The organism is Mesorhizobium sp. WSM4887 (assembly GCF_029625865.1).
In the GTDB taxonomy this organism is placed as follows: Bacteria; Pseudomonadota; Alphaproteobacteria; order Rhizobiales; family Rhizobiaceae; genus Mesorhizobium.
This window is the reverse complement of record NZ_JARTVP010000002.1, coordinates 840,078-955,420: the sequence shown is the minus strand read 5'-3', so window position 1 is coordinate 955,420 and position 115,343 is coordinate 840,078. Positions and strand designations below refer to the sequence as shown.

Sequence of the window (115,343 nt, the reverse complement as noted above, 5' to 3'; positions counted from 1 at the left end):
GATGAAGGAAGCCGGCCACGCGGTGACCTACTGGCAGCAGACGCCCGACCGTCGCTGGGAGCGCAAGGCGTGAGGGTGATCAGCGGTCGCTCATCGTTGTCTTGTTGATTTTGGTGCTGGGCGGAAGGTCCTTCACCTGTCGGTGGATTTGGCCGGCGATATGCACTTTAACCCCGAAGACAAGTCTTCTTGATTTGCTCGACGGACATTTCCCCTCCGAGCACGGGTGGCGTCAAAAGTCGTAACATTCGCCGGCGGCAGGCGCGCTACATCAGCGATGCGGTGGCCATGCGATTTTTGGCGGTATTCGGCTTCTTGTCGCCGACATACTCAACATTCGTATCGATGAGGCGGTCGCTGTCGATGCCAATCGCGGTCATGATGTCCATGATCGCCTTGATCCGTTGCTTGGCCAGGTCCTTGTTCGTCTTTGCCGCATTGGCGCCCGTGATCTCCTTGGCGGCCAATGCCGTCAGTTCCACGTTGCAACGCGAATCCTTGATGCTGCTGGCGAAGTTCTCGAGGTCGCGTTTGACCGGGGGTGAAATCACCGAGGATCCGCTGTCGAAGAAGAGGGCGACCTGGGCAGGGCTTCGCTTTTCATACTGCCGGCAGGAGATCCCTTGCTTCGGCAAGGTATACAGGATAGCGCTCCGCGCCTGGTTCCTATCGCTGGCGCGATCGTCGACCCAATGAGAAAGCGCCAGCACCATTTCGGGCTTGACGCCCTGCGCTTTCAAAAACGCGCGTGTGGCGTTCAGCCTTTGGCCGGCAATGCTGTCCGCCTTGTCGTACGCGCCTTCCTTGCTGGCCGTCGCGTAGAGCCGGTAGCCGCAATCGCGACCGGCGTCCTTGACGAATGCCGCCAGCCCTTTCGCGGTTTCGTCGGAAATCTTGCTGTCGCCCTTTTTGAACAGGACGCGGTACGAGTTCCACTGGGTGCACTTCGGCCCGACGTCGCGCTCCTGGGCGGCGGCTGTGAAAAATGCGGTACTGACGGGAATGATGAAAAGGCCCAGGACAAGGCCGACAATACTTTTCATTTCTTTGGCGCCCTTCCAAACTGACCCGATCTGTTCTTATCGCACTTCGCACTCTTGATTCGCACCCATGAAAGGTCACGTTCGCGCGATTGGCGGGCTCCCGCCCTTCAGTCCCAGACGAGCAGCAATTTGCGCCAAAAGGCGTTGGACGGCATCGGCTTCGAACCGCGCGGCAGTTTGATGGCCAGATAGATGGTCAGCCATTTGCGGTCGATCTCCCGGACGGAAACCTTCAAATCGTGCAACTCGAAAGGTTTCGAAATCCGCGTCCATCCGGAGAATGCCAGCGCGCCGACCGGCGTGTCGTTTTTCCAGCCCAGTTTTTCTTCCGGCCGGCCCAGCGCCATGGCGAATTCGAACGGCGAGGCATCCTCGTGGGCGATCTCCACCGTAGCGATGACACTGCGGGCAAAGGTCGGGAAAGTCGAATTGAGGGCGGCGACAACCGGGCCATGGATGCTCGGCCGCAAAAAGATACCGCCATTGTCCCCGGCGACCAGCAATGCCGGCAACTCGGACGGATAGTTCGTTACAAGCGCTGCGCGCTTCAGCTCCTCGCCGGTCAGCCGCCGCATGCGTTGACGTTCTTGCGGCGCGTTGAGACGCGGGTGCTTCCCGCCGGTCGAAACCACATTTCGGACCTGAATGCTTGAAAAGCCCCCGAGCACCCGAGCGTCCGGCCGATTGCCGCCGCATCTGACGGCGAGCAGCAGGTCGCGTCTGCCGGGAGCAGGCGAGTGGACGCCCGTTGCGATCTCGCGTGGTTCATGCGGGCGGCTGACATCGGCCCAACCGTTCCCGTCGCCATCCTCGAGGAGCCGGGCGAGCTGGTCAAAGGTCTGGTTTTCCGCGTCCACGATCGCGATCTGGAACTGCGCCGGTGCGGTCAGTGCCTCATCGAGATAGACCCAGCAGCTGGCGCTGATCGTCCCCGCCGGACAGACGCCCTTCAGCAGCGCCATTGAGACGGTGCCGGCGGTGGCCTGCACAAACAGCTGGTCCGGCGACTGCTCGACATAGCTCAAGAGATCCGCATCGGCAGCCGGATGCGAGCCAACATAGGCGCGGCGCAGGGCTTCGACCGGGAGGTAGCGCTCGCTGTAGAGCGAGGAATGGAGTTCCGGCACTGTTTCTTCAGCGGCGGCGTTGAGCAGTTCGACGACGCCCAGCGTGAAGTCGGACCGTCCGGCGTGAGCGAGCAGCGAAATGGCCGTATCGGCCCTGCCTTCTCGCGCCGCAATCTCGGCCAGCAACTGCACTGCGTCCGCGGAGTTGGGGGAGGCTGCGCTCAGCCGCAGATACCGTTCGTCCTTGACGCGCAGTTCAAGATTCCAGAGGTTGAGGTCCTTCTCATGATCGGCAGTGTTCGAGCTGATGCCGAGCTGTACGAACATGTCGGTGTGCGCGAACTTGTGCTTTCGAAACACATCGATGATAGGACGGCGATTCCTCAGCCACTCGGCATTGCGGTTCATGCCGGCCGGCGAAGACCGGTACCAGTACAGCGGCTCCGGCACGGTGACGATTTCCAGACCCGCGAGATCGGCGCGCAGGAAGAATTCCCAATCGCTCGCCGAAAAGCCGCGCTCCTCGTTGAGGTAGCCAACCTTGTCGAACACCTCGCGCCGGAACATCGCGTTGGCGTCGCCATACGGATTGGTAATCAGCGCGATGTCCGGCGGACCGCCGACCGGAAAGTAGAGCATATAGCCGCTCTTGGTGTCCGGCGGCACGAAAGGCTCGTTGAGCCATTTGGCGAAAGTCGTGCAGATATCGGCGCCGGACTTTTGCATGCCGGCCACAAACGTGCTGACCGCGTTGGGGAAGAGAGCGTTGTCGTCGTCCAGGAACAGGATAAAGGACCCCTTGGCGGCGCGAATACCGGTGTTGCGCGCTTTGCCGAGGAAGCCGTTCTTCTGCCGGATGATCCGCCAGCCGCGCTGCTCGAACTCGGGCTCGATGTCATTGAGCAGCCGAATTGCATCCGGATCCGTGCTGCCGTCATCGACGACGATCAGTTCGATATTGGGATAGTCCTGGCGCCGGACCGAGGCAATCGCCTGCGGCAACAGCCGCGCCCGATTGTAGTGCGCCGTGATGATGGATACCAGCGGCGGTCGGCTGCGGTTCCGGCTTGGGCCGTCGGCTCTGGCCGGATGTCGGCACAATTTGACGTGCAGTTTGCTCCAGGCCTTCTCGCGCGCTTCCCGGTCAAGCAACGGTTTTGCCGGACCGAACGAGCGGCTCTCGAGCACGGATTGGATCTTGGCCGCGATCGCGGAGGGGGATGCCTCCACCATGACCGCCTCGGCGGACTCCGGCTGAAGCAGCCCGCGCATGCTGCCGACGTCCGTCGTGACGAACGGGATCTTCTCGTCAAGGCAAGTCACCACATCCAGCGGGAGCTGCGCGGCCGAGTGCGTGATTGCCACCAGCGCATGGCTTTGCCGCAGGTAACGAAAGATCTCGGGCTCGTCCCGGATGGGCAGCAGTTTCAGCTTGAAGGGCCAATGCCGGGCGCGCCGCAGGATCATGCCGCCCGAATGCTCGCCGAGCACATGACCAAATGCGCCGACGATGGTCACGGCCAGGTCCGTCACGCCATTCTCGGCCAGGCGATCCAGTGCGTCGCAAAACAGCGTCAGTCCGCTTCGCGTCTTGGTGCCCGAGAAATGAACCACCTCGGCGGCCGGTTTTTCCCGGGGCCGGTAGTGATCGACGGCGAAGTTCGAACGCCACTCCTCGGGCTCCAACGGCGTCGCGATGTGCTGGCTGGCCGGCAGTCTCCACCCCGCCTTGTTCATCCAGTCGAGCAGGGACTGGCCTGTGACGACGAGATGGTCGCAGGTTTCGGCGGAGGTCCTCTCCATATGGGCGACGGTCATCTGCTCCTTGCGTTCGATCGCCCTGGCGTTAGCCTCCAGATCCCACATGAGCGGCCCATGCGCGAGCACCACGAGGATGGGAGGGTCGGCAAAGACACCCGTGCGCTTGGCGACGGTGGGGAAATGCGCCAGCCCGCCTTCAAGCGCGAAATAGACGACATCGAAGGGGTTCTGTTTGAGGTAGTGGTAGACGGCTACGGAATTCTTGTCGCTGGACTCCAGGCCACGCAGCAATTCGGGTGACCGCGGCAGCAGCTCGAGGCGCACCAGGAAATTATCGAAGCTCCATTTGGCGAGCCTGTCGATCTCCTGCTCGTCGGGCTGGCTGCCGAGCGGGCTCGGCACCCATAGCAGCGTGACCGTGTCGCCGATTTTCGCCAGGTGCTGCGCCAGCGCATACGTCGCCGACCCTGGATCAGCGGTAACCGTAGAGCCGAACTCGACTTCGGAAACGACACACACCCTGCGGGGTTTGTGGCTTGACTGCCGCTTAGGCGTAGAGATTGCGCCCGTCTTCGAACCAACCTTCAATCGGTCCCCCTCGATCCTCAGCCGCAGCAGTCTTGCCAACAGGTGGATAACACTTTGATAATCGTCTGACCGGGATAATCATCGCAAGCCTGTCCAGGCTCCTCGCGCAAACCGTATTGATTGGCGTTCGCATGCTTGCCCATCGACCTCCAAAACACCTTGAGCGGCTGGACCATAGGCCGCTTGACGTGCGCAAGGACGAGATTCTGTGCTTCGTTGCACTGCGCAACGAGAGGACGTTGCTGCCGCATCTTCTCGAACATTATCGAAGGCTCGGAGTCGACCGGTTCTTCTTCCTGGACAACGGCTCGACGGACGGGACGCGAGAACTAGTCCTGGAGCAGCCGGACAGCCATTGTTTCCACACGGAGGGGTCGCATTTCGCCGAGAACATCACCCCGCCGCGATGGATCAACACATTGATGCGCGTGTTCGGTTCCGGCCACTGGTGTCTGTCCGTCGATGCCGACGAGCTTCTTGTCTATCCCGATCTCGAGCGCGTGAGCCTGCGCCGGCTTTTCAATTATCTCGAGTCGACCGGCGCCGAAGCTGTGATCGGATCCATGATCGACATGTACGCGGACGGACCGTTGGCGGAGTGCAGCTACGACGGCAGCATCCCTTTGGTGGACGCATCCTCCTATTTCGATCCGGAGCCGGGATGGCTGCGCGCGCGGGATGGACTTTATCCTCCCGAGCAAATGTTCGGCGGGGTGCGCGAGCGCGTTTTCTGGCGCGGCCGCTTCAAGCAGACCTTTCCACCGTGCCTGACCAAGGTGCCGATCGTGCGGTGGAGCAGGGACACACATTACCACGCGGCGCAGCACACCATCAGCAAGGTGCGGTTCAGCGAACTCCGCGTCGCGCTGCTGCACTTCAAATTTGTTTGGGGCTTCCAGCAGAAATCGGCATCCTCGCTAGGCGAGAATGCGCAACTGAAAGAAAAGACGCTCGAAGAGCGCGCCGCCTATATGGAGGCCTTGGAGCGCAATCCGAAACTCTCGCTTCGCAACGACCGGTCCGTGCGCTATCGCGGCGACACTGCCCAGCTCGTGGAACTCGGCTGGATGAAAACCTCGGATCGCTACGCCGAATTCGTCGCGACGGGCTGGCCGCGGTTACAGGAAACCGCGGCCAGCTGATCTGACGATCTATTGGCGAAATGCCGCCGGCAATTATCCGCCGTAGCGGCCGCCGCCATCCCCGCCATTGCCGTTCCCACCGCCCCCGGCAAACTGCGACAAGCTGTTCAAAGCAAGCGCTTTGCAGGCCGTTGGCGCATTCGGATAACGATGCAGGTAGTCCTCTAGCGCCTCGATGGTGCCGATCTTGAGGGCCTGCTCGCAGGCGAGCTCGGCTTCCTTGATTGGAGCAACTTCGATTTGCGCTTGCGCCGCATTCGAAAACGCGACGCTCAACCCGAGCAGACTGAGTCCGCCCAGAAGTAGCGACTGTATCTTACGCATTACGCCCACCCTTGCCACTACATACCCCATAGGCTGTTGATACTATTGATTTGTTAGCAATTTGTCAACCATATCGGAAGAAATCGGCTTGAGAGATGGTTAACTTTGAGCGGCTGCTTGGGCCTGTGAAGGCTATTTCTCGCCGACGGGGCTGAATCGCGTCGTGGCCGCAGAAATGCGGCGCCGAAAAACAGGCGAACCGGCAGCATGTCGAGTTCAGATTTCGAACGTCCTGCTTTAGTCGCTGAACACCGTCAGCGTCCGAAAGAAGGCGTTGCTCGGAGCACCGTTCGGTCCTTCCACGAAGCGCACCGCGAGCACGATCGAAAGCGGCATCTTGCGCCTGACATTGACCGTCGCCGCCAAGGCGTGGCGCACGAATCTGTCGCGGACCGTCATCCAGCCGGAAAAGCCGATTGTCTGCGCGCCGACATCCTGCTGCCAGTCTATAGGCCGGTCCGGGCGGGCGAGCGCCAGGCCGAACGCGATTGCCGGAGCCTCGGCATGGGCGAGTTCGATGGCGGCCTCTATTCTGCGAAAGAAGGGCGGGAATTGATGATCGATCGATGCTGCGACCGCACCCTCCGCATGCGGGCGCAGGAACACGCCGCCGCCGTCGGGCGCCACCAGCAACAACGGCAGCGCTGCAGTGCGCGGCGTAAGCAGCCTTGCGCTCCTCAGCACGTCGTAAGCGAGCGCGCCTGAAGCGCTGGCCGCCTCGGCTCTGCCTGATGCGTCTGGCTGCGGCCTGGCGAGACCGTCTCCAAGCAAGGCGGTGGCAGTATCGTGGCGGCCGACCGAAGCGGCGATGCCGACGAGCGTCTCGATCGCTGCCTCGCCGTTCGGCTCGAGGTCGCTGAGAGCCAGATATTTGCGATCGGCAGGCGTATATTTCAGGTTCTCGCGCGCGCTGTCGACTTCGGAACGCGCCGTGTTCTGCGCGATGGCCATTTGGTGGAGCAGCCGGGTGTCATCGGATCGCAGCGTCCGCAACGCCTCCAGGACAGGCAAGCGGTTGTCGTACCAATTCGACGTGCGGAACATGCCGTCCGGTTTCGACCGGTACCAGTAGAGCGGCTTTGGAATGGGCCTGAGCTTGAGCCCGGCGAGTGAGGCCCGCGCGAAGAACTCCCAGTCGTGCATGGCATAGGTGGGATCCTCAAGCCAAAATCCGATCTGCGAGAAAACCGACCGGCGCACCATCGCATTGGCGTCGCCATAGACGTTGTGGATCAGGCCCAGCGCGTCGGGGCCGCCAAGCGGCAGATACTGGATCAGGCCGTCGGCCCGGTCCTCGGGCACGAAATCCTCATAGAAGAGCAATTGGAAGGCCGTGCAGATGTCCGCGCCCGATGCCGCCATGCCACGGACGAAATGCTCGACGGCTTCCGGAAAAAGCGCATTGTCGTCGTCCACGAACAGGATCAGTTCGCCGCGCGCGGCGCGCACGCCGGCATTGCGGGCGGCGCCAAGATGCTTGTGCGGCCGGCGCAGGATCCTCCATCCGCGCTTACGGAAGCCTGGTTCCAACGTATCCAGCAATTGCCTGCCTTCTTCCAGATCGCTTCCGTCGTCGACCAGCACCAGTTCAAGATTGCCGTAGGTTTGCGCCTCGACCGCTTCGATGGCTTGTTTGAGATAGAGCGGCCGGTTGCGATGCGCCATAACCACCGAAACCAGGGGCGCCGGTTGGGGCCGCTTGCGAACGCGCTTCCGGGCAGCGGGCACATTGCGTGTATCCAGCCATGCCTTGCGGCAGGGGCCCGTCATATCGATCCGCCGTGGCCGGGGCGGCTTCTCGAGCGCCGCCAGCATGGCGGCCGCCAATTGCGCCGCGTCGGGCTCGACCAGCGGCGGCTGGCCGGCTTGAGCCTTCCAGGCTTCGGCATTCGCGCCGGCATTGGTTGCAACGAAGGGCAGCCCTGCCGCGGTGCATGCGCCAACGGCCTCGCCGGTCGATGCGGCAAGGCTGGGGACAACGGCCAAGGCGCCGCTGCGTGCGAGGTAGTCGAGCCTCTCCTCGAGGGTCGCGCGCGGCAACAGCTTGAGCCGGAACGGCCAACGTTCGGCGCGCCGCAGAAGCAGTCCGCCGCTGTGCTCGCCCATGATCTTGCCGAATGGACCGAACGCGGTGAGGGTCAGCCCTTCGGGCGCCGATTGCGCGAGGATGTCGAGCGCGTCGCAGAGCAGCGTCAGCCCGTCACGAAAGCGCGATCCGGCCAGGGCGGCAAGCTCACGCGCCTTGCTCGCGATGGGTGGCTGCGGCGCTTCGGTCCGGACGGCCCGAAGCGGTGGCGGCAGCACCGTCGCCTTGCGCACCTTCCAGCCTCTCGACAGCATCCATTGGCGCAGGGCGGCGGATGCACAGACCGTCCTGTCGGCCATCTCGGCGCAGTACTTTTCCATGTAGGCCGTGGCGATCGCCTCGGTGCTGCCCATGAATGTTTTGTCGGCTTCATGCGCCCATTCTTGCGGAGCGCGGGCAAGGAGGACGATCGGCGGCGTGGCGAAGGCATCGGTCTCAGCCGCGAGCAGGGTGAAGTAGGGCAGGCCACCCTCCAGCGGCGCGTAGACCAGATCGTAACTGCACCGCTCGAGATAATGCAGCAGCGCAGCGGAGCGGCTTTCGGGCGTCGCCAGCGAGGGAAGCAGCTGGTCGGACCGGTCGAGAACCTCCAGTTTGACCGAGGCGGCCCCGAACTCCGCCCGGCGGGCCGCGACCTCGTCCGTGGATGGCACGTCCCGGCCGGCAACCCACAGCAGCGTGACGTCGTCTCCGTCTTCGGCGAAGAGCCTGGCAAGTTCGCCGGGCGCCGAGGCATCGTCTTTATCGGCGTCGCGCCGGATCGCAGGCGTGACCACGCAGATGCGGCGACGACCGCCTTCCGGCTTCGGCTTGCTTCCAGCGGTCATTGAACGTTCCTCTGACCCAAATCGACCGGCAAGGCTTCCACGCTTCTCTGGTCTTTGACCATGCCGGATTTACTTTTCAGTGATCATCCTTCTGCGCCGTTGATAAACCAATGCAATCAAGCGGCCCCTAAAAAGACTGTGCAATCAAGCGATTGTTACAAGTTTATCGACACGGCATAACCAATCTTTACGCGTCCCGGCTAACCGTTCACGGCATAGCAGGAGGCGCGAATGAAAACGATATTGAAGTTTCTCGCTGCGCTCGCCTTGACGGGCGCGATGATCTCGACGAGCTCGGCAGACCAATTGCTGCGTCCGCGCATGAATCTCGGCAAGGGCTACGTCAAGACGATCAGCGGCGACCGCGGCGGCTATGTAATCGACTATGCCATCGGCATGCTGAAGATGCGCCGCAGCGGCGGTTTCGTGCGCTTCAACGGTGCGTGCGATTCGGCCTGCACGCTTTACCTGGCGATGCCCAAGAGCAAGGTCTGCGTCACGCGCAACGCATCGTTCGGCTTCCACCTGCCGTATGGCGCCGGGGTGCGCGGCAACCAGGTCGCGGCCGACTTCATGATGAAGAACTACCCTGGCTGGGTTCGCGGCTGGATCGCCAAGCGCGGCGGCCTGAAGAACTCCGTCACCACCATGACCTATGCGGATGCGAGCCGGTTCCTGCCGACTTGTCCCGCCGAACAGCGTTCGACCATTGCGAGCCTCAGCCCAACGCGCCTGCGCGGCGGTTGAACCCCGCAGCAAGTGCTGGGACACCGACGACGGCGGGTGCTTCAGGGCGCCTGCCGTTGCCGTTTCAAGCGGCCGCTCACATTTGAACGGAGAGGTCGTTTGTGTATGTTCGGGCAAACTCCAACGGGTGTGGCGTGAATGCAGTCTTGTCAGAAGTTCGTGCTGATCGCTTCGCCACGAACCGGTTCTCAAGCGCTCAATCGCCATCTCAACCAGTATGACGGAATGGTGCTGCACGGCGAAATCTTCAATCCGAGCTTCGTCGGCTTGCGCCATGACTATCACGAGAAAATCGATCTGCCGCGCGATCGGGTCGATTTGCGAGATGTCGAGCCGGAGCAGTTCATCGCGCGCATCTTCGACGATCAGTCGGCTCGCTTCATCGGTTTTCATATATTTCCCGACCAGACGCGCGCGGCCATACTCCCCGTGCTGGAAGATGAAAGCGTCAAGAAGCTCTGGCTTGTCAGGAATCCGATCGCGTCCTTCGTCTCGTTGCTCGAAGCGGAAGCATCCGGAGTATGGACAGTCCATGCCACCGACCGGTTCGCAGCCGACAGCCCCAGAAAGAAGGTGCATTTCGACATAGAACGTTTCAACGCGTTTCTGCGCGAGCTGAATCTGTTTCGCGCAAAGATCAGATCGGTGCTGTTCGAGACCCGACAGCCGTATTTCCCGATCCACTATAGCGACATCGGCGATCCACTGGTTGGCAATGCAATCATTGCCTATCTCGGCGGTTCCCAGCGACTGGACCACTTCGAGACCGAGATCCTGAAGCCGCCGCAGCGGCCTTTCGTCGACCGCATCGAGAATTACTGGGAATTCGTGACCTATTTCAGGGCAGTCTCGACGGACGATCTGTACGCGTTCGGCTGACGTCGGAAGATGGGCCAGCCCATGAATGCGCTATGACTGCTGCGGCGCATAAGCGAGCTGGTCGCTGCCGCCGCGAACGACGCGGGGCCTGCACGGCCACAAGCCTGGAGATCGACGCGGCCTGCACCGACTACCAGGGTCAGCCTCGCTTCGACATCAGGGCAGGGCATCGGCGGCAGCGCTTCGCTTTACAGCTTGCCCTCCGGCCGCCATTCCCGCCGGTACCAGTCGACGAATTTCGCCAGTCCTTCCTCGATCGGCACTTTCGGCTTGAAGCCGATGTCGCGCTCTAGCGCGCTGGTGTCGGCAAAGGTCTTCTCGACATCGCCAGGCTGCATGGGAAGATCCTCACGGATGGCCTTCACGCCGAGCAGCCCTTCCAGCGTCTCAATGAAGCGGCCGAGATGCACCGGCTGGCTGTTGCCGATGTTGTAGATGCGGTGGCGCTCGCCGCCGGCCGCCGGCGGCTTGTCGAGAACCGCAATCACGCCCTCGACAACGTCGTCGACATAGGTGAAATCGCGCCACATCTCGCCATGGTTGAAGACGCGGATCGGCTTGCCGGAGAGCATCGCCTCGGTGAAGATCCAGGCCGCCATGTCCGGTCGTCCCCAGGGGCCGTAGACGGTGAAGAAGCGCAGGCCGGTCTGCGGCAGCCCGAAGAGATGCGAATAAGTCGAACTGATCAGCTCATCCGCCTTCTTGGTCGCCGCGTAGATCGACACCGGATTGTCGACGCGGTCGGTTTCCACGAACGGCACCTTGGTGTTGCCGCCATAGACCGAGCTCGACGAGGCATAGACCAGATGCTTGATCTCGGGCGATGCACGGCAGAGCTCCAGCACCTCCAGGTGGCCGGCGATGTTGGCGTGGATATAGGCGCGCGGATTTTCGAGCGAATAGCGCACGCCCGCCTGGGCGCCGAGATGCACGATGCCGCTAAGCAGCGTTCCCTCGAGGTTCGCCGCCAGCGCGCCCGGCTCGGCTATGTCGAGTTGGCGGAACGAAAATCCGTGCCGGCCGGAAAGCCTGGCGAGCCGTGCCGCCTTCAATGCCGGGTCGTAGTAGGCGTTCATGCTGTCGACGCCGACAACGGCGTCGCCGCGGGCGAGCAGGCGCTCGCAGATATGGCTGCCGATGAAGCCGGCGGCTCCGGTCACAAGGATGGTCATGCGCGGACCTCGGATGAGGGTAGGGGCGGGATCATTTCCGTCTCGGGGCTTTCTTGGCTTGCGCCGGCGGGTTCGGCCAACGCCAGCCATCGCCTTCGCCAGGCGCGGGCTGCGGGCGCGCCACATAGGCGAGCGAAACATTGGCCTCGAGATAGACGCGCGACAGCATCTCGGCGAGCACGCCCGACGTTACCATCTGTAGGCCGGCGATGACCAGGAAGAAGCCGGTGAACAGCATCGGGCGCGTTCCAATGTCCTGTCCGAAAAACACCTTCAAGCTGAACAGGTAGGCAAGGATCAGCGAGCCGAGCACGCCGAACACGATGCCGATGCCGCCGAAGAAATGGCCGGGCCTGGTCCGGTAGCGCATGAAGAAGAACATGAAGACCAGGTCGAGCACCACGCGGAAGGTGCGCGAGATGCCGTATTTCGACTGGCCGTGGATGCGGGCGTGATGCGTCACCACCTCCTGGGCGATGCGGCGCGGCGTCGTCACCGTCGCCAGCCAGGCCGGGATGAAGCGGTGCATTTCGCCATAGAGCCTGACGCTGCGGATGACGCTGCCGCGGAACACTTTGAGGCTGCAGCCATAGTCCTTCAGCCGAACCCCGGTGACGCGCGCGATCAGCGAGTTGGCGATGCGTGACGGCAGCCGGCGCATCCAGAAACCCTCCTGGCGGTTCTTGCGCCAGCCGGCGACGAGGTCGAGATCCTCGGTCAGCAGTCGATGGACCATGCGCGGTATGTCGAACGGATCGTTCTGCAGGTCGCCGTCGAGCGTCGCGATGACATCGCCGCGGGCAGCGTCGAGGCCTGCCTGCATGGCCGCCGTCTGCTTGAAGTTGCGCACCAGCTCCACAGCGTGCACATGCGCACCGTATTCGGCCGCCAGGCGGCGAATTTCATTCGGCGTGGCGTCGGTGCTGCCGTCGTCCACCAGCACCACTTCCCAGGGCTGGCTGTAATTCTCCATCGCCTGGTGGATACGCACGATCAGCGGCTCGACGTTGTCGGCCTCGTTATACATCGGGATGACGATGGAAAGCTGGTGCTCGGGCATGACGGCACCGGCAGGCAGCCCCGACTGAGGAATGGGAAGCATGTCCATGGCGGTCATTTCCTTGCGGGTCCCGTAGCCGGCGTCTCCGGCAGCGTCGATTTCGAGGGAAACAGCCAGGCGATCGCACCGGTGGCAACGGCCGAGCAGAGGATGAACAGATGCAGCGCCAGCGCCGCCTGCAGCCCGTCCTTCATGGCGATGCCGGAATAAAGCAGCGCCGCTGCCGCGCCCGCCTCATAGGTACCGAAACCGGCGACACCCTGCACCGGCAGGATGGCGGCGGCCTCGGCGCCGACGGCGCCGGGAAAGGCAGTCTGGAAGGAGGTGCCGAGCAGCATGGCGAGCAGCCATCCCTGCACGGCAAGCTTCAGCGTCCAGTTGGCGACCGTCCACCACCAGCCGTAGCGAGAGCGCCCCGTGGCCTCGGTGAAGATATCGCGCAGCTTGCCGAGCTTCGACACGATGCTGCCGCGCCCGGCCCAGTCATGCGGCGCGCGCGCCCAGCGCGGCAGATACCAGGCGGAGGCAATCAGCGCTGCTATTCCCGCGGCCCTGAGCGCCGGCTGAAGACCGGGCCACACCAGGCACGCGAGCACGCCGACGACGAAGGCGTCCTGCAGCCTGAACCACAGGAGCGAAGCACCGGCGCGCACGATCGAGATGCCGAACACCTGCCGCAACAGCAGCGGGAAGGCGGTCTCGCCGCCGCGGAACGGCACCACGTTGATCATGGCGTTGTGAATCAGGATGACGCGCAGGCAGGCGCCGAAGCGGCCGTTCACCTCGTCGCGGAACTCGTCGCAGACCCGCAGCGCGCGCAGCACATAAGTGACGAACAGCGCCAGCGTCACCGCAGCGAAGGCGCCGGGCGTGATGCTGGCGAAGGCGTCGCCCATCATCTTCCAGCGCGAGTCTGCCGCAAGCCAGGCCAGCAGCGCCAGTGTGACGATTATCGAGAATGCTTTTTTCAACCAGTTCTCCGAATGGCGCCGACCGCCGCATTCCGGGTAATTGCTTCGATTTCGAAATCGGGCGCACGGCCGGGGACGGCTCCAGGCCGCCGGCTCCCTTGCCGGCTTCCAATGGCCTGGCGAGGCGCCAAGATTCCGAGCACTTCCGTGGTCGCCGGCCCGTTCAACGTTTCTGCTCCATCATAAGCGGCCGATCCTATAAACCAGCGGCTTGCCCATCCACAAGCTTTGGCGCGGCCGCAATCACCGTTCGCGGGCGATCCTGGCTCGCTGCGACGGGAAGGTTGACACCATTCCTCGAGCGGCAGTTAATATCACGTGGGGGCGGTAGCTGCGCATTGGGATCGAATACCCAATCTGGGTAGTGACGCCAGATCGAAAGGCGTCGTCGAAATGTTATCGCTCATCATTCCTGCAGTTCGAAAAATATTGCCGTCCAGACCAGCGCGGAGCGTGAGGTGCCGTCGTTCTGCGCGGCGCGCGGACCTGATGCTTCTGCTCTTCTGCGGTGGAGTGGCGCTGTCCGGCGTTGCTCACGCAGCCGGCGCTGGGTCTCCGGCAGCGGCACAAGCAGGCACCACGCCGACGGCATTTGAGTTGCAGTTGTTCTATGCCGACCGCACCTGGAACTGGGAGGACGGAGCCGCCTATTTCGCCCAGGACAGGCGCATGCGTGCCTGGACGTCCAAGCCTGGTTCAACGTCCTTCGCCGAAGGTACATGGCATCTCAGCAATGATGGCAAGATGTGCATGGAGCTCGTCTGGCGGTCCACGGCCTATACGGCACAGCCCATCCGCACCTGTTTCAGCCATCGCGTCCTGAACGGGACCGTCCAGCAACGGAGGGATCCGGATGGCCGGTGGTACAGCTTCAGGCACGCTTCGGACAATTCGGCCGACGAGTTCAAGAAAATTCAGGCGGGCGATACCAGGAGCGTCGATTTCGAAAAGGCCCGCAAGTTGGTCGATCCCAAGAGTTAGTCGCTGCTGGCGCACGTCCAGAAAAATGCCTAGAGCGGCTGGCCGTTTCACGGAAACGCCGACCCGCTCTATCTCTTTGCTCACGCAATTTCCGGACGGAAAACCGCTGCACACGTCCTGGAATTGCTCTAGCAGTTTCCGCTCGGAATTGTCCCGGCGTATCAAATCTAAGAGGCTCGCTGAGACAAGCCGTCAACCCAGCTCAGCGAGCCCACGCCCCGACACAGTACTCACAGGGACGACTGCCAGCCGTGCAGGCTGGCGTTTTTCCGCGGCGTTCATGCCGCGCGGCGGGGGGGGGGGGGGGCGGCGCCCCCCCCCACTTCCAATCTCTTGCCTGGGCGCAATTCCGGACGGAAAGGCGCTCCGCAATTGTTCCGAGTTCACGCCGGATCCTCCGCGCTCTGCCGCGCGAGATAACGCTGGTCGATGTCTGGCAGCGGCTCGCCTTCCAGCGTTGCCTCGAAGGCGCGCAGGCGCTTGTGCACTGACTGCAGCTCGACGATGGTCGACCAGGAATTCAACAGGAACTGCAGCGAATTCGTCACCTTGCCGAAGGCGTTCGAAATCTGGTTCAGCGCACCGAAGGTGATCTTGTGCGCAACCAGCGAGGGCCCGAGGATCAGCAGCGAGAAGATGTTGTCGGCCTGCAGGTAGGTGTACCGGACGACGTTGAAATAGATGTAGTGGAAATAGAGCCTGAAGTAGTTGCGGCGCACATTGTCGAACAGTTCCGTCGTCGTCGCCGGCTGCGCCCGGTCGGGATGGTCTTCGCCGTAGACGAGTTCCTTGCGATAGGCGGCCTCGACGCGCTGGTTGCGGAACTGGAGGCCCGGCAGCTTGATGCCGGCGAGCATCACCGAGGCCGTGCCGAATATGCACCACCCCAGCGCGGCAACGACCAGGGGCTGCGGCACCGCGCCCAGGATCGGCAACTCGGTGATGTGCGCTTGCAGCTGGATCATCACCGGCAGGAAGGCGATGAGGGTCATGATCGACTGGACGAAGCTCGAGCCCAGGTCCTCCATGATCTGCGAGAAGCGCATCGTATCTTCCTGGATGCGCTGCGAAGCGCCCTCGATGTGGCGCAGCCGGCCCCAGTTCGCCATGAAGTAGTCGTTCATCGCCGTGCGCCAGCGGAAGATCCAGTGGCTGACGATAAAGGCGTTGACCACCTGCACGTTCATGCCGACCAGCGCCAGCCAGGAGAAGTCGGCCAACCCCCTGTAGAACTCGATGTCAGTCGATGGCGTCGTTCCGGACATCAGCCCCTGGACATAATCGAAGAAAGGTCCGTACCAGTTGTTGACGGCGACGCTGACCTGCACGTTGAAATAGATGAAGAAGAGAATGACGGCGGTCATCAGGATCGACCAGTTCTGCCACGGATGCGGAGCATACCAGCTCCAGAACGCGTAGAAGATCGCCACACAGGCCACGAAGTACATGTAGAACCACAAGAACGGCTTCGACCATAGAACCGCGATGCCGATGATGGGCGGCGCACCCGCAGCCGCCGGCGGCATGCCGAGGATGGCGCCCAGCTGTTCGCCGCCGAAGAACCAGAACAGGATCGCCGCAAGGCTCCAGAGGGCGGCCGAGGTGAAGAAAAGCTTCGGCTGCGGGAAGAAGGATACGAACACTGTGGCGGGTTTCCTCGGTCTGACCGCAAATCAGCGGCGTTGCTGTTCGGCGGGCATAAGGTCACACATTACTGGGAAAGAAAATGCCCGGCCCGGCGCCCGGCACCGAACAAGACCACAAATCATGGCGATTTTGGTGCAGCCGACCAGGCAACGACGCCGGAGACCAGCAGAGCGGCAGCCGCCATGATCGAGGCGAGCACATAATTGCCCGAGGCCTGGGCGAGCAAGCCGGCGGCAATCGGACCGATGATCTGGCCGAGGCCGAAGGCGGCGGTCATCACCGCGAAGATGCGGCGCGGCGCCTGCGGCGCAAGCTGCCTTGCTGCCTGCAGGCCGAACGCGGTGATGGCGATGAACGTGCCGCCGAGCAATATGGCAGCCAGAAGCGGCCCGCTGAAACCTTTGACGACGACGCTGGCGATGACGCCGACCACTTCGACCAGGCAGCTCACGGCATAGGCCGTATAAAGCCCGATCCTGCCGGCGAGCTTTTGCCAGAACCAGGTCGAGGGGAAGCCGGCAAGACCGGCGATCATCCAGACCGAGGCCTCGAAGACACGTCCGCCGCCGTCCTGGCGAACGATGGCGACCAGAAAAGTGGCCGTCACCACATAGCCCAAGCCGAACAGCCCATAGGCAAGGATTATCTTCGTCAGCGATCTATCCTTCGGCAACGCCGGTTCAGGCCCATCGACGCCATTGGCGGGCGTGGCGGAGCCCGCGAGGATCGCGACGAGGAGCAGGCCGACAGCGGAAATTGCTCCCGACCATAGCCAGCCCGCGGGCCAGCCGGCATGGGCCGTGACGAGGATGGCCAGCAGCGCCGAGGACGCCGCAATGCCCAGGCCGACACCGCCGAAATGCAGCGCTTGCAGATCGCCGCGGCCTGCCTTTGCAAGATGGCTGAAGACGATCGACGACATGAAAACCATGACGAAGGCGCTGGCCAGGCCGGCGAGAAAACGAATGGCGAGGAAAGCGGCCATCGTCTCGTTCAGTCCCATCAGAGCCGCGAGCACGGCGCTCGCGGCAAGGCTTGCGAACATCAGCAGACGCTCGCGGCCATGCGCCCAGCCGCCGGCCGCGGCGAGCGCGCCAATGAGATAGCCGAGATAGTTGGCGGAAGCGATCCAGCCGGCGTCTGCCGGCGTCAGGTGCAACTCTTCCATCATGCCGGGCAGGATCGGCGTGTAGACGAAGCGGCCGATGCCCATGGCGACGGCGAGAGCCGTCATGCCGGCGAGGGCAAGGCGCAAGGGAGATGGCGAAGCGGCTTTCATTGCAGCGCAGCATAAATGTGTGCAAGTGCGAAACAATGCGATTGCGTTGGGCCAGGCCGGCTAGGCCCGCCTTCAGCGGCAAGCCGTCTCGTACACCGTGCGGCCGGCCGTGAGCCGGAACGGCATATCGCCGAGCTCGCGCTCCGACATGGAGTCCAGCACCGGATGCGACAGAGGATCGACCGTCCAGCGGGCAATCTCGCCGTCGTCCTGCCAAGCCTGTCTTGGCTCAGCGCCCGAAAGCCCCTTCAGCAAAGAGAAAATCTTCATCGACCTGCCTCCAAGCCCGGTTTGCCTCGCTAGAATCCCCTTTTCTTCGGCACGTTTCAATTGAGATTTGAGACCAGCAAGTTTAGAAAAACTGGATGACGATCCTGAACCGTGTCCACCTCAATGGCTTGCGTGCCGTCGAAACCGTTGCCCGCGTTGGATCGCTTGCCGCGGCGGCTGCCGAACTCAATGTTTCGGTCAGCGCCGTCAGCCAGCAGATCAAGCGCACGGAAAAACAGCTGGGGCAGGCGCTGTTCGAGCGGACGTCCGGCGGACTCGTGACGACGGAATTTGGCGTCGTTTTCACGGCCCGGCTGAGCGCCGGCTTCCGCGAGCTTGCGCAAGCGGTGGCGTTGGCCGACGAGGCAACGGAATGCACCCTGGTGGTGTCGGTGGCGCCCGCCTTCGCCTCGAAATGGCTGTTGCCCAGGCTGTCGCGGCATTTTGCCCGCCATCCCAACGTGCTCTTGCGCATAGACGCTTCAGGCAGGCTCGCCGATCTCGACCATTCCGATATCGACATTGCGATTCGGATGGGCGACGGCGCTTGGCCGGGAGTAAACGCGGAACTGCTTTTGGCGCAGGAAGTGTTTCCGGTCTGCGTACCAGCGATCGCGGCCAAGCTGAACTCGATCGAGGACCTGGCGCGGACCTGCGCCATCACCGACGAGCGGGCAATGATCAGCTGGGATAGCTGGTTCAAGGCGGCCGGCGTCGAGCCGGTCACTTTCCAAAAAGGCGCGCGCTTCACCGATCCGATGCTCTGCCTGGAATCTGCAATCGCCGGCCATGGCGTGATGCTCGCCTGGCAATTGCTGACCGCCGATGCGCTGGCCGATGGCCGGCTGGTCGCCCCTTTCGGCGTGCGAGCTGAAAGCGGGCTCGGCTACTGGATGGTGACCTCGGCCACCAAAAGCGAAAGCCGAAAGGTGCGCGACTTCAAGGCCTGGGTCCGCGAGGAGATCGAAGCGACCAAGGCGCAGTTCCGGGCGCTCGACAGCGCCGCCTGAGCTCGTTTGAGCATGATCTTGTCCGAACGCCGCCATGCACTTTTCGCGATCATGCCTGGAGGCCCAGTCGATCGCGGTGGAAAGGCCGGGCGCAGCGGTCTATGTAAGGATCAGACCCCACAATCACGGCAGGCAGGATCATGACCACACATTCGCGCGGCGTCTCGGCAACCATCGACCCGGTGAAGCTCGACAGGCTGGCCGAAGTCGCCGTCAAGGTCGGGCTGCAGCTGCAGCCGGGACAGGACCTGGTGCTGACGTCCTCGATCGCGGCGCTGCCGCTGACCCGGCGCATCGTCGAGCATGCCTATAAGGCCGGCGCCGGGCTGGTGACGCCGATCTTCAACGACGACGAGATCACGCTGGCGCGTTTCCGCTATGGCGCCGACGCCGGCTTCGACCGCGCCGCCGGCTGGCTTTACGAAGGCATGGCGAAAGCCTTCGCCAACAATGCGGCGCGGCTTGCGGTGCGCGGCGAGGATCCGTCTCTGCTGTCGGCGCAGGACCCGGCCAAGGTGGCGCGGGCCAACAAGGCGAATTCGATGGCGTACCAGCCGGCGCTCGAAAAGATCACCGGTTTCGACATCAACTGGAACATCGTCGCATATCCGGATGTTGCCTGGGCTCGCCAAGTGTTCCCGGGCGAGCCCGACGATGTCGCGGTGGTGAGGCTCGCCGACGCGATCTTCTCGGCCTCGCGCGTCGATGTCGAGGATCCGATCGGCAACTGGAAGGCGCACAACGCGGCCTTGGCCGAGCGCACGAAATGGCTGAACGAGCACAATTTCCACGCGCTGCATTTCACCGGACCGGGCACCGACCTCACCGTCGGCCTGGCGGAAGGTCATGAATGGATGGGCGGCGCTTCGACGGCGAAGAACGGCATCACCTGCAATCCGAACATCCCGACCGAGGAAGTCTTCACCACGCCGCATGCGAGGCGCGTCGAAGGCCATGTCTCCTCGACCAAGCCGCTCTCCTACCAGGGCACGCTGATCGACGAGATCTCGGTGCGCTTCGAGGGCGGTCGGATCGTCGAGGCCAAGGCCTCGAAGGGCGAGGACGTTCTGAAGAAGGTGCTGGACACCGACGAGGGCGCGCGCCGGCTCGGCGAAGTGGCGCTGGTGCCGCATTCCTCGCCGATCTCGAAGAGCTGCCTGCTGTTCTTCAACACGCTGTTCGACGAGAACGCCGCCTGCCACATCGCGCTCGGACAGTGCTATTCGAAGTGCTTCGTCAACGGCGGCTCGCTCAGCCAGGACGAGATTGCCGAGCGCGGCGGCAATAAGAGTTTCATCCACATCGACTGGATGATCGGCTCGGACAAGATCGACATCGACGGCGTCGGCAAGGACGGCAGCCGCGTGCCGGTGATGCGCAAGGGCGAGTGGGCCTGAGAGACCCGACGCGGAGACAGCCTTGGACGTGGCGGTAAAGCGCGTCTACGAAGCGCCGGAGAGGAGCGATGGCCAGCGTGTGCTGGTAGACCGCGTCTGGCCGCGCGGCGTCTCCAAGAAGGACGCCGCGCTGGACCTTTGGCTGAAGAAGATCGCGCCGAGCACCGAACTGCGCAAATGGTTCGGGCATGATCTCGAACGATGGCCGGAGTTCCAGAAGCGGTACTGCGCCGAGCTGGACGGCAACGAGGAGGCTGTGGCGCAGCTGCGAGAACTGCTGCGCCACGGCAAGGTGACGCTGCTCTTCGGCGCGCATGACGAGGCGCATAACAATGCGGTGGCGTTGATGGGGTATTTGCGGAGGGAGTAACCTCTCTCTCGTCGTCATCCTCGGGCTTGACCCGAGGATCCATGCCGTGACTGTCACCGAAGGACGCAACGGAGCAGAACTCTTAAACCGCCACAACGCTTTAGCGTCGCGGCATGGAATCCTAGGGTCTGCGCGCGTCGCTTCGCTCGTTGCTCGCCCTAGGATGACGAGGGATAGTGTGCCGCGCCTGCCGAATCCTACTTCACCGCCTCTTCATAAACATCCGGCTTGAAACCAACCAAGATGCGGCCACCCACCTCCAGCACGGGCCGCTTGATGATAGTGGGCTTGGCGAGCATCAGCTTCTTCGCTTTCTTCTCGTCGAGCGCTTCCTTATCCTTCTCCGGCAGTTCGCGAAAAGTCGTGCTGCCCTTGTTGAGCAGTCTCTCCCAGCCGACCTTATCGACCCAGCCATTCAGCCTTTCCGCCTCGATCCCTTCGGCGCGATAGTCATGGAAGCGGTAGGGAAGGTCGCGGCTCTCCAGCCAGACGCGCGCCTTCTTGATCGTGTCGCAGGTGGTGATGCCGTACATGGTGATCGTCAATTCGGACCTCGGGCGGATGGATTGCGAATCTGGCCGAATCCTAGGCTTGCCTTGCCCGCTTTGCCAGCGTGACTACGTGAAGACGATTTGGCGCTCTCCATGGCGGCCGGAATATCATCTTGGCCGCCATGTCTGATTTTCAGATCCTGCAACGAAGATTCGGAATGCCAGACGCCGATCGGCTTCAATAGTAGAAGCGCTCTTCGCTGATCTTGCCGTTCTTGACCGTATAGAGGCCAACCTCATCCATTTTGACGCGTTCGCCGGTAGATTTGGGCGTCACGTCAAAGGTGAAGCGCAAGGCGAACTGGTCGCCATTGACGTAGGGGCCCTCGATCGAGCCGCCGTGAACCTCATGGTTCGCTTCCCACCATTCGCCCTTCTGCTTTACGGCGTCCCTGCCGCTGCAAACGGCCATGGGCCCTTCCATCGCCTCGTAGCTGACGATGTTATCGGCATTGTATTTCGCGGCAGCGCCGCGGTTGTCGCCCTGCTTGAGGAGTTCGGTGAAATGCTTGGCGACTTCGGCAGTGGTCATGATTTCCTCCCGGTTTGGACAGACCCGAGATAGGGAGCTCCCTCGTGACCTGCCATCGCCGAAGCGTCGGTAGCTGACAAATCGTGTCAGGATCGAATGCCGGTCTGCTAACAGCAGCCGCGCTGGATCGCCAGCCGGCGCACCAGCGCCAGCACGGTGTCGATGGCGGGCGTCGGCTGGCCGGTCAGGCGGCCAAGCTCCTGCACTGCCGTTACCAGCGCGTCGACCTCCATCGGGCGGCCGCGTTCGAGGTCCTGCAACATCGAGGTCTTGTGCCCGCCGACGTCGCCGGCCCCCTTGATGCGCCGGTCGACGGGGATCAGGAAGCGCACGCCGAGGCGCTCGCCAATCGCCTGCGCCTCCAGCATCATGGCGCGGGCGACGGCCCGCGTGCCTTCATCGGCGACGATCGCCGCAAGCGTGCTGCCGGTCAGCGCCGAGATCGGGTTGAACGAAAGATTGCCCCAAAGCTTCACCCAGATTTCCGAACGTATGTCCTCGCGGACCGGCGCCTGCAGCCCGGCCTTGACCATCTCGCGCGCCAGCACACTCGCCCGCTCGCTCTTTTCGCCCGAAGGCTCGCCGAGCGAAAAGCGCGTGCCCTCGACATGGCGGATCCGCCCGGGCGCATCGACCTCGACGGCCGGATAGACGACGGAGCCGATGATGCGCTCAGGCCCGATGGTCTCCCAGATCTTTCCGCCGGAATCGACCGCATCAAGCCGCGTGCCTTCGAGCGCGCCGCCGGCCTTGTAGAAGTACCACCAGGGCACGCCGTTCTGCATGGTGACGACGGCTGTCCCCTCGCCCAGCAGCGGTGCAATCTCGCCCAGCGCCGGCGCCAGAGAATGCGCTTTCAGCGCCAGCACCACGTAATCCTGAATACCGAGTTCTTCGGCCGTGGCCGCTGCTCTCACCCGGGCGATCGTCTCCTTGCCGTCCTCGATCAGGCGTAGGCCATCGGCCTGGATCGCTTCGAGATGCGCGCCGCGCGCGACGATCGACAGATCGACGCGGCCGGCAATCGCCAGCTTGGCGGCGAGATAGCCGCCGATGGCGCCGGCGCCGAAGACTGTAATGCGCATCAGCTCAAACCGAGTTTTGCCGCGAGGCCTATGCGCTGCAATTTGCCGGTGGCGCCCTTCGGGATCTCGTCCAGGATCACCACCTTGCGCGGCACCTTGAAATCGGCGAGCCGAGTCGCGGCAAAGCCGCGAATGTCGGCCTCGCTGGCGCTCTGGCCTTCCCGCAGCACGACAGCGGCAGCCACTTCCTCGCCGAGCTTGTCATGCGGCATGGCGAAGGTGACGACCTGCGCCACCGCCGGATGATCCATCAGCACGCCATCGACCTCGAGCGGAGAGATCTTTTCGCCGCCGCGATTGATGATCTCCTTCAGCCGGCCGGTAACGCGCAGATAATTGTCCTCGTCCAGCACGCCCTGGTCGCCGGTGTGGAACCAGCCATGCGCGAAGGCGCTGGCGTTGGCGTCCGGATTCTTCTCGTAGCCGGCGGTGACGTTCGGGCCGCGAATGACGATCTCGCCGATCTCGCCGGGCTCGAGCAGCCTTCCATCCGGCCCCATGACGGCCACTTCCGGTCCGGCCGAGGCGCCGACGCTGCCCGGCTTGCGCAGTCCGGGTGGCAGCCGGTTGGACGCCATCTGGTGCGCAGCCTCGGTCATGCCGTAGGCCTCGATCACCGGACAGCCGAAAGTCGCCTCCAGCTCTGCCATGACCTGCGCCGGGAGTGAGGCCGACGACGAGCGGATGAAACGCAGCTTCGCTTCGGCCAGTTGCCCGGGATTGCGCGCGGCGCGCGGCAGGATCGCCTGGTGCATCGTCGGCACCGCCGTATACCAGGTTGGCTTCGCTTCGGAGAGCCATTGGAAAAAGCGCAGCGCGTTGAAGCCCGGCGTGCAGAAGACGCTGGCGCCGGCGGCGAGCGAGGACAGCACCGCCGCGATCAGCCCGTGGATGTGAAACAGCGGCATGATGTTGAGGCAGCGGTCGGCCGAGCCCAGGCCCAGCGTGGCGCCGATATGCGCGGCCGAGGCGGCGAGGTTGGCGTGGCTGAGCGGCACCAGCTTCGGCCGCGATGTAGTGCCGGAGGTATGCAGAAGGAGAGCGGTGTCGCTGTCTTCGGCCAAGCCGGAGGCAACCGGCGGCCCGACCGGGCCGCCCTCGATGGTGAAGATGCCGGCCGGCGCGCCTTCAGGCACCGCCAGCCGCAGCACCGCAATGCCGAGGCGTTCGGCAACTTCGACCGAGGGTCCTTGCTCGTCCTTGCCGACAAGGATCGCCTTGACGCCGATGTCCCTCAGATAGAAATCGAGCTCGTCGGCCCGGTAGGCTGGATTGAGCGGCGCTGTGGACGCGGCTGCGGCGACCGCGATGAAGGCCGTTGCCATCTCCGGGCCGTTCGGCAGCACGATGGCAACGCGGTCGCCACGGCCGATGCCGAGCGTGTTGAGCCGGCTCACGGTCTCTTGGATCAGACGGCGCAGCCCCCCATGCGAGAGGACTGTCCGGTCGGGCGCGGCGATGGCTGGCGCATCTTCGGCGCCGGGCGCGAGGCGATGAGCAAGATCAAAGGGTTTTTCGCTTGTTGTCATGGTTCCAGACTATGTTTCGAACGATCGGCCGATGTCCAGCAAAGGGCTGCTCAGTATCCGAGCGCCAAGCCGTCCTTGCGCGGATCGGAGGCGCCGGTCAGCGTGCCTTTTTCCCAATCGATGAGCACCGCCTGCCCGCCGCCGAGCGGATGGTCTGGCTCGACAACACGATGGCCGCGGCGGCGCAGGCCTTCGATCGTATCGGGACGCACGCTTCGCTCGGCTTCCACGACGTCGTGATTGTAAAAGACGCGCGGCGTATCCAAGGCCTGCTGCGGATCCATGCCGAAGTCGATCATGTTGGTCAAAAGATGGACATGGCCGAAGGGCTGATAGCCGCCGCCCATGACGCCGAAGGGCATCACGGCACGGCCGTCCCTCACCATCATGCCCGGCATGATCGTGTGCATCGGCCGCTTGCCCGGCGCTATTGCGTTCGGATGCTTCGGATCGAGCCGGAACGAAGTGCCGCGGTTCTGCAGCACGACGCCGGTCTTCGGACCGACGACGCCGCTGCCGAAGGAATAATAGGTCGAGTTGATGAAGCTCACCGCGTTCCGGTCGCGGTCGACGACGGTGATGTAGACCGTGTCGCTGCCCGGCAAATCGACGCGCGGCAAATGCGTCATGGCGCGTTCCCGGTCGATCTCGGCGCGCAGCCGGTCGGCATAGGCGATGGAGAGGAGTTCCTTCACCGGCACCGCAACGTGATCCTGATCCGCGAGCAGGTTGTCGCGGTCGCGATAGGCCAGCCGGCCGGCCTCGATCTCCATATGCAGGCGCTCGGCGCCATTCGGGTCAAGCGCGCCGAGATCGAAGCCGGCGAGCACGTTCAGCATCAATAGCGCGGTCAGGCCCTGATTGTTCGGCGGCATCTGGTGGATGTAATGACCGCGATAGGAGGTGCTGACCGGCGTCTTGTAGTCGCCCTTCGTCCCGGCGAAATCGTCCAGCGTATGAAGGCCGCCGAGTTGGCGAAGCCGGCCGACGATGTCTTCCGCAACGGCGCCTTCGTAGAAACCGGCGCGGCCGCGTTTCGCGATGATGCGCAGCGTTTCCGCCAGTTCCGGCTGGCGATGCACATCGCCGGGCTTTGGCGGCTTGCCGCCCGGCAGGAAAATGCGCGCCGCCACTTCGTCGGCCGACAGGTCGGTTTCCGGATCCTCCCAGTCGAAGGCGACGCGGTCGTGCACGACATAGCCCTCTTCGGCATAGCGTATGGCGGGAGCGAGCGCTTCGGCTATGCCCTTTCGGCCCTGGTCTTCCAACAGCCGACACCAGGCGTCGACGGCGCCGGGAATGGTAACCGCGTGCGCACCCTGCTTCGGCAGCTCGCTGAAGCCTCTCTCCAGATACCAGTCGACCGTGGCGGCCTGGGGCGCGCGGCCGGAGCCGTTGAAGGCGATCACATTGCCTTCTCCCTTCGGGCAGTAGAGCACGAAGCAGTCGCCGCCGATACCGGTCGATTGCGGCTCGACAACCGCCTGCACGGCCGCGGCGCAGACAGCCGCATCCATGGCGTTGCCGCCGGACCGCAACATGTCGATGGCGGCAAGTGTGGCGAGCGGATGCGAGGTCGCGGCCATGGCTTCGGTGGCGCGGACCGGCGAGCGGCCTGGAAACTGGAAATCACGCATTCTGTTCGAGGTATCCCTGTATTCTCAACGTCCGCGGCCGAAAAGCTGGGCGGCGGACAACAAGACGATCGATAGCACGATCAGGCAAGTCGAAATGGCGGCAATCGTCGGATCGATCTGGTCGCGCAATGCATTGAACATGCGGCGCGTCAGCGTCGTGGTCTCACCGCCCGAGATGAAGAGCGACACCACCACCTCGTCGAAGGAGGTGATGAAGGCAAAGAGCGCGCCCGAGACGATCGAGAAGCGCAACTGCGGCATGGTCACCTGGAAAAAGGCCGCGAAGCGGCCGGCGCCAAGGCTGCGCGCCACCATCTCCTGGTTCATGTCGTAAGAGCGCAGCCCCGACAGGACGGTGAGCACGACCAGCGGCAACGCCTGGACGGTGTGGGCGATGACGAGGCCGGTCAGCGTGTTGTTGAGGCCAATGCGGGCATAGAGAAAGAAAGTGCCGATGCCGATCAGGATGACCGGAATGATCAGCGACGCCGTGAGCAGCGCATTGATGGCGCCGGTCAGCCTGAGCGTGCCGGCGTTGATGGCATAGGCAGCTGCGGTGCCGAGCGGCGTCGCCACGATCGCGGTCATCACCGCCACCTTCACCGAGACGATGGTGGCGTCGCGCCATTCGACGGAACCGAAATAGCTCTCATACCAGCGCAGCGACCATTGCTCGGGCGGGAACTGCAGCAGCGTCGAGCCGGAGAAGGACATGATGACAATAATCACCGAGGGCGCGATCAAAAACAGGATGACGAGGCCGCCCAGCAGATAGAGCCAGAGGCGTTGCCAATGCGTTATAGGCAGGCTGCTTTCGGCGCTCATCGCTGGCTCCAAACGCCGGTGGCGCGCGCGCCGAGCAGCCACTGGAAGAAACCGAGCAGCGCCAGCGTGACGGCAAGCAGCACGACGCCGAGCGCAGCACCCGCGCCCCAGTTCGAGTAGAGGCTGGTCGCCTGCTCCATGCGCATCGCCCACATGATGACCTTGCCGCCGCCCATCAGCGCCGGCGTGACGAAAAAGCCGAGGCAAAGCACGAAGACGATGACCACGCCGGAGGCGAGGCCCGGCAGCGACAGCGGGAAAAAGATCTGCCGGAAGGTGGCGGCGGGGCTGGCGCCGAGATTCATGCCGGCGCGCAGGCAGTCGACATCGATGGTCTTCATCGAAGCATAGAGCGGTAGCACCAGGAAGGGCAGCATGATGTGGGTCATGCCGATGACGACGCCGGCGAAATTGTTGGCGAGCGGCAGCGGCTGGGCGATCACGCCGAGATCGATCAGCCAATTGTTGATCAGCCCCTTGCGCTGCAGGATGACCAGCCAGGCATAGGTGCGCACCAGCACCGAGGTCCAGAACGGCAGGATGACGAAGATCAGGCAGATCGAGGCGGCGCGGCGCGGCAGTTGCGACAGCATATAGGCCAGCGGGTAGCCGAACAGCACGCAGGCGCCAGTGACAACAAAGGCAACCTTGAAGGTGGTCGCGAAAGTCTTGATGTAGGACGCCTGCTCGAAGAAGCGCGCGTAATTGGCGAGGCTGAGCTGGCCGCTCTCGTCGAACAAGGACAACCAGAACAGCCAGCCGATCGGTACGATGATGACGGCGAATACCAGGAACAGCCCGGGCGACAGCAGCGCCAGAAGCCCCAGCGCCTGGCGCCTGGCATCCGAGCGCAATGCCCAGGCGTTGAGTTCCCCGCCCTGCCCGACGGCGTGACCAAGACTGGCGGACCCGACGCTCATTGATCCGACACCAGCACGACGTCCTGGGCATCGATGCCGAGCGCGATCGGCTCGCCCGGCGCCGGCAGCTTCGCCAGCACGTCGCTGCGACAATAGTCGCGCAGCGTCACCTGGCGGCCGTCGCGAAGCGTCGCATAGCAGATGAAGCTGTCGCCCTGATAGATGACATCGCCGACCGTTGCCGGCAGCGCGTTGACGGGACGTGCCTGATCCGCGTCGGCGAGCAGCCGCAATTTCTCCGGCCGCACCACCATAAAGTGCCGACCGGCGGACGGCGCCGGGTCATTCATGCGCAGCTTCCGATCCTCATACCAGACGCTGCCGTTGCGGCATTCGACCGGGATGAAATTGGATTCGCCGATGAAGCCGGCGACGAACTTCGTCTTAGGCCGGGCGTAGAGCACCTCGGGCTGGTCGATCTGCTCGATGCGTCCGGCATTCATGACCGCGATGCGATCGGACATGGTGATCGCCTCGCGCTGGTCATGCGTGACGTAGACCGTTGTCATGCCGAGCCGCCGATGCAGGTTGCGCAATTCGATCTGCATGTGCTCGCGTAAGCCTTTGTCGAGCGCCGACAGCGGCTCGTCCATCAGCACGATGCGCGGCTCGAAGACGATGGCGCGGGCCAAAGCCACGCGCTGGCGCTGGCCGCCCGAAAGCTGGTCGACGCGGCGCTCGCCGAGACCTTTCAGCTGCACCAGGTCCAGCACCCGCTCGACACGCTCGGCCGTTTCCGCCGCCGATACGCGCCGCTGCTTCAGCGGAAAGGCGATGTTGTGGAAGACGTTCATATGCGGGAACAGCGCATAGTTCTGGAACACCATGCCGATGTTGCGCTTGTGTGGCGGCATGGTGATGATCTCCTCGCCGCCGACCTTGATCGAGCCGGCATTGGCCCGCACAAAGCCGGCCAGGATCATCAGCAGCGTGGTCTTTCCCGACCCCGACGGACCGAGCAGCGTCAGGAATTCACCGGCCGCGACATCGAGGCTGAGATCGCTCAGGATGGAGAGCGCGCCGAAGCGCTTCTCGATACCGTGGATGCCGATGGGAAGCGCTGTCGGCGCAAGAGACAAGAGCATCTCCTTCAACTCCGGATCATTGATAGCGCGGCGGAGCAGCGCCTCGTCGCGCCGCTCCGCCGCGCAGTCGTTATTGCTGGATCAGGTTGTTGAACTTCTCCGTCGCCTCGACGAGGTTGTCGCGCCAGAACTCGGGATCCTGAAGCACCTGCTTCTTGACGTTGTCGGGCGCGGAGTTGATGTCCTTGATGCGCTCCTGCGGGATCTTGCCGGTCTCGAAGGCCTTCTCGTTGGCTGGGCCGTTGTCGACATAGAGCGGCAGATTGGCCTGGAGGTCGGGGCTGACGAACTTGGCCAGCGCTTTCATCGCGAGGTCCTTGTTCTTCGAGCCCTTCGGGATGACCATGCAGTCGGCGGTGAGCACACCCTGGTCGAAGGAGAAGCTGACAGGTGCGCCTTCCTTCCTCAGGGTGCCGGCGCGTCCGTTCCAGATGCTCGCCATGTCGACCTCGCCGTCCTTGACGAGCTGCATGGCCTGCGCGCCCGAGGTCCACCAGGCGTCGATGTGACCCTTGACCTTGTCGACGGATTGCAGCGCGCCGTCGATGTCGACCGGATAGACCTTGTCGATCGGAGTGCCTTTGGCGAGCGCCGCGACGCTCAGTGTCTCCGTCGCCTGGCTGCCGGAGAGCGCCCGCCGGCCCGGGAATTTTTCCACGTCCCAGAAATCGGCCCAGGTCTTCGGTCCCTTGTCGCCGAAAACATCGGTTCGGTAGATCAGCACGACGGACGTGTAAGAGATGCCAACCCAGTCGTCATGGACGAGCTTCGGGTTGATGCCGCTCTTGTCGATGACGTTGTAGTCGAGCTTTTCGAACAGGCCCTCCTTGGAACCGCGCGCGCATTCGTCGGCGCCAAGCTCGGTGATGTCCCATTTCACCGCATTGCCGGTGACCTGCAGGCGCACGTCGTCGAGGCCGTTGGTGGTGTCCTGCTTGATGGTGATGCCGAGCTCCTTGGCCGTCGGATCGAAGAAGGCCTTGGTCTGTGCCTCCTGATAGGTGCCGCCCCATGAGGCGACGGTGATGGTGTCGGCGGCCGAGGCCGGAACGGCGGCCGAGGCCAGCAGGCCGGCTACGGCCAGACCGTGAATGCAAAGTCTCTTCGTCATTTTCGCTTCTCCAACCGGTGTTCCCATTATCGTTGATTTGGTATGCGAATTTGTATACAATTTTGAGTGTAATTCTCCGGAAGCCGATGTCAACATGTGCCGAGCGTATTTTGGGCGGCGATGAGTTGAGGCTTCGGGTCGGGAGCGTTTGACACGGCCCTGTTTCAAGCAGGAGCCAAAAGGCACTAGACTGCGAATCCGTGACTGACCGTTGGAGGCGGGACGCTTGAGCAAGGAGAGAAAGAACACGCTGCGCGATTCGGTGTTCGAGAAGCTGAAGGCGTTGATCATCACCGGCCAGATCCCGCCAGGCGGCCGCGTGACCGAGAACGAGATCGCCGAGCGCCTGAAGGTGAGCCGCACGCCGGTGCGCGAAGCCTTCAACCGTCTCGAGCGCGACGGCCTGGTGATCGGACGTCCGCGCCAGGGCTATATCGTTGCCGAGTTCAACCTGACCATGTTCCGCGAGGCCTTCGACATTCGCGAGCTGCTCGACGGGCGCGCGACCGAGCTGGCGGCGGCGAACGCGACCGCCGCCGACAAGGCGCGGCTGCGCGACATGCTCGCCGAATGCGAACGGCTGGCGGCAATCCCCGACCGCAGCACACGAGAGAAATTTGAGGAGCTGCAGGTCGGCATCGATCTGCACCGGGTGATCGCCGAGATCAGCGGCAACGAGATGCTGCACGGCATGCTTTGCGGCATCCTCGACAAATGCCAGCAATATGTGTGGACCGAGCTTCTGTGGCTGGACGAGTGGAAGCTCACCCGCGAGGAGCATACGGGCATCGTCGACGCGATCTGCGCCGGTGATGTCGCTTTGGCCGGCGAGCGCGCTCGCGCGCATGTGCGCGGCTCGCGCGAGAACATCCTGCGCCTGCTGCAGGCCAAGTCCGATTATCAGGGCTTTTTCGCCAAGGCTTCGTGAGGCCGGCGATCAGTTTGAGAGCACAGGGCAGTTGGCGCCACGCCGCAGGCTGACGTGCGCTACGTCGCCGATGCTGAATCGAAAACCGTCGGCGCGGCGTGGAGCATCGATGACAATTGCAGTCCCCTGCCCCAGTTCGGCGTGAAGGCGCAACGTGCGACCGTGGAAGACGATGCCACTCACCCGCGCCGGCGCGGTGCCTTCGGCGGCCTCGGTGGCCGCCACAAGATCCTCCGGACGAACGCCGATGGTGCGTGCGTCGCCAACAGCCGGTATCTCGCCGGTCTCCGGTATGGCCACCAGCGGCAGCTCGCCGGCGGTAAAGCGCAGCCGCTCGCCGTCGCGCCCGACAAAGCGTGACTGCAGAAGATTCATGGTGCCGATGAAGGAGGCGACGAACCGCGTCGCCGGACGGTCGTAAAGCGTCGCGGGCGGCGCGATCTGCTCGATGCGGCCTTTGTTCATGACGACGATGCGGTCGGAAATCGACAGCGCCTCGGTCTGGTCGTGCGTGACCATGACGAAGGTGGTGCCGAGCCGGGACTGCAGTCGCTTGAGCTCGACCTGCATCTGCTCACGCAGATGCGCGTCGAGCGCCGACAGCGGCTCGTCGAGCAAGAGCACACGCGGCTCGCAGACGATGGCGCGGGCAAGCGCGACGCGCTGGCGCTGACCGCCCGACAGTTCGGAGATGCGGGCGCGCAGCTTGTCGGCTAGGCCGACCATGTCAAGCGCCTGACCGACGCGCTTGGCCTGCTCGGTGCCGGACAGTTTGCGCAGCGAGAGGCCGAAGCCGACATTCGCCGCGACGTCCATATGCGGGAACAGCGCATAGTCCTGAAAGACGGTGTTGACCGGACGGTCGAAGGGCCTCAGACCGGTGATGTCACCGCCTTCGAGCAGCACGTTGCCGCTGGTCGGGCTCTCGAAGCCGGCGATGACGCGCAGGCTCGTCGTCTTGCCGCAGCCTGAGGGGCCGAGCAGGGTCAGGAACTCGCCCGCCGCAATGTCGAGATCGACCGCATCGAGCCCGACCACGCCGCCCGGGAAGACCTTCGAGACGTTCTCTAGACGAACGAGCGCGTCAGGCGCCATCGCGCACCTCGGAGGGTTTTGTCGTGTTGACCCACAGAATCTGGCAGCGCTCGGCGCCCGGATTGCGGAAGGCATGCAGCAGCGTGCTCTTGAAGCCAAAGCTGTCGCCGGCCTTCAGCACATAGGCCGTGGCGTCAACCACCAGCTCGACCTCGCCCGTCATCACGAAGCCGAATTCGTGGCCGGCATGGGCATAAGCTTCGGCGGTGCCGCCGCCGGCCTCGACCGTCACCAGCATTCCGGTGAGTGTGGCGGCGGGCGGCGAGAGCAGCGCCTTGGCGATGCCCTCGGACTTGACCGGGATTGCGCGCCGCTTGTCGGCGCGCACGCAATAGAGGTCGTTGACCGCTTCATCGCCGTCGGCGATCAGGGCCGAGGGCTCGATGTCGAGGGCGGCGGCCAGCGGCCAGATCACCTTGACGCGCAGGGAGGACATGCCGCGCTCGATCTGGCTGAGCGCGCCGATCGATATGCCGGCCTTGGCGGCGAGCTCGGCCAGCGACAGCTTGCGCTCGAGCCTCAGCGCCCGCACGCGCCGGCCGACACGCACGTCGGCATCGTCCTTCGGTTTTGCTTCGTCAACAATGTCCATCAAATAGTCCTTGTTGTCTTTCCACCGGTGCGGCGCAGCGCCGCCAGGCCCCCCTTCCCCCCTTGTGGGAGAAGGTGTCGCCGAAGGCGACGGATGAGGGGTGCTCCAGCGAAGTGAGACGTCGGCGTTCCCTGGATCACCCCTGATCCGTCTCGGCGCTGCGCGCCGATCCACCTTCTCCCACAGGGGGAGAAGGCAAGTGCGCTCAGCCGCCGGCTTTCACCTTCTCGAACATCTTGGCGACGTCGTCGTTCTGCTTCATCGGTCCGGTGAAGATCGTGCTCTTCAGCATCACGTCGGGATCCGCCGGCAGCTGCAGCTTGTCCAGCTCGTCTTTCGACACGCCGGCGAAGGCGGTCGAAAGCGAGCTGCCATAGCCGTAGGACTGGATGAGGTACTTGCCCGAATCGGCGTCGAGCCGGCTGTTGATGAAGTCATAGGCGAGATCGACGTTCTTGGCGTCCTTCAGCATGACGAAGCCGCAGGCCCAGGTGAGCATGCCTTCCTTCGGCTTCATGAACTCGACCGGCACGCCCTGCTTCTTGAGCGACGTGGCCGACGCGTTCCAGGTCATGGCGGCGACCAACTGGCCGCTGGCCAGCGCCTGCTCGACCGAGGTCATGTCGGTGGTGTAGCTCGACAGCAGTGGCCGCTGCTCGCGCAGTTTCGCCGCGACTTTTTCCATCTGCTCCGGCGTCATGTCGAAGGGGTTCACGCCAGCCAGAAGTGCCGCGACGATCGGCGTGTCGTGCACGGCGTCGATGGTCGCCATGCGGCCGGCATATTGCTTGTCCCACAAAAGGTTCCAGCTCGCCTCGGGGTTCTTCACCAGATCGGTCCGGTAGAGGATCGAGGTGTTGCCCCAGTCCCACGGCACCATCCAGACCTTGCCGTCGCCTGCCTGCAAGTCGGGCAGGTTCTTGAACACCGGGAAGATCGAATCCCAATTCTTGATGCGCTTGGTGTCGATCGGCTGCAGCAGGCCTTCCTTGTTCCAGCGCGCCACCTTGTCGTAGCAGGGATGGGCGATGTCGGGCCGGAAGCCGGCCTTGACCTTGGTGAAGGCATCGTCGTCATCGCCGAAGATCGTGGCCTCGACACCATCCGGATGCGCGGTGAGGAAGCTCTTGTTGAAGTCGGGCAGCTCGTAGCCCGACCAGGTGAAATATTGCAGCTTGTCGGCGGCCAAAGCGACGGTCGACGACAGCGCCAGGGCGAGTGCGGCTAGGCCTGCGCGGGCCTTGTATCCCGTGATCGATTTCAGGTGGACTGTCATTTTCGTTCTCCTCTTTCTTTGTTGTGGTTCAGGCTGGATTGCGGCGCGCGGCGCCGAGGCCGCGATGGCGCAGGATCTCGGCGAGGGTGGCGATGACGAAGGACACGGCCAGGATCACCGTTCCGAGCGCCATCACCGTCGGCAGCGAACGCGGGAAGCGCAGTTGGCTCCAAATGTAGAGCGGCAGCGTCGGCTCGGTGCCGGCGAGGAAGAAGACGACGATGAACTCGTCGAAGGAGGTCAGGAAGGCGAGCATGAAGGCCGACAGCACCGCCGGCAGGCTGAGCGGAAGCATGACGCGCCGGAACGTTGTCCAGTCCGACGCCCCAAGGTCGAGCGCCGCCTCGCGAATGGTCTTTGGGATCGCGGCGAATCGACTGCGCATCACCACCACCGTCGTCGGCAGCGCCACCAGGATATGGCCGAGCACGATTGCAACGCGCGACGGGCCGAGGCCAATGAGATTGACCAGGATCAAGAGCGAGATGCCGACGATGACGCCGGGGATCAGGATCGGCAGCCGGGCTATGGCACTGATCGTAGCCGCGAGCGGCGAGCGGCCGTAAAGGTCCATATAGGAAACGGTGATGCCGCAAAGCGTTGCCCCCGAGGCAGCAACGACACCGATGACGAGACTGTTGGCCAAAGCGCCGGACAGCACCGGATTGCCGTAGAGGGTCTCGTACCAACCGAGCGTGAAGCCCTGCAGCGGAAACGCCGCCTGGATGGAATCGTTGAAGGAAAACAGCGGGATCAAAAGGATAGGCAGATAGAGGAAGACGAGATAGGCAAGCACATAGAGGCCGAGCCAGCGACCGCCCGCATTTGCCTCTTTGCGCGCCGCGCTCATGTGCGGCTGCCAAACCGGCGGTCGGCGCCGCGCGCGACCAGGACCACGCACAGGATGACCAGCATGACGCAGACCGACAGGGCCGCGCCGAACGGCCAGTCATTGGCCTTGCCGAATTGCGACTGGATCAGCGTGCCGATCATGGTGCTGGCCGGGCCGCCGACCATAGCCGGCGTGACATAGTCGCCGACGGTCGGCACGAAGACAACGAGAGCCGCCGCCAGCACGCCCGGCATCGAATTGGGCAGCACGACGCGGCGGAACGATGTGAACGGGCGCGCGCCGAGATCGGAGGCGGCTTCGAGCAGCGATTTCGGGATGGTATCCAGCGCCACGTAGATGGGCAGGATGGCGAAAGGCGCGTAGGCGTGCGCAAGCGTCACCACCACCGCGGCCGGCGTGTTGAGGAAGGCGAGCGTCGGCTCCGACCAGAGGCCGCTTTCGATGAAAGCCGAGTTCAGGACGCCGTTATAGGCAAGCACGATCTTCCAGGCAAAGACGCGCAAAAGGTAGCTGGTCCAGAACGGCAGCGTGACCAGGAAGAGCAGCAGGTTGCGCCGGCGGCCGGCATGGAAGGCGAGGTAGTAGGCGACCGGATATGCAGTAGCGACGGTGGCGAGCGTCACCAGGCCGGCGATGACCAGCGAGCGCAGCGTCACCGTCCAGTAGAGCGGATCGGTGGCCACAGTTACGAAGTTTGCCGCCGTCAGGCCGGCGCCGAGCAGCGAGCCGTCATTGCTCCTGAAGGCAAGGAAGAGCACAAGGCCGAGGGCAAAGAGGATGAGGAAGAAGGTGACCACCCCGCCGGGCAACAGCATGGCAAAGCGGAAAACCGGCGAGATGCGGGTTTCCGGCGATGGTCGCGCTGCAACGATGGTGGACATCTGCTAGCTGCCCATCGGATTTTTGAAATCAGCTAATGATTTTTCATATTCCTGAAACTGTCAAGCTAAATCGGTGATGCGCTGCCGCGTTCAACTTCAGCGCTCGAAGGCATCCAGCATCCGATACCAGGCGATGGTGGCGGCAACGCCGACCTGGCGGAAGGCGTGGAACGGGATCGGCCGGATCGGCGACAGCGGGAAAGGCAATCGACTGACATCGCCGGTCGCGAGGTAACCCGCCATGCGCTTGCCCAGCGCGCTCATCAGTCCGACGCCCCTGCCCTGGCAACCGACCACGGCGAGCAGGCCCTTTTCCGGCTCATGCAGGTGCGGGAGATGATCCGGGGTCATCGCCACACGGCCGAACCAGCGCTTTTCGACGGCGATGCCGGCAAGCGCCGGATAGAGGCGCAGCAGCGCGCGTTCGCAATGCGCCCAATCGGCCGCGCTTGAAGGCAGGGCCATGCGGCCGCGTCCACCCAACACCATCCGGCCATCAGGGCCCTTGCGGTAATAGACCAAGATGCGGCGGGAATCGGAAACGGCTTGCCCGCCGGGCAGGATGCTTGCCGCAAGCTCGGCCGGCAGCGGCGCCGTGGCGATCTGGAAGGAATGCAGAGGCACAATCGTCCGGGCAAGCCCGGGGAGCAGGCCGTCCGTATAGGCGTTGGTGGCGAGCACGACCGCCTTCGCGCGCAGTTCGGCGCCGCCTTGCGTGGAGACCCGCCAGACGCCCGCTTCCTTGGTGAGCCTCACCACCCGCTGCTGTTCGGCGATCCCGACGCCGACGTCCGAGGCGACGCGGGCAAGCTCGAGCGTGTAGGACAGCGGATCGATGACGCCGGCGCGGCGGTCGAGCCAGCCGCCAAGATAGCCCTTGGCGCCGGTCATCGCGGCGATCTCGGCCCGGTCGAGCAGCTTGACGTCGGCGCCGCGCGCCCGCCATTGCCGATCCCGGTTCGCCGCCGCCTTCAGCGCGGTCTCGGTGTGCGCGGCCTGGATCCAACCATTCCGCGTGTACGGCACCGCAAGCTTCTCATCACGGATCACATCGAACACCGCGTCGGCCGTCGAGGCGGCGAAGTCGACCAGGACCTCGCCGCGCTCCTTGCCAAAGTGCTCGATCAGCCATTCGGGATCATATTTGAGGCCGGGAATGACCTGGCCGCCGTTCAAGCCCGACGCGCCCTGCCCGATCGCGCCGGCATCCAGCACCTGGACGGAAAGACCGGCGCGGGCCGCGTGCAAGGCGGTCGACAGACCCATGATGCCGCCGCCGACGATCACCGCGTCGAGCGTGCCGTCGCTCGACAGCTCGGACTGGAACGCCGGAGCTGTTGGGGGCTTTTGCCAGATCGGATCGGAAAAGGCTGCGGGCAATTGGTCACCTGAGGCGCTGGAGGCTCGTGAAAATCCTATTGCTGATTTCATGAGCTTGAAAGGGGACCCGATGGGCCAGTCGGCGCTTGGCTATGTGACAGCATGCCATTGGCTCATAACCTCGCCATCGATGGGATAGACGTTTGCCTTAAATCCGGGGAAAGTGCCGCGCGACAATCGAGAGGACAGAAGACCATGACCGATTTAACCCGCCTCCCTGGCGACGGCCTTTTCGTCGGCCGCGCCAGGATCAGCGAAGCCTCCCATCCGCTGGTGGTCACGGTGCGCGCAGGCGAGGTCATCGACATCACGTCGAGCGCGGCGCCTACCGTGCGCGACCTCTGCGAGCTGAAGGACCCGGCCGCCTACGTGCGCTCGGCCCGGGCCAAGGCGATCGGCACACTGGAAGACATCGCAGCCAACAGCTTCGAGTCTCAGCGCGACGCCAAGAAGCCGGTCCTGCTCTCCCCCGTCGACCTGCAGGCGGTGAAGGCTTCCGGCGTCACCTTCGTCGTCAGCCTGCTCGAGCGCGTCATCGAGGAGCAGGCGCGCGGCTCCGCGGAAAAGGCCGACGCCATCCGCGCCGACATCGCCGGGCTGATCGGCCATGATCTCTCCAAGCTCAAGCCAGGGTCGCCGGAAGCGATGGAGATCAAGGCCAAGCTGATCCAGCGCGGCGCCTGGTCGCAATATCTGGAAGTGGGCATCGGCCCCGATGCCGAGATCTTCACCAAATGCCAGCCGATGGCCTCCGTCGGCTTCGGCGCCGATGTCGGGCTGCATCCGGTCTCCACCTGGAACAATCCGGAGCCGGAGATCGCGATGATCGCCGACAGCTCGGGCCGCATCGTCGGCGCCACGCTTGGCAACGATGTCAATCTGCGCGATGTCGAAGGACGCTCGGCGCTGCTGCTCGGCAAGGCCAAGGACAACAATGCTTCCGCCTCGCTTGGACCTTTCATCCGGCTCTTCGACGAGACCTTTTCCATCGCCGACGTGAAGCGCGCCACGGTGCGGCTAAGCGTCGAGGGCGAGGACGGTTTTTCGCTGGAGGGCGCAAGCTCGATGGCCGAGATCAGCCGCTCGCCGGAAGAGCTGGTCAGAGCCGCGATGGGACCGCATCACCGATACCCGGACGGGCTGGCGCTCTATCTCGGCACCATGTTCGTGCCGTCGAAGGATCGCGGCGAAAAGGGCAAGGGCTTCACCCACAAGGTCGGCGACATCGTCACCATCTCGTCGGAAAAGTTGGGCGCGCTGACCAACCGGGTGCGCCTGTCGCCCGACTGCCCGCCCTGGACCTACGGCGCCAGCCACCTGATGCGCGATCTCGCCAGAGCCGGTCTGATCTAGCAGCGGATCACAACGGCATACGCTTGCTCATCACTGGAGGCTGATGAGCGCAGCGGCGTTTGCCGGGAAAATATCACGGTAACTGATGCAATCTGATGGGATTGCTGATGGCGTGCGGAGCTGTGCCAACATCCATTGACGATCGAGGCTTGCCAGCGGCCGAAAAAGGGAATGCTCTAGAGGCGTCCGGTCGGCGCGGGCAGGAAGATGCGACCCTTGAGGACCGCATCGCGCCTGATGTGGAGGTGGTTTTCAACATGGGAGGAAATCGATGCTTTCGAGGCTGAGACTGTTCGTGCTTGGCTTGATCGCGGCAATCGCCATTCCGGCGATGGCCGAGGCCAAGACCTTCTACTGGATTTCGCATGGCGGGCCGGCCGATCCGGTCTGGACCTACTTCCTGGCCGGTGCCAAGCAATGGGCGACCGACACCGGCAACAAGGTGAACACCTCGTTCCACAATGGCGACGTTGCCTCGCAGCAGGAGGCTGTTCGCGCCGCCATCTCGGCCAAGGCCGACGGCATCGTCACCACCAGCCCCGATCCGGGCAGCCTCGTCGAGATCGTCAAGGAGGCCCGTGCGGCCAACATTCCGATCATCAACTTCAACACGCCCGACCCGAAGGCCAACTTCAACGCCTATGTCGGCGGCGACAACGTCACCTTCGGCAAGCACTGGGCGCAGTATCTGGTCGACAAGGGCCTGGTGAAGAAGGGCGACTTCGTATGGATGCCGGTGGAGGTGCCCGGCGCCACCTATGGCGTGCAGGAAGAGGAAGGCATCAAGAGCGTGTTCGAGCCGCTCGGCATCACCTATGAGGTGACCGAGGCGACGCTCGACCAGGCCGAAGTGATCAACCGCATGGTCGACTATCTCACCGCCCACAAGGGCAAGGTGAAGGCGATCATCGGCCTCGGCGACCTCGTCACAGGCTCGGTCAAGCGCGTCTTCGACCAAGTCGGCGTCAAGCCGGGCGAGATCCCCGTTGTCGGCTGGGGCAACTCGCTCGACACCACCCAGGAAGTGCTGAACGGCTATGTCAACGCCGCGCAGTGGCAGGACCCGCAGGCGACCAGCTACATCGCACTTTCGATGGCGGCGATGGCGTCTGCCGGCATTCCTCCGGGCTTCAACGTCATCACCGGCGCGCTCTATGAAAAGGATACTGCCGGCGTTTATGACAAGATCCTGTCCGGCAAGTAATTGCTGACATTAACGGTCGCGGCTTTCGGGCCGCGATCGCTTCCTGGACCGTCGAGTCCTGACTGATCGCAGCGGGCTCGCCAATCATTCACATCGCGGGCCCAATGGAAAACCGTTCCTTCATCCAAAGTTTCATCGCGCGGCCGGAATTCGGGCCGTTTGTGCTGCTGATCGTCGAACTCGTCATCTTCTGGGGCATCAATCCGGATTTCCTGTCGCCGCAGAACATCTCGAACATCCTCGCCTTCACCGTCGAGCTTGGGCTGATCGCGCTGGCGATGACCTTGCTGATGACGTCGGGCGAATTCGACCTGTCGGTCGGCTCGTTGTTCGGCTTCTCGCCGGTGCTGATGTGGACGCTGTTCAACGGCGGGGTCACCTCGCTGGAGATGGGCTTAGCCATCGCGCTGGTGGTCGCGGCCTTGATCGGGCTTGTCAATGGCTGGTTCGTCACGCAGCTCAAGATCCCGTCCTTCCTGGTCACGCTCGGCATGCTGCTCGTCGTGCGCGGCACCGCGCTTTTCGTCACCGACGGCTTTCCGCAGCGCACCTGGAGCGCCGAAGGCAGCTGGCTTGCGGACATCCTGGTCGGCGACTTCTACATCGGCCCGTTCCGCATCTATGCCTCGCTGTTTTGGTTCATCGGCGCCGCGATCGCGCTCGGTTACGTGCTGACGCAAAGCCGCACCGGCAACTGGATCCAGGCGGCCGGCGGCAATCCCAACGCGGCGCGCGCCCGCGGCGTCAATGTCAGCCGGGTCAAGATCGGCCTGTTCATCCTCTCGGCGGTGATGGCCTCGCTCGCCGGCGTGATCTCGTCGCTGCGCACCTCGGCCGCCAATCCGAACAGCGGCACCGGCTACGAGCTCGAGGTCATCGCCATGGTGGTCATCGGCGGCACGGCGCTGACCGGCGGCCGCGGCACCATTATCGGCACGGTGCTCGGCATCCTCATCCTGCGCGTCATGCGCAACGGCATCGTGCTGATCGGCGTGCCGGGACTCGCCTACAACATCTTCATTGGCGCGATCATCCTCGGGATGATGGCGCTGCACTCATGGCTCGAACGCCGGCACCAGGCAGGGACTTGAAGACGATGGCCGAGCCTCTGATCCGCATGACGAACATCCGCAAGTCTTATGGGCGCGTACAGGCGCTGGTGGACGCCAACTTCCACGTCAACGAAAAGGAGATCGTCGGCCTGCTCGGCGACAACGGCGCCGGCAAATCGACGCTGATCAAGGTGCTGTCGGGCGCGGTGCCGCTGACCAGCGGCAACATTTTCGTGCGCGGCAAGAAGGTGAATTTCCGCAGCACCAGCGACGCGATCGCTGAAGGCATCGAGACGATCTATCAGGACTCCGCGCTTGTCACGCAGCTGTCGATCGCCCGCAACCTGTTCCTGGGGCGCGAGCCGATCAAACCGCCGCGTTTCCTCAACCGCATGGACCAGGAGGCGATGAACACGGTGGCACGCGACCTGCTCAAGCAGGTCGGCATCTCCAAAAACATCCCGCCGACGACGCCGATCGGCTCGCTATCAGGCGGCGAGCGGCAAGCAGTGGCGATCGCGCGCGCCATGCATTTCGACAGCGACCTCATCATCCTCGACGAGCCGACCAACAATCTCGGCGTTGCCGAGACGCAAGGGGTGTTGAGCTTCGTGCGCGGCGCCCGCGATTCCGGCCACTCCTGCATCTTCATCGCACACAACATCCACCATGTCTTCCAGGTCGTCGACCGCATCGTGGTGATGCGCCGCGGCAAGGTGGTGGCCGATGATATCGATCCGAAGAAGACCACAGTGGCGGACGTCGAACGCGTCATCACCGGCATGTCGGACAAGGAGATCCGCGATGCGATTTCCGACGGCCCGCAGCCGCATGGCTGATTTGGCCTGACCTTGATTTTTGACTGGGGCTCGATCCTATCCCATGACCGGACCCATGAAAGCGACCGTAGCCGACATCGCCAGAAGCTGCGGCCTGTCGACCGCGACGGTCGACCGAGTGCTCAACAACAGGCCGGGCGCAAGCGCGGCCAACCGGCAGCGCGTCTTGGAGGCGGCAAAGCAGCTCGGCTATCTGCCGACGCTCGATCAAGTCGTGCTGCCGTCGAAGCCGGCGCATCTCGAATTCTTCCTGCCGATCGGCAGCAACGCCTTCATGGCCGACCTTGCCCATCATATCGAGGACTTTGCAGGGCGCCTGCCGCTGGTCGCCTCCTGCCGCATCCACAATCTCGCCGGGATCTCGCCGGGCGCGCTGCAGGGCGCGATCGAGAACCTCTCGCTCAAGGCCAACGGCGTTGGCGTCATCGCCGTCGACCATCCACGCACGCGCAACATTTTGCGCGAGCTGGTCGAGGCCGGCATTCGGCTGGTCACGCTGGTTTCCGATGTGCCCGCGGCCCCTCGCTCGGCGTATGTCGGCATCGACAACCGGGTTGCCGGACGCACGGCGGCGCTGCTGATGGGCCGCTTCCTTGGCGGCCGGATCGGGCACCTCGCGATGGTCGTTGGCTCGCGCTCCTACCGCGGCCACGAGGAGCGCGAGATGGGTTTCCGCTCGGTGCTCGCAGAAGAGTTCCCCAATCTCACCGTCTCCAGCGCCGTCGAGATCAACGACGAGCCCGACGCCAGCTACAGCGCGACCATGAAGGCCTTGCACAACGAACCGGAACTGCTCGGCATCTACTGCGTCGGCGCTGGACGCTCCGGCGTGGCCAAGGCGTTGCTCGAGGCCAAGCCGCGCAGAAAGCCCGTCTTCATCTGCCATGACCTGACCAGGGAAACGCGCCGCTACCTCGTCGACGATCTCGCCGACGTGGTCATCGACCAGAACGCCCGGCTGATTGCCGAGCAAGCAGTGATCCGCCTGCTCGGCTCGATCGCCTCGTCGGCGCCGTACCTGACCAAGAAATTCATCGAACCCCGGCTGATCATGAAGGAAAACGTGCCGGTGCAGTAGGCGCGAATGGCATCATGCCGTCGCCTCACTGATTTGTCAGACGATTGATCCGGCAAATCTGCACACCAGCTATGCACGTTTCGCAGTTGCCGAATGGTTGGGCAAATCGTAATTATTGCCGCGTCGGATGTCTTCCTCCTCCCAGACACCGGCGCTGAATGCGGTGCTCCTCCTCCCGCGCCGTATTCGAAATCGAAGCCCGCTGCCTCCTCCTCCCGGCAGCGGGCTTTTTCTTTGCCTGCACTTAGGCGGAGCGCCCCTCACCCGGATATTGCCGAGTCGAATTGCCTTGCAATTCGAGCAATCCGAACTCTGGGGAGAGAGGAGACGGGTCAGCCCCGGCGCTAGCCCTGGCCGCGAAGCGGCCGCATCAGGGGAAGCCGCCTTCAGCGTGCCCGGAAGGAGGCGATCAGGCTCTCGGCCATGCGCACGAACTGCGCGCTCGGGCCCTCGGCGCCAACGCTCTGCATCGAGACGCGCGCGCCTTCGAGCAACAGCGACAGCGTATCGGCGAGCAACTCGGCCTGGCCGATGCCGGCATCGCGGCAGAGCGCAACCAGCTTCTCGCGCTGGGCTTCCTTCAGTTCCTTGATGACGCGCCGTGCCGGGTGATTGGTCTCGGTGAGCTCGACGGCGGCATTGGCCATGTCGCAGCCGCGACTGTCGGCGCTGAGCAGCTCTGAAGCCTTGCGGACCCAGGCATGCAACTGCGCGAGCTTGTCGCCGGGATGCTCGGCCTCGAACTCGTCCCATATCCTTGAAGCCTTCGCCGCCGTGGCGCGCAGGCATTCGATGATCAGATCGTCCTTGGATTCGAAGTGACGATAGAGCGTCATCTTGTTGGTGCCGGCAGCCTCCGTGATGGCGTCGACGCCGACGCCCTTGATCCCGTGCTTGTGGAACATGTCCTGCGCCGTTTCCAGGATGCGATCCCGGGGGCGGGAACGTTCCGCAACGCCGTCAGTCATCATGCTCTCCTTTCGTCGTTTCCAAAAAAACCGAGGTCACCTCTTGACTAGGGTGTTACCGGTCTGTAACTTTCAGATGTTACTTACTGGTAACACCTATATCACTCCCCGTCAAACGACAAGGCCCACCGATAGCCCTGCCAGAGTGAGATAGGACAGAAAACCTGCCTGTCATGCGGCTTCGGCCGGTGAAAACGAGAAAAAAGCGGTCCGTGATCATCCGATGCGGGCCGCAGCAAGGAGCCGCTCCTATGCAAAAGCGCAAAGACCTGACGATCGACGAAGCCATCCGGGATCCGATGATCCGGCTGGTGATGAAGGCTGATGGGGTCGATCCCAACGCCTTCGAACGGATGCTGCGCTCGCGCGCCGCGGAACAGGCGCCGGACGATGTCCTGCCATCCTTTTTGGAGGATTCCGGCTCCGTCCGGGCCCGGCGCCTGCGCCATTTTGCAAAACCGTTCGGCGAGGCATCCGCGTCATGGTGAACTTCTTCATCCACCGCCCGATCTTCGCATCGGCGATCGCCATCATCATGGTGCTCGCCGGTGCGATCGCCTATTTCCTGCTGCCGGTCTCGCAGTTCCCTGACATCACGCCCCCGCAGGTCGTGGTCAGCGCCCATTATCCAGGCGCCAGCGCGCAGGTGGTGGCCGATACGGTCACCACGCCGCTGGAGCAGCAGATCAACGGCGTGCAAGGCATGACCTATATGTCGTCGACGAGCTCGAATGACGGCTCCTCGACCATCACCATCACATTCGACGTCGGCTATCCGCTGAGCACCGCGGCCGTCGACGTCCAGAACCGCGTCTCGCAGGCCGCATCCTCCCTGCCGGCCATCGTCAACCAGGGCGGCGTCACGATCAAGAAGCAGAACCCGAACTTCGTTCTGATCGTCGACCTCACCTCGCCCGACGGCTCGGTCGATCCGGTGGCGCTGAGCAACCTCGCCTATCTCCAGGTCGTCGATCCGCTGAAGCGGCTGCCTGGCGTCGGCGACGTGCAGATCTTCGGTGAACGGCGCTATTCGATGCGCGTCTGGCTCGATCCGGACAAACTGGCCAATCTCGGCATCACCGCCGTCGATGTGCAGAACGCCATTTCCGAGCAGAACGTGCAGGTGGCGGCGGGCAAGATCGGCCAATCGCCGGCGCCGGCCGGCACCGCCTTCGAGATGCAGGTCAATGCGGTCGGCCGTTTGAGCGACCCGAAGGAATTCGGCGACATCGTCGTGCGCGCCAACTCGCAGAACGGCTCGCTCGTGCGTCTGCGCGACGTCGCCCGCATCGAGCTCGGCGCGCTGCAATATTCGTCATCGGCCTTCTTCGGCAAGGACCCGACCGTGGTGCTCGCCGTCTACCAGATGCCCGGCTCCAACGCGCTCGACCTGCAGCAGCGGGTCAAGGACAAGATGCAGGAATTGTCGGCGCGCTTCCCGAAGGGCGTCCACTACGCCATGCACTACGATACGACGCGCTTCGTCTCGGCCTCGATGCATGACGTGCTGATCACGCTCGGCGAAGCGCTGGTGCTGGTGGTAGCTGTCGTCTTCATCTTCCTGCAGAGCTGGCGCACTACCATCATCCCGACCATCGCCATCCCGGTGTCGTTGATCGCGACGCTGGCGGTGATGTACATGCTGGGCTTCTCGCTCAATATGCTCTCGCTGCTCGGCATGGTGCTGGCGATCGGCCTTGTCGTCGACGACGCCATCGTCGTGGTCGAGAACGTCGAGCGACAGCTGGAGGCCGGCCTCAAGCCGCTCGCCGCGACGCGCGCGGCGATGGCCGAAGTGACGGGCCCAATCATCGCCACCACGGCGGTGCTGATGGCGGTGTTCATCCCGGTCGCCTTCATTCCCGGCGTTTCGGGACGGCTCTACAACCAGTTCGCGCTTACCGTTGCGATCTCGGTCGGCATCTCCGCCTTCAACTCGCTGACGCTGAGCCCGGCGCTGAGCGCCGCGTTCCTGCGCCATCGCGGCGAAACGCAGTTCGTGCTGTTCCGCTGGTTCAATGCCGGCTTCGACTGGCTGTCGCATGCGTACGCGCATGGCGTGCGCATTCTGATCCGGCTGCGCTGGGCCATGCTCGGCCTGTTCGCGGCGGGCTTGGTCGCCACCTATTTCGTCTGGCAGAAGCTGCCCTCGACCTTCCTTCCGGTGGAGGACCAGGGTTATTTCTTCGTCGTCATCCAGTTGCCGGACGGCGCTTCGCTGGAGCGCACCGACGCGGTGGCGCAGAAGGCGCGCGACATCCTGCAGAACACGCCCGGCGTCGACATCGTCGGCTCGATCAGCGGCCTGAACTTCCTCACCAGCGCCGCGCAATCGAACTCGGCGGTGGAGTTCGCCATCCTGAAGCCGTGGGACGAACGCGGGCCCGACCAGAACGCATCGAAGCTGGTCGCCGAGGTGCGCAACAAGTTGCTGCAGATACCGGAGGCGTTTGCGCTCTCATTCGATCCACCCTCGATCCCGGGCCTCGGCACGACCGGCGGCTTCGAATTCCAGGTGGAAGACCTTTCGGGCCGCGGCAGCGCCGCGCTCAACGAGGTCACGCAGGCGCTGATCGCGGAAGCACGCAAGCAGCCGGAGCTCAATCCGCAGCAGCTGTTCTCGTCCTTCTCGACCTCGACGCCGCAGTTCAACTACGACCTCGACCGCAGCAAGGCGAAGCTGCTCGGCCTCAACCTGCCCGACGTGTTCAACACGCTGCAGATCTATCTCGGCTCTCTCTACGTCAACGACTTCAACCTTTTCGGCCGCACGTTCCGGGTGACGATCCAGGCCGACAAGGACGCGCGCGGAAACGCGAACGACATCTCGCGCCTCTACGTGCGCAATGCGTCCGGCGGGATGGTGCCGCTGAGCACACTGGGCAAGCTGGTGCCGATCGTCGGTCCCGAGACCGTGCCGCATTACAACAACAATGCATCCGCCCTCATCAACGGCGGCGCGGCTCCCGGCTTCTCGTCCGGCCAAGCGGTGGCGGCCATGGAGCGGGCGGCGGCAAACGTGCTGCCGCGGGACTTCGGCTATGAATGGACCGGCATCACCTATCAGGAGCTCCAGGCCGGATCGATCGCCTCGATCGTGTTCGGCCTGGCGATCGTGTTCGTCTTCCTGATCCTGGCGGCGCAGTATGAAAGCTGGGCGATGCCCTTCATGGTGCTACTCGCCGTGCCGCTCGCTTTGTTCGGCGCCTTCGTCGTGCTCTTGCTGCGCGGCATGCAGATCGACGTCTACTCGCAGATCGGTTTCGTCATGCTGATCGGCCTGGCGGCGAAGAACGCGATCCTGATCGTCGAGTTCGCCCGACGGCGCCGCGAGGAAGGCCTGACCATCGTCGAGGCGGCGATGGAAGCCGCGCGGCTGAGGCTGCGGCCGATCCTGATGACGGCCTTCGCCTTCATCCTCGGCGTGCTGCCGCTGATGTTCGCGACCGGCGCGGGCGCCGCCAGCCGGCAGTCGATCGGCACCACCGTCTTCGGCGGCATGGTGGCGGCGACGATCCTGTCGCTGGTCTTCGTGCCGGTCTTCTACGCGGTGATCGAGAAGCTGCGCGAGCGCGGCGGCGAGAGCGAACCTGCCGCGGGGCCTCAACATGCCCCGCACCAACAAGAGATTGAACCGACCGCCGAGCCCGTCCGGCTCGCCCAGGCGGCCGAATAGGATTGGAGACCAACATGCGTAAATGGAAAATCGCTTTGGGAACGGCGGTCGCGCTGGGCGCAATCTCGGTGGCAAGCGTGCACCTGCTCGACATGGGCAATCTCAGCCTCAGCGCCAGCACTGCGGGCGCGGCACCTGCGCCCAAGGCGTTCGTCATGCCGGTCCCGGTGGTCAACGTCGTCAAGAAGACGCTGCCGATCTATCTCGACTACGCCGCGCGCGTCGAGCCGATCCGCAACATCACCCTGCAGGCGCGCGTGCCGGGCTATCTGCAGGAGCAGACGGCGCAGGACGGCAGCGACGTCAAGCAGGGCGACCTGCTTTACCGGATCGCGCCCGAGGACTACCAGGCAGCGCTCGACCAGGCCAAGGCGCAGGTGCAGCGCGACGCGGCAGCGCTCGATTACGCGCGGTCCAATCTCGGCCGCGGCACCGACCTTGCCAAGGCCGGGTACCTCGCCAAGGACAGCTTCGACCAGCGCACCAGCAACTTGCGCACGGCCGAAGCCGCCCTTGCGGTCGACCAGGCGGCGGTGCGGACGGCCGAGCTCAATCTCGGCTATGCCGAGATCAAGGCACCGTTCTCCGGACGGATCGGCCGCAACCAAGCCTCGGTCGGCACCCTGGTGAGCGTCGCCGGCACGGTTCTCAACACGCTGGTGCAGCTCGACCCGATCTACGTCACCTTCAATCCGAGCGAGACCGACCTCGTAGAGATCGAGCAGGCGAAGGCCAACGGTCCGATTGCGGTCGACGTGCTGTTGCCCGGCGAGACCGAGCCCAGCCAGAAGGGCCAGCTCACCTTCATCGACAACACGATCGATCATTCGACCGGCACGATCACGGCGCGGGCGACGATCGGCAACGCCAAGTTCGCGCTGCTGCCCGGGCAGTATGTGCGCGTGCGGCTGCATGTGAAGGAGCAGCCCAATACGCTGATGGTGCCGCAGGTGGCGCTGGGTTCCAGCCAGCTCGGCAAATACCTGTACGTCCTCGGCAAAGACAACACTGTAGACCAGAAGCTGGTGTCGCTCGGCCCGACCGACGGCGATCTGATTTCCGTCACCTCAGGCATCTCCGAGACCGACCAGGTGATCACCGGCAATTTGCAGAAGATCGGACCCGGAATGCCGGTTTCTCCCTTGCCGCAAACGAAACCGGCCAGCTGATAATCCCATCAGTCCCGGTCCGACGGCGCCCTCGACACCCACATCGAGGGCGCCGTTTTGTTTGCGCGCCTGCAACCGGGAAAAAATCGATAGCCACCCTCTTGTTGGATTGTCGACAATCTGCTTGTCTTGCAGTCGGTTCATCCCGGAGTGGCCCACATGTCAAAGCTGGATTTCAGTCCGATCGCGGATACGACGCGCAGGGCCGAGATCGTCGCGCTGCTCAGGCGCGCCATTCTGACCGGCCAGCTGGAGCCTGGGCAGAAGCTCAACGAACTCCGCATTTCCGAGCAGATGCGGGTAAGCCGCGCGCCGCTGCGCGAGGCGATGCGCGAGCTGGTGCAGGAAGGCATCCTGACCAGCATTCCCTATGCCGGAACCTTCGTTGTCGACGTCGCCGCCAAGGACATCGTCGACGTCTATTCCCTCAACAAGGTGCTCGACGACTTTGCCATCCAGCTCGCCTGGCCGCAGCGCGACCAGCGCTTCTTCGACGAGCTCGACCGCCGCCACGAAGCGGTGAAGCAGGCGACGCGGGCGCTCGACACCACGCGCCAGATCGAGACGGCGCTGCAGCTGCACGGGCTGGTCTATGAGTGGGCCGACAATTCGGTGCTGCTCGAAACCTGGCAGCGGCTGACCAGCCGGCTGCAAATGTATTTCGCCCTGCACCAGCGTGCGCGGAACGAGCCGGTACCGGCCGAGGACCTGCACGAAACCTATGTGGCGCTGCTCAAGGGCACGGACATGCGCGCTGCCCAGCGCCATGCCCGCGAGCATATCGACAACGATTTCGAAGCGCTTCTTGCCTATGCGCGCAGCCTCGAAAAGCGCGCATCGAAGGGCGCCTGACAAACCCGCGGACAAACGGATACAAACGTGAAGATCAAGAGCATAAAAGCCTACCATGTCGTGCAGCCCTTCGTGGACGGACCCTACCGCATGTCCAAGGGCCGGGTCGCCGACTGTTTCGATGCGGTAATCGTCGCCATCACTTCCGACACAGGCGTGACCGGCTGGGGCGAGATGGCGCCGCTCGGCAATTTCTATTCTGCCGCGTTTCCGGCGGGAACGCGCGCGGGCGTGCCGGAGATCGCGCCGCATCTCATCGGCCATGACCCACGCGGGCTGGCCGGCATCGTCAGGTTGATGGACACGGTGTTCAAGGGCCATCCCTACGTCAAAGCCGCGCTTGATATGGCTTGCTGGGATCTCGCTGCTCGCGCGGCCGACGTGCCGTTGGTAGCGATGCTCGGCGGCCGCGAGAGCGAGACGGCGGAACTTTACCGGGTCGTGACCCACGGCACGGTCGACCAGATGGCGGCACTTGCCAAGCGCATCGTTGCCGAAGGCTACCATCGGCTGCAGGTCAAGGTCGGCGGCAATGTCGGTGACGACATCGAGCGCGTGAGCGCCGTCGCATCAGCCGTGCCGAAGGGCACGGTGATCTTCTGCGACGCCAATGCCGGCTGGACGCCCTACCAGGCGCGCCAGTTCGCCGATGCCACGCGCGGCATCGACTACACATTCGAACAGCCCTGCACGACGATCGAGGAGAATATGTCGGTGCGCCGCATGCTCGACAAGCCGATGGTGCTCGACGAATCCGTCACATCGCTGGGCGAGATGCTGGAAATCCATCGCCGTGGCGCGGCCGATGGGCTGACGCTGAAGATCTCGCGCCTCGGCGGCGTGACGCAGACGCGGCTGATCCGCGACGTCGCCGTCGAGCTCGGTTTCATGGTCACCATCGAAGACACCGGCGGCGCGGAGATCGACACCGCCGCGATGGCGCATCTGTCGCTGTCGACACCGGAGGAGCGCCGTCTGCATGCCATCGCCTTCCACGAATGGGTGACGGTGCGCACCGCCTCCAACAAGCCGCCGGTCGCGGGCAGCCGCATGGGCATTCCCGACGGCCCCGGGCTCGGCATCAACGTGGTGCCGGACCTGCTCGGCAAGCCCTTCTTCGAGATCGGCTGAGATGAAGATCGGGAGCAGCGCCGCAACGCCGATCGCGCTAGCAGGCTTTTCGCTGAGCTGAACTGGGAGATCGCCAAAAGGAAAGGAGACCGGCAAATATCGAATCGAGGCGGCCACGATTTCGATCGGGCTGCACGCCCGAGTTAGGCATGCATCAAGAAAATCTGACTTTTCCGCTTCAAGGAGCGGATGGACCGGACCAAAGTGCATGTTACAGTTCGTTCGACTGAATTCTTGACGATGGCCGGGACCGGAGAACTCCACGGAACGTCGTCAACCGGAATGCACTCGCCAACCACAAGAACTGGGGAAAGGGTTTAGACCCATGAGCAAGAACTACCGCGTCCTCGACCTCATCCGGCGCAACCGCACGCCGCTCGAAAATCACCTCATCGACGGCCTCATCGACGGCCGCGTCAGCCGCCGCGATTTCGTGCGCCACGGCAGCCTGCTCGGCCTGTCGCTGCCGCTTCTCGGCCGCATCGGCATGGCCGCCGGCTTCGGCGCCGCGCCCTCGCTTGCCCGCGCCCAGGGCGCGCCGGGCGCTACCATCCGCGTCGGCAGCAGCGTGCCGGCCGCCGCGATCGACCCGGTCACCATCGCCGACGCCGGCGGCCTGCTCGTCATGCAGCAGGTAGCCGAATTCCTCTGCGTCGACGGCCCCGACCTGGTGCTCAAGCCGGCACTCGCCGAAAGCTGGAAGCCGAATGCCGATGGCTCGGTGTGGACGTTCACGCTGCGCAAGGGCGTCAAGTTCCACTCAGGCGGCGAGATGAAGGCCGAGGACGTGGTGGCCAGCATCGACCGGCTTGCCGATCCCGCCAACTCCTCCAACGCGCTGTCGGTGTTCAGCGGCATCCTCTCGAAGGGCGCCAGCAAGAAGGTCGACGAATACACGGTGGAATTCCATCTCGACGCGCCGAACGGCAACTTCCCCTATATGCTGTCGTCCGACAACTACAACGCCGTCATCATCCCGGCGAGCTACAAGGGCGATTACGAAAAGAGCTTCGACGGCACCGGGCCGTTCAAGCTGGAGAAGTACACGCCCAAAGTCGGCGCCTCCTTCGTTCGCAATGAGAACTACTGGGGCGAAAAGGCCCTGCCGGAGCGCACCGAATTCACCTTCTTCACCGACATCCAGCCGCAGATCCTGGCGCTACAGGGCGGCCAGATCGACATCATCAATCAGATGCCGGTGCTGGCGGGCGTCGCCGTCCTCAACGATCCGAACGTGGACGTCATCAGCCTGAAATCGTCGGCGCATCAGCAACTGCATCTGCGCTGCGACGACGGTCCGATGAAGGACCCGCGGGTACGCCGCGCCATCGCGCTCAGCATCGATCGCAAGAAGTTGGTCGCCGGCTTGATGAAAGGCCGCGCCCAGGAAGGCAATGACAGCCCGTTCGCCGGGGTTTATCCGTCGACGGACACCAGCGTGCCGCAGCGCGAGCAGGACATCGCGCAGGCCAAGCAGCTGATGGAAGCGGCCGGCGCCGGCAAGGGGTTCAAAATAACGCTGACCACCGAGCGCTATCTGGAAATCCCCGAGTACGCGCAGCTGATCCAGAACTGGGTCAAGGAGATCGGCATCGAGCTCGAGCTCAACATCCTCGACCAAAGCGCCTATTACGGCGATGCGGTGTTCGGCAAATCGAACTGGCTGGATTCGGTGATGGGCATCACCGACTACGGCCACCGCGGCGTGCCGAACGTCTATCTCGCGGCGCCATTGAAGAGCGAAGGCACCTGGAATGCCGCGCATTTCAAGAACAAGGACTATGACCAGCTGGCGACGAGCTATATCGCTGCCCTCGACCTCGAGGCGCAGAAGGCTGCAGCCGGCAAGATCCAGAAGCTGCTGCTCGAGGAAACGCCGGTGATCTTCGGCTATTTCTACGACTACCTGACTGCGACGGCGAAAGGCGTGGCGGGCGTGCAGCCCACCGCCATGTCGCAGCTGTTCCTCGAAAAGGCTTCGAAAGCCTGACGCGAGGGAGCAAGCTTATCCCTGACAGCCGGCTCTCGACGGAGAGCCGGCTCCAATAGGAGTATTCGCCATCCTCGGCTTCCTCATCCGGCGCCTGGCTCTGTCGCTCGTGACGCTGTTCCTGCTCAGCGTCATGGTGTTCCTGGGCGGCCAGGTGCTGCCCGGCAATGTCGGGCGCGCGATATTGGGGCCGTTTGCCGACCAGCGCGCCGTCGACGCGCTCAATCACTCGCTCGGCGTCGACCGGCCGCTGCTCGTCCAGTACGGAAGCTGGACCTGGAACTTCCTTCATGGCGACATGGGCACGTCCTACATTTTCCGCGCGCCGGTGGCGCCCTTCGTCATCGACGCTTTGGGCAATTCGATGAAGCTGGCGCTCGTCGCCTTCGTGCTGGTGGTGCCGATCGGCATCCTCGGCGGTGTCATCGCCGCGCTCAACCTCAACCGGCCGCTCGACCGCATCATCAGCCTCGGCGGATTGTCGGTGACGGTGCTGCCCGAGTTCGTCACCGGCATCATCCTGATCCTGATCTTCGGTGTCTGGCTGCGCTGGCTGCCGATCGCGGCGGCCTGGCCCAAGGGTGCCGGCGTCTTCACCCAGCTCTATTATCTCATCCTGCCGTCGCTGCCGCTGTTTCTGGTGCTGTTCGGCTATATCGCTCGCATGGCGCGGTCGGGGATGATCGAGGCGCTCGATTCCGACTATACGCGCACCGCGGTGCTTAAAGGTCTGCCGTGGCGCACGGTGATCTGGCGGCATGTGCTGCGCAATGCCCTATTGCCTACCATCACTGTCATCGCAACCCAGACCGGCTACCTCATCGGCGGCCTTGTCGTGATCGAGACGCTGTTCCGCTACCAGGGCATCGGCTCGCTGATCTTCACCGCCGCCCGCGGCAAGGATTTTCCGATGCTCGAGGCCGGCATTCTTACCATCGGCATCGTCTATGCGGTGGCCACATTGATCGCCGATTTCCTCTATTCGGTGCTCAATCCGCGCATCCGGCTGGGAGCGGAGCAATGAGCGCGACAGACACACCCGCGAACCTGCCAACGCCGGACGCCGCGACACAGCGCAGCCCCTGGGGCGAGGTGCTGCATTCGTTGTTGCGATCGGGGACCTTCCTGATCGGGCTCGGCATCGTCCTGTTCTGGATCGTCTGCGCGCTGTTCGGCGAGCATTTCGTCCCTTACGATCCGCTTGCCGACGACATCATCAACGCGCTGGTTCCACCGTCGGCCGAGCACTGGTTCGGCACCGACCAGATCGGCCGCGATGTCTTCTCGCGGGTCATCGTCGGCTCGCGCGATATCCTGACGGTGGCACCTTTGGCCACGATTCTGGCGACCATTGCCGGCACCGCGCTCGGGCTCGTCATCGGCTATTTCCGCGGCATCGTCGACGATATCGTCAGCCGTATCCTCGAAGCCTTCATGGCAATCCCGGTGGTGATCATCGCACTGCTCGCCATCGTCGCGCTTGGCACCTCCAAGATCACCGTGATCGTCGTCATCGGCTTGAGCTTCGCTCCGATCATCGCCCGCACGGTGCGCTCGGCGGTGCTGGCCGAACGCGAGCTCGATTATGTCGCGGCGGCAAAGCTTCGCCACGAAGGCGCGCTGCACACGATGTTCGTCGAGATCCTGCCCAACGTGATCCCGCCGATCCTGGTCGAGACGACGGTGCGTCTCGGCTATGCGATCTTCGCCGTCGCCACGCTCTCCTTCATGGGCTTCGGCATCCAGCCGCCCTCGCCCGACTGGGGACTCTCGATCTCCAGCAATTACGGCATGATCGGCGGCGGCTTCTGGTGGACGGTTCTGTTCGACGCGCTGGCGATCGCCTCGCTGGTGATCGGGGTCAACCTGGTGGCCGACGGGGTCCATGGAGCGTTCAATGACTGACAGGGACGCGCTCGAGCTCAACGATCTCTCGGTCGCCTATCGCGTCGGGCGCCGCAACCGGGCGGTGCTGCGCAATGTCAGCTTCAAGATCGGCCGCGGCGAGGCCTATGGGCTGGTCGGCGAATCCGGCTGCGGAAAGTCCACCGCGGCGCTGTCCGTGGTCCGCTACCTGCCGCGCAACGGCTCGATCACCGGCGGCTCGATCGCGCTCGACGGCCGGGATGTGATGAAGCTCGATGCCGAGGCGCTCAGACGCGCCCGTGCGGAAAGCGTCTCCATGGTCTATCAGGATCCCGGCAAGGCGCTGAATCCATCATTGCGCATCGGCCGCCAGCTCACCGAGATCTTCGAGCTTGCCGGCATGTCGGGACAGGCGGCGAGCGACAAGGCGATCGCGATGCTCAATCTTGTGCGCATCTCGGATCCGGCCAGTGTCATGCAGCGCTACCCGCACCAGCTTTCCGGCGGCATGCAGCAGCGCGTGGCGATCGCAATGGCCTTGGCCAACGACCCCTCGATGCTGATCCTCGACGAGCCGACGACGGGTCTCGACGCCACGGTCGAAGCCGAAGTGCTCGACCTCATCGCGCAACTGCGCCGCGAGCTTTCGGCCTCAATCCTGTTCATCAGCCACAACCTCGCCGTGGTTTCCAACATGTGCGACCGGGTCGGCGTGCTCTATGCCGGGATGCTGGTCGAGGAAGGCTCGACCAAGGACGTCTTCAACGATCCGCGCCATCCCTACACGGTCGCCTTGCTGCGCTGCCTGCCGCGCGGCGGCCAGCGCAAGGACCAGGGCCGGCTCGACACGATCCCCGGCTTCCTGCCCGGCATCGGCGCTACGATCGTCGGCTGCGCCTTCGCCGACCGCTGCGCGCTGGCGACGGAGCGCTGCCGCAGCGAGCCGCCGCCGCTCTATGAGCTTGGAGGCGGCCGGCTGTCGCGCTGCCACTATCACGACAAGGCGCAGTCGCTGCCGCGCGCGACACCCGCCGAAATTGCCACCGTCGCGCCGAAGCAGGCGCCGCCAGTGCTGCAGGTCGAGGGGCTGAACAAGACCTATGCCAGCCATGGCCGTGCATTGAGAGCGGTGAAGGACGTTTCAGTCAGCCTCCGGCCCGGCGAGACGCTCGGGTTGGTCGGCGAGTCCGGCAGCGGCAAGACCACCTTCGCGAGGCTGCTGCTCGGCCTCGTGCCGCCGGACGAGGGCGGCAGCATCGAACTGGAGGGCAAGCAGTTGGCGCCGCGGCTTGCCAGCCGCTCGGAGGACCAGGTCAAGGCGGTGCAGATCGTCTTCCAGAATCCGGATTCGGCGCTCAACCGTTCGCATTCGATCCGGCATATCCTCAGCCGCGCTTTGAAGCGGTTGGGCGGGCTCACCGGCAAGTCGCTGGAAGCGCGCCTCGAAGAGCTCGTCCGCTCGGTGCGGCTCACCGACCGGCATCTCGCCGTCAAGCCGCGGCAGCTTTCGGGCGGTCTGAAGCAGCGCGTGGCGATCGCCCGCGCCTTCGCCGGCGATCCGCGCATCGTCGTCTGCGACGAGCCGACCTCGGCGCTCGACGTGTCGGTGCAGGCGGCGATCCTCAACCTCTTGGCCGACCTGCAGTCGAAGCAGGATGTGAGCTACATTTTCATCTCGCACGACCTCGGCGTGGTGCGCTATCTGTCCGACAAGATCGCGGTGCTCTATCTCGGCCGCATCATGGAGTTCGGACCGTCGGAAGCGGTGTTTTCCGGCCCGCATCACCCTTACACGGAAGCTCTGTTGTCGGCCGTTCCGAAACTCGACCGGACGGAAAGCTCGCGCATCCGCCTCGACGGCGAAATCCCGAGCGCGGCCAACCCACCCACGGGTTGCGTTTTCCACACGAGATGCCCGCGCAAGATCGGCGCGATCTGCGAGACGCAGGAGCCGGAACTAAGCGAGGCCGAGCCCGGGCACACAATCCGCTGCCATATTCCTTTCGCGGAGTTGGCAAGGCTGCAGAAGCCGAAGGCCGTGGAGCCGGCATAGTCGCCGCCAGCAAACGACAACGCCTGCTGGATTCGCTGCGCCGATGGCTGGCGCAGGGCGGCAAGCGCGCTGACACCGGCGCGGCCCTCCGTCAGCGACGTCCACGGCGTCCGCCGGGCGGCAAACCTCGTTTCGCCGCCTAGGGTCCCTCGCGCCTCGATCCTGCCGGATCTTCCCCCGCCCCGCATCGTCAGTCTCGTTTTGAGCTCAATCCTAAGACACCGCCGAAATGTCGGTTGAAATATTTTTCAAACGGTCATAGGAATGTTCAAAGAGTGATTGCGGCGCGGGCGGCGCGCCAAGGACCGGAGGAAGCGACATGTCCCATCCGCAATTCGCAGCGGAACTCCTGCAGCGCGCTGAGAAACAAGGACCGATCACCATCGGTCTCGCCGGCGCCGGACAGATGGGAACGGATATCGTCGTTCAGGTCGCACTTATGCCGGGCATGCGCATCGGCGCCATTTCGGAGGTCAGGCCGCAGGCGGCGATCGATGCGGCGCTGCTTGCCGGCCATGACCGTTCCGATATCGTAGAGGCGCCCAATGCCCCGGCCATCGATCGCGCCATCGAGGCCGGAAAGATCGCGGTCACCGAGGACCTGCATGCGCTCGCCGCCGCCGGCCGCATCGACGTGATCATCGACGCAACCGGAAATCCCAACATCGGCACGCTGTTCGCGCTCGAGGTGATGAAGAACGGCAAGCATATCGTCATGCTCAATGTCGAGGCCGACATCACCATCGGCCGGTTCCTGAAGGAAGAGGCGCGCAAGGCCGGCGTCGTCTACACAGGTGCGGCCGGCGACGAGCCTGCCTGCACGCTCGAGATCATCGGCTTCGCCAAAAGCCTCGGCTTCAATATCGTTGCCGCCGGCAAGGGCAAGAACAATCCGCTGAAGTTCGACGCCGTGCCGGCCGACTACGAGAAGGAGGCGGCCGAGCGCAACATGAATGCGCGCATGCTGGTCGAGTTCGTCGACGGCTCGAAGACGGCAATCGAGATGGTGGCGATCGCCAACGCGACGGGCCTGGTGCCCGACGTGCCAGGCATGCACGGCCCTACCGCGACGCTAGAAGAACTCGCCAGCGTGCTCTGCCCGCGCGAGGATGGCGGCGTGCTTCATCGCAAGGGCGTTGTCGACTATTCGATCGGCAAGGGCGTCGCGCCCGGGGTGTTCTGCATCATCGAAACCAAGCATCCGCGCGTGCTGGAGCGCATGATCGACCTCAAGGTCGGCAGGGGCCCCTATTTCACGATCTTCCGGCCCTATCACCTCACCAGCCTGGAAGTGCCGCTGTCGGCGGCGCGCGCCGTGGTCTACAAGCGCGCCGACATGGAACCGCTCGACCATCCCGTGGCCGAGGCGGTGGCGGTGGCCAAGACCAGTCTCGGCACCGGCCAGTCGCTCGGCATGATCGGCGAGAACGACTACCGCGGCTTCGCCATGACCTGGGAAGACGCGCGCGCCAATGGCGCGCTGCCGCTCGGGCTTGCTGAACGTGCCAAGGTGGTGAAGCCGGTCAAGGCCGGCGACTTCCTGACCTATGAAAACTGTGTACCCGACGATTCGATGGTGATAACCCAGATCCGCCGTCGTCTCGACCAGTCGGACGGACGGTTCGTAACCAACGCGGCCTAAAGCGCGTCGCGCGGAAACGGATCCAGGCGACGCGCTTTAGGTCCTTGTTTTTATGCATCTCGTTTTCGCAAAACCGCTGCACACTTTTGCGCGACATGCTCTAACCCTCCGGATCCCAGCCTGATGGACGATGTGGTAATCGGGATCGACGCCTCGACGACCGCCGTGAAGGCGATCGCTTTCGCGCGCGACGGCTCGGAGCTTTTCCAGGCACGCGAGACCTATCCGCTTTCCAACCCGGCGCCCGGCCATTTCGAGCAGGACGCCGAGCATTGGTGGGCGGCGCTGCTGTCGGCGCTGCAACAAGTCGCCAAGGCGATCGATGCCTCACGCGTGAAAGCCATCGCAATCGCGCACCAGCGCGAGAGCTTCACGCTGATCGACAACGCCGGCAAGCCGCTCATTCCCGCCATATTGTGGCTCGACGAACGCGCCCGCCGCCAGGTGGCGCGGCTTTCGGAAGAACTCGGCCGCGAGGCGATCCGCGACTGGAGCGGCAAGCCGCCGGACCCGACGCCGGCGCTCTACGCTTTGGCCTGGCTGACGGAGCACCGGCCGCAGGCGCTGGCGGAAGCGGCCGCGGTGGTCGACGTGCACGCGTTCTTCGTCCACCGGCTCACCGGGCGACTCGTCACCAGCACGGCGAGCGCCGATCCGCTCGGTCTGCTGGACATCGCGCATGGCGTCTGGCACCCGAGGCTGGTCGAGGCGGCGGGGCTGCGGCCGGAGCAACTGCCGGAGCTCGCAGCCCCTGGGGAGGTCTGCGGCACGTTGTCGGAAAGCGTCGCGGCGGCGATCGGCCTGAGGGCCGGCGCGCCGGTTATTGCGGGCGCCGGAGACGGCCAGGCGATGGGGCTAGGCATGGGAGTCTACGGGCCCGGCAAAAGCTATCTGTCGTTGGGCTCAGGCGTCGTCAGCGGAAATTATTCCGGCACGGTCACGACGTCGGATGCATTCCGCACGCTGGTTTCGCCGACCTGCTCCGGCTTCATGCTGGAGACGGTGCTGCGTTCCGGCATGCAGTTGGTCGACTGGATCGTGCGCACCACCGGCGCGCCTTCGGCCGCGGTGCTGGAGAGAGCTGCGAAGGAAGTCGCGCCAGGCAGCGACGGATTGCTCGTCATGCCCTATTGGGCTGGCGTCATGAGCCCTTACTGGGACGGCTCGGCGCGCGGCGCTATCGTCGGCCTGTCGCTCGATCACGAGCCAAAGCATCTCTTCCGCGCGGTGCTGGAGGGCATAGGGCTGGAGCAGGCGATCGCCACCGAGGCGATGGAGGAACAGACCGGCAAGGCCGACACGATGATCGCGGCCGGCGGCGGCACCAATTGCGCACTGCTGATGGAAATCATGGCGAGCGTGCTCGAGCGCCCGCTCTTCGTCTCGCCGGTCAACGAAGCAGCGGCGCTGGGAGCCGCCATGCTCGCGGCCTCGGCAATCGGCTGGTTCGCGTCACCGGAAGAAGCGGCAAAGGCGATGGCGGCACGGCCGGCACGCCAGGTCGATCCTGTCGAGGCGCTTGTTCCGACCTACCGCGCACGCAAAGAAGTCTATCGTGATCTCTATCACGCGACACGCGATATCCACACGCGGCTCGGCGCGATTACCTGAACTACCGGCTAAGCAGCCCCTTGGCCGCGTCTTCGTCGGTGATCAGCACCGAGACCTTCGTATTCGCAAGTGCGGCGCGCATGACGGCGATCTTCTCCCGCCCGCCCGACACCAGGATGGTGGTCGGAATGTCAGACAGATCCTGCAGCGGGTAGGCGCAGACGCGGCGGTTGACCTCATGGTCAACGATGCGACCCTCGGCATCGATGAAGTGGCAGAGGATATCGCCGACCGCGCCCGCCGCCTGCAATTCCTCCAATTCGCTGGGCTTGATGAAACCGTAATTGGCGATCGGGCTGTCGTTGGAAAAGGAGCCGACGCTGAGCACGGCGATGTTGGCGCGCCGCGCCCTAAAGACCACATCCTGGACGCTGCGCTGGCTCATGAAGGCATCGCGCTGCTCCGGCCTGTCGGCATAGACGGGCACGGGCAGCAGATAGCATTCGGCGCCGATCTTCTCGGCGAATTCCCAGGCGCTCTCGGTCGGATTGAGCGGCTGCGCATGGGTGAGGCCGCCAAGCATCGAGACCACGGTGGTCCTGGCGATCGGCCGCCTGGGCAATTCGTTGATGGCGAATTTCAGCGTCCTGCCCCAACCCAGTGCGATAACGTCGCCCGGATTGACGTTGTCGGCGAGATAGGCGGCGGCGGCATGGCCGATCATCAGTGGCGCGTTGCTCCGGTCGGCGGCCGACGGCACGACCACCGCCTGGCTGAGGCCGAAGCGCTGCTTCAGGCTTTCCTCCAGCTGCACGCATTCGACGACGCTGTCGCGAATGCGGAACTGGACCACGCCCTCCTCGCGCGCGGCCGACAGAATCCGGTGCACCTTGATACGGCCGACGCCGAGGATCTCCGAGATCCGCTCCTGCGTCAGCCCTTCGACATAATAGTGCCAGGCGGCTCGGGCCTTGAGCTCGGCATCCGGAAAACGCGAGACCTTGTCGTTCTCGATCACCGCCATGCTTTATGCCTCCGTATGCGCTCGACTTCCCTATGGCAAACTGTCGGTTCACGCAAACTGCCGCCGAATGGCTGCGCGGCACTTGACAATTTTCTGATGAACGTTTTAGCTGAACAAAATTGCAGATCAAAGATAAATTGTTCACAAGGGAGGATGCCTGGTGAACAAGAGCGGAAGGCAAGGCACGCCTGCCCGCTGACGGAGGAGACCAAGTGGCCGTGAGCAACGAGACGAGCGAGTTGAAGGCTGGCACCGGCGCCGCGCAGGCCGCTTCCGGTGCGAAGCTTTCGGCGTTGTTTGCCGGAACGATGGGACCGCTGATCGGGCTGGTGCTGCTGTGCCTGGCGCTGGCGCTGACCACCGACACCTTCCTGACGGTACGCAATATCCTCAACGTGCTCGACCAGGTGACCGTCCTCGGCATCATGGCGATCGGCATGACGCTGGTCATCCTGATCGGCGGCATCGACCTTTCCGTCGGCTCGGTGCTGGCGCTGGCCTCGATGGTGATGGGCTATGTCGCCTATCCCGACTATCTCAATCTCGGCGTCCCGGCGGGCATCGCCGCGGCGCTCGTCGTCGCCGCCCTCTGCGGCCTGGTGTCGGGCCTGCTGGTGACGGTGACGAAACTGCCGCCCTTCATCGCGACGCTTGCCATGATGTCGGTGGCGCGCGGCCTCGCCAACATGATCACCGACGGCTCGCAGATCGTCGGCTTTCCGGACTGGTTCACCAACCTCTCGATCGTGCGCCACTTCGGCTTCCTGTCGGTCACCGTCGGGCTGATGATCGTGCTGGCGATCGTCTTCGCGATCTTCCTCAATTACCGCGCCACCGGCCGTAGCCTCTACGCGATCGGCGGCAGCGCCGAGGTTGCCCGCCTCTCCGGCATTCCGGTGAAGTCGCTGACCAACTGGGTCTACGCAATCTGCGCACTGCTGGCGGGACTGGCCGGCATCGTGCTCGCGGCCCGGCTCGATTCCGTGCAGCCGAGTTCGGGCGTCGGCTACGAGCTCGACACGATCGCCGCGGTGGTGATCGGCGGCGCCAGCCTTTCCGGCGGCATCGGCTCGATCGGCGGCACAGCGATCGGCGTTCTCATCATCGGCGTGCTGCGCAACGGCCTCAACCTGCTCGGCGTGTCACCCTTCATCCAGCAGGTGGTGATCGGCGTGGTGATCGCGCTGGCGGTTGCCACCGATACCTGGCGGCGGCGCCGCCAATAGGAATTCGCCCGGATGTCCGGGCGGAACGGATCGGTCGATCCGAGACTGGGACTGTCCGGCCGAGGGCGCCGCGATGCGCAGGCGGACAGATTGAACACCAACGGAGGAAAAACATGCTGACCAAACGTTCACTGCTGCTTGCGGCCGCGGCCATTGTCCCGCTGCTCGGCCTGTCCGATGCCGCCTCGGCCAAGGACGCCAAGAAGCTCGGCCTCGCCGTCGCCAATCTGCAGGCGGACTTCTTCAACCAGATCAAGCAGTCGGTCGAAGCCTATGCCAAGGAGAAGGGCATCGAGGTCATCACCGTCGACGCCAAGGGCGATTCGGCCACGCAGGTCAGCCAGGTGCAGGACCTCGTCACCCAGAACATCGACGCGCTGATCTATATCCCGGCCGGCGCCACCGCCGCAACGGTGCCGACCAAGACCGCGAAGGCCGCCGGCATCCCGGTGGTCAATGTCGACCGCAACGCCGACGGCGCGCCCGGCGACACCTTCATCGCCACTGACAGCGTCAACTCGGCCAAGGGCGTGTGCGACTACATCGCCAAGCAGGCCGGCGGCAAGGGCGAGATGGTGATCATTCATGGCCAGAAGGGCACGACGCCGGAAGTCGACCGCTCCAAGGGCTGCGGCGAGGCGCTCAAGGCCTATCCGGACATCAAGGTGGTCGGCGAGCTCTGGAGCGATCAGTGGCACCAGGACGAAGGCTTCAAGCTGGCGCAAGACCTGCTGCAGGCCCATCCGAACGTCTCGATCATCTTCGGCCAGGCCGACGCGCTGGCTCTGGGCGCCGCGCAGGCGGTCAAGGTCGCCAACCCCGACCACAAGGTGTGGATCGCCGGCTTCGACGGCGACGTTGCGGCGCTCAAGGCGCTGAAGGAGGGCGTGTTCGACGTCACCGCGACGCAGCAGACGCAGGGCATGGGCCGGCTAGCCGTCGATTCGGCCATCAAGATCGTGGCGGGCGAGAAGCTGCCGGCCGAGCAACTGCAGGACGCGACCCTGACCACCAAGGACAATGTCGCGCAATTCATCGAGAAGCATCCGTAAGGCGGCAACCGTTGAGAGAGCGCCACGATGTCCACTGAACCTCGCCATAGCGAAGGCCCGCATAACGGGCTCTTCGTCAACGGCCTCTGCAAGAGCTACGGACCGGTGCAGGTCCTGGCCGATGCGAGCTTCGAGGTGCGGCCGGGCGAGGTCGTGGCGCTGCTCGGCGAGAACGGTGCCGGGAAGTCGACGGTGTCCAACATCATCGCCGGTTCGACCAAGCCTGATGCCGGCACCATCATCTGGCGGGGGAAGCCCTATTCCCCCGCCAATCCCGCCGCGGCCATCGAGGCCGGCGTCGGCATGATCCATCAGGAATTGAAGCTGCTGCCGGACCTATCGGTGGCGGAGAATGTCTATGTCGGGCGGCTGCCGATGCGGGGCGGCCGCATCGACCGGGCAACCATGAACGCGAAGGCCTCGGCGCAATTGAAGCGCCTCGGCCTCGACGTCTCGCCCGAGCGCAAGGTGCGCACACTGCGCGTCGCGGCACAGCAGCAGGTGGAGATCGCCAAGGCGCTGACGCTGAATGCCGAGCTTCTGATCCTCGACGAACCGACCGCCGCGCTCGGCGGCGAGGAGACGGAGCTGCTGTTCAAGCAAATCCGCAAGCTCAAGGCCGAAGGCATGTCCTTCATCTATATCAGCCATCGGCTGGACGAGATCGCTCAGATCGCCGACCGCGTGGTGGTGATGCGCGACGGCCGCATCGTCGCCCGGCACGAGCGCGCCGACATCCCCGTGCGCACGGTCGTCGAGCAGATGGTCGGACGCAGCGTCGAACGCATGTTCCCGAAGCTGTCGGCGCCGGGCACCGAGACGGTGCTCGAAGTCGAGAACCTGTCCTCGCCGGAGCGCAGCTTCAACAATGTTTCGTTCGCGGTGAAATCGGGCGAAATCCTGGGCATCGCCGGGCTGATCGGCGCCGGCCGCACCGAACTGGTCAGGGCGATCGCCGGCGCCGATCCAATCTCGTGCGGCGCGGTGCGGGTCGCGGGCCAGCCTGTTCATCTCAGCGGCCCCGCGGCGGCGATCAGGGCCGGCGTCGTGCTGGTGCCGGAGGACCGGAAGGAACAGGGCGTCGTATTGGAGCAGACGATCGGCGAGAACCTCGCCATCGGCAATTTCGATCATGTCGCACCGAAGGGCTGGGTGTTTCCCAAAGCGGTTCAGAGGTTCGCCGAGGCCGGCATATCGAGGCTCGGCGTCAAGGGTCGGCCGAACCAGGCGGTCTCAAAACTTTCCGGCGGCAACCAGCAGAAGGTGATCATCGCCAAATGGGTGTCGCGGCCGCCCAAGGTGTTCATCCTCGATGAGCCGACGCGCGGCATCGACGTTGGCGCCCGCGCGGCGATCTACGATGTCATCGCCAACCTTGCCCGCTCGGGCATGGCCGTGGTGGTGGTCAGCTCGGATCTCGAGGAGGTGCTGGGGCTTTCGCACCGGGTTCTGGTGCTGAGCCGCGGCCGCCAGCGCGGCATCCTCGATCGCGACGAAGCAAGCAATGTCGCCGTGATGGAACTCGCCACGAGCTGAGGGCACGGCAGATGGGAATAAAGCGCAGCAGGTGATAGCCTCCCAAGCACCGGACCGCGCGGGGCGCCAGCAGGGCTGGCGCCCCTTCTTTCAGGGAGAGGGAGAAAGATGAAACTGTTCGATATTGATGGCGACGTGGCGCTGGTGACGGGCGCCGGCAGCGGCATCGGTCAAGCGATCGCCATCGGTCTGGCGGAAGCCGGCGCCGATGTCGCCTGCTTCGGCCACAGCTCGAAGGGCGGGCTGGAAGACACGGCCGACAAGATCAGGGCGCTCGGCCGCAAGGCGCTGGTGCTGACCGGAACTGTCACATCGCAGAGCGATCTCGCGGCAGCGGTCGAACGCGTCGAAAAGGAACTCGGCGCGCTGACGATCGCGGTCAACAATGCCGGCGTCGCCGGTGCCGAACCCGCCGAGACGCTGCCGATGGAGAAGTGGCAGAAGCTCTACGACGTCAATGTCAGCGGCGTGTTCCTGTCCTGCCAGGCCGAGGCGCGCGTCATGCTGCCCCGCCGCAAAGGCTCTATCATCAACATCGCCTCGATGTCCGGCTTGATCGTCAACCGCGGCCTGACGCAGGCGCACTATAATTCGTCCAAGGCGGCGGTGATCCACATGTCGAAGAGCCTCGCCATGGAGTGGGCCGATCGCGGCCTGCGCGTCAATGTGGTGAGCCCCGGCTACACGCTGACGCCGATGAACAAGCGGCCGGAGGTCGCCGAGCAGGTCAAGATCTTCGAGCGCGACACGCCGATGGGCCGCATGGCGAGGCCTGAGGAAATGGTCGGGCCGACCGTGTTCCTGGCGAGCCGGGCCGCGAGCTTCGTCACCGGCATCGACCTCATCGTCGATGGCGGCTTCGTCTGCTGGTAGGAGAAAGAAAAAGTGCAGAAGCGTTTCGAAGGAAAGACGGCAATCGTCACAGGCGCCAGCGGCGGCATCGGTGCGGCCATGGCGAGGCGTTTCGCGGCGGAAGGTGCGGCGGTCGTGATCAGCGCCATTGATCCGCGCGTCGACGAGGTCGCCGCCGGCCTGAAGGCTGCGGGCGCGAAGGTCGCCTCGATGCGCATGGACGTGACGAAGAAGGACGAGGTCGAAGCGCTTTACGATCTCGCGGAGAATGAATTCGGTCGGGTCGACATTTCGGTGCAGAACGCCGGCGTCATCACCATCGCCAAAATCGAGGCGATGACGGAATCCGAGTGGGACAAGGTGATGGCGGTGAACACGAAAGGCGTGTTCCTGTGCTGCCAGGAAGCGATCGCGCGCATGCGCAAGCACGGCCAAGGCGGCCGGCTGATCAACACCGCGTCCGGCCAGGCGCGGCAGGGTTTCATCTACACGCCGCATTACGCGGCGTCGAAATTCGGGGTTGTCGGCATCACGCAGAGCCTGGCCAAGGAAGTGGCCAAGGAAAAGATCACCGTCAATGCCATCTGCCCCGGCATCATCGACACCGACATGTGGGCCTATAACGACACCGCATGGGGCAAGCTGCTCGGCGACTACAAGCCGGGCGAGCTGATGGCGGAATGGGTGAAGAACATCCCGATGGGCCGCGCCGGCAGCGGCGAAGACGTCTCAGGCCTCGTCAGCTTTCTCGCCAGCGATGACGCGGCCTACATCACTGGACAGACCATCAATGTCGACGGCGGCCTGATCATGTCGTGAGAAGGCCTGCGATGCGTTGAGTGACCGCGGCGCCAGCCTCACTGCGACCCAGGCAGCCGGGTCGCGACAGCCGATTTCATCGCCGGTTCTGCGACATAAGACGGCTTGCCGCCGTGATTGCGCTCCTGTATCGCCACCGAATATGTTCACCTCGAGTGAAATAAATCGGCGGAAAGTTGAGGGCGCCATGGCGAAGAAGACGACCGACACCAAGCCTTCCAGCGCTAGCGCCCAAGCCAAGCCGTTGCCGAAGAGCGTCTCGGCGGACGGGCGAACCGTGCGAACCATCCGCGCGCCGCTGACGCAGAATCCGCACGCCGTCCGCGACACGCGCGAGAAAGTGCTGGAGGTGGCGATCGGCCATGAGGTGCGCGCCTTCCGCAAGAAGCTGGGCATCACCGTCGCCGATCTCGCGGCCGCCACCGACATTTCGTTGGGCATGCTGTCGAAGATCGAGAACGGCATCACCTCGCCGTCGCTAACCACGCTGCAGGCGCTGTCGCGGGCGCTCGGCGTGCCGGTCACCGCCTTCTTCCGCCGCTTCGAGGAAGAGCGCGCCGCCGTCTTCGTCAAGGCCGGCGAAGGCGTCGACGTCGAGCGGCGCGGCACACGCGCCGGCCACCAGTACAATCTGCTTGGACATATCGGCGCCAACACCAGCGGCGTGGTGGTGGAGCCCTATCTGATCACGCTGACCGAGGACTCCGACGTGTTCCCGACCTTCCAGCATGCGGGTATGGAGTTCCTCTATATGCTCGAGGGCGAGGTCGTATACCGGCACGGCAGCAATCTCTATCCGATGAAGCCGGGCGACAGCCTGTTCTTCGATGCCGATGCGCCGCATGGGCCGGAAGAACTGACACAGCTGCCGATGCGCTATCTCTCCATCATCTGCTATCCGCAGAACAGCACGACCTGACCAACCCGAACCCGGACATCGTTCGGTGACGCATTCGTCGAAGGTCCGACCTCGCGAAGCATTTCCGTGGCATTTCCACCAGCTCGTGCCGGCGTTGTGCCGTCCGCGGTAATTTTCCTGCAGGCAAATAGTTTTATCCACAGGCAATCCTGCGGCGGACCCCCAAACCGTTTACCGAACGGAAACCCGGCTTGACAACTTCGCGGTTCGGGCAGAACTTATGAAAAAAATTTCACTCTGTTGAAAGAGTGGACGCCCGGTCGATTGCGGGGCCGGACGTCGAGAAAAGGGGAAAAACCGATGTCCGACCTTAAGCAGCGCATCGAAGCGCTGTACCGTTCCGACGTGCGCGGATCCGTGCTCCTGATCGTCTGCCTTTGGGCGACGATCCTCTTCGTCCTCTTGATGACCTGGGCCTACATCCCCGACAGCGGGATCAAGCTCGTGGTGGTGATCGCCGCGGCCGCGGTGCTGATCTTCAACACCGCCGCCATCCTGGCGATGCTCAACCACTACAAGGAAGACAAGGATTTCATCTACGGCCTCGACATCAAGAACGCCGATGCGTTCCGCAACCGCCAGTCCTGAAGGGAGAAAGCATGTCCCGCTACATTCCGCCGGAGCAGAGCAAGGCCGGTCAGGTCTTCGACATCGCCGTCGTCGTCGTCGCCATTTTCGTGGCGCTTTGGTTGCCGCTGAAACTCGGCCTCGCGGGTGCTGCGAAATCGATCGACGTGCTCGACGCCAAGACCTGGGAAGCGCTCGGCCAGAACGCGACCATGGCCTCAATCTGGGAAAAGCTCGGCTACACGCCGGAGACCGCCCACGACATCATCCAGAACCGCTTCCATTACATCATCGACTGGCCGACGCTGATCATCATGGCGGTGGTGCTGATCGCCTATTTCGTCTTCATGTTCCGCGCCTCCGATCGCGAATATCGCGAGGTGATCAACGAGAAGTTCGACGGCAAGTAACCCGGGAACACGATCATGTGGATGACAGTCTCTTACGCATGCTGGGGCATCTCGATCCTGCTCGCGCTGTGGATGCTCTACGACTGGTTCAAGGTCGACACGACCTATTCCGAGGAGACGCTGACCTCCTCGCGCGAAGGCGAGCTTGAAGCCGTCTCCGAAAAGCACCGGATCTGAGTGGAGCCTCACCAATGACAGTCGCGGTTGAAACGAGAGAAACGGTGGTCCACGGCGACCGGGTCTCACTGCTACGCGTGCTTGGCCCCGCCCATGTCTGGGCGCTCGGCGTCGGCATCGTGCTGGTCGGCGAGTTCACCGGCTGGAATTTTGCCGCCGACAAGGGCGGCGCGCTCGCCGCGCTGATCGTCTGCTGGATCGTCGGCCTGCTCTACACCTCGGTCGCCATGATCGATTCCGAGGTGACGTCCACCGTCGCCGCCGCCGGCGGCCAGTACGCGCAGGCCAAGCACATCGTCGGGCCACTGATGGCTTTCAACGTCGCGCTGTTCCTGGTCTTTGCCTACACGATGCTCGAAGTCTCGGATGCGATCCTGCTCGGCGACACCATCGTTGCCAAAGCAGGTGTCGAGGGATTGACCCACAATTCCTTCATCGCCGCCACCATCGTCGTGCTGGCATGGCTCAACTATCGCGGCGTGCTGATGACGCTCAACGTCAACTTCGTCATCACGGCGATCGCCTATATCTCGATCGTCATCCTGTTCTTTTCGGTCAGTCCATGGACGCAAGGGGCGGTGCTGAAGCTCAACGAACTGGTCACTCCCGGCAACGCGCTGCCCTATGGCTGGATCGGCGTGATCGCCGCCTTCCAGTTCGGCATCTGGTACTATCTCGGCATCGAGGGCACCACGCAAGCGGCCGAGGAAGTGCGCTCGCCGGCGCGTTCCCTGCCCTATGGCACGATGGCCGGCATGATCACGCTTCTGATCGCCGCCGCCATGACCTGGTATGTCTGCGCCTCGCTGATGCCGTGGGAATATCTCGGCATCACCTATTATCCGCTCTGGGACGCCGGCAAGCTGACCGGCAGCCCGCTGCTCGAGAACCTGCTCTTCATCGCGACGCTGCTTGCAGCCCTTGCCTCGGCCAATGGCTGCATCAATGACGCCGCCCGCGCCTGGTTCTCGCTCGGCCGCGACCGCTACCTGCCGAGCTGGTTCTCGGCGGTGCATCCGAAGTATCGCACGCCCTATCGGTCGATCCTGTTCCTGCTGCCGATCGCGCTGGCCTTCGCCTTCATCGCCGATCTCAACCAGGCGATCACCTTCTCGATCCTGTCGGGCGTGCTGCAATACACCTTCATGAGCATCAACATCATGATGTTCCGCAAGAAGTGGCCGCTCGGCTCGATCCGCCGTGGCTACACGCATCCCTTCCATCCGCTGCCGGCGATCGTGCTGTTCTGCCTGTGCGTGGTGACCTTTTTCGCCATCTTCCTCGGCTTCGGCTCGCAGCTGATCGCGATGATCGCCTTCTACTTCCTGATCTCGCTGTGGTTCCACTTCTACCGCTACAAGTTCGTGCGCCGCGGCGACCAGTTCACCATGCCCTGGCCGAAGCCGCAGGGCTATTGAACGGAAAAAGACCCGCCGCCTGGCGGCGGGTCTTGGTGTGTCGAGATGTCTGAGTTGACGTCAGTCTTGTTTGCCGGGGCGATCGTATTTGCGGTCGTCCTTCACCTTGCCTGGCTTGCGCGCTCCAGCCGCAACAGGGCCAGGGCGGCGCTCGCCGACGACGAGGCCGCCATCCGCGCCGTTATTCGCGACGCGATCGACGTCTCCGACGGCACGGCCGGCGTCGCTACCTGGGCGGGTTCGCACAAGGGCGAGCGAGCGCAGGTGCGTACCATCGTTGACACGCTCGCGACCAGAAAGCTTCCCGCGCGCTGGCTCAGCGTGTCGATCACCGAGCCGGTGGCGGTGCCGGGCGTTTTCGACATGATGATGCGGCCGGGATCGCCGACGAGCTTCTCCAATTTCGACCATCTCGAACACACGCTGCCGAAGACGGCGGCGTTCCCCGACGAGGCGGTGCTGCGGACAGACCGCAAAGGCATCGTCTTCCCGCAGGAGGTGATCGCCGCGCATGCCGGGATATTCGGCGAAAGCCGCGCCAAGGAATTGCTGATCACGCCGAAGGGCGTGCGCATCGTGTGGCTGCTGGCCCAGGCCGATCGGGCGCGCTACGGTGTGTTCCGGCAAGCCGCTTTCGGCGAGGCGAGGCTCGATCCGGCATTGATCGAAAAACTGCTCGGAGCCGCATCCTCGGTTCGCGACGCGATCAACCAGTGCGAGAGGCAGGCCGCATGAGCAACGCCACCGAACCCGCCGCCCGGCCTTCGAACCCTTATCTTGTGCTGGCCTCCGCGATCGCCCTGCCGGGCAGCGGACATGTCATGCTCGGCTTGCCGGCGCGGGGCCTGCAGTTCCTGTTCTTCATGGTGATCCTCGGCTGGGTCACAACCAAGGTGGCGCCGGCGGATGCCAGCTTCATCGGTCGCCATGCCGGCGGGTTCCTGATCTATGCGCTGTCGATCCTCGATGCCTACAGGATAGCGCGCATTCGCCACGCGATATGGACCCACGGCCATCCGGACGGCGACAACGCTACAAGCGGCTCGAAGGCGGAAATATAATCAGAGGAAAATTTCTTTCATACCATTGAATTCGCGGATTTCATTCGGTACACCATCTGGAAGCCACAAACGTCGGAGGCTGACATGTGCGGAATCGTCGGACTTTTCCTCAAGGACAAGACGCTGGAGCCGAAGCTCGGCGCCATGTTGTCGGAGATGCTGATCTCGCTCAGCGACCGCGGTCCGGACAGCGCCGGCATCGCCATCTATGGCGCGGCGACCGGCAACGAGGCCAAGATCACCGTGCAGTCGCCGAAACCCGAGCGCGATTTCCGCGGCCTCGACGTCGAGCTCGCCAAGGCGGTCGGCGCGCCGGTGAGCGTCGCGGTGAAGTCGACGCATGCGGTTATCCGCACCACGCCCGACAAGGTCGACGCCGCGCGTGAGGCGCTGCAGTCGCTTCGGCCCGATATCCGCATCATGGGCGCCGGCGAAGCGGTCGAGATCTACAAGGAAGTCGGCCTGCCGGAAGCCGTCGTCGATCGCTTCGACGTGCGCTCGATGACCGGCACACATGGTATCGGCCACACCCGCATGGCGACGGAATCGGCGGTCACTACGATGGGCGCGCATCCCTTCTCGACCGGCGCCGACCAGTGCCTGGTGCACAACGGTTCGCTCTCCAACCACAACAATGTCCGCCGCGAGCTGGTGCGCGAAGGCATGACCTTCGAGACAGAGAATGATACGGAAGTGGCGGCCGCCTATCTCTCCAACAGGATGGCGCATGGCAAGAATCTCGGCGAGGCGCTCGAAGGCACGCTCTCCGACCTTGACGGCTTTTTCACCTTCGTCGTCGGGACCAAGAACGGCTTCGGCGTTGTGCGCGATCCGATCGCCTGCAAGCCGGCCGTGATGGCCGAGACCGACCAGTATGTCGCGTTTGGCTCGGAATATCGCGCGCTCACCAAATTGCCCGGCATAGACAATGCGAGGGTCTGGGAGCCGGAGCCCGCAACGGTCTATTTCTGGGAGCATTGAGTTCATGCCTGCAACACCCATGCCGAAGGCACATCGCGAGCAAGGCCATGCGAGGGTCTTCGACCTCGCAGAACAGTCGCTGCGCGAGCTGAACCAGGCGCTTCATCAGCTGACCCCCGGCTCGAACGAGACCGCTTGGGAAGTGCTCAACCCGAAAGGCAGCCATTCGGTCGCCGTCGGCGTCGACCAGCCGATCAGCATCGATGTGCGCGGCAGCGTCGGCTATTACTGCGCCGGCATGAATGATGGTGCCGCGATCACCGTGCATGGCTCGGCCGGCCCCGGCGTCGGCGAGAACATGATGTCCGGCTCGATCGTGGTCAAAGGCGATGCCAGCCAGTATGCCGGCGCCACCGGCCGCGGCGGCCTCTTGGTCATCGAGGGCAATGCTTCCTCGCGCTGCGGCATCTCGATGAAGGGCATCGATATCGTCGTGCACGGCAATATCGGCCACATGTCGGCCTTCATGGCGCAGTCCGGTAATCTGGTGGTGCTGGGCGATGCCGGCGACGCGCTGGGCGATTCCATCTATGAGGCGCGGCTCTTCGTGCGCGGCAAGGTCGAAAGCCTGGGTGCCGACTGCATCGCCAAGGAGATGCGGCCCGAGCATATCGAACTGCTGCAGGGCCTGCTCGACAAGGCCGGCGTCACCGACGTCGAGGCTTCGGAGTTCAAGCGCTACGGCTCGGCCCGGAAGCTCTACAATTTCAATATCGACAACGCCGACGCGTATTGAGGCAAGATGACCTACCGCAACCCGCCGACGACGCCACGCAAGTCCGCGACCTTCGACGACTACACGCTTTCCGAAATCCGCCGCGCGGCCGCGACCGGCATCTATGACATCCGCGGGGCCGGCGCCAAGCGCAAGCTGCCGCATTTCGACGACCTCCTGTTCCTCGGCGCCTCGATCTCGCGCTATCCGCTTGAAGGCTATAGGGAGCGCTGCGACACCAGCGTGGTGCTGGGCTCGCGCCACGCCAAAAAGCCGATCGAGCTGAAGATCCCGATCACCATCGCCGGCATGAGCTTCGGCTCGCTCTCCGGTCCGGCCAAGGAAGCGCTCGGCCGAGGCGCGACGCTTTCCGGCACCTCGACCACTACCGGCGACGGCGGCATGACCGAGGAAGAGCGCGGCCATTCGAAGACGCTGGTCTACCAATACCTGCCGTCGCGCTACGGCATGAACCCGCGTGACCTGCGCCGTGCCGACGCGATCGAAGTTGTCGTCGGACAGGGCGCCAAGCCCGGCGGCGGCGGCATGCTGCTGGGACAGAAGATCTCCGACCGCGTCGCCGAGATGCGCACGCTGCCCAAGGGCATCGACCAGCGATCGGCCTCGCGCCATCCCGACTGGACCGGCCCCGACGATCTCGAGATCAAGATCCTGGAGCTGCGCGAGATCACCGACTGGGAGAAGCCGATCTACGTCAAGGTCGGGGGCGCCCGTCCTTATTACGACACCGCGCTTGCGGTGAAGGCCGGCGCCGACGTCGTCGTGGTCGACGGCATGCAGGGGGGCACCGCCGCGACCCAGGAAGTATTCATCGAGAATGTCGGTCAGCCGACGCTCGCCTGCATTAGGCCGGCGGTGCAGGCGCTGCAGGACCTCGGCATGCACCGCAAGGTGCAGTTGATCGTCTCCGGCGGCATCCGCAACGGCGCCGATGTCGCCAAGGCGCTGGCGCTCGGCGTCGACGCGGTGTCGATCGGCACCGCCGCACTCGTGGCGCTCGGCGACAACGACCCGCGCTGGGAGGCGGATTACAACGCGCTCGGCACCACGGCCGGCGCCTATGACGACTGGCACGAAGGCAAGGACCCGGCCGGCATCACCACGCAGGATCCCGAGTTGATGAAGCGCGTCGATCCGATCGCCGCCGGTCGGCGGCTCGCCAACTACTTGAAGGTGATGACGCTCGAGGCTCAAACCATTGCCCGCGCCTGCGGCAAGAACAGCCTGCACAATCTCGAGCCCGAGGACCTGGTCGCGCTCAGCATCGAAGCAGCCGCCATGGCCGGCGTGCCGCTTGCCGGCACCAACTGGATACCGGGGAAGAACGGCTTCTAGGACACACCATCGAGGATCACATAAGCGAGGAACTATAATGGGGAACGATCTCGCCGCATTCGCCAAGGAGAACGGCGTCAAATACTTCATGATCTCCTACACCGACCTGTTCGGCGGGCAGCGTGCCAAGCTGGTGCCGGCGCAGGCGATCGCCGACATGCAGAAGGACGGGGCCGGATTTGCCGGCTTCGCCACGTGGCTCGATCTCACGCCGGCGCATCCCGACATGCTGGCGGTGCCGGATCCGGATTCGGTGATCCAGCTGCCGTGGAAGCCGGAGGTAGCCTGGGTGGCGGCTACGTGCGTGATGGACGACAAGCTCGTCGACCAGGCGCCGCGCAACACGCTGAAGCGCCTGATCGAAGAGGCCGCCCGCGACGGCATGCATGTCAAGACCGGCATCGAGGCCGAGTTCTTCCTGATCTCGCCGGACGGCAGCGCTATCTCCGACCAGTACGACACGGCGTCGAAACCCTGCTACGACCAGCAAGCGGTGATGCGCCGCTACGACGTGATCGCCGAGATCTGCGACCATATGCTGGCGCTGGGCTGGGGTCCGTACCAGAACGACCATGAGGACGCCAACGGCCAGTTCGAAATGAACTGGACCTTCGATCACGCGCTGGCGACCGCCGACAAGCACTCTTTCTTCAAGTTTATGGTCAAGTCAGTTGCGGAAAAGCATGGGCTGCGCGCGACTTTCATGCCCAAGCCCTTCCAGGGCCTGACCGGCAATGGCTGCCATGCGCACATCTCGGTGTGGGACGAGACCGGCAAGACCAATGTCTTCGCCGACAATTCGGAGGAGCTCGGCCTGTCCGCCAAGGGCAGGAACTTCCTCGGCGGCATCATGAAGCATGCTTCGGCACTTGCCGCGATCACCAATCCGACGGTCAACTCCTACAAGCGCATCAACGCGCCGCGCACCATTTCGGGCGCCACCTGGGCGCCAAACACGGTGACCTGGACCGGTAACAACCGTACCCACATGGTGCGCGTGCCGGGACCGGGCCGCTTCGAGCTGCGTCTGCCGGACGGCGCCGCCAATCCCTATTTGCTGCAGGCAGTGATCATCGCTGCCGGCCTCGACGGCATCCGCTCGAAGGCCGATCCCGGCAAGCGCTACGACATCGACATGTACCAGTTCGGTCATACCGTGACGGATGCGCCGAAACTGCCGCTCAACCTGCTCGATGCGCTGCGTGAGTTCGACAAGGACAAATCGCTGAAGGCGGCCCTGGGTGAGGAATTTTCGTCGGCATATCTAAAGCTGAAGCAACAGGAATGGAATTCCTATGCTTCGCACTTCACGCAGTGGGAGCGCGACCACACGCTGGACATCTAAAGCCCGTCGGCCGTGCAATCTGATGCGATAGAGAAGAGTCGGCGTGGGCGAGCGGCCTCGGAATGATTTCATGAAATACTCGATCTTCTCGCTCGCCCGTGCCGCCCTCTCCGGCCACAAGACCTGGAAGCCGACCTGGCGGGATGCGGCTCCAAAGGATCGCTACGACGTGGTGATCATCGGCGGCGGCGGGCACGGGCTGGCGACCGCCTGGTTCCTCGCCAACGAGTTTGGCATCCGCAACGTTGCGGTGCTGGAGAAGGGCTGGATCGGCTCCGGCAATGCCGGCCGCAACACCACCATCATCCGCTCCAATTACGGCCTGCCCGGCAACACCGGCTTTTACGAATTGTCGATGAAGCTGTGGGAGCGGATGGAGCAGGATTTGAACTACAACGCGATGGTCAGCCAGCGCGGCGTCATCAACCTCTACCATTCCGACGCGCAGCGCGACGCCTTTGCCCGACGCGGCAACACCATGCGCATCAACGGCATCGATGCCGAGTTGCTCGACCAGGCGGCGCTCAGGAAGATGATGCCGTTCCTGAACTTCGACAATGCGCGCTTCCCGGTGCAGGGCGGGCTGTTGCAGCGACGCGGCGGCACGGCACGTCACGATGCCGTGGTCTGGGGCTACGCGCACGCGGCGAGCGAGCTCGGCGTCGACATCATCCAGAACTGCGAAGTCACCGGCTTCATGCGCGACACCAACGGCAAGGTCTCCGGCGTCGAGACCTCGCGCGGCCGGATCGGCGCCGGCAAGGTCGGCATGGCGGTCGCGGGCAGTTCCTCACGCGTCGCGGCGATGGCCGGACTGCGCCTGCCGATCGAGAGCCATGTACTGCAGGCCTTCGTCTCCGAAGCGATCAAGCCGCTCCTGCCCAACGTCATGACCTTCGGCGCCGGGCATTTCTATGTCAGCCAGTCGGACAAGGGCGGGCTGGTGTTCGGCGGCGACATCGACGGCTACAACTCCTATGCCCAGCGCGGCAATCTGCCTGTCGTGGAGGATGTTTGCGAAGGCGGCATGGCGCTGATCCCGATGATCGGCCGCGTGCGGCTTCTGCGCCAGTGGGGCGGCATCATGGACATGTCGATGGACGGCTCGCCGATCATCGACAAGAGCCCGGTCGACGGCCTCTATCTCAATGCCGGCTGGTGCTATGGCGGCTTCAAGGCGACGCCTGGCTCCGGCTTCGTCTTTGCTCATCTCATCGCCCGCGATCAATCGCACAAGGAAGCCGCCCGCTTCCGCCTCGACCGGTTCCAGCGCGGCGCCATGATTGACGAGAAGGGCCAGGGCGCCCAACCGAACCTCCATTGAAGACCCGACCATGCGCATAGTCTGTCCCTTCTGCGGCGAACGCGAACTCGGCGAGTTCACCTATCTCGGCGACGCCAAGCCGCAGCGCCCGCCTGCCGATGCCGGTGAAGACGCCGTCTACGACTACGTCTACCTGCGCGACAACATCGCCGGTGTGATAAGCGAGCATTGGTATCACGGCGGCGGCTGCCGGGCCTGGCTGAAGGTCACGCGCAACACGCTGACGCATGAGATTTCGGCTGTCGAGCCGGCGGCGGGCGCCGGCTCCGCCAAGGTTGGTGCTTGATGCGCGGCAACCAGGCAAACCGTCTGGCCGCCGGCGGCCTTATCGACCGCTCGACGCCGCTGAGCTTCCGCTTCGACGGCAAGACACTCTCCGGCTTCCAGGGCGATACGCTTGCCTCGGCGCTCGTCGCCAACGGCGTCAAGCTGGTCGGCCGCTCGTTCAAATATCACCGCCCGCGCGGCATCCTGACGGCGGGCTCGGAAGAGCCCAACGCGCTGGTCGAGCTGCGCAGTGGCGCGAGGCGCGAGCCGAACACCAAGGCAACGACCGCCGAGCTCTATGAAGGGCTCGAGGCCGCCAGCCAGAACCGCTGGCCGTCGCTCAATTTCGACGTCATGGCGGTCAACCAGCTCTTCGCGCCGATTTTCGTCGCCGGCTTCTACTACAAGACCTTCATGTGGCCGGCGAAATTCTGGGAAGCGATCTACGAACCGGCGATCCGCCGCGCCGCCGGCCTCGGCCGCGCGGCGGGCATTCCCGATCCCGATCGCTATGACAAAGCATGGGCGCATTGCGACGTGGCGATCGCCGGCTCCGGCCCGGCCGGCCTCGCCGCCGCCGTTGCCGCCGCGCGCTGCGGCGCGCGCGTCATCCTGTGCGAGGAGGATTTTGTCCTCGGCGGGCGCTTGCTGGCCGATGGCGGTACGATCGACGGGCTGCCGGCGGCCGAATGGATTGCCCGTACCCTGGACGAACTCGCGGCGATGCCGGACGTTCGCATCATGACGCGCACGACGCTGTTCGGCGTGTATGACGGCGGTACCTATGGCGCGATCGAGCGCGTCAACGACCATCTGTCCCTACCGCCGGAGCATCAGGTGCGGCAGCGGCTTTGGCGTATCGCCGCCAAGCGCTGTGTCGTCGCGGCGGGCGCGATCGAACGTCCCATCGTCTTTGCCGGCAACGATACGCCTGGCGTGATGATGGCGTCGGCCATGCGCAGCTACATTAACCGCTACGCCGCTGCACCGGCGCGACGTATTGCGCTGTTCACCAACAATGAGGATGGCTGGCGCACGGCGGAGGCTGCGATCGCAACCGGACTGCAGGTCGCTGCGGTGATCGATGGGCGGCCAGACGTTTCGCCGGCCCGTCGCTCGCTGGCCGGCAAGGGCGGCTTCCCGGTGCTCAACGGCTCAGTCAGTGGCGTCGACGGCGGCAAGAGCGGTGTGCGCAAGATTTCCGTGTCGCTGACCGGCGGCGCGCGCGCCGAAGTCGAGGCCGACGGGCTTGCCGTCTCCGGCGGCTGGAACCCTGTGGTCGGCCTCACCTCCTATCATCGCGGCCGGCCGAAATGGCGCGACGATATCGCCGCCTTCGTGCCGGACGGCGCGCCGCCCGGCATGGCGGCGGCAGGCGCGGCGAACGGCGCCTTCGGCCTTGGCGCCTGCCTGCGGGAAGGTTTCGAGGCAGGTGCGGCAGCGGCGCGCGATACGGGACGGAGCGGCAACGCCGGATCGGCGCCCCTCGCCGACGACGAGGCCTTTTCGCTGACGCCGCTCTGGCATGTCGCCGGCAAAGGCAAGGCCTTCGTCGACCAGCAGCATGACGTGACGGCGTCCGATGTCGAGCTGGCGCAGCGCGAGGGTTTCGAGTCGGTCGAGCATCTGAAGCGCTACACGACGCTCGGCATGGCGACCGACCAGGGCAAGACCTCGAATGTCGCCGGCCTCGCCATCATGGCGGCGGTGTCGGGTAAATCCATTCCCGAAACCGGAACGACGATCTACCGGCCGCCTTATGTGCCGGTCGCCATCGGCGCCTTCGCCGGTCACCATCGCGACGAGAATTTCCATGCGACGCGGCTGACGCCGTCGCATCACTGGGCGGCCGAACAGGGCGCGGTGTTCGTCGACACCGGCCTGTGGAAGCGCGCGCAATGGTATCCGTTGCCCGGCGAAAAAGACTGGCTGGAATCGGTGACCCGCGAGGTCAAGGCGGTGCGAAGCGGCGTCGGCTTCTGCGATGTCTCGACGCTGGGCAAGATCGACGTGCACGGCCCGGATGCCGGCGCCTTCCTGGACCGCGTCTATATCAACGCGTTCTCCAGCCTCGCAGTCGGCAAGGCGCGTTATGGACTGATGCTGCGCGAGGACGGTGTCGTCTATGACGACGGCACCACCTCGCGCCTGGCCGAGGACCATTATTTCCTCACAACCACGACCGCCAAGGCCGGGCTGGTGATGCAGCATCTGGAATTCTGCCGCCAGGTCCTATTCCCCGAACTCGACGTGCAGCTGACCTCGGTCTCCGACCAGTGGGCGCAATTCTCCATCGCCGGTCCGAAGACCCGCGATCTGCTGAAGGAGATCGTCGATCCGGCCGAGGACCTGTCGAACGAAGGCTTTCCGTTCATGGGCGCGCGCGAAGTCAAGCTGCGCGGCGGCCTCAAGGCGAGGCTGTTCCGGATCTCCTTCTCCGGCGAGATGGCGTTCGAGATTTCGGTGCCGGCGCGCTACGGCGAGGCTCTGGCGCGCAACCTGCTGATCGCGGGAAAGCCGTTCGGCGTGACGCCTTACGGCACCGAGGCGCTCGGCGTGATGCGCATCGAAAAGGGCCATGTCGCCGGGCCGGAGCTCAACGGCACCACAACGGCTGCCGATCTCGGTCTCGGCAAGATGATGTCGACCAAGAAGGATTTCATCGGCCGCGTCATGGCCGGCCGTGAAGCACTCGTCGCGCCGAACCGGCAGGTGGTCGCCGGCATCAAGCCGACCGACAAGGCGCGCCGCCTACGCTCCGGCGCGCACATCGTTCCCAAGGGCGAGACCCCCGGACCAGACAACGACCAGGGCTATGTCACCTCGGTCTGCTTCTCGCCGGTGCTCGACCAGTGGATCGGGCTCGGCCTCGTCGAGCGCGGCCGCGAGCGCATCGGCGAGATCGTGCGCGCGCATGATCCGCTGCGCGGCGAGGAGTACGATGTCGAGCTCTGCAATTCCGTCTTCTACGATCCGGATGGAGCGCGCCAGCGTGGCTGATTTTTCCTGGAACATCCGCAGCCCGCTCGAGCGCGCCCTGGTCGCCGGCCGTTATGGCGCGCCGGGCGAAGCCGGCGTGTCGCTGACCGAGATCCGCAATTTCGACCTCGTTCAGGTGATGGCGCGGCGCGGCAAGGCGGCCGAGACGGTCAATGCCGCGAAGGCTCGCTTCGGCGTCGGCGCGCCGGAAACACCCGAGGCGGTCGACACGGCCGACGCGACGCTGATCTGGTCAGGACCGGACCAGTTCCTGGTGCTGTCGAGAGGCGGCGGGCAAAGGATGGAGATCCTTGCCCGCGTGTTTGCCGGTTTCGCCTCGCTTTCCGATCAATCACATGCGCGCGCGTTGATCAGCGTTTCCGGCGACAAGGCGCGCACGATGCTGGCCAAGCTGTCATCGATCGACCTGCACTCCGAAATATTCCCGGTCGGCACGGCAGCCGCCACCTCGATCGACCATACCAGCGTGACGCTCTGGCGCGGGAAGAACCGACAAGACGGCCAGGCCGTGTTCAACCTCTTGGTATTCGCAACCTTCGCCGAAAGCCTGTGGCAAACGATGCTCGACTCGGCCGCGGAGTATGGCGTGACGATCGCGCATTCCGAGGAATTGGCGTAGGCGCCTCGCCGAGCGCGCCGCGGCGGCGAGTGCCGTTCTTTCGATGCGCATCATCCGCCGCCGGCTTTCGCCGATGGCGGATGATTCGAGGTTGCCACCTTCTTATTCCGCAGCCAGCGCCAGCTGCGGTCTTTCGATGCCTTCGACCTGTTCCGGCTCCGGCGCCTGCTCGTCGGTCTTGGCCTTCTTGGGCTCGCGGCCGAAGAACAGGGCATAGCCCGCCGGCAGCACCAGGATGGTGAGCACGGTGGCGACGAGAATGCCGCCCATCATGGCGTAGGCCAGAGGCCCCCAGAAGACGGCGCGCGAGATCGGGATCAGCGCAAGCACCGCGGTCAGCGCCGTCAGCATGATCGGGCGGAAGCGGCGCACCGCAGCGCCAACGATCGCTTCCGATCGATCCATGCCGGCGGCGATGTCCTGGTCGATCTGGTCGACCAGGATGATCGAGTTTCGCATGATGATGCCGAGCAGCGCTATGACGCCGAGGATGGCGACAAAGCCGAACGGCGCGCCGCTGATCAGAAGGGCTGCCGCGGCGCCGATGATGCCCAGCGGGCCGGTGGCAAGCACCAGCATCGACTTGCCGAAATGCTGCAGCTGGACCATCAGCAAGATGACGATGACGGCCAGCATGATCGGTGCCTTGGCGGCGATCGAGGCCTGGCTTTCGGCCGAGTCCTCCGCGCCGCCCTGGATCTCGATCTTGTAGCCGGGGGCAAGGCCGGCGCGCAGGTCCTTCATGTCGTTGTACATCTTGGTGACGACGTCGTTCGACTGCACGCCATCTGGCAACGTGGCGCGCACGCTGATGGTCGGCAGACGGTCGCGCCGCCACTCGATGCCCTGCTCCATCACGGGCACCACTTTCGCCACCTGGGACAGGGGCACGGAGCCGCCGAAGTCGGTCGGGATGTAGACGGAGTCGACCGAGGACAGCAGATGACGGGTCGCCTCCGGCTCGCGGGCGACGATCGAGACCGTCTCTTCGCCGTCGCGGAAATCGTCGAGCCGCGCACCGGACATGGTTGCCTGCAGCATCTGGCGAATGCGCTGCGATGTGACGCCTAGTGCCCGGGCTCGGTCCTGGTCGATCACCAGCTTCATCGCCGGCACCGGCTCCAGCCAGTCGTCATGGACGGCGCCGAGCAGCGGGTTTGCTTCGAACCTTGCCTTCACCTCGTCGGCGATGCGGCGCACCTCCTGGCGATCCGGCCCCATGATGCGCATTTGCACCGGCCAGCCGGTCGGCGGCCCGAGGAACAAACGATCGACCTTGGCGCGGATCGACGGGAAGTCCTTGGCGAGGATGCCTCGCATCTTGACGATCAGACGCTCGCGCGCCGGCTCATCCTTGGCCATCACCAGAAGCTGGGCAAAGTTCGGATTGCGAAGCTGCTGGTCGAGCGGCAGGAAGAAGCGCGGAGCGCCCTCGCCGATATAGGTAGCGATGAAGCGCTTGTCCTGGTCGTCCATCATCTTCGCTTCGAGCGCCTTGGCTTGGTTCTCGACTTCCTTGATCGAGGTACCTTCCGGCAGCCAGAGATCGACCAGAATTTCCGGACGTGACGACTGCGGGAAGAAGTTCTGCGGGATGAACTGGAAGGCCCAGAGGCTGGTGCCGAAAGTGACCAGCGTCATCGCCAGCACGATGATGCGGTGGCGCACGGCCCAGGTGACCGTCGCACGCAGCCGCCGGTAGAAGCCGGTGTCGAAGACGTCGTGGTGGGTGCCGGCGTGCTTGCGCTGCTTCAGGATCATGTAGCCTAGCCAGGGCGTGAAATAGACCGCGACGAACCACGACACGACCAGTGCGATGCCGACGACATAGAACAGCGTGCGCACATATTCGCCCGCGGTGGAGGCCGCGAAACCGACCGGGATGAAGCCCGCGGTGGTGATCAGCGTGCCGGTCAGCATCGGGAAGGCGGTCGAGGAATAGGCGAAGCTCGCCGCCTCGATCTTGACCAGCCCCTCCTCCAGCTTGCGCTCCATCATCTCGACGACGATCATGGCGTCGTCGACCAGCAGACCGAGCGCGATGATCAGCGCGCCGAGCGAGATGCGCTGCAGGTCGATGCCGATCTCGTACATGATGGCGAAGGTGGCGGCTAAAACCAGCGGGATGGCGATCGCGATCACCAGGCCGGAGCGCCAGCCGATCGACAGGAACGAGACGACGAGAACGATCAGCAACGCTTCGCCGAGCGCCTCCATGAATTCGTTGACGGCATCCTTGACCACCTCCGGCTGGTCGGAGATCTGGTCGACCGCAACGCCATAGGGCAGACCTTCCTCGAAGCGCTTGTAGGTCGCCTCGACATCCTTACCGACGTCCCTGACATTGAAGCCCTTGGCCATGACGACGCCGACCTGGACGCTTTCGTGGCCGTTGAAGCGGTACTTGCGCTCATAAGGGTCCTCGAGGCCGGAAGAGACCGTGGCGATGTCGCCAAGACGCGTCACCTGATTGCCGGCGCGCAGCCTCAGCTCGCGGATATCGGCGGCCTTGGTGACGTCGCCCTCGACCGAGATGCGAACCGAGCGCAAGCCGGTATCGACCGAGCCCGCCGGATCGACGGCGTTCTGCCCTTTCACGGCATTCTGCAGGTCAAGCACCGTCAGGCCGCGCTCGGCGAGCGCCTTGGAGGACACATCGATATAGATCTTCTCGGGCTGGTCGCCGATGATGACGGCCTTTTCGACGCCCGGCGTCGCCAGCAGCATGTCGCGCGCCTGAACGGCGAATTTCTTCAGCTCGGGATAGGTGAAGCCGTCGCCGCTGATCGAATGCAGCGTGATGAAGGTGTCGCCGAACTCGTCGTTGAAATAGGGGCCGAGCAGGCCCTGCGGCAGTTCGTTGGCGATATCGCCGACCTTCTTGCGCACCTGGTAGAAGGCATCCTTCACCTCCTCGGCGTTGGTGTCGCCCTTTACCTGGAGCGTGATGATGGCGCTGCCGGCGCGGGTGTAGGAGCGGACAAAGTCGAGATGCGGCGTCTCCTGCAGCTTGCGCTCGATCTTGTTGACGACCTGGTCTTCCATGTCCTGGATCGAGGCGCCCGGCCAGACTGCCTGCACGACCATGACGCGGAAGGTGAAGTCCGGGTCTTCCTTCTGGCCCATGCGCATCAGGCCTAGCGCGCCGGCCAGAATAATGAGGCCGAACAGGAAGCGCGCGATGCTCGGATGCCCGATCGCCCAGCGCGAGAGGTTGAAGGGACGCTTTTCAGTGCTGCTGTCCGTGGTCATGGCGCAGGTCCAGTCCAATTGGCGGCAAGGCAGCATGCCTTGCGGCTCATGAGTTCTCAGTGGGCTTCCGGGCGGCGAGCACCTCAAGCGGAGAGAGACTCGCAATCGCGCTCGACGCGGCCGTGGTGCGGGGGATACCAATGCCGCGTCTCGTCGATCGGGCGATTTCGCCGCCCGGAACCCATGCCCTGCCCGGCTCGCGGCTCACGGCAGCGAGGTCGGGAAAGGCGTTCTTTCGCCTGGTTAGCGCAGGCTGCTAGTGGCGGCGACGTCATCCTCCGCCGAGGCGGACTGCTGGGCGGCATCGCCGGAAAGCTTCACTTTCAGATTGTCGGTCATGAACTGTGTGCCGGCGGCCACCACCACGTCGCCCTGCTTCAAACCTTCGGCAACGGCAACGCCGTCGGCGGTGAAGTTCGCCACCTTGATTGGGCGCGGATGCACCGTGTCGGACGCGCGGTCGACCGTCCAGATGATGTGCTTGCCGTCCTTCTCAGCCATGGCGGTCAGCGGGATCGACACCAGCTGCGCCTTGCTGCCGACGGTCGCCGCGACATTGGCGGTCATGCCGAGCAGCACGCGCGGATCGTTGGGCAGCGACACCCGGACCGCGAAGGTGCGCGACTGCGGATCGGCGCTGCCGGCCACCTCGCGGACCTTGCCGTCAAGGGTCAGCGCCTCGTCCGACCAGAAGCTCGCCTTGACCTCCTTGCCCGGCCGGAAGCCGGCGATGTCCATTTCCGGCACCGCGATCAGCACTTCCTTCTCGCCGTCGACGGCAACCGTCATGACCGGCGTGCCGGCGCCGACCACCTGACCGATATCGGCCGAGATGGCGGTGACGATGCCGGCCTTGCCGGCTTTGAGATCGGTGTAATGGACCTGGTTCTGCGCCTGGGCCAGGGTCGAACGGGCGGCATCGCGCGTCGCCACGGCCTGATCATAGCTCAGAACGGCCTGATCGAGCTGCGACTTAGGCGCGAAGTTCTTGGCATAGAGCTGCTCGGCGCGCTTCCTGGCGAGATCGACGGTCTCGACCTGCCGCTCGGCGGCGTCGAGGCTCGCCTCGGCGCTCTTCACCGACAGCTCGTAGTCGGAGGGGTCGACGCGGGCAAGCACATCCCCCTCGTTGACATGCTGGCCGATGTCGACGAGACGCTCGGTGACCTTGCCGGCGATGCGGAAGCCGAGATTCATCTCGGTGCGGGCGCGCACCGAACCGGAATAGTCGAGCTGGCGCGTGGTCTCGGCCTCGCCGATCTCGACGACCTTCACCGGCCGGATGACTTCCTGGACTTCCGCTTTCTTCTCTTGGCTGCAGCCGGCAAGCCCGAGCGCCGCGACAACGACGCCGACGACTGGGAGGCCGGCGGCCGGCAGCCTGCGGAGGATGGAACTGGACAAAGACACCTTAGCACTCCCGAACTGGAGATAAACGTCGACCGGCACCCGGCGGGGCAGCGGCTATTTCAAGGCTCTGATTGCATAGTCGATAAGGTCGTCCGGCATTGCCCGGTTGGTCTTGGCAAGGCACTGGGCGACCATCTGCGGATGGCACAGGATGACGGTGGAGGCGCCGAAACAGCGCGAGGCGATCACCGGGTCCTGCTTCCTGAACTCGCCGGCCTCTATGCCGTCGCGGATGACGTCGGCGAGCAGGTCGTGGATGCGGTCGACATGCTTGTCGATGACGCCCCAGTCGCGCTCGAGCGCGACGATCACCATCTCATGCACCTTCTGGTCGTCGAGCATGACTTCCAGCGTCATCTTGTACTGGGCGTGAACGTAACGGCGCAGCCGCTCCTCCGCGCTAATCGGCAGGCGCGAAATCTCGTAGGCCATCGCGTAGCTGGCGCCGAGCATGCGGCCGCAGACGGCCTGGTGGATTTCGACCTTAGAGGCGAAGAAGCGGTAGATGTTGGCCGGCGACATGCCGAGCTCGCGGGCAATGTCGGCAACGTTGGTCTTGCCGTAGCCGTAATGCCGGAACAGGCGCTCGGCACAGTCGAGAATGCGCGTCACATTCTCCTGTCTGGCGGGGTCGGCCACGATGTTGGCGGCTTCTGACATGGTGCTTTCGATTTACGAGTGACGAATTTCAATTTTCGTCACTCGTAAATCGAAAGCAGCAAAGAGTCAACGCGGAATCGATATACGCGTACAAAATGGTGACAGATGGTGACAGTTGCGAGGGGCCAATGAGCGACGTTGGCGGTTGGCCAATGACGCCCTGTGCCGTCCTCATCCTAGGGCGAAGCAAGGAGCGAAGCGACGCGCACAGACGTCGCGGCTGCTGGCGCAAACTGTCGACATCAAGGCCATGTTGGAGGGAGTGAACTACGCCCCCTTCGCCATTTCCCTCAACCTGAACTTCTGGATCTTCCCCGTAGACGTCTTCGGAATGTCGGCGAACACCACCGCCTTCGGGACCTTGAAGCGGGCGAGCAACCCACGGCAATGCTCGATGATCTCGGCCTCGGTCGCAACCTTGCCGGGCTTCAGCTCGACATAGGCGACAGGCACCTCGCCCCATTTCTCGTCTGCGCGGGCAACCACTCCGCAAGAGGCGACGGACGGGTGCTTGTAGAGCGCGTCCTCGACCTCGATGGACGAGATGTTCTCGCCGCCTGAGATGATGATGTCCTTGGAGCGGTCCTTGAGCTGGATGTAGCCGTCCGGGTGCATGACACCGAGATCGCCGGAGTGGAACCAGCCGCCGGCAAAAGCCTCGTCGGTGGCCCTGCGGTTTTTCAGATAGCCCTTCATGACGATGTTGCCACGGAACATGACCTCGCCGATGGTCTCGCCGTCGGCCGGCGTCTCGACCATCGTCTCGGGGTTCATCACGGTCAACCCTTCCAGCGCGGCATAGCGCACGCCCTGGCGCGCCTTCTTCGCCGTCCTCGGGCCCTTCTCCAGCTCGTCCCACTCATTGTGCCATTCGTTGACGACGGCCGGCCCATAGGTCTCGGTCAGGCCGTAGAGATGGGTGACGGCGAAGCCGGCATCGGCCATGCCGGAAAGCACCGCCTCGGGCGGCGGCGCGGCGGCCGTGTTGAAGGTGACGGTCTGGGCAAACTGGCGCTTGTCCTCGTCTTTCGCGTTGATCAGCACCGACATAACGATCGGCGCGCCGCAAAGATGGTTAACGCGATGGTCGGCGATGGCGTCATAGATCGGCTTTGCCCGTACCCAGCGCAGGCAGACATGGGTGCCGGCCTGCACGGCGAGCGTCCAGGGAAAGCACCAGCCGTTGCAGTGGAACATCGGCAGCGTCCAGAGATAGACGGCGTGCTTGGCCATGCCCGCGTGGATGGTGTTGGTGTAGGCCATCAGGGCCGCGCCGCGGTGATGGTAGACGACGCCCTTCGGATTGCCGGTCGTGCCGGAGGTGTAGTTGAGCGAGATGGCGTCCCACTCGTCGTCGGGCATCGACCATGCAAAAGCCTCGTCGCCGCCGGCGACGAAGTCCTCATAGTCGAGCGTGCCGATCCGCTGGCCCTTCGGATAGGGCGCATCGCCGGCGTAGTCGGGATCGTCATAGTCGATGACCAATGGCTTGGCCTTGGCCGATGCCAGCGCCGCCCTGACCACGCCCGAGAACTCGCGGTCGACGATCAGCACCTTGGTGTCGGCATGGTCGAGCTGAAAGGCGATGACGGCGGCATCGAGGCGGGTGTTCAGCGAATGCAGCACCGCCTTCACCATCGGCACGCCGAAATGCGCCTCCAGCATCGGCGGCGTGTTCGACAGCATCACCGTTACCGTATCCCCCTTGCCGATGCCATGCCTCGACAGCGCCGAGGCGAGCTTCAGCGACCGCCGCCAGAAATCGCGATAAGAGATGCGCTGGCTGCCGTGGATAATGGCCACATGGTCGGGATAGGTCTTGGCCGCCCGCTCAAGGTAGGTGAGCGGCGTCAGCGGCTGGTGGTTGGCGGCGTTCCGTTCGAGATCCTGTTCGTAGGGATTGGCCATCCCATCCTCCCCAAAAGTCTTTTCGAGCTTTCTAACCGCAGGCCCGCGATCATGCCATCCCCCTGAACGATCGGGAAATGCTATGACATGAGCGCTCGGTAGAAGAGCAGCCCGGAACATGCCGGCGCCGGAGGACGAATAACCCAGCAGGCTGGATTTGACTTTTGTCGAGAGCCGTGACTAATGTCAGCAGAGGAGGCGGCATGGCGATCCGACCGGCAGAACAGCTCATCCACAAGGCCGCCTGGCTTTACTATGCGCATGGCCTTCGCCAGGACGAGGTGGCGAACCAGCTTAAGATTTCGCGCGCATCGGTCGCCATGTATCTTCGCAAGGCGCGCGAGACCGGCATCGTCAACATCTCGACCTCGACGCAGCTTTTCACCGATGATGTCATGGCACGCAGGCTGGAGGACGCCTTCAAGCTCGACGCCGTCTGGATCGCGCCGGAAAACGCCTATGTCGCCGACCCGTCGACCGACATCGCCGTCCTGGCGGCGAGCGTCTTCCTGGAACTGGTGAGTAAAGGCAACCGCATCGGCGTCGCCTGGGGCCGCACGGTCTACACCATCGCCGACATCATGTCCTATGCCGATCTGCAGGACGTCACCGTGGTGCAGCTCTGCGGCAATCTCGGCGCGCCCTATTCCTACCGACCCGATCAGTGCACGATGGAGATCGCGCGGCGGCTGAACGCCAAGGGTCTGAATTTTTACGCGCCGCTGGTGCTGTCCACGGAAGAATTGGCAGAGGGCCTGCGCGCCGAGCCGGTGATCCGCGACCAGCTTGCCGGCATCGGCGACTGCGATCTCGCGCTCTATTCCGTCGGCGCCGTGGACGCCGACAGCCATCTGGTCAAATGCGGCGCGCTGACGCCGGCCGAAATGGCCGCGCTCCGCAAGGAAGGCGCGGCCGGCGTCATCGCCGGACAGATCATCGATGCAAGCGGCGAGGCGCTCGACTGTAGCTACAACCGGCGGGTCATTTCCGCCGAGCTCGCCTCGCTGCGCGCCATCGGGAAGCGGCTGATGGTGGTGCAGGAGGACAGCAAGTTCGAGCCGCTGCTGGCCGCAATCGCCGGCGGCCTCTGCACGCATCTGGTGGTCGGCGCACATATGGCCGGGCGCCTCCTCGATCACGCCGGCGCGGTCAGCAAAAAGGCCTCGTAGGAAACCACCCTCGCCGCGTCTGTCATCAAGACGTCGCGGCTTCCTGTTCATGAGCAGACAAAATACGGAATCGGACGGAACGACATGAAGAACCTTTGGAACGACGCTGACGCGGAAAAGATGGTTGCCGACTACGCCAAGCAGGGCGTCCGCCGCGACCTTGCGCTGCGCGTCTACACGACCCGCCTGCTCGGCGGAGAGCCGCGGCTGGTGCTGCATGGCGGCGGCAATACTTCCTGCAAGACCAAGGCCACCGATCTGGTCGGTGACGAATGGGACGTGCTTTGCGTCAAGGGCAGCGGCTGGGACATGGCCGTCATCGAGCCGCAAGGCTTGCCGGCGGTGAAGATGGGCGCGCTGCTCAAGGCGCGCGCGCTGGACACGCTCTCCGACGAGGACATGGTGGCGCTGCAGCGTTCCAATCTCATCGACCCCGCCTCGCCGAATCCATCGGTCGAGACACTCCTGCACGCCTTTCTGCCGCTTAAATTCGTCGACCATACGCATTCAACCGCGATCCTTGCCATCGTCGACCAGGAGAACAGCAAGGCGCTGGTGAAGACGGTGTTCGGCGACAAAATGGGCTACCTGCCCTACATCAAACCGGGCTTCGAGCTCGCCAAGGTCGCGGCGGACGTTTTTGACGCCGACCCCAGCGTCGAAGGCCTGATCCTCGACAAGCACGGCATCTTCACCTTCGGCGACGATGCCAAGCAGGCCTATGACCGCATGATCCACTATGTGACCATCGCCGAGGACTATATCGCCAAGAACGGCAAGCCGCAGGCGACCAAGGCGGCGCTGCCGGTAAAGCTCGCCAAGGCGAGCGACATCGCGCCGACTCTGCGCGGCGCTGTCGCAGTGGCGCGCGGCGAAGGCCGCTTCGACCGCATGATCAGCGATTTCCGCACCTCGGATGCGATCGTCGATTTCATCAATTCGGCCAGGATCGCCGAGCTGGCCGGACGCGGCGTGTCGACGCCCGATCTTTCGATCCGCATCAAGACCGGACCGATGGCGGTCCCGGCTCCCGACGCCGACAAGCTCGGCGACTACAAGGCCGCCGTCCGCAGCCATGTCGAGGCTTTCGCCAAGGACTACCGCGCCTATTTCGAGACCAACGACGCGCTGGATGACGTCAAGCGCACCATGCTCGACCCGATGCCGCGGCTGACATTGGTGCCGGGCCTCGGCATGTTCGGCCACGGCCGCACGCTGAAGGACGCGAAAATCGCCTCCGATGTCGGCGAGATGTGGATCGAGGCGGTGCGCGGCGCGGAAGCCATCGGCAATTTCCAGCCGCTCTCCAAGGCCGACCTCTTCCCGCTCGAATACTGGTCATTGGAGCAGGCCAAGCTCGCCTCGAACAAGCCGAAGCCGCTGACCGGCCAGGTGGCGTTGATCACCGGCGGCGCCGGGGCGATCGGCGCCGCGACGGCGAAGCTGTTCGCCGCAAACGGTGCGCATGTGGTCATCGTCGATCTCGATCCGGCCAAGGCCGCGGAAGCGGCAAAGGCGGCGGGTAACAATTCGATCGGGGTCGGCGCCGACATCACCAGCCCGGCCGAGGTGCGCGCCGCCTTCGACAAGGCGGTCGCGGTCTATGGCGGCGTCGACATCCTGGTCTCGAATGCAGGCGCGGCCTGGGAAGGCCGGATCGGCGAGATCGACGACGCGCTGCTGCGCAAGAGCTTCGAGCTCAACTTCTTCGCCCACCAGTCGGCGGCGCAGAACGCGGTGCGCATCATGCTCGAACAGGGCACGGGCGGCGTGCTGCTGTTCAACACCTCCAAGCAGGCGGTCAATCCCGGTCCGAAATTCGGCGCCTACGGCCTTCCCAAGGCGGCGACGCTGTTTTTGTCGCGCCAGTATGCCCTGGACTACGGCGCCTACGGCATCCGCTCGAACGCGGTCAACGCCGACCGCATCCGGTCCGGGCTTTTGACCGACGCCATGATTGCCAGCCGCTCGGGCGCGCGCGGTGTCTCGGAAAAGGAATACATGTCCGGCAATCTGCTCGGCCAGGAAGTGACGGCCGACGACGTGGCGCAAGCCTTCCTGCATCAGGCACTGGCCGAACGCACCACGGCCGACGTGACGACGGTGGACGGCGGCAATATTGCCGCGGCGCTGCGCTGAAGAAACAAGGAGATCTCCCTGAGCGGCCCGTCGCTTTCCCAGAACGACGGACCACTCTCTCCGTGTCGCGACCCAGGTCAGGACTGAAGCCCATTTCACGTCTGCTGGAAAACTGCTCCAACCGCTCAAAATCCGCGCAAATCTTTTGCTTATTGCTCGAACAGCTTTAAGGGGGTGCCTTGCCCCTCGCTTGCGGGACACAAAGCTGGAGCCGCTATGCAAACCAGGGAAGTGCCTTATTTCAGCCAGTGGGAATCGCCCGGCATGACTCTGCCGCTGTTGGCGGAGGGACCATCGGCTCTGCACCGCGACCCGCTGTGGCGCAATTCCGGCGCCGAAACGATTGAGGATTATGCACGCTGGGCCGTGAATGTCTGCGGCATGGCCTGCCTGAAGATGATCCTTGCCGCGCGCGGCGAAATTCATCCGACGCTTGAGCTCGCGCGCGCCTGCACGGCCTATGGCGGCTATGTCGTCAATGAAGGCGACGGTACGATCAAGGGGCTGATCTACGAGCCCTTCGTCCGGTTCGTGCGCGAACGTTTCGGCCTGCTCGCCGAGACGATGACGAATGTCGATGCGGCCACGGTGCCCGGTCTGCTTTGCAAGTGGCGCTACTTCATCGCCTCGGTTCATCCAGGTATCCGCTGGCCCGAGCGCGAGCCGCCGTCGAAAGGCGGGCATCTGGTACTGGTGACGGCCGCCTCGCCAGGCGAAATCCGCTTCCACAACCCTTCGGGACACGTCAGGCAGAGCCAGGCGGACGTCACGCTACCGCTCGCCAGTTTCGACCGCTTTTTCGCCCGGCGCGGCATCGCCGTCGGTTTCTGATCCTTGAGCATTGTGGAGATGTCGATGGCCGAAAAAAGACTGCGTATTGGTGTGCTCTTTGGCGGGCGGTCCGCCGAGCACGACGTGTCGGTGCTTTCGGCGAACAATGTCATGGGCGCGCTGGAGCCGGGGAAGTACGATGCCGTTCCGATCTTCGTCACCCGCGAAGGGCAATGGCTGCTCAGCCGCTTCGAGGACGGCGCGCTGGCGACACCGTCGAACGGAGCGGAGGTCTGTCTGGTGCCCGGCGGGCATGGCCGAATGCTGGCCGTTCCGGCCGAAGGGCCGCCTTACGAGTTGCCCGCGATCGACATTCTGTTTCCCGTCCTGCACGGTCTCCATGGCGAGGACGGCGCCGCGCAAGGACTGGCGGAGGTGGCGCGCGTGCCGCTTGCCGGCTGCGGCATTCTCGGTTCGGCCACGGCGCTCGACAAGGATATCGCCAAGCGGTTACTGAAGGCGGCTGGCCTGCCCACGGCACGGTCCAGCACCATCCTGCCCGAGGCCGCGCCTGGCTTCGCGGAGATCGAGCAGGCGCTCGGACTCCCGGTCTTCATTAAGCCGGCCCGCCAGGGCTCTTCCGTCGGCGTCAGCAAGGTCTCCGACGAAACGGGCTATCAGGCAGCGCTCGCCGAAGGCTTCAGGCACGACGGCAAGCTGCTGGCGGAGGAATTCATCCGCGGCCGCGAGATCGAATGCAGCGTGCTTGAGGACACGGAAGGTGGCCTCTTCGTCTCCCGTCCCGGCGAGATCGTGCCGTCCGAAAGCCACGGCTTCTACAGCTATGACGCCAAATATATCGATAAGGATGGAGCAGCACTTAAGGTGCCCGCCGAACTGCCCGAGACGATCGAAGGCGAGATCCGCGAGACGGCGGCGAAGGCGTTTCGCGCGCTGGGTTGCGACGCGATGGCGCGCGTCGACTTCTTCGTGAGACCGGACATGACGTTCCTGATCAACGAGCTCAACACCATTCCGGGCTTCACCGACATCAGCATGTACGCCAAGGCAATGGCGGCGAGCGACATCAGCTACCCGGAAGTCATCGACCGGCTGGTGGCGCATGGGCTGGCGCGTGCCGCCCGATCTACCTGAGCGAGTCCGGGAATAAAAAGAGCGGCCCGAGAGCCGCTCTTTTGCCTTCAGGCGCGTGGCCTACTTGGCGTTGGGGTTCGGCATCCAGGCCGGCATGGCGACATCGGCATGGGCGAACTGCGGCAGCTTGGCCGACAGGTCTTCCATGTTCTTGATGTCCTTGTCGATAAGTTCCTTCTGGGTGATCAGCGTCGGCGGCACGATGACGTTGTGGCCGGGATCCTCGCCGGCGAGCAGTTGCGCCAGCGCGCGCACCGAGACCTGGCCGACGACTGCCGGGTTGGTGGCGGCGGTGGCGGCCCAGGCGCTGTCCGGCTCGCGCATCGCGGCGATGTCGGACGTCGATATGTCGGCCGAGTAGATCTTGATGCCCTTGTTGAGGCCGGCTTCGTCGACGGCGATCTTCACCCCCTTGGCGAACTCGTCGTAAGGCGCGAACATCACCTTGATATCGGGATGCGCCTGCAGCACCGAGCGCGCCTGGTTGGCGACGGAATTGGCGATCGGATTGTCGAGCGTGCCGAACATGGCGACCTCGCTGATGCCGGAATGTTTCTTCTTCACGTCGACCCAGGTTTCGTTGCGGCGGTCGAGCGGGGCGATGCCGGCGACATAGACATAGCCGGCTTTCCAGGCGTCGCCATTGTCCTTGACCGCCTGTTCGAGCGCGAGGCGCGCGAGATCGCGGTCGGACTGCTCGATCTGCGGGATCTTCGGGTTCTCGACATTGACGTCGAAGGCGACGACCTTGATGCCCGCGTCGACGGCGCGCTGGGCGGCGTCCTTCATCGATTCCGTCAGGCCGTGCTGGATGATGATGCCCTGCACGCCGAGCGCGATCGCCTGGTCGACCATGTCGGCCTGGAGCGCTGCGTCCTGGCGGCTGTCCAGCACGCGCAGATCGACGCCGAGCGCCTTGGCCTGCGCCTCGACGCCGGAGAGATAGGCCTGGAAGAAGTCACCGGTGGAGAGATAGCGCACCAGCGCGATCTTGACGCCCGGCTTGTCGAATGGCGCCGGACGGTCCGCCGCCAATGCTGTGCCCTGCATGAGCAGCGCCGCGCCCGCGAGGCCGAGTGCGGCCTTCCCTAAAAGTCTCCTTGTGATGCTCACTTCGTCTTCCTACGTTTTGTTCTCAATGCCCCGGTCGAAACTATCTCTTGCCCCTGCCGGAAAGGGCGAAGGTGAAGACAAGGGCTACGACGAGAACCGCGCCCTTGACGAAATCCTGCGTGTAGTAAGGGGCGTTCATCATCGTCAGGCCCTGCAGCAGGACGCCGACGAACACCGCGCCGACGGCCGTGCCGAAAGCGTTCGGCTTGGCGGCGCCGAGCACCGCGTAGCCGATAAGCGCCGCCGCTACTGCGTCGAGCAGCAAATTATTACCCGAGGCGATATCGCCGCGTCCAAGCCGGGCAGCGAGCAAAATCCCGCCGATCGAGGCAAAAACTCCCGAAATGACATAGGCCCAGATCTTGTATGCCTTGACAGGCGCGCCGGCCAGTTCGGCGGCGCGTTCGTTGCTGCCGACGGCATACATCATGCGGCCGAAGCGGGTGTATTCGAGGAAGAACCAGATGAGCGCGGCGAGCACGATGAGCACCACCACCGAGACCGGGATCAGGTTCGGAATGAAGAAGTCGATGCGGTGGCGGCCGAGCGCCAGGAAGGCTTCCGAGAACTTGCCGTTGGCGACCGAGCCGTCGGGCATCGTCATGCCGGTGGCGATCGAGCGGCCTTCGGTCGGAATGCGTTGCAGGCCGAGCAGCAGGAACATCATGCCGAGCGTCGCGAGCAGATCCGGCACGCGCATGTAGACGATGAGCCAGCCATTGATGAGGCCGACGACCGCGCCGATCACGAGGCAGGCGATGACGGCGACGACGGCGTTCTGCTCCAGCACAACCATGGCATAGGAAGCCGCCATCATGGCGCTGGTGGCGACCGAGCCGATCGACAGATCGAAGCCGCCGACGACAAGTGTCGCGGTGACGCCGAGTGCCAGCACGCCGGTGATGGCGACCGACTGGAAGATGAAGACGGCGCTTTGCGGCGAGGCGAAGCCGTCGGCGGCGATCGCGAAATAGGCGATCAGCCCGACCAGCAGGATGATGAAACCATAGCGGATGGCATAGTCGCGCAATGTCATCGAACGCCCCCGCGCTGCTGCCCTCTCCGCCAAACTGGAACTCATGCCTGCACTCCAAGTCTCGTCATCCATACGATCTCACGCCGCGCTGGTGAGCGGCCCGCCGGCCACCTCAGCCAGCAGCCGATCGAGATCGATGTCATCGTTCCTGTGCTCGCCGACGATCGCGTGCTCCGACATCACCAGGATGCGGTCGGCAGTCTCCAGGGCCTCGTCGATCTCGGTGACGAAGAGCAGTGTGGCGCGGCCGTCGGCGCTCGCCCTGAGCTTGGTTGCGATGTCGCGCCGAGCCGAGATATCGACGCCCTGGAACGGCTCGTCGAGGATGAACAGGCGCGAGGCCTGCGACATCCAGCGCGCCACCATCACCTTCTGCTGGTTGCCGCCCGAAAGCGCGGAAAGCTCGTCCTTCTCGGAGCGGCATACGATGCCGAGCTCGTCGATCTGGCGGCGTGCGGCAGCCCCTTCTGCCCGCTTCTTCATGACACCGAAGCCGGACATGCGCTTGAGAAACGGCAGGCTGATGTTGCGTTCGATGTTGAAGCCGCCGACGATGCCGCTCATCGCGCGGTCCTTGGCCACAAGGAAGGCACCGGCAGCGATCGCCTCGCGCGCGGATCCCGGTGCGTAGGGCTTGCCGTCCATATGCATGGTGCCGGCGAGCGGCCTGCGCACGCCGAACAAAGTTTCGGCGAGCGCCGTCTTGCCGACGCCGACCAGGCCGGTGATCGCCACCACCTCCCCGGCGCCGAGCGTCATCGAAATCGGTCTGGCGCCGGGCGCCAGCTGCAGGCCTTGGGCGGTGAAGACCGCGCGCGCCGAGCTTCTGGCAATGACGCGGTCGAGCAGGATCTTGCGGCCGAGCATGGCGTTGACCGCGCCCTCATAGTCGAGGGGCTTTCGGTCGAACACGCCGGAGACGACGCCGTCACGCATCGAGACGATGCGGTCTGCCAAGCGCCTGATGTCGGACATGCGATGCGAGATATAGAGGATCGCGACACCCTGCCCGCGCAGCCTGTCGATCAGCGCAAACAGCCGGTCGGCCTCGACGCTCGACAGCGAGGAGGTCGGCTCGTCGAGGATCAGCACTTTCGGCTGGTGCGCCATGGCGCGGGCAATTGCGACCATCTGACGATCGGCGAGCGAGAGGTCCGCGACTCGTGCCTTAAGATCGAGCGTAAGCCCCATGCGGTCGGCTACGGCCCTGGCTTCGACGCGGACATTGGCGGGCTTGAACAGCAGCGATGCACCCTTGCCGCTCAGCCGGTCGAGGGTCAGGTTGGTGGCGACGTCGAGATCGGCGACAACGCCGTCATTGATGTTCTGATGAACGGTGACGACGCCGGCGCGGATCGCTTCTGCCGGCGAGCCGGGATCGAAGGCCTGGCCGGCGAGCCGCATCGTGCCGCCGCCGCGCGCGTAGACGCCGCTGACGATCTTGACCAGGGTGGATTTGCCGGCGCCGTTGGCGCCCATCAGCACGGTGACCTCGCCCGCATAGAGATCCAGCGCGATGCCGCCAAGCACCTCGTTCTGGCCGAAGGATTTCCTCAGGCCGTCCACACGGAACACGGCATCTGCGCCCATTCGTTCCTCCCTGATCCATGACGCTATGGGCTCACTCGGCAATTGTCAACACGATTGACAATTGCCAGAGCGCTCCCTAGCTTGGCCCGGCCGCCGTGGCTCCGTTATCGTGGGACACCACGCGCAGGAGGGAGAGGATGACCGGGAAGTTCGAAGCATTGTCGGTGGAGACGCTGCCGCAGCGGCTCGGCGAGACCACGGCGCTTACCGAGCGCATTGGCAAGGACGCCGGCCACTGGAAAGTACGCGAGGTCGGCGACGGCAATCTGAACCTCGTTTTCATCGTCGAGGGCGACCAGGGCGCGGCGGTGGTCAAGCAGGCGCTGCCCTATGTGCGCCTGGTCGGCGACAGCTGGCCGCTGCCTTTGAAGCGCGCTTTCTTCGAGTATCACGCGCTGACGAGGCAACAGCGCCGAGCGCCAGGCTCGGTGCCGGCGATCTATTATTTCGACGAGGACCAGGCGCTTATTGTCATGGAGTATCTGGCGCCGCCCTACATTATCCTGCGTCGCGCGCTGATCGACGGCCGCGAGCTGCCGAACATTGCGCGCGACATCGGCCTGTTCATGGCCCGCACGCTGTTCCGCGGCTCGGACCTCTCAATGCCGACAAAAGAGCGCAAGGCCGATCTCGCGCTGTTCGCCGACAATGTCGAGCTCTGCGACATCACCGAGAACCTGGTGTTCTCCGATCCCTATTTCGACGCCGAGATGAACCGGCACACCAGCCCGCAGCTCGACCGCCTGGTGGCTGAATTGCGCGCCGACCGCGACCTCAAGGTCGAGGCGCAGCGGCTGAAGCACCTATTCGCCGCCAATGCCGAAACACTGCTGCATGGCGACCTGCATTCCGGTTCGATCATGGTGACCGACACCGAGACCCGGATGATCGATCCGGAATTCGCCTTCTACGGCCCGATCGCCTTCGACGTCGGCATGCTGCTCGCCAATTTCTGGATGGCCTTCTTCTCGCAGCGGGGCCATGAGCAGAAAGGTAGCCGGGATTCGATGCGCGCCTACCTGCTTAAGGTCACGGCCGAGAGCTGGGCGGTGTTCCGCGCCGAGTTTTCGCATTTGTGGCGAACCGAGCGCACCGGCATCCTCTACCAGAAGAGCCTGTTCGAGGATCAGGGCGACCTGCTCGGTTCCGAACAGGCGCTCGACCACATGCTTTCCGGCATCTGGACCGACCTGCTCGGCTTCGCCGGCATCGAGGTGCACCGACGTATCCTCGGTCTCGCCCACAATGCCGATTTCGAGACCATTGCCGACGCAGACCTTCGCGCCAAATGTGAAGCAAAGGCGCTGCGCTTCGGCCGCCACATCGCCGTGAACCGGCGTCAGATCCACAGCATCGACGAGGTCAACGCATTGGCCGCGCTGGTCGCACAGGAGAAGAGCCTTTGAACGTCGGCGAACGCCACTATCGTACAATTTGGCTCAGCGGCGACAAACGCTCGGTCGAGATCATCGACCAGCGCTGGCTGCCGCATGAGTTTCGCGTCGAGACGATCGGAACCCTTCCCGGCATCGCCACCGCGATTCGCGACATGTGGGTGCGCGGCGCGCCGCTGATCGGCGTCACCGCCGCCTACGGCGTCGCCATCCAGATGACCGACGATCCCTCGGACGAAGCGCTCGACGCGGCGTGGGAGACGCTGCACAAAACGCGACCGACGGCGATCAACCTGCGCTGGGCGCTGGACGAGATGCGGCGTTTTCTGAAGCCGCTGGCGCCGGGAGAGCGCGCCGAGGCCGCCTACCGGCGCGCCGCCGAGATCGCAGACGAGGATGTCGGGCTCAATCGCGCCATCGGCGAGAACGGGCTTGCCATCATCAAGGAGATCGCGGCGAAAAAGAAGCCTGGCGAGGCGGTCAACATTCTCACCCATTGCAATGCCGGTTGGCTGGCGACGGTCGACTACGGCACCGCCACGGCGCCAATCTATCTGGCGACGGAAGCCGGCATTCCGGTCCACGTCTATGTCGACGAGACCAGGCCGCGCAACCAGGGCGCCCAGCTGACCGCCTGGGAAATGGCCGGCCACGGCGTGCCGCACACGCTGATCGTCGATAACGCCGGCGGGCATCTGATGCAGCATGGCGACATCGACATGGTGATCGTCGGCACTGACCGCACGACGGCCAATGGCGACGTCTGCAACAAGATCGGCACCTATCTCAAGGCTTTAGCCGCCGCCGACAACGACGTCCCTTTCTATGTCGCGCTCCCCTCGCCCACCATCGACTGGACGGTCGCCGACGGGCTTGCGGAAATCCCGATCGAGGAGCGCGCGAGTGACGAGGTTTCGCTGGTGTGGGGTAGAACGGCCGACGGCAAGGTCGCGCAGGTGCGCGTCTCGCCCGACGCAACGCCGGCGGCAAACCCCGCCTTCGACGTGACGCCGGCTCGGCTGGTGACAGGGCTGATCACCGAGCGCGGCGTGGCGAAGGCTTCGCGCGAGGCGCTGAAGGCGATGTTTCCCGAGCGCAGCTAATCTTCGCCCGGTGCTCTCGGCAGTGCTCACGCCGCACAACTATCATGAGAGCGCCGAGCACCGCCGCTTCTTCCACGAGCATTTTTTGGTGAAGGGCAAGGAAGCGGCGAAGGCCTGCGTCGAAATCCTTGCCGCGCGCGAGCGGATCGCCGCTTAGGCTCGACTCGGGCCGGATTTCAGCCCTGCAACAAGAATTGCGGCCGAAAGGGCTTCAAAAGGTTGCGGTAGGTTAGAAATCCGGCCAGAAGCAACGGGGCCGCCCGCCCGGGCGGCCCTTTCAAACACGGGCTCGAACCAGATACGGGAGACTATTCGTTGGCTCGCATCACACTGAGACAATTGCTCGACCATGCCGCCGAACAAGGCTATGGCGTGCCTGCCTTCAACATGAACAACATGGAACAGGGCCTCGCCATCATGGAGGCGGCCGAGGAGACCAAGTCGCCGGTCATCCTCCAGGCGAGCCGCGGGGCGCGCGCCTACGCCAACGATGTGGTGCTGGCCAAGCTGATCGACGCGCTGGTCGAGATTCACCCCGACATTCCGGTCTGCATGCATCTCGACCACGGCAACAACGAAGCAACCTGCGTCACCGCCATCCAGTACGGCTTCACCTCGGTGATGATGGACGGTTCGCTGAAGGAAGACAGCAAGTCGCCGGCCGACTACGCCTATAATTCAGGCATCACGCGCCGCGTCGTCGATATGGCGCATTGGGGCGGTGTCTCGGTGGAAGGCGAGATCGGCGTGCTCGGCTCGCTGGAGAGCGGCGGCGGCGAGCAGGAGGACGGCCATGGCGTCGAAGGCGCCATCAGCCACGATCAGTTGCTTACAGACCCGGTGCAAGCCGAGCAGTTCGTGCGCGACACCCATGTCGATGCGCTGGCGGTGGCCATGGGCACCAGCCACGGCGCCTACAAATTCTCGCGCAAGCCGGATGGCGCGGTGCTGGCGATGAACGTGATCGAGGAGATCCATCGCCGCCTGCCCAACATGCATCTGGTCATGCACGGCTCGTCATCGGTGCCGGAGGAGTTGCAGGAGATCATCAACAAATATGGCGGCCAGATGAAGCCGACCTGGGGCGTGCCGGTGGAAGAGATCCAGCGCGGCATCAAGCACGGCGTGCGCAAGATCAACATCGACACCGACAACCGCATGGCGCTGACCGGCGCGATCCGCAAGGTGCTGACCGAGAACCCTTCCGAGTTCGATCCGCGCAAATATCTGACGCCGGCCATGGCGGCGATGAAGAAGCTCTGCAAGGAACGCTTCGAGCAGTTCGGCACAGCCGGCAACGCGCCGAAGATCAAGCCGATCCCGTTGTCGGAAATGGCCAAGCGTTACAAGGCCGGCAGCCTCGACCCGAAGTTCGGCTGAGCCACCTCCTCCCGCGACCGGGTTCCAGCCGGTCGCGGGAGCACGCCCGCCCTCCCCCGGCACCAGTTCCGCGGAACCTCACGTCATCGGCATTGGCCAAGGAACCATCCATAGCCGAGCTTAGTTGAACTGTCCTGACGCAATGGAGGGTGCGCCGACCGGCGTCGCCGACGGGAAATGCTCGAGCCGCTCTGCTGCGACATGCCGCTTCATCCGACATGGCCGGATCTCGTTGCGCGGCTGTTGCTGACGCTGGTCGCGGGCTTCCTCATCGGCTTGAATCGCGAAGCGCGCGGCCATTCCGCCGGCCTGCGGACGACCATCCTGGTCGGCCTCGCGGCGTGCGTCGCCATGGTCCAGGCCAACATGCTGCTCGACGTTGCCGGCAAGGGACCGGACTCATTCGTGCGCATGGATGTGCTGCGCTTTGCGCTCGGCGTGCTCACCGGCGTCGGCTTCATCGGCGGCGGCGCCATCCTCAGGCGCGGCGATCTCGTCACCGGAGTGACCACCGCCGCCACCATGTGGATCATGACGATGATCGGGCTGGCCTTCGGCGGCGGCCAGTTCGGCCTCGGCGCGATTGCTACAGCATTGACGCTGGTGACGCTGCAGGCCCTGAAGTGGGTCGATCTCAAGATCCCGCGCGACCATAAGGCGATCCTTGCGGTCGCATGGCCGAAGACGGCCCCGCCCGACCTCCAGGAGATCGTACGGCCGCTCGGATACGATGCCCGCTTCGTTGGCATGGAGCACGATGCCGACCGCGACCGCTTCGTGTTTTCCTTTCAAGTCAAATGGAGGCAGCCAGATGCAGTCGAGCCGTCAACTGAGGTGCTGGCGCTGGTCGGCCAACACTGCGAGATCGAGCGGTTTGAATTGATCAGCGAGAAAGCGCCCTGATCAGCGTCAGAAGGGTGGCGAACCTATTCGGCCGCGCTTGGCGTTTCCGAGTCCGGGCGAATAAGCTTGATGTCCGCTCCCGCCGCCCAGGCGCCGATGTCCTCCCGGCGCAGCGCCGCCGCCATCATGTCGGGAAAATGGTCCGGCGTGCAGGCGAAGACTGGGACGCCCAACGCCGCGACCGAGCCGGCCATGGAGGAGTCGTAGCCGGGACGGCCCTGGTCGGTGAGCGCCAGGAGCACAACGACATTGACGCCCGACCGCACCAGCGCAGCCAGCCGACGAAGCAGTTCCTGACCGTTGCCGCCTTCGTAGAGGTCGGTGATGAGGACGAAATGCGCCTTGGTCGGCCGCTCGATGCGCTCGGCGCAATAGGCGACCGCCTGGTTGATGTCGGTTCCGCCGCCAAGCTGGACCCCGAACAGCACCTCGACCGGATCGCTAAGCTCTTCGGTCAGATCGACGATCGCGGTGTCAAAACAGACCAGCTTGGTGCGCACGACCGGCAAGGAGGCCATCACGGCAGCGAAGATCGAGGCGTAGATGACCGAACTTGCCATCGAGCCGGACTGATCGACGCAGAGCGTCACTTCGTCGAGGTCGACCAGCCGACGCTGGCGGCGCATGAAGCCGATGAGCTTTTCCGGCACCACGGTCTTGTGGTCTGGCTGGTAATGGCGAAGGTTCGCCGCGATCGTGCGCGGCCAGTCGATGTCGCGCTGCCGCGGCCGGTAGGTGCGCCTTGAACGGTCGAGCGCGCCGCGGATCGCCTCGGCGGTCTTCTGCTCGAGACGCTGCATCAGCTTGGCGACGATGTCGGAAATGATCGAGCGGGCAATATCCTTGGTCTTTTCCGGCATCGCCGAGCGCAACGAGACCAGGTCGGCAACGAGATTGACGTCGGCCTCGATGGCCTTGAGGAATTCCGGCTCCATCAGCATCTGCTTCAGGTTCAGGCGCTCGAAGGCGTCCTTCTGCACGACCTGGACCACTTGCTCGGGGAAGAAAGAGCGGATATCGCCCATCCATTGCGCGACGCGCGGCGCCGAACGGCCAAGCCCGCCGCGCCGCTTGCGCGGATCGCCGGCGTCGCCGCTGCCGTCGCCGTAGAGCGCATCGAGGGCTGCCGAAAGCCGCCGGTCCTCATGCGACAGCGCCGAGGAGGACTCATCGTCGGCGCCGATCGCCAGGCGCCAACGGCGCTCCCGCGTCCCTTCGATCGGATGAAGATCGGGTCCGACCGTTTCATCATCCATGGTTGGGCTCCCCCGTAAGCAACTTGCCGAGGAGACCAAAATGCCGTCGCCAGGCCTCGCCGCCATCGGGTGCCGGCGTCAGTCCGGCGGGCAGGCTCGCCCTGCGGCCGAGCACGGCCTCGATCAGGCGGCGGCGCTCCATGCTGTCGAGATTGGAAAATACGCGGCGCAGCAAAGGCAGGTGCGCAACGAAGGCGTCCTCGTCGAGCGATGCCAGCCAGGAATCGACAGCGCCGCGCAGCCCTTCGTCATAGATCAGCCTCTGGCCGGCGCCGCTGAAGAAGCCTTCGAAAAAGGCGGCGGCGTCGATGACCGGCGTTCCGGGCGACAGCCGCTTTGCCAAAAGACCGGCCGTTGCCTCGGCGGAGAGGTGCCCGGCCTCGTAGAGCAGATGTGCGGCGCAGCCAGCAACGAGCGCCGTCGAGCGCGATGAATCGAGCACGGCCGCAAGGCCGTTCCGCCAGGCATCCAAAACATGCTCGTCCGGTTCGATCAGCCTGATCGCCTCGTCGGCCTTGCGCAGCGCCGCCATCAGCGCTGCGGCGGCCTGCGCGTCGAGATCGCGCGCGGCGTAAGGCAGCGCGATCGCGCCTTCGATGACCAACCGCTCCAAGAGGCCGGCAAGCCGCTGCGTCTCGGTTTTGCGCGCTTCGCCATAGCGGATGATGTCGGCAAGTGGGGGCACCGACGCAAGGAGCTCCAGGCATTCGCTGCTATGCGCCGCCTTCTCCTCGAGCGCGGCGAGGCCGGCCGCGGACGCCTCGCTCAAGGCGGCGGTGATCGCGCTTTGCACCAGCGTGGCCAGAGCATCGAGCGTCGAAGCGGCGCCGATCATCTGGACAAGCCGGCCGTTGGCGGCCTTCTCGATGGTCGGTCCGTAAATCAGGTTTTCGACCAGGCGCACGGCGTATTCCGGCTGCCAGGCCAGCAGCCAGCGCTCGCGGAACGTGCCGCGGCTGCGGCCGACATCCGTCAGCCTGCCCCAGTTCACGCCGAGCACGTTCAGCCGGTGCAGAAGCGTCGACCGAAAGAGACCGCTCTCGCTGCGCAGGTCGATGGAGAGCTCGCGCTCCAGTGCTTCAGGCTTGAGCCGCGCGGCCTTCTGGTTGCGCTGCAAATCATCGATCAGCGGCGCGAGCGGCGTGTCGGCTGGAATCTCGCCGACATCGGCGCCGAGCAGCAGCTCGGCCTCGACCATCTTCCACAGCAAGGCCTCGCCGTTGAAGAGCGCCGCGATCGAGGCCTCACGCAGTTCCTCGAAACCCGGTTTCGGGCGCTCGCGTATGGCGGCAAGCGCCCGCGCCAGACGCTCCGCCTCGATCAGCGAGGCAGTCGAAATTATATGGCCCTTGGCCCTGAGAACCGAAGCGATCCGCGCGAGCCACAGCACCGAAGCGTCATCCTGCCCGCGCGTCTGCCACAGGTGCTTGCTCCAGCCCGGCGCGACGACACCGGCGCCATAGCCATAACCCAGCGCCAGCCGCGGTCCGGTCCATGGCGCGAAGGTCATCGTGGTCTTGCGCCGGCCGATGCCCTTGAGCAGTGCCTGGTCGCTCTTTTGCGTATGCGCAGCTTGCAGGGCGGGCACATGCCACGCGCCGCAGACGACGGCCAGCGGCCCGTCGATTTCTTTGCGCGCAGCGGCGATCTCCAGCCGCATATGCGCCTCGCGCATGGCCTCGAATTTGCCAATGGACGTCTCGCCGTCGCGCAGCGTCGTCATCGCGTCGGCGATGGCAGCAAAGATCGGCCCGGGTGCGGGATTCTGCTCAATGATATCGGACCACCAGCTTTCGCCGTCCTCATAGCCGGCGGCGCGCGCCAAAGTGCCGATCGGATCAAGAATCCGTGAGCTTGCTTCGCTCTGCTCTTCGGTGGCCTCCGGTTCGTCCGCATCGGCGTCGGTCGAACCCTCGGGCCCGTGCTCGGCAAGCCGCGCGGCGGACGGCAAGTCGATGAAACGCAGCGCCGCCTTGTTGGCGACAGCCCACAGCGCCGCCTGATATTCGGGAGAGAATTCGGCGAAGGGCCAGAAGCGCGTCGCGGCGGGATCGTCCTCGGGGTAGCAAAGCAGTGCCACCGGCGGCTTCATGTCCGGGCTGGCAAGCAGGGGCAGCAAGGGCGAGGCATCCACCGGCCCCTCGATCAGCACGGCGGCCGGCTGCAATTCCTGCAACGCTCTAACCAGGCTCGCGGCGGAGCCCGGCCCATGATGGCGAATGCCGAAATAGCTGATGCCGCCTTGCGTCATGGCTCAGATGGCCGCGTTGAGCGCCGCGTAATAACCGGCGTAGTCCGGCCGCTTCTTCAGCACCGTCTCCAAATATTCCTCAAGCACGACCTTGTCCTGGACCGGGTCCTTGACGATGGCGCCGACCAGGCTTGGCGCCAGGCCTTCGGCGTGGAGCTTGCCGCTGTCGAACCAGGCCGCCTGGCTGAGGCCGCTGATCATCGTGCCGATCGCCTCGGCGGTGGAGAGCGAGCCCGACGGCGTCTTCAGCGTCACCTTGCCGTCGGCGGTCGCGCCGGAGCGCAGCTCGCGGAAGATGGTCAGCACGCGCGCGATCTCCTCGCCGACATTTTTCGGCACCCGCAGGTCCAGTCCGCCGGCCATCTCGCCGACGCGCCGGGACACGATCGAGACCTCTTCCGCCATGTCCTCCGGCAGCGGCAGCACCACGACATTGAAACGGCGCTTCAGCGCCGAGGAGAGTTCGTTGACGCCCTTGTCGCGATTGTTCGCGGTGGCGATGATGTTGAAGCCGCGCTGCGCGTAGATCGAGGTGTTCAGCTCCGGCACCGGCATCATCTTTTCGGACAGCACGGTGATCAGCGTGTCCTGCACGTCGGAGCCCATGCGCGTCAGCTCTTCCAAGCGGCAGAGCTTGCCTTCCTGCATGGCGCGGTAGAGCGGCGTCGGCACCAGCGCCTCCTGGCTCGGCCCCTTCGCCAAGAGCTGCGCATAGTTCCAGCCGTAGCGGATCTGATTCTCGTCGGTGCCGGCCGTGCATTGCACGATCAGCGTCGAGTTTCCCATGATGGCGCCGGCGAGATGTTCCGAGACCCAGGATTTTGCCGTTCCCGGCACGCCGAGCAGGAGCAGCGCCCGGTCGGTCGCGAGCGTCGCCACCGCGGTTTCCATCAATTGCCGACGTCCGACATATTTCGGGGTGATAAGCGTGCTGTCGCCCGCCTTGCCGCCCATCAGGTAAGTGAGGACAGCCTTGGGCGACAGGCTCCAGCCGGCAGGCTTCTGGTGGTCGTCGTGGCGCGCGAGCGCCTGCAGTTCGGAGGCATAGACCTGCTCGGCCGGAAGGCGGATGGCTGCGTTCATGCGATCTTCTCCGGGTTGATCATCTGTCGGAATGCGAAGGGTTTCCGGCCAGCGCCGCATTGAGCCGCAGCAGGCCGAGGGATGGGGAAGCGGGCGACAGGCCGGCGGCGATCACCTCGTCGATCAATTTTTCCGCCGCCTCCGGATTGGCCAGAAAGCCTAGGGTCTCGAGATACTGCTCGGCGCTTCGTTTCATGACGTCGTTGTCACCCGAGACGGCGGAACGCAGCGCTGGAATCGTCTTGCTCCTTGCGAGGTCGCTCCATTCCAGCCACCCTGCTTGCGCGCCTTCGACCAGGTTGAGCGCGGCCAGATTTTGCCCATCATCGAGGATCTGCCTGATCAGGACACGCTTCCTGCCGTTGTCCAAGCGCGACATGAGCTGGAGGACGAGAAGCGCCAGCCTGCCGCCGGCGGCGACAAGCAAATCCGCCAAACAGGCGACCGCCGCATCGCTGCCGGACACCGCGATCATTCGAACGAGAAAGAGATCGGCACCCTCATCGACGCCGAACTGCCATGCGCCAATGAAATCGGGCTCAGTCTTGCCGAATTGGGCGATGAGATCGCCGAAGTAACAGGACGCGAACAGGTCGGCGCGACGCGACTGTTGCGCAGGCGACTTGGGTTTTATCGGCGTGTAGGTGGTGCGGCGGCGGATGAAGCCGGATTTGCCTTCCTCAATGAAAGCGGCGAGCTCGGCTATCGGATCTTTCGACACGCCATCCGCTGGATCGCTACGTTCACCCAACCTTGCCAGGAGCCGGCCGGCCGTTTCGCGCACCTTGCCTGAGCGATCGGCGGACAGGCTCTTTAGAAATGGAATGTCATCGGCACTCAAGCCGAAGCGCATCAGCTCCACGAGCGCAAGCCTGACCTCCGCCGGCTCGCTCGCTCCCTTGGTCTCAATCAACGTCCGCGCCAAGACAGGCATGGTGCGCCGTAATTCGACCAAAGCTGTACGGCGCGCGGCAGGATAAAAATCATCCCAGGTTTCAGCGGTGAGTTGTCCTCGTCGAGACTGCCTGTCGCCATCCGCGCCTGCTTGCCAGTCGACCCAGGGAGCATAGATATCTGGGCTTTCCTGATCCGACGCAGCAGGCATCCAATCCATCGGATGCAGCACGAAGCCTCGGCTGGCGACGAGTGTGGCCACGCGGGTCTTGAGCCTCGCATCAGCGGCGTATTTCAATGCGCCACGCAGCAACGGTCGCAGCCAATCAGGAAGCATCGGCAGCGCGAGTATCGGCAGCGGCGGACGGCGTTTCAAGGTTTTTGGCGCCGCCGGCCGAAGCGCGACATCCAGCGCCTGCGCGGCGATCGCCAAGAGCCGACGTTCCTGCTCGTCCGAGCTGGAGGCAGCCGCGAACTCCTTCCATTCGGCGGGCGCCAATTCGAAAGCGGCGCCGCCCGAAATCCAGTTTTCGCGAAGCCTCGCCAGCCCTGCCTGCTCGAGCTCGTTCATGAGAGATTGAGCCTCCCGATGCTGCTTTGTGAGGCCAGAAGCTCGAGCCTGGCGCCGTTCCACAGTGCTGCCGTGACTGTCAGATCGAGGCCAAGCAAGGTCTGGTTGACGGAGCCGGCGACTGGCAGGGCGATGCCATGCGAATCGTTCGCCGCCTGCCACCAGGCGCCATCCTTCTCGTCCAGCGCGATCGCGCCCGCCGGCAGGAGGATCGGACAGTCGGACAGCCACGGCGCGCCGTCCTGGAAAGCTGCATAGGCGGCCAGCGGATCGCCGGCAGCGTTCGGAGCAAAATCGGGCCAATTGCCGGGCGACGCATCGCCCAGGCGTTCTGCGACCAGTGCGCGAAGCGGAATTCGGGATGGATAGAACACCAGCCTCGCCTTGAAGCGGTCCCCCGGCGCGAAGGCGCCGGAGCGGCGCCCGGCCGAGGCCGGGAAGAAGTCCAGGAGGACGGCAAATCGTGGGATTGGGCTTTTCAGATCGAGCAGCCAGGTCGCGTGGCTGACCAGGCCGTCGCGACGGGCCTCGATCTTCTCACCCAGCACCTCCCAGTCGCTCTCGACCTTGACGGCATCCGGATTGGCAAGGATCTGGTCGCGTGTTTCGGATGTCGAGACCAGGCGCTTCAGCTCGGCATCGTCGGGCGCGGCACGCCAGGCCTTGGCGAGCAGCACCAGCTTACCCAGCTCTCGGATAGCGGCGTCCGGCCGCTCTTCGCTGCGCAGCGCCATCAGTTTCGCGGGCAGCTCGTCGATACGCCCGGCCAAAGCGGTCGCCTTGAGGTCTACAAGCCGCGCCGCGATGCGGCGGCAGCGCTCGCTGCTGGCGTCGACAAAACCGGCAAGGCCGAGCCGAAGCTGGTCGGCAACCCACTGATCCAATTCGTCGAGCGCTGCCGACACGGCACTTCGCGTGTCCTCGGCGCGCTTGCGCTGCGCCGCCTCGCGGCGCTCGGCGGCCGCGGCGTCTTCTACGGCAGCGCTTTGCTCGGGCCGCAACGCCTCGTCGATGCTTTTGCTTTCCGCGCTTGCCGGCGTCGGCGGCTGGCCCGGCTTGCGGCGCCGCCCGAGCCAGTCATTGACCCATTCCGGCGTCTGGTCGACCCGATCGAAGCTGGCGGGCGCGGTGGCGCCGATCCACATCAGCCCCAGTATGTGCTTGCACGGAAATTTTCGCGATGGACAGGTGCATTTGTAGCCGTGGTCGCGGGCATCGAATGCGACGCGGTAGGGATTCGCTCCCGAGCCCTGGCATTCGCCCCAGATGAGGCCCAGCTGTTCGTTTGTCTCGAGACGGGGCCAGTTGGACCGCTTGGTCAGCTTGGCGGCGGCGCCCAGCGAAGCCTGGTCGGGCGCGAGCGCCTCGATTGTTTTCAAATCCAGCTGCAAGCCGCTCCCTCATGACCCCCGAAGCATGATGTCGCGACGATAGATACCTGTTTGCGGCGCGCTGGTGTAGCTCCAGCCGCTGAAAAGTTGGTGTCTTGTCTAACGTTGCGTTGCCCTGTTCATCGTCAGGCGCGCACCCACCAGGATGGCGTGCACAGCATAGGCGCGGCGATCCTCGGCGCTGACGGCCAGCCGATCGGCACGCTATCCATCGCCTCCCCTGTCTCGCGCGTAGACGATGCGGTAGCGGCCCCCGGGCGAAGCGGCGATCAGGGCGGCGAGGCTCATCTCGGCGCGGCTGACCGGCGAGGCATGACTCATCTTCCCCGTTGCGGCGAAGATGGTTAGGTGCTGCCGACGCCGTCCCGATGGCAGCTGGCGTCGTGCCCCAGCTTCTCCAAGCCTGACTTCATCATCTGCCTCCTCCACCAGTCGCTTCGCGTTCCGCAACCGGCGGATTTCGCGGCCGAATTCCTCACCGTCAAACAGCGTCCTGGTAAAATTCGATCGGCAGTCCATCGGGATCGGCGATGAAGGTAAACAATCGTCCCGTGTATGGATCTGTTCGGATGGGCTCCACCTCGACGTCTCGCGACCGAAGCAGCTCGGCTGTTGCCTCGACCGAGGCGACCGAGAATGCAATATGCCTTAATCCACAGGCCTCGGGCCTGCTGGGCCGGCTTGGCGGATCAGGGAAACTGAACAGTTCGATCTGGATGGGACCGTGACGCAAATCGCACTTCCAAGACTGCCTTTCGGGGCGCCAGTTTTCGGCCAGAACGACGAAACCGAGCTTGTTCGTGTAGAACTGCTTGGAGGTCTCATAGTCACTGGAGATGATTGCGACATGATGGACAGCCAGGAGCATCAGATTGGCCTCGCGTAAGCGTCGATAACGGCGACCCAGCACAGTCGCATCGGGTATACCTTGGCGCAACCAGGCGCCGACACCGGCCGTGCCGGCTTGGGCCCATGGCAGCGACGAGGCGGCGCTGCTCTATGTCGGGCGCAACTACATGCAGCCCAGCGCACTGGGAGTTTCGGTGGCTAGTCGGTCAGTCTGGCGCTGACTCCGACTCGATCAGGCTTTCCAGCATGTCCAGCAGGCGCTCGTACTGCTCGGCGCCGTAACGCTTCTCGATGGCGTCGTAGATGGCGGTGCGCTCGGGCGCCAGCTCCTCGATCAGCGCCACGCCGGCCGGGCTGATGGCGAGCAGAGCGCGGCGGCCGTCATCCTTGACCTTGTTGCGGGTGATGAATTCGCGCTCGTCCAGTGCTTTGATCATGCGGGTGAGACTGGGCGGCAGGATCGAGGCGCGGTTAGCGAGCTCGGTCGCTTCCAGCGGACCGGTCTCGGCAAGCACGCGCAGCACGCGCCATTGCTGCTCGGTGATGTCGTGGCGAGCAAGCATCGGACGAAAATGCGCCATGATCACTTCGCGGGCGCGAAGCAGAGCCATGGGCAGGGAAGGGCGGGGGCTGGGCGGCAGCAGAGTCAACTCTCCGAAAAGTTCCAGTCCAGTACGACTCGCAACAGAAATTAACGCTCGGATCGCAGCTATATCCGCGATTTCTCCGAGAGCGGCAATCCCGTCCCCGACGACCCCGTCGACATGGAGACCAAGCACTTGACATTCGGTCGCCAAGCCCTTGCCCCACATGGGGATCGAATATTCGGCGAATCTCGACGCGAAGGTCGAGATGAGCGAGCTTTGCGCGCTCGTTTCACGCATCATCCTCGAGACCGGCCTGTTCGAGCCCGGCGCCGAGCGGGTGCGCGCCTTCCGTGCAGATGCCTATGCGGTCGCGGACCGGCTCCCCGAGAACGGCTTCATCGACATGAATTTCCGCATCGGCAGGGGCCGCAGCGCGGAGGAGAAGAAGCGGACCGGCGAGGCGATCATCAAGGGGTTATCGCGCGCGTTCTATGTCGACACGCTCGGCCTGCAGGTGAGCGACGAGACCAGCGACGCGATCTATCTGCGCGCGCTGGAGGAGCGCGGCCACCCCAGCCCGCGCGAGGCAGACCTGCGCTGGATCGGCGCCATCGTGTCGCGCAACGGCGAGGTGGAGGAGACGGGCCTCGGTGCCGGCGTGCTCGATCATCCGGCCAAGGGCATTGTGTGGCTCGCCGACCGGCTGCATCAGTACGGCATGCAAATCGAGGCCGGACAGGTGGTGCTGTCGGGCTCCTTCATCCGGCCGGTCGAATGCCGGCATGGCGATCGGATCGTCTCGGATTTCGGACCCTTTGGTGCGATCCGCATCGCTTTCGCCTGACCGGCCGCGCGAATTTGCAAGCTGCGCGCTGCCCCAAAGAAAAAGGCCGGGCGCGAAAGCGGCCCGGCCAAGAATGAAGGTCATAACCTTCAGAGGGGAACATCGCCCGGCGCAATGGGAGGAAAACACCGAGCGATGGCCTCTATCTGGGGCGGTTGCGGTATATTTTCCACGAACTGAATTCCAAAAACTGGCCGGAAGGCGAAAAAATATCGCGCGGGCAGCGGCAAAGCTCAGCCGGCCGCCGCTGCCTTTTCCAGAAGATCGGCATAGTGCTGCCGGGCCACGTCGGGATGCGACCTCAGACGGCTCTTCAGCACATTGGTTCCGACGTTGCGGAAGAGCGGATTGTCGGGATCGCTGGCCGGCCCGCGCGCCTCAGCCGCCAGTTCCTGCGGAAGGTCGAGCAGCGGGATGGTCGCGTCGAGCCGGGCGCTGAAGAAGAACGGCACCGAAATCCGCTCGACGCCTGGCGGCGGTGTGACGACACGGTGCACGGTTGCTCTCAGATACCCGTTCGAAGCGAGTTCGAGCAGTTCGCCGATGTTGACCACGAGCGTTTGCGGAATCGGATCCACATTCACCCAGCTGCCATCATATTCGACCTGCAGCCCCTTGTTCTCGTCCTGCAGCAGAAGGGTGAGGAAACCGCCATCCTTATGCGCGCCGACGCCCTAGTCGTCACCGGTGGCGTCGCGGCCTGGGTAGCGCACGATCTTCATGCGGTGGTTGGGCTCGCTGCCATAGATCGGGTCGAAGGCGTCCTCCGGCTGATCGAGTGACAGCGCGAAGGCCTTGAGCAGCCGGATGGCTACCTCCGTCGCCTTGGTCTGCCAGGCAAGCAGCGCCGGCTTCAGTTCGGGCAACGCAGCCGGCCACTGGTTCGGACCTTGCAGCCGGGTCCAGGCCGGCACGCTCGGCCCTTGCGAAATGGTCGCGCGCTCGACGCCGATGTCGCGCTGCTCGCGCCAGTCGGCCTTGCCCCTGGTCAGCTCGCCGCCGGCACGCGTGTAGCCGCGAAACTGCGGCGACTTCACCATCTCGATGGCCAGCTTGTCGGCCTCCGACAAGGCAAAGAAGCGCCGCGCGGCATCGAGCACCGGGTCGATGTCCGGCTGCGTTATGCGGTGGCCGCTGAGATAGAAGAAGCCGACATCGCGAGCGGCGGTGCGCAGATCAAACAAGAAGGTCCGCAGTTCCGACTCGCCCTGCTCCAGTCGGTCGAGATCGAGCACCGGGATTATTCTGGCCATGGACAGCTTCCTCTTGGCGGCAACTCTCTGTTTTTCGCAAGTCCGGACGGAAAACCGATGCGCACTTTTCCTGGAATTGCTCGAGCAACCCCGCCGCACGATGACATGCGCGTCATTGCAGGTGAAGAAACGCGCCAACCAATCTCGTTGCAAATGGAGCAAGCCGCCGCTCAATTCCCGGGTTTTCGCGGCAAATTGCGTTCATTCGACTTCCGCTTCTCGCGTTTCGCCTATCCGCTATGATCCAGCCACGCGACCAGCCGGTCACACCACTGGATGCCGCAGACCAGCACGATCAGCACCACCACCGCCGCAACCATGACGCCGGTCTCGCGTCGGGGCGCGTTATTGCACGGTTCGTGGAATGGATCGTCAGAACGCCTCGACCCAGGGCCTCAGCTCGACCTCGAAGCTCCAGGCGCTGCGATGCTGGCGGTGGACTGCGAGATAGGTCTCGGCGATCGCGTCCGGCGAGAGGCGGCGATCCGGCCGGTCTGGCTCGGCCGCCTGCCCGGGCGGCTCGATCTGGCCGTCGATGATGAAATGCGCGACATGGATGTTCTTCGGACCTAGCTCGCGCGCCATCGACTGCGCCAGCCCGCGCAGCCCGAATTTCGGCATGGCGAAGCCGGCCGAGCCGGAGAAGCCCTTGAGACTCGCAGTGGCGCCGGTGAACAGGATCGAGCCGGAGCCGCGCGCAACAAGCCGGCGCGCCGCCTGCTGGCCGACGAGGAAGCCGCCATAGGCGCCGACGAGCAGGGCCTGCTTGACCGCCTCCGGATCGAGCTCGGCGATCGGGCCGCGCGTGCGGCCGCTGGCGTTGAAGACGGCAATTTCGAGGGAGCCGGCCTTGTCGGCCGCCTCGAACAGCCGCGCGACGGAGGCGGCATCCGACACGTCCGTCTCCACCGCCTGCGCACCCGTCTCCTGAACCAGCGCGGAGAGCTTGTCGACATTGCGGGCGGCCAGCACGACGCGAAAACCTTGCTTGCCGAGGAGCCGCGCCAGCGAGGCGCTGAGGCCAGCTCCAGCGCCGGCGATCACTGCGACATTGGCGGCCATGTCGTTCCTCCTGCGAGTACGCGTTGTTCAGTTGAGGTCGATAATCGCACAAGCTCGCTCCTTCGGCGGCAAGAGGCAAGGACTAGGTTGCTCCGTTTTGGCAGTGCGACACAAAGGCGGTGCACGGTGAGAGGTCCCGGCGCATCCGAAAGACTTGCCTGTCGCGCCGATCCGTCCGACACGTGGTCCAGCGGCGATTCGAGGAACGACCATGGAACCAATCTGGGCCGTCGGCCTGATGACCGGTACGGTGCTTGACGGCAATATCGACGTGGCGCTGATTAAAACCGACGGCGAGCGCATCGCCGACACCGGCACATACACACTGGCCCCCTACCCGCAATCGATCCGCACCCTGCTCGAAGAGACCCTGCGCCAAGCACGCGTCTGGAATTTCGAGGGGCCGGAGCCGACGATTTTTCGCGAGGCGGAGGAGGCGCTGACGCGCGCGCAGTCGGCGGCGGTCAGGGATTTGGTCGAAAGCCAGGGCATGACGATGGCCGATATCGGCGTCGTCGGCTTCCACGGCCAGACGGTGCTGCATCGCGCCCCGCAGCCGCGACGAATCGGCCGCACGCGCCAGCTCGGCGACGGCGAGCTGATGGCCGCCCTGCTTGGCACCAAAGTCGCCTATGACTTCCGCACGGCCGATGTGGCGGCCGGCGGACAAGGCGCGCCGCTCGCTGCCGCGTATCATGCGGCGCTGCTCAAAGAGGCCGACGCCAGCGGCGACACCGCGGTGCTCAATCTGGGCGGCGTCGGCAACATCACCTGGTGGGACGGCAAAGACAACATCGTCGCCTTCGACACCGGGCCGGCCAATGCGCCGGTCAACGATTTCATCAAGGCGAAGGGCCTCGGCGAGATGGATCGCGACGGCAGACTGGCTGCCGCGGGTACGGTCGACGAGGCAAGGCTAGAGCGGCTGCTGCAGCATCCGTATCTGACGAAGCCTTACCCAAAATCGCTTGACCGCTTCGACTTCACCGCGGCCATGGCCGACGGGCTCGGCGCGGAGGACGGCGCGGCGACGCTGACGGCTTTCACCGTCTCGGCGGTCGGCAAGGCGCTCGATCTGTTGCCGCGCCGGCCAAGACGACTGGCGGTCAGCGGCGGCGGCCGCCGCAACCCGACCATGATGGCGATGCTCGGCCAGCGCGCCGGCGTCGAAGTGGTGCAAGCCGAGACGCTCGGCTGGAAGGGCGACGCGGTCGAAGCGGAATGCTTCGCGTTCCTAGCGGTGCGCGTGCTGCGCGGCCTGCCGATCAGCTTTCCGAGCACCACCGGGGTGCCGCAGCCGATGCGCGGTGGAAAGCTCGCGGGTTAAGACAACTTCTTCTGCAGGAAGATGCGGCTGCGGCCGACCGGAAAATCGGCGAGCGTGCCGAACGGCTGGTAGCCCTGGCGCTGATAGACCTTGGCCGCGGTCGGATTGAAAGTGTCGATCCACGCGGCCTGGCAGCCGCGCGCCAGCGCTTCCCGTTCGGCTGCGTCCAGCATGCTCGCGGCGATGTGCCGGCCACGCCAGATTTCGTCGACCCAGAGCCATTGCACATAGAGCCAGCCCCAGGCGGTGTAACCGGAAATGCCGGCGACGATCGCGCCGGCGTCGTCGCGAACGAAGACGGCGAGCGTCTTCCGGCCCGAGGCACCGACATCGCTGTCGTTGAAGGCGGTCAAGCCCTCGCCGACACGGGCGAGATCCTGCGGCAAGGGCTCGGTGGTGATCTCGAGCGTCATCTTCACGGTGGCTCCGGTGCGGTTCGGAAGCCAGCCTTAGCCAAGGAGCGAAGCGACACGCAAGCCTATTGCCGGGCAGAGCGCCACGCCGCGGCCGATGCCGCCACCAGCATCAGCAAGGCGGCGACCAGGGCGCAGTTGGCGAAGCCGAGGGCGGTGTAGAGCGGGCCGAAACCGGCGGTGCCGACGGTTACGGCGAAATAGGTGACTGCGCTGTTCAGGCCCATGATCGTGCCGCGCCGCGCGGCGTCGAGCGCGGTGAGCCGCATCACCAGAACGTTCAGCCCGAAATGGTTGGCAAGGCCCCAGACGGCGATCGTCGCCATCAGCAGGCCGAAGGCGCCGCTGGCCGAGGCGATCGCCACATAGACGGCGGCGACCAGCAGATAGGCGAAGGGCATGACGCGGCGGGCGCCGAGACGGTCGATGACGCCGTCAAGCAGCGCCGCCGCGCCGAAGCCGAGCCCGTAAGCGATCGCCGCCAGCCCGTTGGCGCTGACCGGCTCGCCGAGACCTTCATGGAGATGATCGCCGAGATAGCCGTAGACGCCATAGAAGGCGGTCATGAAGGCGCCGCAGGCGATCA

At 64.4% G+C, this 115,343-nt stretch carries 100 protein-coding genes and 3 pseudogenes (2 of these 103 cut by a window edge); 57 read left to right on the top strand and 46 right to left on the bottom strand.

Annotated features, from left to right (window positions below; genetic code table 11):
- Positions 1–73 carry the 3' end of a DNA polymerase III subunit chi gene (locus P9230_RS12915; RefSeq protein ID WP_067330305.1) on the top strand. 377 nt of this gene lie to the left of the window's left edge, so 73 of the gene's 450 nt are visible here — the last part of the coding sequence; its start codon lies off the left edge, out of view; it ends in the stop codon at positions 71–73.
- Between the two features lie 193 nt (positions 74–266).
- On the opposite strand, the gene P9230_RS12910 is transcribed toward P9230_RS12915, so the two are convergent.
- Together P9230_RS12910 and P9230_RS12905 are read right to left on the bottom strand one after the other, a co-directional pair.
- Positions 267–1,043: an OmpA family protein gene (locus P9230_RS12910; RefSeq protein WP_067330308.1), complete on the bottom strand. Its 777-nt coding sequence runs from the start codon at positions 1,041–1,043 to the stop codon at positions 267–269.
- Between the two features lie 107 nt (positions 1,044–1,150).
- Positions 1,151–4,390: a DUF6212 domain-containing protein gene (locus P9230_RS12905; RefSeq protein ID WP_067330312.1), complete on the bottom strand. Its 3,240-nt coding sequence runs from the start codon at positions 4,388–4,390 to the stop codon at positions 1,151–1,153.
- Between the two features lie 257 nt (positions 4,391–4,647).
- Here P9230_RS12905 and P9230_RS12900 point away from each other — a divergent pair, with 257 nt between their 5' ends.
- Complete coding sequence (locus tag P9230_RS12900; RefSeq protein ID WP_164749222.1) at positions 4,648–5,601, top strand: glycosyltransferase family 2 protein; 954 nt, start codon at positions 4,648–4,650, stop codon at positions 5,599–5,601.
- A gap of 33 nt (positions 5,602–5,634) precedes the next feature.
- Here P9230_RS12900 and P9230_RS12895 read toward each other — a convergent pair whose 3' ends face one another.
- Positions 5,635–5,925 (bottom strand): hypothetical protein, encoded by a 291-nt coding sequence (locus tag P9230_RS12895; RefSeq protein WP_127215833.1) that lies wholly within the window; start codon positions 5,923–5,925, stop codon positions 5,635–5,637.
- 237 nt (positions 5,926–6,162) lie between these two features.
- Positions 6,163–8,838, bottom strand: coding sequence for a DUF6212 domain-containing protein (locus P9230_RS12890; protein WP_278119329.1), 2,676 nt, complete (start codon positions 8,836–8,838; stop codon positions 6,163–6,165).
- A 231-nt stretch (positions 8,839–9,069) separates the two neighbouring features.
- On the opposite strand from P9230_RS12890, the gene P9230_RS12885 reads away from it, so the two are divergent.
- Positions 9,070–9,585 (top strand): hypothetical protein, encoded by a 516-nt coding sequence (locus P9230_RS12885; protein ID WP_278119327.1) that lies wholly within the window; start codon positions 9,070–9,072, stop codon positions 9,583–9,585.
- A 138-nt stretch (positions 9,586–9,723) separates the two neighbouring features.
- A complete protein-coding gene (locus tag P9230_RS12880) occupies positions 9,724–10,464 on the top strand; it encodes a sulfotransferase domain-containing protein (protein ID WP_127335067.1) in 741 nt (246 codons plus the stop codon).
- Between the two features lie 188 nt (positions 10,465–10,652).
- On the opposite strand, the gene P9230_RS12875 is transcribed toward P9230_RS12880, so the two are convergent.
- The 3 genes from P9230_RS12875 to P9230_RS12865 are packed head-to-tail and all read right to left on the bottom strand — an operon-like array spanning position 10,653 to position 13,667.
- Entirely contained in the window at positions 10,653–11,636 is a 984-nt protein-coding gene (locus tag P9230_RS12875; RefSeq protein WP_278119325.1) for an NAD-dependent epimerase/dehydratase family protein, read from the bottom strand.
- Positions 11,637–11,667: 31 nt separating this feature from the next.
- Positions 11,668–12,744 (bottom strand): glycosyltransferase family 2 protein, encoded by a 1,077-nt coding sequence (locus P9230_RS12870; RefSeq protein WP_278119323.1) that lies wholly within the window; start codon positions 12,742–12,744, stop codon positions 11,668–11,670.
- 5 nt (positions 12,745–12,749) lie between these two features.
- Positions 12,750–13,667, bottom strand: coding sequence for a lysylphosphatidylglycerol synthase domain-containing protein (locus tag P9230_RS12865; RefSeq protein WP_278119321.1), 918 nt, complete (start codon positions 13,665–13,667; stop codon positions 12,750–12,752).
- Between the two features lie 489 nt (positions 13,668–14,156).
- Between P9230_RS12865 and P9230_RS12860 the strand changes: the two genes are divergently transcribed.
- Positions 14,157–14,648, top strand: coding sequence for a DUF995 domain-containing protein (locus P9230_RS12860; RefSeq protein ID WP_245495619.1), 492 nt, complete (start codon positions 14,157–14,159; stop codon positions 14,646–14,648).
- A 383-nt stretch (positions 14,649–15,031) separates the two neighbouring features.
- Here P9230_RS12860 and sbmA read toward each other — a convergent pair whose 3' ends face one another.
- From sbmA to P9230_RS12845, 3 genes are all read right to left on the bottom strand, one after another.
- Positions 15,032–16,291 carry a peptide antibiotic transporter SbmA gene (gene sbmA, locus P9230_RS12855; protein ID WP_066999060.1) on the bottom strand — a complete coding sequence of 420 codons (1,260 nt, stop codon included), beginning with the start codon at positions 16,289–16,291 and terminating at the stop codon, positions 15,032–15,034.
- Between the two features lie 122 nt (positions 16,292–16,413).
- Entirely contained in the window at positions 16,414–17,574 is a 1,161-nt protein-coding gene (locus tag P9230_RS12850) for a YbfB/YjiJ family MFS transporter (protein ID WP_278119318.1), read from the bottom strand.
- Between the two features lie 72 nt (positions 17,575–17,646).
- Entirely contained in the window at positions 17,647–17,844 is a 198-nt protein-coding gene (locus P9230_RS12845) for a hypothetical protein (protein ID WP_095800927.1), read from the bottom strand.
- 95 nt (positions 17,845–17,939) lie between these two features.
- Here P9230_RS12845 and P9230_RS12840 point away from each other — a divergent pair, with 95 nt between their 5' ends.
- The 3 genes from P9230_RS12840 to P9230_RS12830 all read left to right on the top strand — a co-directional run bounded on the left by P9230_RS12840 (position 17,940) and on the right by P9230_RS12830 (position 20,621).
- A complete protein-coding gene (locus P9230_RS12840) occupies positions 17,940–18,854 on the top strand; it encodes a LysR substrate-binding domain-containing protein (RefSeq protein ID WP_095823837.1) in 915 nt (304 codons plus the stop codon).
- A gap of 140 nt (positions 18,855–18,994) precedes the next feature.
- Positions 18,995–20,251 (top strand): aminopeptidase, encoded by a 1,257-nt coding sequence (locus tag P9230_RS12835; protein WP_127403326.1) that lies wholly within the window; start codon positions 18,995–18,997, stop codon positions 20,249–20,251.
- Between the two features lie 22 nt (positions 20,252–20,273).
- Positions 20,274–20,621: a DUF488 domain-containing protein gene (locus P9230_RS12830; protein WP_067327797.1), complete on the top strand. Its 348-nt coding sequence runs from the start codon at positions 20,274–20,276 to the stop codon at positions 20,619–20,621.
- A gap of 197 nt (positions 20,622–20,818) precedes the next feature.
- On the opposite strand, the gene P9230_RS12825 is transcribed toward P9230_RS12830, so the two are convergent.
- The 9 genes from P9230_RS12825 to P9230_RS12785 form a co-directional block, all read right to left on the bottom strand.
- Positions 20,819–21,166: an ArsC family reductase gene (locus tag P9230_RS12825; protein ID WP_082954003.1), complete on the bottom strand. Its 348-nt coding sequence runs from the start codon at positions 21,164–21,166 to the stop codon at positions 20,819–20,821.
- 184 nt (positions 21,167–21,350) lie between these two features.
- A complete protein-coding gene (locus tag P9230_RS12820; protein ID WP_066988871.1) occupies positions 21,351–21,704 on the bottom strand; it encodes a nuclear transport factor 2 family protein in 354 nt (117 codons plus the stop codon).
- 107 nt (positions 21,705–21,811) lie between these two features.
- A complete protein-coding gene (locus tag P9230_RS12815; RefSeq protein ID WP_095823841.1) occupies positions 21,812–22,789 on the bottom strand; it encodes a 2-dehydropantoate 2-reductase in 978 nt (325 codons plus the stop codon).
- Positions 22,789–24,318, bottom strand: a complete 1,530-nt coding sequence (locus tag P9230_RS12810) for an acyl--CoA ligase (protein WP_278119315.1) — start codon at positions 24,316–24,318, stop codon at positions 22,789–22,791. Before P9230_RS12810 ends, P9230_RS12815 begins: the two co-directional genes overlap by 1 nt.
- Before the next feature lie 50 nt (positions 24,319–24,368).
- Entirely contained in the window at positions 24,369–25,955 is a 1,587-nt protein-coding gene (gene ggt / locus P9230_RS12805; RefSeq protein WP_278119313.1) for a gamma-glutamyltransferase, read from the bottom strand.
- A 24-nt stretch (positions 25,956–25,979) separates the two neighbouring features.
- Positions 25,980–26,780: an ABC transporter permease gene (locus tag P9230_RS12800; RefSeq protein WP_278119311.1), complete on the bottom strand. Its 801-nt coding sequence runs from the start codon at positions 26,778–26,780 to the stop codon at positions 25,980–25,982.
- The gene (locus P9230_RS12795; RefSeq protein ID WP_278057166.1) at positions 26,777–27,700 is read right to left on the bottom strand and encodes an ABC transporter permease; all 924 of its coding nucleotides are present in this window, start codon (positions 27,698–27,700) and stop codon (positions 26,777–26,779) included. Before P9230_RS12795 ends, P9230_RS12800 begins: the two co-directional genes overlap by 4 nt.
- Positions 27,697–28,779 (bottom strand): ABC transporter ATP-binding protein, encoded by a 1,083-nt coding sequence (locus tag P9230_RS12790; protein WP_278119308.1) that lies wholly within the window; start codon positions 28,777–28,779, stop codon positions 27,697–27,699. The genes P9230_RS12795 and P9230_RS12790 overlap by 4 nt, the downstream gene beginning before the upstream one ends.
- A gap of 76 nt (positions 28,780–28,855) precedes the next feature.
- Positions 28,856–29,896, bottom strand: a complete 1,041-nt coding sequence (locus tag P9230_RS12785; protein WP_067327790.1) for an ABC transporter substrate-binding protein — start codon at positions 29,894–29,896, stop codon at positions 28,856–28,858.
- 226 nt (positions 29,897–30,122) lie between these two features.
- On the opposite strand from P9230_RS12785, the gene P9230_RS12780 reads away from it, so the two are divergent.
- The gene (locus P9230_RS12780; protein ID WP_066988885.1) at positions 30,123–30,824 is read left to right on the top strand and encodes a GntR family transcriptional regulator; all 702 of its coding nucleotides are present in this window, start codon (positions 30,123–30,125) and stop codon (positions 30,822–30,824) included.
- Between the two features lie 9 nt (positions 30,825–30,833).
- Here the strand turns inward: P9230_RS12780 and P9230_RS12775 are convergent, their stop codons facing one another.
- From P9230_RS12775 to P9230_RS12750, 6 genes are all read right to left on the bottom strand, one after another.
- The gene (locus P9230_RS12775; RefSeq protein ID WP_067327789.1) at positions 30,834–31,919 is read right to left on the bottom strand and encodes an ABC transporter ATP-binding protein; all 1,086 of its coding nucleotides are present in this window, start codon (positions 31,917–31,919) and stop codon (positions 30,834–30,836) included.
- Positions 31,909–32,511 (bottom strand): cupin domain-containing protein, encoded by a 603-nt coding sequence (locus P9230_RS12770; protein WP_066988889.1) that lies wholly within the window; start codon positions 32,509–32,511, stop codon positions 31,909–31,911. Before P9230_RS12770 ends, P9230_RS12775 begins: the two co-directional genes overlap by 11 nt.
- 205 nt (positions 32,512–32,716) lie before the next feature.
- Complete coding sequence (locus P9230_RS12765) at positions 32,717–33,787, bottom strand: ABC transporter substrate-binding protein (protein WP_066988891.1); 1,071 nt, start codon at positions 33,785–33,787, stop codon at positions 32,717–32,719.
- Positions 33,788–33,815: 28 nt separating this feature from the next.
- On the bottom strand, positions 33,816–34,637 hold the full coding sequence (locus P9230_RS12760; protein WP_278112437.1) for an ABC transporter permease: 822 nt from the start codon (positions 34,635–34,637) through the stop codon (positions 33,816–33,818).
- The gene (locus P9230_RS12755; RefSeq protein WP_095827059.1) at positions 34,634–35,521 is read right to left on the bottom strand and encodes an ABC transporter permease; all 888 of its coding nucleotides are present in this window, start codon (positions 35,519–35,521) and stop codon (positions 34,634–34,636) included. The genes P9230_RS12760 and P9230_RS12755 overlap by 4 nt, the downstream gene beginning before the upstream one ends.
- A gap of 96 nt (positions 35,522–35,617) precedes the next feature.
- Positions 35,618–36,901, bottom strand: coding sequence for an FAD-dependent oxidoreductase (locus P9230_RS12750; RefSeq protein ID WP_278112439.1), 1,284 nt, complete (start codon positions 36,899–36,901; stop codon positions 35,618–35,620).
- A 195-nt stretch (positions 36,902–37,096) separates the two neighbouring features.
- On the opposite strand from P9230_RS12750, the gene P9230_RS12745 reads away from it, so the two are divergent.
- The 5 genes from P9230_RS12745 (at position 37,097) to P9230_RS12725 (ending at position 42,427) form a co-directional block, all read left to right on the top strand.
- Positions 37,097–38,254, top strand: coding sequence for a fumarylacetoacetate hydrolase family protein (locus P9230_RS12745; protein ID WP_278119305.1), 1,158 nt, complete (start codon positions 37,097–37,099; stop codon positions 38,252–38,254).
- Between the two features lie 271 nt (positions 38,255–38,525).
- Complete coding sequence (locus tag P9230_RS12740) at positions 38,526–39,458, top strand: substrate-binding domain-containing protein (RefSeq protein WP_066988900.1); 933 nt, start codon at positions 38,526–38,528, stop codon at positions 39,456–39,458.
- A gap of 104 nt (positions 39,459–39,562) precedes the next feature.
- Positions 39,563–40,549 carry an ABC transporter permease gene (locus tag P9230_RS12735; protein ID WP_278119303.1) on the top strand — a complete coding sequence of 329 codons (987 nt, stop codon included), beginning with the start codon at positions 39,563–39,565 and terminating at the stop codon, positions 40,547–40,549.
- 5 nt (positions 40,550–40,554) lie between these two features.
- Positions 40,555–41,349: an ATP-binding cassette domain-containing protein gene (locus tag P9230_RS12730; protein ID WP_067328013.1), complete on the top strand. Its 795-nt coding sequence runs from the start codon at positions 40,555–40,557 to the stop codon at positions 41,347–41,349.
- A gap of 55 nt (positions 41,350–41,404) precedes the next feature.
- Positions 41,405–42,427, top strand: coding sequence for a LacI family DNA-binding transcriptional regulator (locus P9230_RS12725; RefSeq protein WP_067327781.1), 1,023 nt, complete (start codon positions 41,405–41,407; stop codon positions 42,425–42,427).
- A gap of 386 nt (positions 42,428–42,813) precedes the next feature.
- On the opposite strand, the gene P9230_RS12720 is transcribed toward P9230_RS12725, so the two are convergent.
- Positions 42,814–43,395, bottom strand: a complete 582-nt coding sequence (locus tag P9230_RS12720) for a TetR/AcrR family transcriptional regulator (RefSeq protein WP_095823937.1) — start codon at positions 43,393–43,395, stop codon at positions 42,814–42,816.
- Positions 43,396–43,568: 173 nt separating this feature from the next.
- On the opposite strand from P9230_RS12720, the gene P9230_RS12715 reads away from it, so the two are divergent.
- From P9230_RS12715 to P9230_RS12665, 11 genes are all read left to right on the top strand, one after another.
- The gene (locus tag P9230_RS12715; protein ID WP_245322299.1) at positions 43,569–43,883 is read left to right on the top strand and encodes a hypothetical protein; all 315 of its coding nucleotides are present in this window, start codon (positions 43,569–43,571) and stop codon (positions 43,881–43,883) included.
- Positions 43,877–47,071, top strand: coding sequence for a multidrug efflux RND transporter permease subunit (locus P9230_RS12710; RefSeq protein ID WP_095800938.1), 3,195 nt, complete (start codon positions 43,877–43,879; stop codon positions 47,069–47,071). Before P9230_RS12715 ends, P9230_RS12710 begins: the two co-directional genes overlap by 7 nt.
- Before the next feature lie 14 nt (positions 47,072–47,085).
- Positions 47,086–48,240: an efflux RND transporter periplasmic adaptor subunit gene (locus P9230_RS12705; RefSeq protein ID WP_278119300.1), complete on the top strand. Its 1,155-nt coding sequence runs from the start codon at positions 47,086–47,088 to the stop codon at positions 48,238–48,240.
- 159 nt (positions 48,241–48,399) lie between these two features.
- Positions 48,400–49,092 carry a GntR family transcriptional regulator gene (locus tag P9230_RS12700; protein WP_278119298.1) on the top strand — a complete coding sequence of 231 codons (693 nt, stop codon included), beginning with the start codon at positions 48,400–48,402 and terminating at the stop codon, positions 49,090–49,092.
- A gap of 27 nt (positions 49,093–49,119) precedes the next feature.
- Positions 49,120–50,223: a mandelate racemase/muconate lactonizing enzyme family protein gene (locus P9230_RS12695; RefSeq protein WP_095823855.1), complete on the top strand. Its 1,104-nt coding sequence runs from the start codon at positions 49,120–49,122 to the stop codon at positions 50,221–50,223.
- 325 nt (positions 50,224–50,548) lie between these two features.
- Positions 50,549–52,213, top strand: coding sequence for an ABC transporter substrate-binding protein (locus P9230_RS12690; RefSeq protein WP_278119295.1), 1,665 nt, complete (start codon positions 50,549–50,551; stop codon positions 52,211–52,213).
- A gap of 85 nt (positions 52,214–52,298) precedes the next feature.
- Positions 52,299–53,237, top strand: a complete 939-nt coding sequence (locus tag P9230_RS12685; protein ID WP_278119481.1) for an ABC transporter permease — start codon at positions 52,299–52,301, stop codon at positions 53,235–53,237.
- Positions 53,234–54,118 (top strand): ABC transporter permease, encoded by an 885-nt coding sequence (locus P9230_RS12680; RefSeq protein WP_278119293.1) that lies wholly within the window; start codon positions 53,234–53,236, stop codon positions 54,116–54,118. Before P9230_RS12685 ends, P9230_RS12680 begins: the two co-directional genes overlap by 4 nt.
- Positions 54,111–56,132, top strand: coding sequence for an ABC transporter ATP-binding protein (locus tag P9230_RS12675; protein WP_278119291.1), 2,022 nt, complete (start codon positions 54,111–54,113; stop codon positions 56,130–56,132). The genes P9230_RS12680 and P9230_RS12675 overlap by 8 nt, the downstream gene beginning before the upstream one ends.
- A gap of 319 nt (positions 56,133–56,451) precedes the next feature.
- Positions 56,452–57,774, top strand: coding sequence for a homoserine dehydrogenase (locus P9230_RS12670; RefSeq protein ID WP_278119289.1), 1,323 nt, complete (start codon positions 56,452–56,454; stop codon positions 57,772–57,774).
- 123 nt (positions 57,775–57,897) lie between these two features.
- Entirely contained in the window at positions 57,898–59,385 is a 1,488-nt protein-coding gene (locus P9230_RS12665; RefSeq protein WP_278119287.1) for an FGGY family carbohydrate kinase, read from the top strand.
- Between the two features lies 1 nt (position 59,386).
- Here the strand turns inward: P9230_RS12665 and P9230_RS12660 are convergent, their stop codons facing one another.
- Positions 59,387–60,349, bottom strand: a complete 963-nt coding sequence (locus P9230_RS12660; RefSeq protein WP_066988921.1) for a sugar-binding transcriptional regulator — start codon at positions 60,347–60,349, stop codon at positions 59,387–59,389.
- A 239-nt stretch (positions 60,350–60,588) separates the two neighbouring features.
- Here P9230_RS12660 and P9230_RS12655 point away from each other — a divergent pair, with 239 nt between their 5' ends.
- From P9230_RS12655 to P9230_RS12560, 20 genes are all read left to right on the top strand, one after another.
- A complete protein-coding gene (locus tag P9230_RS12655) occupies positions 60,589–61,575 on the top strand; it encodes an ABC transporter permease (RefSeq protein ID WP_066989390.1) in 987 nt (328 codons plus the stop codon).
- Between the two features lie 113 nt (positions 61,576–61,688).
- Positions 61,689–62,627 carry a sugar ABC transporter substrate-binding protein gene (locus P9230_RS12650; RefSeq protein WP_095800947.1) on the top strand — a complete coding sequence of 313 codons (939 nt, stop codon included), beginning with the start codon at positions 61,689–61,691 and terminating at the stop codon, positions 62,625–62,627.
- A gap of 27 nt (positions 62,628–62,654) precedes the next feature.
- On the top strand, positions 62,655–64,163 hold the full coding sequence (locus tag P9230_RS12645; protein ID WP_278119284.1) for a sugar ABC transporter ATP-binding protein: 1,509 nt from the start codon (positions 62,655–62,657) through the stop codon (positions 64,161–64,163).
- 108 nt (positions 64,164–64,271) lie between these two features.
- Complete coding sequence (locus P9230_RS12640) at positions 64,272–65,036, top strand: SDR family oxidoreductase (RefSeq protein ID WP_278119282.1); 765 nt, start codon at positions 64,272–64,274, stop codon at positions 65,034–65,036.
- A 12-nt stretch (positions 65,037–65,048) separates the two neighbouring features.
- The gene (locus tag P9230_RS12635; protein WP_067327767.1) at positions 65,049–65,834 is read left to right on the top strand and encodes a glucose 1-dehydrogenase; all 786 of its coding nucleotides are present in this window, start codon (positions 65,049–65,051) and stop codon (positions 65,832–65,834) included.
- Positions 65,835–66,021: 187 nt separating this feature from the next.
- Positions 66,022–66,753, top strand: a complete 732-nt coding sequence (locus P9230_RS12630; RefSeq protein WP_067327766.1) for a helix-turn-helix domain-containing protein — start codon at positions 66,022–66,024, stop codon at positions 66,751–66,753.
- 300 nt (positions 66,754–67,053) lie between these two features.
- Entirely contained in the window at positions 67,054–67,341 is a 288-nt protein-coding gene (locus P9230_RS12625) for a hypothetical protein (RefSeq protein ID WP_066988933.1), read from the top strand.
- 11 nt (positions 67,342–67,352) lie between these two features.
- Positions 67,353–67,730, top strand: coding sequence for a hypothetical protein (locus tag P9230_RS12620; RefSeq protein WP_095800950.1), 378 nt, complete (start codon positions 67,353–67,355; stop codon positions 67,728–67,730).
- Positions 67,731–67,745: 15 nt separating this feature from the next.
- Positions 67,746–67,907: a hypothetical protein gene (locus tag P9230_RS12615; RefSeq protein WP_082953998.1), complete on the top strand. Its 162-nt coding sequence runs from the start codon at positions 67,746–67,748 to the stop codon at positions 67,905–67,907.
- Between the two features lie 14 nt (positions 67,908–67,921).
- Positions 67,922–69,325: an amino acid permease gene (locus P9230_RS12610; RefSeq protein WP_067327764.1), complete on the top strand. Its 1,404-nt coding sequence runs from the start codon at positions 67,922–67,924 to the stop codon at positions 69,323–69,325.
- A gap of 45 nt (positions 69,326–69,370) precedes the next feature.
- Positions 69,371–70,060, top strand: a complete 690-nt coding sequence (locus P9230_RS12605) for a hypothetical protein (protein WP_278119279.1) — start codon at positions 69,371–69,373, stop codon at positions 70,058–70,060.
- Complete coding sequence (locus P9230_RS12600) at positions 70,057–70,386, top strand: hypothetical protein (protein ID WP_278119277.1); 330 nt, start codon at positions 70,057–70,059, stop codon at positions 70,384–70,386. The genes P9230_RS12605 and P9230_RS12600 overlap by 4 nt, the downstream gene beginning before the upstream one ends.
- A gap of 84 nt (positions 70,387–70,470) precedes the next feature.
- Entirely contained in the window at positions 70,471–71,367 is an 897-nt protein-coding gene (locus P9230_RS12595) for a glutamine amidotransferase family protein (RefSeq protein ID WP_067327761.1), read from the top strand.
- Between the two features lie 4 nt (positions 71,368–71,371).
- Positions 71,372–72,103, top strand: a complete 732-nt coding sequence (locus tag P9230_RS12590) for a GXGXG domain-containing protein (RefSeq protein WP_278119274.1) — start codon at positions 71,372–71,374, stop codon at positions 72,101–72,103.
- A gap of 6 nt (positions 72,104–72,109) precedes the next feature.
- Positions 72,110–73,438, top strand: coding sequence for an FMN-binding glutamate synthase family protein (locus P9230_RS12585; RefSeq protein ID WP_095781788.1), 1,329 nt, complete (start codon positions 72,110–72,112; stop codon positions 73,436–73,438).
- 37 nt (positions 73,439–73,475) lie between these two features.
- Positions 73,476–74,783 (top strand): type III glutamate--ammonia ligase, encoded by a 1,308-nt coding sequence (gene glnT / locus P9230_RS12580; protein ID WP_066988949.1) that lies wholly within the window; start codon positions 73,476–73,478, stop codon positions 74,781–74,783.
- 70 nt (positions 74,784–74,853) lie between these two features.
- Positions 74,854–76,107: a sarcosine oxidase subunit beta family protein gene (locus tag P9230_RS12575; protein ID WP_278055439.1), complete on the top strand. Its 1,254-nt coding sequence runs from the start codon at positions 74,854–74,856 to the stop codon at positions 76,105–76,107.
- Between the two features lie 10 nt (positions 76,108–76,117).
- Entirely contained in the window at positions 76,118–76,393 is a 276-nt protein-coding gene (locus P9230_RS12570) for a sarcosine oxidase subunit delta (RefSeq protein ID WP_278119272.1), read from the top strand.
- Positions 76,393–79,374, top strand: a complete 2,982-nt coding sequence (locus P9230_RS12565; protein ID WP_278119270.1) for a sarcosine oxidase subunit alpha — start codon at positions 76,393–76,395, stop codon at positions 79,372–79,374. The genes P9230_RS12570 and P9230_RS12565 overlap by 1 nt, the downstream gene beginning before the upstream one ends.
- Positions 79,367–79,993, top strand: a complete 627-nt coding sequence (locus tag P9230_RS12560) for a sarcosine oxidase subunit gamma family protein (protein WP_278119268.1) — start codon at positions 79,367–79,369, stop codon at positions 79,991–79,993. Before P9230_RS12565 ends, P9230_RS12560 begins: the two co-directional genes overlap by 8 nt.
- A gap of 102 nt (positions 79,994–80,095) precedes the next feature.
- On the opposite strand, the gene P9230_RS12555 is transcribed toward P9230_RS12560, so the two are convergent.
- The 4 genes from P9230_RS12555 to P9230_RS12540 all read right to left on the bottom strand — a co-directional run bounded on the left by P9230_RS12555 (position 80,096) and on the right by P9230_RS12540 (position 87,223).
- Positions 80,096–83,245 carry an efflux RND transporter permease subunit gene (locus P9230_RS12555; RefSeq protein WP_278119266.1) on the bottom strand — a complete coding sequence of 1,050 codons (3,150 nt, stop codon included), beginning with the start codon at positions 83,243–83,245 and terminating at the stop codon, positions 80,096–80,098.
- A gap of 243 nt (positions 83,246–83,488) precedes the next feature.
- Positions 83,489–84,655: an efflux RND transporter periplasmic adaptor subunit gene (locus P9230_RS12550; protein ID WP_278119264.1), complete on the bottom strand. Its 1,167-nt coding sequence runs from the start codon at positions 84,653–84,655 to the stop codon at positions 83,489–83,491.
- Positions 84,656–84,709: 54 nt separating this feature from the next.
- Positions 84,710–85,315, bottom strand: a complete 606-nt coding sequence (locus tag P9230_RS12545) for a TetR family transcriptional regulator (RefSeq protein ID WP_066988962.1) — start codon at positions 85,313–85,315, stop codon at positions 84,710–84,712.
- A gap of 267 nt (positions 85,316–85,582) precedes the next feature.
- Positions 85,583–87,223 carry an acyl-CoA synthetase gene (locus tag P9230_RS12540; RefSeq protein WP_278119261.1) on the bottom strand — a complete coding sequence of 547 codons (1,641 nt, stop codon included), beginning with the start codon at positions 87,221–87,223 and terminating at the stop codon, positions 85,583–85,585.
- A 203-nt stretch (positions 87,224–87,426) separates the two neighbouring features.
- Between P9230_RS12540 and P9230_RS12535 the strand changes: the two genes are divergently transcribed.
- From P9230_RS12535 to P9230_RS12520, 4 genes are all read left to right on the top strand, one after another.
- Positions 87,427–88,392, top strand: coding sequence for a sugar-binding transcriptional regulator (locus P9230_RS12535; RefSeq protein ID WP_278119259.1), 966 nt, complete (start codon positions 87,427–87,429; stop codon positions 88,390–88,392).
- 84 nt (positions 88,393–88,476) lie between these two features.
- Positions 88,477–90,531, top strand: coding sequence for a bifunctional aldolase/short-chain dehydrogenase (locus P9230_RS12530; RefSeq protein WP_278119258.1), 2,055 nt, complete (start codon positions 88,477–88,479; stop codon positions 90,529–90,531).
- A gap of 216 nt (positions 90,532–90,747) precedes the next feature.
- Positions 90,748–91,362, top strand: a complete 615-nt coding sequence (locus P9230_RS12525) for a hypothetical protein (RefSeq protein WP_095800962.1) — start codon at positions 90,748–90,750, stop codon at positions 91,360–91,362.
- 18 nt (positions 91,363–91,380) lie between these two features.
- On the top strand, positions 91,381–92,457 hold the full coding sequence (locus P9230_RS12520; protein WP_278119479.1) for a D-alanine--D-alanine ligase family protein: 1,077 nt from the start codon (positions 91,381–91,383) through the stop codon (positions 92,455–92,457).
- Positions 92,458–92,517: 60 nt separating this feature from the next.
- On the opposite strand, the gene P9230_RS12515 is transcribed toward P9230_RS12520, so the two are convergent.
- The 3 genes from P9230_RS12515 to P9230_RS12505 form a co-directional block, all read right to left on the bottom strand.
- A complete protein-coding gene (locus tag P9230_RS12515; RefSeq protein WP_066988974.1) occupies positions 92,518–93,570 on the bottom strand; it encodes a substrate-binding domain-containing protein in 1,053 nt (350 codons plus the stop codon).
- A gap of 40 nt (positions 93,571–93,610) precedes the next feature.
- Complete coding sequence (locus tag P9230_RS12510; protein WP_067327737.1) at positions 93,611–94,606, bottom strand: ABC transporter permease; 996 nt, start codon at positions 94,604–94,606, stop codon at positions 93,611–93,613.
- A gap of 78 nt (positions 94,607–94,684) precedes the next feature.
- Positions 94,685–96,196: a sugar ABC transporter ATP-binding protein gene (locus P9230_RS12505; RefSeq protein WP_278119255.1), complete on the bottom strand. Its 1,512-nt coding sequence runs from the start codon at positions 96,194–96,196 to the stop codon at positions 94,685–94,687.
- Positions 96,197–96,333: 137 nt separating this feature from the next.
- On the opposite strand from P9230_RS12505, the gene mtnK reads away from it, so the two are divergent.
- The 5 genes and pseudogenes from mtnK (at position 96,334) to P9230_RS12480 (ending at position 100,976) form a co-directional block, all read left to right on the top strand.
- The gene (mtnK, locus tag P9230_RS12500) at positions 96,334–97,602 is read left to right on the top strand and encodes an S-methyl-5-thioribose kinase (protein WP_278119254.1); all 1,269 of its coding nucleotides are present in this window, start codon (positions 96,334–96,336) and stop codon (positions 97,600–97,602) included.
- Positions 97,599–98,693, top strand: a complete 1,095-nt coding sequence (gene mtnA / locus P9230_RS12495) for an S-methyl-5-thioribose-1-phosphate isomerase (RefSeq protein ID WP_278119252.1) — start codon at positions 97,599–97,601, stop codon at positions 98,691–98,693. The genes mtnK and mtnA overlap by 4 nt, the downstream gene beginning before the upstream one ends.
- Positions 98,694–98,700: 7 nt before the next feature.
- A pseudogene (locus tag P9230_RS12490) lies at positions 98,701–98,850 on the top strand (6,7-dimethyl-8-ribityllumazine synthase); the annotation flags it as partial.
- A 158-nt stretch (positions 98,851–99,008) separates the two neighbouring features.
- Positions 99,009–100,073, top strand: a complete 1,065-nt coding sequence (fba, locus tag P9230_RS12485; RefSeq protein WP_278119250.1) for a class II fructose-bisphosphate aldolase — start codon at positions 99,009–99,011, stop codon at positions 100,071–100,073.
- Positions 100,074–100,250: 177 nt separating this feature from the next.
- On the top strand, positions 100,251–100,976 hold the full coding sequence (locus P9230_RS12480; protein ID WP_095781801.1) for an MgtC/SapB family protein: 726 nt from the start codon (positions 100,251–100,253) through the stop codon (positions 100,974–100,976).
- A 23-nt stretch (positions 100,977–100,999) separates the two neighbouring features.
- Here P9230_RS12480 and P9230_RS12475 read toward each other — a convergent pair whose 3' ends face one another.
- From P9230_RS12475 to hpaR, 7 genes are all read right to left on the bottom strand, one after another.
- Entirely contained in the window at positions 101,000–102,232 is a 1,233-nt protein-coding gene (locus P9230_RS12475) for a VWA domain-containing protein (RefSeq protein WP_278119248.1), read from the bottom strand.
- Positions 102,225–104,483, bottom strand: coding sequence for a DUF5682 family protein (locus tag P9230_RS12470; protein ID WP_278119246.1), 2,259 nt, complete (start codon positions 104,481–104,483; stop codon positions 102,225–102,227). The genes P9230_RS12475 and P9230_RS12470 overlap by 8 nt, the downstream gene beginning before the upstream one ends.
- 3 nt (positions 104,484–104,486) lie before the next feature.
- Positions 104,487–105,566: an AAA family ATPase gene (locus tag P9230_RS12465; RefSeq protein WP_278119244.1), complete on the bottom strand. Its 1,080-nt coding sequence runs from the start codon at positions 105,564–105,566 to the stop codon at positions 104,487–104,489.
- 19 nt (positions 105,567–105,585) lie between these two features.
- Positions 105,586–107,094: a DUF5691 domain-containing protein gene (locus tag P9230_RS12460; RefSeq protein WP_278119243.1), complete on the bottom strand. Its 1,509-nt coding sequence runs from the start codon at positions 107,092–107,094 to the stop codon at positions 105,586–105,588.
- The gene (locus P9230_RS12455) at positions 107,028–108,422 is read right to left on the bottom strand and encodes an SWIM zinc finger family protein (protein WP_278119240.1); all 1,395 of its coding nucleotides are present in this window, start codon (positions 108,420–108,422) and stop codon (positions 107,028–107,030) included. The genes P9230_RS12460 and P9230_RS12455 overlap by 67 nt, the downstream gene beginning before the upstream one ends.
- A 481-nt stretch (positions 108,423–108,903) precedes the next feature.
- Positions 108,904–109,290: a VOC family protein gene (locus tag P9230_RS12450; protein WP_067328009.1), complete on the bottom strand. Its 387-nt coding sequence runs from the start codon at positions 109,288–109,290 to the stop codon at positions 108,904–108,906.
- Between the two features lie 187 nt (positions 109,291–109,477).
- On the bottom strand, positions 109,478–109,882 hold the full coding sequence (gene hpaR / locus P9230_RS12445) for a homoprotocatechuate degradation operon regulator HpaR (protein ID WP_095800975.1): 405 nt from the start codon (positions 109,880–109,882) through the stop codon (positions 109,478–109,480).
- Positions 109,883–110,072: 190 nt separating this feature from the next.
- Here hpaR and P9230_RS12440 point away from each other — a divergent pair, with 190 nt between their 5' ends.
- Complete coding sequence (locus P9230_RS12440) at positions 110,073–110,702, top strand: hypothetical protein (RefSeq protein WP_278119238.1); 630 nt, start codon at positions 110,073–110,075, stop codon at positions 110,700–110,702.
- A 233-nt stretch (positions 110,703–110,935) separates the two neighbouring features.
- Here the strand turns inward: P9230_RS12440 and P9230_RS12435 are convergent.
- A pseudogene (locus P9230_RS12435) lies at positions 110,936–111,955 on the bottom strand (isopenicillin N synthase family oxygenase).
- Between the two features lie 57 nt (positions 111,956–112,012).
- Between P9230_RS12435 and P9230_RS12430 the strand changes: the two are divergent.
- Entirely contained in the window at positions 112,013–112,198 is a 186-nt protein-coding gene (locus P9230_RS12430) for a hypothetical protein (RefSeq protein ID WP_278119236.1), read from the top strand.
- On the opposite strand, the pseudogene P9230_RS12425 reads toward P9230_RS12430, so the two are convergent.
- Positions 112,186–112,293 (bottom strand): annotated as a pseudogene (locus P9230_RS12425) (ABC transporter permease); the annotation flags it as partial. The gene P9230_RS12430 and the pseudogene P9230_RS12425 overlap by 13 nt on opposite strands.
- Positions 112,294–112,327: 34 nt before the next feature.
- A complete protein-coding gene (locus P9230_RS12420; protein ID WP_278119234.1) occupies positions 112,328–113,017 on the bottom strand; it encodes an SDR family NAD(P)-dependent oxidoreductase in 690 nt (229 codons plus the stop codon).
- A gap of 211 nt (positions 113,018–113,228) precedes the next feature.
- Between P9230_RS12420 and P9230_RS12415 the strand changes: the two genes are divergently transcribed.
- The gene (locus tag P9230_RS12415; RefSeq protein WP_095800978.1) at positions 113,229–114,344 is read left to right on the top strand and encodes an anhydro-N-acetylmuramic acid kinase; all 1,116 of its coding nucleotides are present in this window, start codon (positions 113,229–113,231) and stop codon (positions 114,342–114,344) included.
- Here P9230_RS12415 and P9230_RS12410 read toward each other — a convergent pair.
- Together P9230_RS12410 and P9230_RS12405 are read right to left on the bottom strand one after the other, a co-directional pair.
- Positions 114,341–114,763 carry a GNAT family N-acetyltransferase gene (locus P9230_RS12410; RefSeq protein WP_127240747.1) on the bottom strand — a complete coding sequence of 141 codons (423 nt, stop codon included), beginning with the start codon at positions 114,761–114,763 and terminating at the stop codon, positions 114,341–114,343. The two genes, P9230_RS12415 and P9230_RS12410, sit on opposite strands and share 4 nt — an antisense overlap.
- 59 nt (positions 114,764–114,822) lie before the next feature.
- Positions 114,823–115,343 carry the final stretch of an MFS transporter gene (locus P9230_RS12405; protein ID WP_278119232.1) on the bottom strand. It continues 661 nt past the right edge of the window, so only the last 521 of its 1,182 coding nucleotides appear in the window; its start codon lies off the right edge, out of view — the gene reads right to left on this strand; it ends in the stop codon at positions 114,823–114,825.

Excerpts from the sequence above, each read along its gene's own strand:
- P9230_RS12910 (WP_067330308.1), bottom strand. The coding sequence starts at position 1,043 with ATGAAAAGTATTGTCGGCCTTGTCCTGGGCCTTTTCATCATTCCCGTC.
- P9230_RS12895 (WP_127215833.1), bottom strand. The coding sequence starts at position 5,925 with ATGCGTAAGATACAGTCGCTACTTCTGGGCGGACTCAGTCTGCTCGGG.
- P9230_RS12890 (WP_278119329.1), bottom strand. The coding sequence starts at position 8,838 with ATGACCGCTGGAAGCAAGCCGAAGCCGGAAGGCGGTCGTCGCCGCATC.
- P9230_RS12885 (WP_278119327.1), top strand. The coding sequence starts at position 9,070 with ATGAAAACGATATTGAAGTTTCTCGCTGCGCTCGCCTTGACGGGCGCG.
- P9230_RS12880 (WP_127335067.1), top strand. The coding sequence starts at position 9,724 with ATGCAGTCTTGTCAGAAGTTCGTGCTGATCGCTTCGCCACGAACCGGT.
- P9230_RS12875 (WP_278119325.1), bottom strand. The coding sequence starts at position 11,636 with ATGACCATCCTTGTGACCGGAGCCGCCGGCTTCATCGGCAGCCATATC.
- P9230_RS12870 (WP_278119323.1), bottom strand. The coding sequence starts at position 12,744 with ATGGACATGCTTCCCATTCCTCAGTCGGGGCTGCCTGCCGGTGCCGTC.
- P9230_RS12860 (WP_245495619.1), top strand. The coding sequence starts at position 14,157 with ATGCTTCTGCTCTTCTGCGGTGGAGTGGCGCTGTCCGGCGTTGCTCAC.
- P9230_RS12850 (WP_278119318.1), bottom strand. The coding sequence starts at position 17,574 with ATGAAAGCCGCTTCGCCATCTCCCTTGCGCCTTGCCCTCGCCGGCATG.
- P9230_RS12845 (WP_095800927.1), bottom strand. The coding sequence starts at position 17,844 with ATGAAGATTTTCTCTTTGCTGAAGGGGCTTTCGGGCGCTGAGCCAAGA.
- P9230_RS12840 (WP_095823837.1), top strand. The coding sequence starts at position 17,940 with ATGACGATCCTGAACCGTGTCCACCTCAATGGCTTGCGTGCCGTCGAA.
- P9230_RS12835 (WP_127403326.1), top strand. The coding sequence starts at position 18,995 with ATGACCACACATTCGCGCGGCGTCTCGGCAACCATCGACCCGGTGAAG.
- P9230_RS12820 (WP_066988871.1), bottom strand. The coding sequence starts at position 21,704 with ATGACCACTGCCGAAGTCGCCAAGCATTTCACCGAACTCCTCAAGCAG.
- P9230_RS12815 (WP_095823841.1), bottom strand. The coding sequence starts at position 22,789 with ATGCGCATTACAGTCTTCGGCGCCGGCGCCATCGGCGGCTATCTCGCC.
- P9230_RS12810 (WP_278119315.1), bottom strand. The coding sequence starts at position 24,318 with ATGACAACAAGCGAAAAACCCTTTGATCTTGCTCATCGCCTCGCGCCC.
- ggt (WP_278119313.1), bottom strand. The coding sequence starts at position 25,955 with ATGCGTGATTTCCAGTTTCCAGGCCGCTCGCCGGTCCGCGCCACCGAA.
- P9230_RS12800 (WP_278119311.1), bottom strand. The coding sequence starts at position 26,780 with ATGAGCGCCGAAAGCAGCCTGCCTATAACGCATTGGCAACGCCTCTGG.
- P9230_RS12795 (WP_278057166.1), bottom strand. The coding sequence starts at position 27,700 with ATGAGCGTCGGGTCCGCCAGTCTTGGTCACGCCGTCGGGCAGGGCGGG.
- P9230_RS12785 (WP_067327790.1), bottom strand. The coding sequence starts at position 29,896 with ATGACGAAGAGACTTTGCATTCACGGTCTGGCCGTAGCCGGCCTGCTG.
- P9230_RS12775 (WP_067327789.1), bottom strand. The coding sequence starts at position 31,919 with ATGGCGCCTGACGCGCTCGTTCGTCTAGAGAACGTCTCGAAGGTCTTC.
- P9230_RS12770 (WP_066988889.1), bottom strand. The coding sequence starts at position 32,511 with ATGGACATTGTTGACGAAGCAAAACCGAAGGACGATGCCGACGTGCGT.
- P9230_RS12765 (WP_066988891.1), bottom strand. The coding sequence starts at position 33,787 with ATGACAGTCCACCTGAAATCGATCACGGGATACAAGGCCCGCGCAGGC.
- P9230_RS12760 (WP_278112437.1), bottom strand. The coding sequence starts at position 34,637 with ATGAGCGCGGCGCGCAAAGAGGCAAATGCGGGCGGTCGCTGGCTCGGC.
- P9230_RS12755 (WP_095827059.1), bottom strand. The coding sequence starts at position 35,521 with ATGTCCACCATCGTTGCAGCGCGACCATCGCCGGAAACCCGCATCTCG.
- P9230_RS12745 (WP_278119305.1), top strand. The coding sequence starts at position 37,097 with ATGACCGATTTAACCCGCCTCCCTGGCGACGGCCTTTTCGTCGGCCGC.
- P9230_RS12740 (WP_066988900.1), top strand. The coding sequence starts at position 38,526 with ATGCTTTCGAGGCTGAGACTGTTCGTGCTTGGCTTGATCGCGGCAATC.
- P9230_RS12735 (WP_278119303.1), top strand. The coding sequence starts at position 39,563 with ATGGAAAACCGTTCCTTCATCCAAAGTTTCATCGCGCGGCCGGAATTC.
- P9230_RS12730 (WP_067328013.1), top strand. The coding sequence starts at position 40,555 with ATGGCCGAGCCTCTGATCCGCATGACGAACATCCGCAAGTCTTATGGG.
- P9230_RS12725 (WP_067327781.1), top strand. The coding sequence starts at position 41,405 with ATGAAAGCGACCGTAGCCGACATCGCCAGAAGCTGCGGCCTGTCGACC.
- P9230_RS12720 (WP_095823937.1), bottom strand. The coding sequence starts at position 43,395 with ATGACTGACGGCGTTGCGGAACGTTCCCGCCCCCGGGATCGCATCCTG.
- P9230_RS12715 (WP_245322299.1), top strand. The coding sequence starts at position 43,569 with ATGCGGCTTCGGCCGGTGAAAACGAGAAAAAAGCGGTCCGTGATCATC.
- P9230_RS12710 (WP_095800938.1), top strand. The coding sequence starts at position 43,877 with ATGGTGAACTTCTTCATCCACCGCCCGATCTTCGCATCGGCGATCGCC.
- P9230_RS12705 (WP_278119300.1), top strand. The coding sequence starts at position 47,086 with ATGCGTAAATGGAAAATCGCTTTGGGAACGGCGGTCGCGCTGGGCGCA.
- P9230_RS12700 (WP_278119298.1), top strand. The coding sequence starts at position 48,400 with ATGTCAAAGCTGGATTTCAGTCCGATCGCGGATACGACGCGCAGGGCC.
- P9230_RS12690 (WP_278119295.1), top strand. The coding sequence starts at position 50,549 with ATGAGCAAGAACTACCGCGTCCTCGACCTCATCCGGCGCAACCGCACG.
- P9230_RS12680 (WP_278119293.1), top strand. The coding sequence starts at position 53,234 with ATGAGCGCGACAGACACACCCGCGAACCTGCCAACGCCGGACGCCGCG.
- P9230_RS12675 (WP_278119291.1), top strand. The coding sequence starts at position 54,111 with ATGACTGACAGGGACGCGCTCGAGCTCAACGATCTCTCGGTCGCCTAT.
- P9230_RS12670 (WP_278119289.1), top strand. The coding sequence starts at position 56,452 with ATGTCCCATCCGCAATTCGCAGCGGAACTCCTGCAGCGCGCTGAGAAA.
- P9230_RS12665 (WP_278119287.1), top strand. The coding sequence starts at position 57,898 with ATGGACGATGTGGTAATCGGGATCGACGCCTCGACGACCGCCGTGAAG.
- P9230_RS12660 (WP_066988921.1), bottom strand. The coding sequence starts at position 60,349 with ATGGCGGTGATCGAGAACGACAAGGTCTCGCGTTTTCCGGATGCCGAG.
- P9230_RS12650 (WP_095800947.1), top strand. The coding sequence starts at position 61,689 with ATGCTGACCAAACGTTCACTGCTGCTTGCGGCCGCGGCCATTGTCCCG.
- P9230_RS12645 (WP_278119284.1), top strand. The coding sequence starts at position 62,655 with ATGTCCACTGAACCTCGCCATAGCGAAGGCCCGCATAACGGGCTCTTC.
- P9230_RS12640 (WP_278119282.1), top strand. The coding sequence starts at position 64,272 with ATGAAACTGTTCGATATTGATGGCGACGTGGCGCTGGTGACGGGCGCC.
- P9230_RS12630 (WP_067327766.1), top strand. The coding sequence starts at position 66,022 with ATGGCGAAGAAGACGACCGACACCAAGCCTTCCAGCGCTAGCGCCCAA.
- P9230_RS12625 (WP_066988933.1), top strand. The coding sequence starts at position 67,054 with ATGTCCGACCTTAAGCAGCGCATCGAAGCGCTGTACCGTTCCGACGTG.
- P9230_RS12620 (WP_095800950.1), top strand. The coding sequence starts at position 67,353 with ATGTCCCGCTACATTCCGCCGGAGCAGAGCAAGGCCGGTCAGGTCTTC.
- P9230_RS12615 (WP_082953998.1), top strand. The coding sequence starts at position 67,746 with ATGTGGATGACAGTCTCTTACGCATGCTGGGGCATCTCGATCCTGCTC.
- P9230_RS12610 (WP_067327764.1), top strand. The coding sequence starts at position 67,922 with ATGACAGTCGCGGTTGAAACGAGAGAAACGGTGGTCCACGGCGACCGG.
- P9230_RS12605 (WP_278119279.1), top strand. The coding sequence starts at position 69,371 with ATGTCTGAGTTGACGTCAGTCTTGTTTGCCGGGGCGATCGTATTTGCG.
- P9230_RS12600 (WP_278119277.1), top strand. The coding sequence starts at position 70,057 with ATGAGCAACGCCACCGAACCCGCCGCCCGGCCTTCGAACCCTTATCTT.
- P9230_RS12595 (WP_067327761.1), top strand. The coding sequence starts at position 70,471 with ATGTGCGGAATCGTCGGACTTTTCCTCAAGGACAAGACGCTGGAGCCG.
- P9230_RS12590 (WP_278119274.1), top strand. The coding sequence starts at position 71,372 with ATGCCTGCAACACCCATGCCGAAGGCACATCGCGAGCAAGGCCATGCG.
- P9230_RS12585 (WP_095781788.1), top strand. The coding sequence starts at position 72,110 with ATGACCTACCGCAACCCGCCGACGACGCCACGCAAGTCCGCGACCTTC.
- glnT (WP_066988949.1), top strand. The coding sequence starts at position 73,476 with ATGGGGAACGATCTCGCCGCATTCGCCAAGGAGAACGGCGTCAAATAC.
- P9230_RS12575 (WP_278055439.1), top strand. The coding sequence starts at position 74,854 with ATGAAATACTCGATCTTCTCGCTCGCCCGTGCCGCCCTCTCCGGCCAC.
- P9230_RS12570 (WP_278119272.1), top strand. The coding sequence starts at position 76,118 with ATGCGCATAGTCTGTCCCTTCTGCGGCGAACGCGAACTCGGCGAGTTC.
- P9230_RS12565 (WP_278119270.1), top strand. The coding sequence starts at position 76,393 with ATGCGCGGCAACCAGGCAAACCGTCTGGCCGCCGGCGGCCTTATCGAC.
- P9230_RS12555 (WP_278119266.1), bottom strand. The coding sequence starts at position 83,245 with ATGACCACGGACAGCAGCACTGAAAAGCGTCCCTTCAACCTCTCGCGC.
- P9230_RS12545 (WP_066988962.1), bottom strand. The coding sequence starts at position 85,315 with ATGTCAGAAGCCGCCAACATCGTGGCCGACCCCGCCAGACAGGAGAAT.
- P9230_RS12540 (WP_278119261.1), bottom strand. The coding sequence starts at position 87,223 with ATGGCCAATCCCTACGAACAGGATCTCGAACGGAACGCCGCCAACCAC.
- P9230_RS12535 (WP_278119259.1), top strand. The coding sequence starts at position 87,427 with ATGGCGATCCGACCGGCAGAACAGCTCATCCACAAGGCCGCCTGGCTT.
- P9230_RS12530 (WP_278119258.1), top strand. The coding sequence starts at position 88,477 with ATGAAGAACCTTTGGAACGACGCTGACGCGGAAAAGATGGTTGCCGAC.
- P9230_RS12525 (WP_095800962.1), top strand. The coding sequence starts at position 90,748 with ATGCAAACCAGGGAAGTGCCTTATTTCAGCCAGTGGGAATCGCCCGGC.
- P9230_RS12520 (WP_278119479.1), top strand. The coding sequence starts at position 91,381 with ATGTCGATGGCCGAAAAAAGACTGCGTATTGGTGTGCTCTTTGGCGGG.
- P9230_RS12510 (WP_067327737.1), bottom strand. The coding sequence starts at position 94,606 with ATGACATTGCGCGACTATGCCATCCGCTATGGTTTCATCATCCTGCTG.
- P9230_RS12505 (WP_278119255.1), bottom strand. The coding sequence starts at position 96,196 with ATGGGCGCAGATGCCGTGTTCCGTGTGGACGGCCTGAGGAAATCCTTC.
- mtnK (WP_278119254.1), top strand. The coding sequence starts at position 96,334 with ATGACCGGGAAGTTCGAAGCATTGTCGGTGGAGACGCTGCCGCAGCGG.
- P9230_RS12480 (WP_095781801.1), top strand. The coding sequence starts at position 100,251 with ATGCTCGAGCCGCTCTGCTGCGACATGCCGCTTCATCCGACATGGCCG.
- P9230_RS12475 (WP_278119248.1), bottom strand. The coding sequence starts at position 102,232 with ATGGATGATGAAACGGTCGGACCCGATCTTCATCCGATCGAAGGGACG.
- P9230_RS12470 (WP_278119246.1), bottom strand. The coding sequence starts at position 104,483 with ATGACGCAAGGCGGCATCAGCTATTTCGGCATTCGCCATCATGGGCCG.
- P9230_RS12465 (WP_278119244.1), bottom strand. The coding sequence starts at position 105,566 with ATGAACGCAGCCATCCGCCTTCCGGCCGAGCAGGTCTATGCCTCCGAA.
- P9230_RS12450 (WP_067328009.1), bottom strand. The coding sequence starts at position 109,290 with ATGCTCCTGGCTGTCCATCATGTCGCAATCATCTCCAGTGACTATGAG.
- hpaR (WP_095800975.1), bottom strand. The coding sequence starts at position 109,882 with ATGGCTCTGCTTCGCGCCCGCGAAGTGATCATGGCGCATTTTCGTCCG.
- P9230_RS12430 (WP_278119236.1), top strand. The coding sequence starts at position 112,013 with ATGCGCACTTTTCCTGGAATTGCTCGAGCAACCCCGCCGCACGATGAC.
- P9230_RS12420 (WP_278119234.1), bottom strand. The coding sequence starts at position 113,017 with ATGGCCGCCAATGTCGCAGTGATCGCCGGCGCTGGAGCTGGCCTCAGC.
- P9230_RS12415 (WP_095800978.1), top strand. The coding sequence starts at position 113,229 with ATGGAACCAATCTGGGCCGTCGGCCTGATGACCGGTACGGTGCTTGAC.